We start from the raw sequence: 87,435 nt of genomic DNA on the forward strand, positions 1-87,435 counted from the left end.
CTCGGAGATGCGCTGGTCGCGCGCGGCCACGTCCCCTTGCAGGGATTCGATGGTGGACTCCCGCTGGGAGACGGTGTCCTCCAGCTGGGCCACGCGCGCGGAGAGCTGTTCGCCGGTCCGCTGCGAGTCATCGAGCTGCCGCTGCGTCTCCTCGAGCTGCGAGGTGAGCGCTTGAATCTGGCCGGTGAGGTCCGCTTCGAGCTCGGCCTTGGCGGAGCGCAGCTCCTCCAACTGACGGGAGAGGTCCGCCTCCAGCGCGTCCTTCGCCTGGGAGAGGGACTGGAGCCGGTCGTTGAGGTCCGTCTCCAGCTCGTCCTTGGCCTGTCCCAGCGCCTGGAGCTCCGCGGTCAGCTCATTCTCGCGGTCCTCCAGGTGCGTCTTGACAGCCTCGACTTCGCCTTCGAGCTCGCCGATGCGCTCCAACTGCTGCTGGATGTTGGCGTTGAGCTCCGCCTCGGTGTGCTCGTTCCGAGCGATGGTCTCCGACAGCTCGCGCTCGAGCGTGCCGAGCTTCGCGTCACGCTCCTCGATGCGCTGGGTGAGCTCGGCCTCCTGGGCGTCCTTGTCCAGCCGGAGCTGGTCGCGCTCGCCCGTGGTTCGCGCGAGGTCCGTCTCCAGGTCCGCGACCTGCTGGCTGAGCTTCGCCTCCAGCGCATCGCGCTCGGCGTTGAGCCGGTGGATTTCCGCGTCAGCCTGGGTGCCGTGCTCCTCGGCACGGGCAGCGCGGGCTTCCAGGCCGCGCACGGTGGTGTCGCGCTCCTGCTCGGTCTGCTGCAGCCGCTCCTGGAGGGCCTGGATTTCACCGTCCAGCTCGGCGAAGCGCTGGTCACGCTCGCTGATGGTGCGGTTCAGCTCGGCCTCGAAGTCGTCACCGCGCTTCGTCAGCCGCGCGATTTCGCCTTCATTCGCGAGGATGGTGTCCTGGAGCTTCTGCTCCTTGACCTCGAACTCGAGCGTGACGACGCCGAGGTGCTTCTCCAGCTTGTCGTACTCGTTGCGGCCGTGCTCCAGCTCGCCGGCGCGGCGGCTCAGCTCCTCCTCGGCGCGGGAGACTTCCCGGCGCAGGAGGTTGATGTCCTTCTCCTTGGAGGCGACGACCTCGATGAGGTCCTTCTCCGCGGAGAACTTCTGGAGGAGCAGGTCATCGACGGTGGCGCCGTGCTCGCGCTCCTTCTGGATGGTCGCCTGCTGGGCCTCGTTGAAGCGGCGCAGCAGGTCGTCCACCTGCATCTTCAGGCCCTGCAACTCCACGTCCTTCTCGTGGATGCGGTCCTCGCCGGAGAGCAGCTCGCGCTCCCGCACGTTCCAGATTTCGGAGAGGCGGGCGAGCTGGGCCTCGCGCGTCTTCAGCTCGTCGCGGAGGATCTGGATCTTGCCCTCGGGCGTGCCCATCAGCTCGCGCCGCGGTGGCGGACGCTTGAGCTGGCGGGACTCGGCGAGCAGCTCCGCCTTGCGGTCCGCGATGGACTGGAACGTGCGGTCGAGGAACGCGCGGTCCTCTTCCGTCATCGCGCTGCGGCGCTCGCGCTTGGGCAGCTTTGGCGGGCCCCCCGCGGCGGCCTTGAGCGACGGAGGCATGGGCGGCGGTGCTTCGCGCGTCCCGTTCAGCGCGGCATCCAGCGACGCGCCGGTGTCATCCGTGCCCGGAGGCACGATGCCGTGGCTCAGGGCGGCCAGCTCGCCCATCTCGAACGGGATGGCGAGGTAGCCGTCCGCGGCCTGTGGCGTCTGACGATGCTGCGCCAGTCCATCCACGCCACTCTCGGAGGAGAGCAGCAGGACCTTGAGGTTCTGACCCCACTTGCCCTTCTTGATGTTGCCGCAGAGGACGAAGCCGGACTGATCCTTCAGCTCCGCGCGGAGGACGACCAGGTCTGGCCGGCGCTTCTCCAGCTCACGCTGCGCGTCAGCCGCCGTCTCAGCCAAGGCTGTCTGGTAGCCCGCGCCCTTGAGCACGGTGGCCATGCTGAGCGCAAAATCATGCTCGCTTTCGACGATGAGGACCCGACGCTCCATGAAGCCCTTTGTCCCGGAAAAAGTGCTGTGAAAACCGGAACATCCTAGCGGGCGCTTGTGACCCTTGGAAAGTTTCCAGGAGTCGCTCGGTTGCCAGCCTCACGAGCTCTTGCCGCGGACGACGACTTCCGAACGGACTGAGGGGGCCGGATGGGCGGGGTTCGTGGGCTCGTCGCGACCGGGGAACGTCGTCGGGGGCGTGTGTCGGTCGAAGCGGATTCCGTCGGGGGGGCAGTACCCGTGTGCGAGCTGGGCGAACCACGGGTTCAGCGTCGAGGGAACGGGCTCCGGTGCGGGGCCTTCGTCGTGTGGCTCGGGGGCCACATCGGCGTCGGCTTCCTCCAGGTCGTCGTCCGATTCGATGAGCTGCGCTGCACTGGTGGCGGAAATCTCCGCTTCCTCCACCTCGTCGCTGCTGATTTCGTCCGGCTCCTCGGGTTGGGGCCGCGCGCGGGAGTGGCTGTCGTCGTCCCCCTCGTCGATGGACTGGGCTTCGTCCTCGGAGATTTCCTCGGGCTCTTCGTCCTCGCCGCCGGGGACCGAGGCCGAGGCCTTGAACGCCTGCGGGCTGACGGGTTCGAGCCGGGGGGGGCCGTCCACGGACTGGAGCCGGGGCGGACGCTGAAGGGGAACGGGCGGGGGCGCCGCCGCGCGCGGAGGCAGGGCGGGGGGCTGGGCGGATTCCGGCGGCGAGGTGCTCGGGTGGAGGGTCGGCGGCGGGCGCTCCGGTGTGCTCACGGACGCGCCTCCTCGGATGGGAGGCAGGCGCTCTGCTTCGGAGGCACCCGGGCGGGAGATGGGCGGCGGCCGTTCCGTGTTCGTGGACCGCTGCTGTGGCGTCAGTGCCGTCATCCGTCCGACGGGCGTCTCCATTCGCGCGGAGATGCTCCGGCTCGACAGCGAGGAGGGCGCGGGGACGATGGGTGTAGGGGTGGGGTACTCTTCCGGCCGGCTTGAGGAGTCGGTTCCCCGGCTGCTGGATGTGCGAGTGGGGAGGAGCTCCTGGAGCAGCTCGGTGGGCACGCGGATGATGGGCGTCGGCGCGGGTGGTTCGTCCCGCTGGCGGTCGTAGGGCGAGCGCACCACCGGCGTGTGCGAGGGGGGCTCGTAGCGCGATTCGATGACGGGGCTGCGGACGACCGGCGTCGGCGCGGGGGCTTCATCTGAGTCCCCGGCAGCTTCGCTGGTGCCCGAGTCCGTCCGGTTCAGCGCGGCGGGCGCCTTGATGATGGGCGTCGCTGATGAGGTTTCACAGGAATCCGCGCCCACGAGCGAAGGAGACCGGCCCGGAGGTGGGGGGACCCTGACGACGGGCGTCGTCGCCGAGGCCTCGTTGGCGTCCGTGCTCGCCGGGGATGAAAGGCGGCTCGATGAGGCGGTGCTTCCCTTGGCGGACATCGCTGTCGCCGAGGCTTCCTCAGTGTCGCTGCTGACGGAGAACGGCGGCCGGCCTGGAGGTGGCGGGACCTTGACGATGGGGGTTGCCCCCGAGGCTCCGCTGCCGTCGTCACTCAGCACCGAAGGCAGCCGACCTGACGACGACGGCGCCTTGACGATGGGCGTTGCCCCCGAGGCTTCGCTGCTGTCGCCACTCTGCACGGCGGAGAACCGGCCCGAGAAGGAGGGCGCCTTCACGACGGGCGTCGTCGCCGCGTGCTCGCTCGTACCGTCGCTCACCGATGAAGAGGCCTGCGCTGACGGAGCCGGCGCCTTGACGATGGGGGGCGGCGACGGGGGTTCGTCCGCGTCTTCGACCTCCGTTGCCTGAACGATGGGAAGCGCGCTTTCGGAATCGTCGTCGTCGCTCGCGTCGTGCGCGGAACCTTCCGCTGTCGCGTCGTTGCCGGGCACGCTGGACGCGGAGGCCTCGCTCTCGCGGACCGTGGTGGTCGCTGCATCGGCGGCCGCTGCGGAGCGCTCTCGCAGCGGCGCCCCCATCACCACGGGCGGCTCGATGGGATTCGTCTCGAGTTCCGTCTTGATGAGGCGCGTGTCGAGCCCCTCGTCGAGCACCTGCCCCATGACCAGCGGCAGGTCTTCGCGCGCACGCCCCGCGGCAGGCGCGTCCTTGTCCTTTCGAGGCTCCGGCGCCTTCTTGGAGACTGGTGCCGCCGTGGGGGCGGGCTCGGGAGGCAGCAGCGCCGCCAGCCGGTTCGTGGGCGTTCCCGTCACCGTGGTGGGCGCGGGCAGGTTGTCCTCGCTCGTGGTGGAGACGGGCTCCGACCGCTTCTCCAGCAGCGAGTCATACAGGTCCAGGAGCTTGCCGCGGATGAGCCCCGCGTCGAGCGCCGCCTCCGCGTGTGCCCGAGCCACCTGGCCCAGCTCCACCCGGCGCTTCACGTCGCGCGCCAGCTCGATGATGCGGTCGGCCAAGGCCTGGCTGTCGCCCGGAGGGAAGAAGACGCCCGCGCCAGCCGGGATGAGCTCCCGCGTCACAGGCAGGTCCGCCGCGATGATGGGGCGGCCCGCCGCGCAGTACTCCGACACCTTCGCCAGCGGCCCACCCTGAACGCGATTGCGCTCCACGTCATCCATGGGCAGCACGCCCAAGTCCGCGAGCGCGAGCACCTTGGCCAGGTCATCGTGGTGCACCGGGGGTTGGAACTCCACCCGGTCGCCCAGGCCCAGCTCCTTCACCAGGTCATCCAGGTGCGGCTGCCAGTCCGCGTGGCGCGCGCCCACCACCGTGAGGCGCACCTCTTCCTTCCGGGCCGCCACCTCCACCGCGCGCAGCAGCGTGGACAGGCCCTGCCACCCCACCTGGCTGCCCAGGTACATCATCCGGAGCGGTTCGCCGTCCGGGGCGCCCAGCACCTCGGGCGTGAAGGGCTGGAGGTCCACCGGCGCGGGCAGCACCCGGACCTGCTCCTCACTGGCGCCGAGCGACTGGATGTACGCGCGCGTCGTCTCCGAGCCGGTGACGACGAGGTCCGCGTTCATCAGGCAGAACAGCTCCTGCCTGCGAATCTTCGACAGGAAGCGCCGGTCCCCCTCCGTCTGCGGGTGGGTGTACCGCAGCTCCTGCGAGGGGAACGTCTGGGCCTCGTAGATGAGCCGGTACCCGTAGTCTCCCTTTAGCTCGCACAATGCGTATCCGCCGAAGGGGTCCGTGAAGTGGGCGAGCGCGTAGTCCTCGCTTTCGAGCTGCCGGCGCACGGCCCGCTCGAAGGCCTGGATGCGCGAAGCGAGGTCCCCCGAGCCTACCGGGACGCGCAGCAGCCGGGCGCCCTGGTACTTCTCGATGTGGGAGTGGTCAGGCGTCTTCGCCGACAGCACCACCACGGAGAAGCGGTCCGGCAACGCCTTCAAGTATTCGGTCAAACGCCGGGATGAACCCGACGGACCGGGGATGACGTCGAAACTGCACAGGAGCAGTCTGGGCAGGTCGCTCAAGCGTGGGCAGGATACCTAGCCGCCCCCTGAGTGTCATCGGGTGATGAAACGAGAAAGGGGGTCGGGCGAAGAACACATGTAATGCTGGCACGTTGACCCTCTACGACCAGCGACCTAAAGGCCGGCTTTGCCTATGGAAGACCTCAAGAGCGTGACGGTCAGCTACCTCAGGGAGTTGGCACGGAAGCACCTGGGGAGCGGCTACAGTCGTATGAAAAAAGAGGAGCTGCTCGCAGCCCTGGCCGCCTATGTCCCCGCCCTGGCGAAGCTCGCCCGGTTGGCGGGCATCCGAGTGCTTCCCAAGCGCTCGGCCGCGAAACCCGCTGCATCGCCTGCCCGGGCCCCCGCCCCCAGGAAGGCCAAGGCGCCCACCCCTGACGCCGCGAAGGCGCCTCGGACGTCGAGGACCCCGGCCGCCGCGAAGCCCAAGGCCGGCGGCGCGCGAGACCAGGGCAGGGTATCCGCGCCCAAGCGGGTGGCCGCCAAGCGGGCCTCCGAGAAGCCCGGGAGCAAGCCGACGGTCAAGCCCGCGAAGGTGGTCACGTTCCCGCCCAAGCCCCGAGTGGAACGGCCGCGTGAGCCGGTGACGCCCGTCATGCCTTCCGTCACGAGGCCGCTCGTTCCAGCGCCGGAACCGGTGCCGCGGCCCGTCACACGGCCCGCGCCCGTGCAAAAGCCCGCGGAGCCCGTGGAGGAGGGCTTCTTCGTGGCGCGCGTGGCTGGCGAGGAGGAGGCGCGCAGCCACCATCTGGTGGAGCGCACGCCGGTTTCGCCGCCGCCCCCCGTGGATGCCGAGGGATTGGGTGAGCTGCCGGAGGGGTATCAGGACGACGCCGTCCTCCTGTTGCCCAGGGACCCGCACACGCTCTTCGTGTCCTGGGACTTCAGCCTGGGGGCCCTGCTGCGGGCGCAGGATGCGCTGGAGGCGCCGCGTACCGTGCTTCGTGTGTTCGGTGATGAACAGATGGAGCGGGAGTTGGACTTCGCGGTGGAGGCTCGCGGCTTCTACATCCAAGGGTTGCCGTCGGGGCGGACGTATCGCGTGGAGGCGCACTTCGTCGGCCGTGATGGGCGGAGCTGCCGCATCGGTGCTTCGAGCAACCGCGTGATGCTGCCTCCCGCGGGCGTCTCCACGGATTTGACGGTGCGTTTCCTTCGAGTTCCTCCGCTCGAGGCGGCGCTTCCCGCGGCGGTCGTGGAAGCGCCGCCACCGGAAGAGGAGCGCGAGTACGTGTCGTGGCGCCGGGTGAACCTGCCGGGCAGTGGTGGCGTGCTGGATGTGCCGGAAGTCCACAGGGAGCGTCGTGGCAGGGACATAACGGAGGCGCACCTGGAGGGCCCCGCGCGAGCGCCGGGCGCTTCGGACCAGCGGTACGTGGAGTCGGTGGAGCGCGTGCCCGGGGCTTCGGACCTACGGTACGTGGACTCGGTGGAGCGCGTGCCTGGGGCTTCGGACCAGCGCTATCTGTCGGTCGCGGCGCAGCGGAATGCGCGCGAGGTGCGTGGCCCCGTGACTGCTCCCGTGTCGCACTACCTGGAGACCCTGGGCCGTGCACCGGGGGCTTCGGATATGCGTTATGCGGGAGGGGACGCTCGCGAGGCGGGGAGGGGGCAAGGGCCCCGTGCGTATCTGGATGTGAGGGGCGTCCCGGGGGCATCCGACCTGCGCTACGCGGAAGGCGGCGCGGCACGCCAGGCAGGCCGTGACACGTCACCGCACCGCTACCTGGACGTGAAGGGCATCCCGGGGGCATCGGACCTGCGCTACGCGGAAGGCGGTGCGACTCGCTCGCCGGTCAGCGGCGCTTCGCCTTATCGCTACCTGGACGTGAAGGGCATTCCGGGTGCGTCGGACCTCCGCTATGCGGAAGGTGCGGCGACTTCGCATCCGCATCACCTGGACGTAAGCCGCATTCCGGGAGCGTCGGACCTGCGCTACCTGGAGTCGCCGCCCCGCGCGCCGGGCGCATCGGAGCAGCGCTACCTGGAGTCATCTCCGCAGCGGGCAGGCGCCTCGGAGCGTCGTTACCTGGAGTCATCTCCGCAGCGGGCAGGCGCCTCGGAGCGTCGTTACCTGGACGCCCCGGAGCGGGCGTCGGGTGCATCGGAGCGTCGCCACCTGGATTCCCCTCCGCAGGGGACAGGCGCCTCGGGTCGAAGCTTCCTCGGTGCTCCGACTCAACCGTCGGGCGCCGCCGATACGTCGGCACACACAGAAACCGGAACCACCGCGAAGGATGCTCACGGCGCCGGTACTCATCCCCCCTCGGTCGAGGAGGAGCACCGCTACTTCGAGGCCCCGCCACGTTCATCCGGCGCCACGGTTCCGGGCAGCGACGCCAGGGCGCGGGGAGACGCCGACGCGGAGGAGGACCACCGCTACTTCGAAGTGCCGCGGTCCCGTGCGGAGGGCGCGGCGCATCGCCGCACGGCGTCTCCTTCCTCCTTCGAGGCCCGCGAGGGCCACGCCACCCACGACGCGGCGGAGCCGCCTCCCCGGAAGCCGCCGTCGGACGACGGCCGCTCCTGAAAACCCGCACGGAGACATTGAACGACCATGAGTCTGGGCTCCCTCGCGCTGGTGCTCCACGCGCACCTTCCCTTCGTTCGGCACCCCGAGCATGAGGACTTCCTCGAGGAGGACTGGCTCTACGAGGCCATCTCCGAGACGTACCTCCCGCTGCTCCAGGTCTTCGACGGACTGGCGGAGGACGGCGTCCCGTTCCGCCTGGCGATGACGCTGTCTCCGACGCTCGTCTCCATGCTGCGCGACGAGCTGCTGATGAGCCGCTACGCACGGCGGCTGGACCTGCTCTGCGAACTGGGCGCGAGAGAGGTGCATCGGACGCGAGATGACGCCACCTTCGGCCCCATTGCCCGCTTCTACCGGGACCACTTCGAGTCCCTGCGCCGCGCGTTCCATGACCGCTACAAGCGCGACCTCGTCGCCGCGTTCCGGCGGCTCCAGGACGCGGGCTACCTGGACATCCTCACCTGCAACGCGACACACGGTTTCCTGCCGTTGATGCAGCAGGTGCCCGAAGCCGTCCGTGCCCAGGTGACGGTGGCCGCGAACCACTACCGCCAGCACTTCGGCAGGGACCCCGCCGGCATCTGGCTCGCCGAGTGCGGCTACTACCCGGGCCTGGAGCGCCTGCTGGCCAGCGAGCGCATTCGTTACTTCTTCGTCGACACGCACGGCCTGACGGACGCCGTGCCCCGACCCCTGCATGGCCCCTACGCACCCGTCTTCACCGAGGCGGGCGTCGCCGCGTATGCCCGAGACCCGGAGAGCAGCCAGCAGGTGTGGAGCACCGAGCACGGCTACCCGGGCGACCCGGACTACCGCGAGTTCTACCGGGACATCGGCTGGGACCTGGACCTGGACTACATCCGCCCGTTCATCCAGCCCACCGGCGAGCGCAAGAACACCGGCTTCAAGTACTTCCGCATCACCGGGAAGACGAACGAGAAGCGCCCGTACGATCCGCTCGCCGCGCGTGAGCGGGCCTCGGTGCATGCGGGCAACTTCCTCTTCAACCGCCAACGGCAGATTGAAGACCTGGCCTCGCGCCTGGGCGGCAGGGCGCCGGTGGTCGTCGCGCCCTATGACGCCGAGCTCTTCGGCCACTGGTGGTTCGAGGGGCCCCAGTTCCTCGACTTCCTCATCCGCAAGGTCGCGTATGACCAGAAGACGTTCCGGCTGGTGACGCCGTTGGATGACCTGCGGGAGCACCCGGAGAATCAGGTGGCGACGCCGCCGCTGTCCTCGTGGGGCGCGGGCGGATACGCCAACATGTGGCTCGACGGCAGCAATGATTGGATCTACCGCCACCTCAACCACTGCGCGAAGCAGATGGTGGCGCTGGCGCGGGACTTCCCGGATGCCGGTGAGCTGCAACGTCGCGCGCTCAATCAGGCGGCCAGGGAGCTGCTGCTCGCCCAGTCCTCCGACTGGGCCTTCATCATGAAGACGGGCACCATGGTGGAGTACGCCCAGCGCCGCACGCGCGAGCACATCCTGCGCTTCCAGCGCCTGCACGAGCAGCTGCGCGGCGGCAGTCTGGACGAGGGCTGGCTCTCTCTCGTGGAGGGGCGGGACAACCTCTATCCAGAGCTGGACTACCGCCTCTATCTGCCTGCCTGAGGCCAGAGGGGAGCAGGGTGGGGTGATGTGTCCTCCTGTCGCCACGACAGACGGTTTGGCTTGCGGGGCAGGTTTTCGGCTTTAGCTTGGTCTGCATATGAACCGTTCGACCGTCTCGTTCCGGAAGGCGCTCGTCGCCGCGCTCCTGGTCGCGTTGCCTCCCGCTGTTGCTGTCTCGCAGGCGCCAAAGTCGCCGCCCGCGGCCACCCAGCCGGGCGCCGGGAACGTCCTCCAGCCCGCGACACGGGAGGCCCAGGCGCTTCCGTCGCTGGCGCCGCTGGTGGAGTCGGTGAAGTCGGCGGTGGTCAACGTGGACGTGCAGGCCCGAGGGGGCGGCGTTCCGCGGGGGATGGAGGACAACCCGCTCTTCGAGCGCTTCTTCGGTGGAGGCCGCGAGGGCGGCCGTCAGCGCCGCGAGCCGCTGCGCCAAGGGGCAGGGTCCGGCTTCATCATCGACCCGAAGGGCGTCGTCCTCACCAACAACCACGTGGTGGAGGATGCCGTCAGCATCACCATCCGCCTGGATGACGGACGCAGCTTCAGCGGCGAAGTGGTGGGGCGGGACCCGCTCACGGACGTGGCGCTCGTGCGGCTCAAGGAGAAGGTGGAGAACCTGCCCACCGTGAAGCTGGGCGACTCGGATGCGCTGCGCGTGGGTGACTGGGTGGTGGCCATTGGCAACCCCTTCGGTCTGGCCTCCAGCGTCAGCCTGGGCATCGTCTCCGCGCGGGCGCGTGAGATTGGCGCCAGCCAGTACGACGAGTTCCTCCAGACGGACGCGGCCATCAACCCGGGCAACTCGGGCGGCCCGCTCTTCAACATGAAGGGCGAAGTGGTGGGCATCAACACCGCCATCGTCGGTGGTGGCTCCGGCATCGGCTTCGCGGTGCCCAGCAATCTCATCGGTTCACTGCTGCCGCAGCTGGAGAAGGAGGGCGCCGTCACGCGCGCATGGCTGGGCGTGGGCATCCAGGACTTGACGCGGGACCTGGCCAGCGCGCTCAAGCTCTCCGTGAATCAAGGCGCCATCCTCACGCAGGTGATGCCGTCTTCTCCCGCGGCGAAGGCGGGCCTGAAGCAGGACGACGTCGTCACCGCCATCGACGGCCGGACCGTCACCTCCAGCGGCGAGCTGACGCGCACCGTGGCGCTCAAGCGTCCCGGAAGCACCTCCACGTTGACGCTCTACCGCGACGGCAAGAAGCAGGACGTGAAGGTGACGCTCGGCACGCGGCCGGACCTGGAGGGCGTGGCCTCGGCGAAGCAGCGGCCGGAGGACCAGCAGGAGAGCTCCCGGCGCGTGGGCGTCAGCCTCCAGAACCTGGATGCGCGCACCGCGCAGCAGGCCGGCTTCACGGACAGCAGCGGCGCGCTCATCACCGATGTGGTGCCCGGCTCGCCCGCGGACCGCGCGCAGTTGGAGCCCGGCATGGTCGTCATCGAGGCCAACCGCAAGAAGGTGGAGAACGCGGACGCCCTGGCCCGCATCATCAAGGGCGCCGCGTCCGGGAGCACCTTGCTGCTGCGCGTGACGGCGCCGGGCGGGGCTCGCAACCTGCGCGCCCTGCGGGTGCCGTGAGTCCGGAGCGTGGGAGCGGCGGATGAGCGTCAACTACGTCGCGCTTGGAGACAGCACGGCCGTGGGCGTAGGGGCGGCGCGAGGAGGGGGCTATCCCGAGCGCCTCGCCTCCCGGCTGCGCGCTGCTGGCCTGCCCGTGGGCCTCACCAACCTGGGGCAGAGCGGCGCGCGCATCCGTGACGTCTTCACGGGACAGGTGAAGCGCGCCGTGGCCGCGCAGCCCACACTGGTGACGCTGGGCATCGGGACGAATGACCTCTGGCGCGGCACGCCCGTGGAGGACTTCCAGGACGACCTGGACCGCATCGCGCGAAGGTTGAAGCAGACCGGGGCGCCGCTGGTGGTGGTGAACCTCGCGGACCTGGCGCTGGCTCCGGTGGCGCGGCTGGTGCCCGCGGCGCTGTACGAAGGCCGCATCGAGCCCTTCAACGCCGCCATCGCGGAGGTGGCCCGGGTGCACGGCATGCACCACGTGGACCTCTTCGCGGCGAGCAAGGACATGATTCCCAGGAGCCCCCACTTCTTCTCGGACGACGGCTTCCATCCGTCGGCCGATGGCTATGAGGAGTGGGCGGACCTGCTGCTGCCCACGGCGCAGACGCTCGTGAGCCGCTGAGCGCCTATGCCTTGGCCACGCCACCCGGAGGCTTGGGAGCGGCAGTCACGGCGGGAGGCTCGGCCGTGGGCGTGTGCGGGCCCCGCTCGCGGCCCGGGTGCAGCTCCATGCCGGCCTCGTACTGGGTGGTGCGGTTCCGGCCGGTGCGCTTGCTGAAATAGAGCGCCGCGTCCGCGCAGTCCACCAGCTCTTCCTGGGCGGAGGCGTCGGAGGGGAAGTGCGACGCGCCAATGGACACCGTGACGTGGTTGCCCGGCAGGCCCGGCTGGACCAACTCCACGGATTCCGCCACGGCGCGGCGCAGCTTCTCCGCGACCTCCATGGCCTCCGCCTTGTTCGTCTGGGGCAGGAGGATGACGAACTCCTCGCCGCCGTAGCGCGCCAGTGTGTCCACCTTGCGCACGCGCAGCCGCAGCACGTCGCACACCCGGCGCAGCGTTTCGTCACCCACGCGGTGGCCGGCCAGGTCGTTGATGCGCTTGAAGTGGTCCACGTCCACCATGAGCAGCGCCAGCGGGGTGCCGAAGCGGTTCGAACGCGCCAGCTCCAGCTCCATGCGCTGGAAGAGGTGGCGGCGGTTGGGCACGCCGGTGAGCGGGTCCGTCATGGTGAGCTTCACCGTCTCCGCGTGCAGCCGGGCGTTCTTCACCGCCGTGGCCACCACGTCCGCCACCGCGTTGAGCAGCTCGATTTCCTCCGCGGAGAAGCTGGCCACCTCGGGGCGCTGGAAGTTCATCACGCCCAGCAGCGTCTCCATGTGCACCATGGGCGCCGCCAGCAGCGCGCCGCTGTTCAGCCCGCCCTTCACCAGGTCCGGCTTGGCGAACACGCTGGAGCGGTCCGACGTGTCCGGCAGGTACACGGACTTGCGCGTCTCCGCCGCGCGCCCGCAGGCGCCTTCGCCCAGCGCGAAGGTGAGGCCCTCCGCGCCGCGGCCCTCCGGCCAGGCGTGCTTGATTTCCAGCAGGCCCTCCGGGTTCATCAACATGATGGAGAACTCGGGGATGCGCAGCCGCTCGGTCACCAGCCGGGTGACGGCGTCCAGCAGCTCATCCAGCTCCAGCGTGGCGTTGAGCGAGCGCGCCACGTCGAAGAGCAGCGACAGCTCCTTGAGGCGGTCCTCCAGCTCGTCCTTGAGGGCCAGCTTCTCCTTCACCAGCTCCAGGTCGCGGTGGGTGTCGATCTCCTCCGCCTTCATGGAGGTGAGCCGCGCCAGCATCTGGTTGAAGGCCGCGCCCAACTGCGCGAGCTCGTCGGTGCCTCGCGCCTCCGCGCGCACCAGCAGGTCGCCCGCCTCCGCGCGCCGCATGGCCACGCTCAGCTTGCGCAGCGGGCGGGTGAGGACGAAGTGCAGCGCCAGCCCGGTGATGAGCGCCAGCAGCACCACGAACAGGCCCATGGAGCCGAGCGCCGCGCCGAACACGGACGACAGCTGCTGGTGCAGCGCCGGCTCCGCCATGCGCAGCTGCAGGATGCTGGCGCCCGGCACGTCGCCGGAGGTGTGGCAGCCGGCGCACTCGGGCCCGCCGAGGGGACGGATGACCTCCGTCATCTGCGCCACCGAGCGCGCCCGCTCCGGGCCAGGGGCCGTCAGCCGCGCGGCCTCCGGGTGCGTCGTGCCTTCTTCACCCGAGCGGCGGGACCAGAGGATGCGCCCATCCGGCGTCAGCACCCGGACGTCCTCCACCGAGCGGAAGAGCCGGGTGTCGGAGCGCATCACCTCCGTCACCGCGCCATGGGCCGGAGCCCCGCGCGCCTGCGGGAGGGTGAAGGTGGATGCGACGAACTCCGCCAGCGCCAGCGACTCCACCTGGGTGGCGTCCTGGACCGCGACCCGCGCCTCACGCCAGAAGTGGCCGACGCCCAGCAGCGCCACGAGCAACCCGGGCAGGGCGATGCTCCACAGCAGCTTGCGACCAACGGTGTCGGGACCCAGGGGCATACGGGTGCTCGCGGCTCTCGAGCGCGGAGTTTCGGACGGGTTTCACGGAGTTGGGACGGTCCATGAATTGTCAGGTGGCTGACGCTACCTGTCAAACGAAGCGGTGAAATCATCCTACGATTGCGCTGACGCTGGATCACCTCCTGGTGCATCAATCAGGTGGATTCCTGGAGATTCCATGGCGACCGAGTTTCTCACCTCCGCGCTGTTGCCGGTGCCACACGGCTTCACCACCCGCGCTGGCGGTTGTTCGGAGGGGCCCTACGCGTCACTCAACCTGGGTTTCTCCGTGGGCGACGAGCGGGCGCGCGTGGAGGAGAACCACCGCCGCCTTGCACAGGCCGCTGGCGCGCCGCTCGAAGCGCTGAGCCGCGTGTCGCAGGTGCACGGTGATCGCGTGGTGGAGGCCCGGAGCGGGGAGGGGGCCCAGGGGCTGCGCCCCACGGAGGGCGAGGCGGACGGACTGTGGACGCAGGCACCCGGAAGCTGGGTGGCGGTGGGCACGGCGGACTGCGTGCCGGTGCTGCTGGTGGACCCGGATGGCCGTAGCGTGGCGGCGGTGCACTCCGGCTGGCGGGGGACGGACGCGGACATCAGCGCGCGCGCCGTGGAGGTGCTGGTGGCGCGCGGTGCGAGGCCGGAGCGGCTGCTGGCGGCGGTGGGGCCGTCAATCCAGGTCTGTTGCTACGAGGTGTCGGAGGAGCTGGCGCAGCGCTTCAGCGCGCGCTTCGGGGAGGAAGTGGTGCGGTGGGTGGAAGGCAAGCCGCGGCTGGACCTGGCCCGCGCGGTGCGTCAGACGTTGGTGGGGGCGGGGCTCAAGCGGGCCCACGTCGATGTACTACAGGCCTGTACGGCGTGTGATCCCACGCGCTTCTTCTCCCACCGGCGGGACGCGGGGCGGACGGGGCGGCACCTCAATTACGTGGTACACCGCTTCTAGCCTCCCCGTGTGGGGGGCCGATTTCTTGACGCTCTCCGACGGGCCTTCCTATCCTCGGGGAGACCCCTCTGCTGAAAAAGGCCCGTGCCCGCGCGCTCCGTCATCTTCCGTCTGCTCGCCGCCGCGCCCCTGTGTGCGCTGGGCGCTTGCGCCACCACCGCTTCCTCGGAGGCGGAGGTGAGTGCGCTGCGCTCCGAGCTGCGCACGCTGCGCGCGTCCCAGGAGCGGCTGGTGGAGCGGGTGGCCCGGTTGGAGGCGCACGACGCCGTGTCGCGCGCGGGGGCTTCGAGTGAGAGCCCGTCAGCGCGGCCCATTCCGGTGAAGGTGGAGGCGTCCGCGCAGGAGTCGCTGGGCGCCACGCCGGAGCTGGCGGTGGTGAAGCTCAAGCCGCGCCATGAGCCCGCGCCGAAGCTGCCCACCGCCGTGGCGGTGATGGAGCCGGACGACGAGCAGATGGAGATGTTCATCAGCCCCGCGCCAGACGAAGGGTCCGGCGCGTCGGCGAGCGCCGCGTCGGCCGCGACCATGATGGCGTCGAACGAGGACGCGGGGGCGCAGCAGGACCCCGACGTGCTCGACGCGGAGTTCGACAAGGCCGTGAACATGCTGCGCACCGGCAACGTGGAGGGCGGGGTGGAGAAGCTGCGCCGCTTCGCCGATGAGAACCCGCGTCACCCGCGCGCCGACAACGCGCTCTATTTCAGCGGGTTGGGCCAGATTGGCCTCAACGAGTTCAAGGGAGCCGCGAAGACGTTCGAGCGGCTCATCGACAAGTATCCCGCCGGGGACGCCATGCTGGACGGCATGCTCCGGCTCGCCGAGTGCCGGATGCGGCTCAACCAGTCCGCGGATGCCAAGGTGCTCTACACCCGCGTCGTCACCCAGTTCCCGGGGACGGCGGCTGCTACCCAGGCGGAACAGCGGCTCGCCGCGATCCCCCAGTGATGCTTCTTTCGAAAGGACGTCCCGCGATGCGCTCCCGGATTCTCACCTCGCTGATGTTGAGCCTCGCCGTCGCGCCCACCGCGTACGCCCAGCAGGAGAACGAGGAAGAGCAGGACACGGGCGGTGAGATGGGCGGCGCCGAGGTGATGGACGAGGCGCCCGATTCCGCGCCGCCGACCTCCGTCACCCTTCCGCCCGGCGCGCCCCGGGGCCGTGAGAGCGCTCCCGGTGAGGTCCACTCCGTGGAGTCCGGTGACACGCTGTGGGACTTGTCCCAGCGTTACCTGGGCAGCCCCTGGTACTGGCCCAAGGTCTGGTCCTACAACCCGGAGATCGCCAACCCGCACTGGATCTACCCCGGCAACCAGGTGCGCTTCTTCGCCGCGGGCGAGGAGGTCCCCACCCAGGTGACGGAGATGGTGGTCGACGAGGGCGACGTGACGGCCCCCATGGAGATGACCTCCAACGACCAGGTCACCGTGACGGGCAAGATTGGCGTCGACCTGGCCAACTCCGTCCCCGTGACGACGCAGGGCTTCGTCACCCAGCGCGAACTGGACGAGGCCGGCCGCATCGAGGGCTCGCCCTCCAACGCGGTGATGCTCTCCTTCCCGGACAGCGTCTACGTGCGCTTCAAGCGGAAGGGTGACGTGAAGGTGGGGGACCGCTACGTCGTCTACCACACCACCCAGGCCGTGAAGCACCCGGTGACCGGGCGCCCGCTGGGCTTCCTCACCGACTTCGTGGGCACCCTGCGCGTGCAGCGCGTGGGCGACGGCATCGTCACCGCGCAGATCATGGACACGTGGGACGGCATCGAGCGTGGCGACCTGGTGGGCCCCGTGGGTGAGCGCCTCACCGAGCGCGTGGCGCCGAAGCCGAACGCGAAGCAGGTGGACGGCACCGTCATCACCGCGCTGGTGCCGTACCTCACGGTGCTGGGTGAGAACCACAGCATCGTCGTGGACAAGGGCAGCGCGGATGGCGTGGAGCTGGGCAACACCTTCACCATCCTCCGCAAGGGGGACCCGTCCCGCCACGTGCTGGGCCACGACGTGCGCAAGCCGTCCAAGGAGGAGCAGTCCTTCCCCTGGCGGAACATCGGCGCGTGCATGGTGACCGAGGTCAAGGAGCGGACCTCCAACTGCCTCATGACCCGCTCCCTGGAGGAGCTGGTCCCCGGCGACCGCGCCCACATGGCCGCGGGCTCGTCGCCCTCGGCCAGCCGCTGAGCGGCGCGGCAGGAAAAATGCAATGGGCCCCTCGGATGGAGGGGCTGAGTCCTTGACCGGTGGCGGTCCGGTGTTTATGTGTCGCGCCCCTCCCAGCGGCCCCACCTTCTATATAGGTGGGTATCGAGCGGGGGACGGGTATGGCGGACGCTGAGACGGACATCCTCACGGCGGAGCAGCAGGCATGCCTCGCGCTCTGGGCCGTTCCCGGCCTGGGGCCGAGGACGCTGGCCGCCCTGCGCGCGTTCGCGGACGGAAGCCTCGCGCCGCTCGCCGCGACTCCGGTGCGAGACTGGGTGTCCCAGGCGCCGGTTTCCTCACAGGTTCGTCGCAAGCTCGCCTCCGTAGAGCACCTGGCGCCGGTGGCATGGCGGGTGTGGGAAGCCTGCCGGGCGTCCGGCATGAAGGTGGCGTTCCAGGGGCAGGCGGCCTATCCAGAGCGGCTGGCGGAGGTGGAGGATGCGCCGCCGGTGCTCTTCTACCGGGGCGTGCCGGGGCTGCCGCGGCGCCGGCTGGCCATGGTAGGCAGCCGTCATCCGGATCAGGGCTTCCTGCCGTTCGCGCGGCGCTTCGCCCGGCAGGTGGCGGCGTCGGGGGTGGGGGTGGTGTCAGGGGCGGCGGCGGGGGTGGACCGGGCCTGTCACTGGGGCGCGCTGGATGAGGGGGGAGAGACGTGGGCCTTCCTGGGGTCCGCCCTGGATGCACTCGACACGGCGCAAGCCCGCCTGCTTCCTCATTTCCTGGACCGAGGGGGCGTGTTCTTCAGCGAGCTGCCTCCCGGCGTCCGGGCGAGCACCACGACGTTTCCCCGGCGCAACCGGCTCATCTCCGGGGCATCCGACGCAGTCTTGGTGCTGAGGGCGGGGAAGGATTCGGGGAGCTTGTACACGGCGGAGGCGGGGCGGGCGCAGGGGCGTCCGGTGTTCGCGATGCCCGGTGACGTACGCCAGGAGGAGGCGGCCGGCTGCAACGCATTGCTGCGGGACGGGGAGGCGGCGGTTTGCCTGGGCCCGGATGATGTGTGGAGGGTGCTGAAAGTCGACCCTCTGGCGGCGGTTCCTCCTGGGACGATGGGCTCATGGGAGGACCTCTCCGCGGAAGCGAAGGGGGCCTTCGCGATGTTGGACCGGGTTCCCCGGAGCTTCGACGAGGTGCTGGTCGGCAGCACCTTCTCACCGGCGGCGCTCGCCAGCGCGCTGGTGGAGTTGGAATTGACGGGACTGGTCATCCAGCACCCCGGAAGGCTGTACGAGAGAATCTAGGTAGGAGAGTCATGGCCACGCGGACGAAGAAGAAGGTGGAAGAGACTGAGGCGGCCGAGGAGAAGGCGCCCGCCAAGAAGGCCGCCGCCAAGAAGGCCGCCAAGAAGAAGCCTGCGGCCAAGAAGAAGACCGCCGCCAAGAAGACGGCGGCCCGCCGCCGCACCAAGAAGGGCGACGAGGACGAGCTCCCCACCGTGGAAGCAGACGCGGAGGAGGAGGCCACGCCCCGTGGCAAGGGCCCGCACTACCTGGTCGTCGTGGAGTCCCCCGCCAAGGCGAAGACCATCAAGAAGTACCTGGGCTCCGGCTACACGGTGAAGGCCTCCGTGGGCCACGTGAAGGACTTGCCCAAGAGCAAGATGGGCGTCGACGTGGAGCACGACTTCCAGCCCGAGTACACGGTCATCAAGGGCAAGGAGAAGGTCCTCAACGAGCTCAAGAAGATGGCGAAGTCGGCCGACCGCGTCTTCCTGGCCACGGACCCCGACCGCGAGGGCGAGGCCATTGCGTGGCACATCAAGGAGGAGCTGGCGCATCCCGACGCGCTCCGGGTGACCTTCAACGAAATCACCAAGAAGGCCATCCAGGAGGCCATCGCGCAGCCGCGCCAGCTCAACCAGGACAACTACGATTCGCAGCAGACGCGCCGCATCCTCGACCGGCTGGTGGGGTATCAAATCTCCCCGCTGCTCTGGAAGAAGGTGCGCCGTGGCTTGTCCGCCGGCCGCGTGCAGTCCGTGGCGGTGCGCCTCATCGTGGAGCGCGAGGACGAAATCAAGGCCTTCGTTCCCGTGGAGTACTGGACGCTGGACGCGCTGCTGGAGGGCCCCTCCGGCCCGCCGCCGTTCAAGGCCAAGCTGTCCAAGGTGGACGGCAAGAAGGTGGAGCTGAAGGACCGCGCCATCACCGAGGGCCTGGTCGCCGAGCTCCAGACGGCCAGCTTCTCGGTGGCCAAGGTGGACCGCCGCGAGCGCCGCCGCAACGCGCCCGCGCCCTTCATCACCTCCAAGCTCCAGCAGGAGGCGGCCAACCGGCTGTCCTTTACCGCAAAGAAGACGATGACGCTGGCGCAGCGCCTCTACGAAGGCGTGCCGCTGGGTGACGAGGGCCAGACGGCGCTCATCACGTACATGCGTACGGACTCCACCCGTCTGTCCGACGACGCGGTGAAGCAGGTGCGCGAGTTCATCGACGGCAAGTACGGCAAGGACTTCCTGCCCGACGAGCCCATGGTGTACCGCACCAAGAAGAGCGCCCAGGACGCGCACGAGGCCATCCGGCCCACGTCGCTGGAGTACCCGCCGGAGCGGGTGAAGCCCTTCTTCGAGGCGATGGGCGAGGAGGACATGTACCGCCTCTACGAGCTCATCTGGAACCGCTTCGTCGCGTGTCAGATGAAGCCCGCCGTCTATGACCAGACCAGCGCGGACATCGCCGCGGGCCGGGCCACCTTCCGCGCCTCCGGCAGCACGCTGAAGTTCGCCGGCTACCTGGCGGTCTACGGTGCCGGCCTGACGCCGGAGGAAGAGGCGGAGAAGGAGAAGGCCAAGGCCGCCGGCGACGAGAACGCCGAGGGCGCCGACGCCGTGGGCGAATTGCCGGTGCTCAACGACGGAGACGCGCTGAACCTCCAGAAGCTGCTCCACGAGCAGCACTTCACCCAGCCGCCCCCGCGCTTCAGCGAGGCCACGCTGGTGAAGGAGCTGGAAGAGCGCGGCATCGGCCGCCCGTCCACCTACGCCGCCATTCTCTCCACCATCCAGGACAAGAAGTACGTGGAGAAGCTGGAGGGCCGCTTCCGGCCCACGGACCTGGGGAACATGACCAACGAGATGCTGGTCAAGCACTTCCCCCACGAGCTGGACGTCACCTTCACGGCGACGATGGAGGAGAAGCTCGACCAGATCTCCGAGGGCGGCGCCAACTGGAAGTCCGTGCTGCACGACTTCTACGGGCCCTTCAAGGAGACGCTCGAGAAGGCCGAAGCGGAGATGCGCGACGTCAAGCGGGAGGAGATCAAGACGGACATCCCCTGCGAGAAGTGCGGCAACCTCTTCGTCATCAAGTTCGGGAAGATGGGGCACTTCCTCGCGTGCTCGAACTACCCGGACTGCAAGAACACGAAGGACTTCAAGCGGGACGCCGAGGGCAAGATCGTCATGGTGGAGGAGGAGACCACCGACGAGGTGTGCGAGAAGTGCACCAAGCCCATGGTCATCAAGCGGGGCCGCTTCGGGCGCTTCCTGGCCTGTTCCGGCTACCCGGACTGCAAGACGTCCAAGCCCATCTCCATTGGCGTGGCGTGCCCGGAGTGCAAGGAGGGCTACCTGACGGAGCGCCGCAGCGGCCGCGGAAAGATCTTCTTCGGTTGCAACCGCTACCCGGATTGCAAGTTCGCCGCCTGGGACCGGCCGCTGGCCGAGCCGTGTCCCACCTGCGCGTCCCCCTACCTGCTCCAGAAGTTCTCCAAGCGGGACGGCCCGTACGTGGCGTGCCCCAACAAGGAGTGCGACTACCGGCGCGAAATCACCGAGCAGCCCGGGGGCCCGGGTGGGTCACCCGAAGCCTCCTCGGCTGCTTGAAAGCCCAGTAGTTACATGGGCATGGCCCGCCCTCGGCTTGACAGCCTTGGCGGGCCCGCCCTAGAAGTCCAGGCTGCTCCCTCCCCGGGAACGTCGAACGGGTGCCCGCCGCCGGATGGGCGCGCCCCGGGGGGCGGGCGTCGAAAGGACTCTGGGCGCAATGATTCCCTCGGTAAGCGAGCTGCTGCTGGACGTGACCTTCGCGGCCACGGAAGGGGGCAAGCTGGGCGTCACGGACTCCGTCATCAAGTTCTTCAAGGATGGCGGACCGTTCATGTTCGTGAACCTGTTCTGGCTGGCGTGCTCGCTGGCGGTCGCGCTGGAGCGCATCGTCACCCTGGTGTTCCGCTACAACCTCAACGCGCCGCCCTTCATGGAGCAGATTGCCAAGCTGGTGCGCAGCGGCAACCTGGACCGCGCCGTGAAGGTGTGCGCCATGGCGCCCAACGCGCCGCTGGCCAAGGTGGTCCGTGCGGGCCTGGTGAACGCCAACCGCGGTGAGATTGAGGTCTCCAAGGCGGTGGAAGAGGCCATCGTCGAGCACAGCCCGAACGTGTCCAAGCGCATCCCCTGGCTGTGGTCCCTGGCGAACATCGCCACGTTGGTGGGGCTGGTGGGCACCATCTTCGGCCTCATCGGCACCTTCCAGGCGCTGGGCAACGTGCCGGCGGAGCAGAAGCAGGTGCTGCTGTCGGACGGCATCTCCAAGGCGATGAACAACACCGCCTTCGCGCTCTCCATCGCCGTCATCTGCATCATCTTCCACCTGTTCCTCACGTCGTACGCGAAGAGCATGGTGGAGGGGCTGGAGCTCAACGCGCTCAAGCTGGAGAACCTCCTGTCGCGCCGCGGTTCCGTGGACCCGGCCACCACGGAGCTCGAGGCGCGCGCGTCGTAGAGCGCAAGGGCACGCGGCCATGGCGTTCCACTACTCCCGGCGCAAGCTGAAGGTTCGTGAGGAAGAAGAGGCGGGCGAGCTGAACATCGTCCCGTACCTCGACATCCTCATGAACCTCATCATCTTCATGCTGCTGTCCATCACCGGCCTGGCGACGTTCGGCATCATCAACGTCAACGCCCCCGCCTATGGTGCGCCGACGACGGGCATGGCCCAGGAGAACCCGGACGATGCGCCGAAGCTGACGCTGTCCGTGCTCATCTCCAAGAAGGGGCACTTCGTCAGCAGCGAGAACGCCATCCTCGGAGAGGCGGGGACGCCCACCATCCCCGTGAAGGCGGACGGCACGCACGACTTCTCCGCGCTCAACGCGAAGATGGTGGAGATCAAGTCCGCCTTCCCGAAGGAGACGAAGGTCATCGTGGGCGCGGACCCGGACGTCCCCTACGAGACGCTGACGCAGACGCTGGACGCCATCCGTGAGACGCAGGGCCGCGAGCGCCGGCTGCTGTTCCCGGACGTCACCCTGGGAGCCATCTGAGCCATGGCCGACCCGACGACATCCGCCGTGAACACGCCCGACGCGGAAGCCGTGGCGCGGCTGAGCTACCGCCGGGCCCTGGCACGCAAGAAGCGCAAGGAGCGCGAGGCGGCGGGGGAGATCAAGGAGCTGAACATCACCGCGATGATGGACATGATGACCATCCTCCTGGTGTTCCTGCTCAAGTCCTTCGCCTCGTCGTCCGCGGCGGTGACGGCGTCCGAGGACGTGCGTCCGCCCGTGTCCTCCACGCGCGCCACGCCCAAGGACACCGTGGCCGTCACGATTACACCCAGGAATGTGCTGGTGGGTGAGCGGGAGGTCCTGCGGCTGCAGAACGGTCAGTTCCCGGCCGACATGCTCCAGGGGCGGCTGGTGCTGCCGCTGGATGCGCAGCTGAAGAAGGAAGTGGAGAAGCTGAAATACATCGCCGCGCGCAACCCGTCGGCGCCCTTCAGCGGGGAGCTGTCCGTCATCGCGGACAAGAAGATTCCCTACGACATGCTCCTCACCGTGCTCTACACGGCGGGGCAGAACGAGCTGGAGAACTACCGCTTCGTGGTGCTCCAGAAAGAGGGCGAGTAGCACGCCCCCGGGGCGGCACCGGGAGCGCGCGCTCGCATCGCCTCAGAGAGACGGGCTGGCCATGGGGCCGCCGCGCGTCTCGAGTTCGTGGATGCTGGCGTCCTCCTCGCAGCGGATGGCGAAGGGCAGGGCCTCCAGGCGTTCGATGGGAATCTCGAAGCCGCAGTCCACGCACTCGCCGAATACGCCCATCTCCATGCGGCGCAGCGCCGCGTCGATGAGCATGATTTCGCGCCGCTGCGATTCCATCAGGCTGGAGAGGGTGTAGTCGGCCAGCTCGGACTGGGCGTTTTCTTCGTATTCGGGGTCCCGCTCCTGGTTCTTCAGGGCGGTGAGTTCACGGTGCGCCCCCTCGTTGGCGCTGAGGATCTCCCGGCGGCGGCGCTGCAGGAGTTCGCGGATCCGGTTCAGATCCAGGGTTCGGCGGGTCGCCATGGCTTCGGTCCTCCCAGTCTACGAGTTCAGTGGCGCTCGCCCGGATGCAGGCCGCCCCCGAGCGGCGAACGCGAGAAACGTAGGGGTGCAACCCAGGTAGGGAAACCGCGCCTTCCAGCGGGAGGCGGAGGTGGGTCGGTGGGCGGCCGGCCATGCGCGAATCCGGAGCGAGAGCGTGGGGTCGCACACGGTTGAATCGACGCTGGGCCAGGGCGTGTCAGTCCTGCTAACAGTTGCTGGACGCCGCGCGGCGCGGGCCTGGAGGAAGCGGATGGCGGATCAGAAGCAGCGGGTGACGGTGATTGGCGGCGGCCTGGCAGGGACGGAGTGCGCCTACCAGCTCTCCCGCCGCGGGGTGCCGGTGGTGCTGCGGGAGATGAAGCCCCAGAAGCGTTCTCCCGCGCACAAGTCGGACACGCTGGCGGAGCTGGTGTGCAGCAACTCGCTGCGCTCGGACAACCCGGAGAGCGCCATTGGCCTGCTGCACGCGGAGCTGCGCGCGCTGGGCTCGTTGGTGCTGAGCGCGGCGGACGCGAACCGGGTTCCCGCGGGCGACGCGCTGGCGGTGGAGCGCGAGCGCTTCTCCGCCGCGATTACGGAGTCCCTGCTGCGCCAGCCCGGCGTGGAGCTGGTGGCCGGTGAGGTGGAGCAGCTGCCCGAAGACGGCCCGGTGGTGATTGCCACGGGGCCGCTCACGTCGGATGCGCTGACGCGGGAGCTGGAGCGCCACGTGGGCACCAGGCTCTACTTCTATGACTCCATCGCGCCCATCCTGTCGGCGGACTCCATCGACATGAACGTGGCGTTCCGCCAGAGCCGCTACGGCAAGGGCGGCGGGGACGACTACCTCAACCTGCCGATGACGAAGGACGAGTACTACCGCTTCATCGCCGAGGTGAAGGCGGGTCAGAAGGTGGTGCCGCACGCTTTCGAGGAACCCAAGTACTTCGAAGGGTGTCTGCCCATTGAAGTGATGGCCGAGCGTGGCGACGACACCCTGGCCTACGGGCCCATGAAGCCGGTGGGCCTGAGGGACCCGCGCACGGGCCAGGAGCCCTACGCGGTGGTGCAGCTGCGCATGGAGGACGTGGGCGGCACGTCCTGGAACATGGTGGGCTTCCAGACGCGGCTGACCTGGGGTGAACAGAAGCGCATCTTCAGCAACTTCATCCCCGGCCTTCAGCAAGCGGAGTTCCTCCGGATGGGGCAGATCCACCGGAACACCTTCATCGACTCGCCCCGGTTGCTGGCGAAGGACTTGTCGCTGAAGACGGAGCCCCGGCTCTACTTCGCGGGGCAGATCTCCGGCGTGGAGGGCTACGTGGAGAGCGCGGCATGTGGATACCTGGTGGCGTTGGCGCTGCACGCACGGCTGACGGGGACGGAGTTCGTTCCGCCGCCGGCCACCACGGCGATGGGCGCGCTGCTGCGGCACGTGACGGGCGAAGCGCACCCGCCGGACTACCCGCACCAGCCCTCCAACATCAGCTTCGGCATCTTTTCGCCGCTGACCGGGCGGATGAAGAAGGCGGAGAAGCGCGCGGCGTATTCGGCGCGAGCGAAGCAGGACCTGGCGGCATGGCTGCCGCATGCGGGCGTCCCGGCGGCGGGCGCCCCCGAGCACGTGGACCAGAGGAGCGCATGATGCGGATGCGGCAGGGGCGGCTGTGGACCGCGGGCCTGATGGCTTCGCTGGTGATGGCGGGCACGGGCTGCAAGCAGGGCGAGAATGGTGGCTCGGAGGCCCCGGGCGTGCGGCGCGCCAAGGCCGCCGCGGCGGCGGAGAAGCCACCTCCGCCCGGTGCCCCCGGCGCGGGACAGGGAACGCTCCTGGCCTCGGGCCGCGTGACGGACCTGCGGGTGACGTCGGACGGCCGCTTCGCCACGTACCTGGTCAACGGGAAGAAGCCCGCGCTGGACGGCATTCCGCCGCAGATGGTGCTGGGCGAGCTGTACGTGGTGCCCGTGGAGGGCGGCGAGCCGCGCAAGCTGGGCGAGGGCGTGACGAACGTCCCCGGCGGACAGTTGGTGGCGCCGGGCTCGAAGCACGTCCTCTTCCTCACCGGCTACAACCCGGCGACGCAGTCGGGGGCGCTGAACGTGGCGTCACTGGAGGACGCGAAGGCGGAGCCCGTCATGCTGGGCACGGCGGTCAGCTACATGCTGCCCAGCCCGGATGGGACGAAGCTGGCCTACGTGGATGGCGGCAAGCTGAAGCTGGGCGCGCTGCCGTCAGGGCCCTTCACGGACGTGGCGGCGGAGGTCAGCACCGCCCAGTTCACGCCGGACAGCAAGACGCTGCTCTTCAAGCGCCGGCTGTCCGCGGCGGGGGGCATGGCGGCCATCTCCGTGGAGAAGCCGGACGCGCCGCCCGTGAAGGTGGGGGACCAGGTGGGGGACTACGAAGTCTCCCCGGATGGTCAGCGCGTGGCCTTCCAGGTGCGCAGCGAGTCGGTGCGGGGGCTGTATGACTTGTACCTGGCGGAGCTGCCGGAGCTGAAGGTGAAGCGGCTGGCGGTGGCCTCGGGCGTGTTTGCCTTTTCGCCCGATGGCAAATGGCTGGCGCGCACGGAGAACGGCAAGCCGAACGTGCCAGGGGACTTGTACCTGGGCCCGGCGACGGGGGGCGCGGGGCGCAAGCTGGGCGTGCAGGTGGAGAAGCTGGCCTTCTCTCCGGACTCGCAGGCGGTGGGCTTCCTGGAGAAGTATGACTCGACCGCGAACGCGGGGCTGATGTCGGTGGCCGCGCTGCCGGACGGCACGACGAAGCAGGTGGGCGGCCGCGTGCCCAACTTCGTCTGGGGCTCGGACGGGCGCTATGTGGCGTTCCTCTCGCGCATCCTCAAGCCCGCGTACTCGGTGGACCTGATGCTGTACACCCTGGGGGAGGAGCGGGCGGCGAAGGTGCAGCAGGGCGTCTTTGGCTACGGCTTCACGCCGGGCAACGCGCAGGTGGTGTTCCGCTCCAACTGCATCCGCAATGGACGCTCGTGTGACTTCATGGCCATGGACCTGCCCCGGCAGGCGGACCCCCGTACGTGGCTGCAGGGCATCTTCAGCTACAAGGTGTCCGAGGATGGCCAGCGGGTGCTCGTCACGTATGCCCGCATGGACTCGGACACCTACGATGTGGCGGTGTACGACGTGAAGACCCAGGCGCGGAAGACGCTGGACCAGGGCGTCCAGGTGCCGGTGTCCTTCGGGGGCAAGAATGACTCGCTGGCCGTGTACGCGATTACGCAGGGCCCGAAGGCCGGCATCTACAGCGTCCCCGCGACGCTGTAGCTTTTGATTGTTGAGGATCGTGCGATTCGCTGGGCGGTGTGCTTACTTCCTCCGCCTGTATGGCTTCGCTCATCTATCGCCGCTACGGCGGCTCGCTCCAGGTCGACATTCCCTCCTTCGATGTGCTGGTGGAGGCGATTCGCATCCCCGAAACGCAGTGGATTGCCACGGCGTGCCCGTTGGAGGGCTTGAGCTGTGATCCACGCCTGCTGACGTTGATGGACGCGGACGGCAACGGCCGCATCCGCGTGGCGGAGGTGCGCACGGCGGTGGACTGGGCCGCCAAACAGCTCAAGGACCGGCGCGGCGCGGATGCTTCCAGTGACGTGTTGGAGTTGAACGCGCTCAGCGAGGAGGCGCGGCCCCTGCGCGGCGCGGCGGAGATGATTCTCCGGACGCTGAAGGCGACGGACGCCGGGCGCATTTCCCTGGCGCAGGTTCGCGAGAGCGAGAAGGCCCTGCGCGAGACCGGGCAGAACGGCGATGGCATCGTCGCGCCCGAGCACCTGCCCGAGCACCTGCGGCCCCTGGCCCAGGAGCTGATGGCCAGCTTTCCCGCGCTGACGAACCGGGCAGGCAAGGCGGGCGTGGACGCGGCGCTGGTGGCTCGCTTCCGCGAGGAGCGCGCGAAGCTGCGGGAGCACCGGGAGAAGCAGGGCGCGGCGTTCGTCTGGGGCGACATCAGCCTGGAGACGGCCAAGCGCGTGCGCGATGTGGCGCCGCTGCTGGATGCGTACTTCGTGCAGTGCCGGCTGGTGGCCGCGCAGCCCGAAGCGGCGGCGAGCCTGCGCCTGCGCGCGGAGCGGGTGGAGGGGGCGCTGGGTGACGTGGCGGCGCTGGGGAAGGCGGCGGGGGACCTGCCCATCGCGCCGCCGGATGCGTCGGGTGTGCTGGAGTGGTCCCGTCTGCTGCGCGGGCCCGCGTACGAGGTGCTGGAGGCGTTCCGCACGGACGTCGCCGCGCCGATGACGGGGGATTCGCAGCGGCTGTCGGACTCGGCGTGGCGGGGGCTGGTGGCGAAGGCGGATGGCGTGCTGGCGTGGCAGGCGCAGCTCGAGGCGAACCCGGTGCGCAAGCTGATGGACACGCTGCCGTCGGTTTCGGACGCGGACCTGGATGCCCTGGAAGCCGCGAGCGCGGCGGACCTCGCGCTCAAGCCCACGCTGGATGCCGTCAACGAGCTGGAGCGGTTGGTGCTCTACCAGCGCTGGCTGCTGCTGTTCGCGAACAACTTCATCAGCATGCCCAACCTCTACATGCCCAAGCGGTTGGCGCTGGTGGAGAAGGGGACGCTCATCCTGGGCGGGCGCAAGTACACGCTGTCGGTGCTGGTGACGAACCGGGCCGCGCACTCCGCGCTCACCTCGCTGGGGACCACCTGCATCCTCTACGTCCAGGTGGCGCCGAAGGACGGGACGCCCGGGTATGAAGTGGCGGTGCCGGTGACGAGCGGCCGGAGCACGGAGCTCGCGGTGGGCAAGCGGGGCGTCTTCTACGACGTGGACGGCGTGGAGAGCGACGCCATCGTGACGCAGGTGGTTCGTCAGCCCGTGTCGCTGTGGGAGTCGATGACCATGCCCTTCGCGCGCATCGGCGAGTTCATCACCAGCAAGGTGGAGGGCCTGGCGTCGGCGGGCGAGAAGACGTTCGATTCGACGCTGGAGCAGGGCTACACGCACGCGACGAATGCGCCGCCGGTGGCGCCTCCCCCGGCGGCGGGCGCGGCTCCCGCTGCCGCCGCCGCAGCACCTCCAGGGGGCGGGCTCGCGGGCATCGTGGCGGCGGGCGGCCTGGCGGCTGCGGCGCTGGGCTCGTCTTTCGCGTTCATCATGACGCAGGTGAAGTCGCTGACGCTGGTGGACCTCATCTCCGCGGCGACGCTGATTGCCATTGTCGTCATGGCCCCGGCGGGGCTTCTGGGCTGGCTGAAGCTGCGTCGGCGCAACCTGGCGCTGCTGTTGGAAGGCTCGGGCTGGGCGCTCAATGACCGGTTGATGCTGACGCCGGAGCTGTCCTCGCTGGTGACGCGCCGTCCGAAGCTGCCCTCGAACGCCCGGGTGGACCGCTTGGACATGGTGCGCTCGGCGCTCGTCCGGCAGCAGGAGGACGACGAGGCGGAGGGCGCGTCCGGGTGGACGAAGCTGGCCATCACGCTGGCGGTGATTTTCGTGTTGCTCTGGCAGGTCAGGATTCCGCTGCTGACCTGGTTCTGCCACGCGGGCTGGCTGTCTCAGGACACCTGCCTGGCGGTGTTGCCGTCCCAGGCGGAGCCGGCTCCGGCGGCAGCGGCGGCGCCTGCCGCGGCTCCGGCCAAGGCACCGTAGGCGCACCGCGAATCTTGCCAGGACTTCTCCGGCCCGTAGGCTCGTCCTCGATGACGAGCCTGTCGCCGCTGCTGGAGAAGTTCCGCGCCCACCTGGAGGACGAGAAGGGCTCGTCCCCGCACACGGTGCGCAACTACCTCATCGACCTGGTGGACTTCGAGCGCTACCTGGTGGAGCGAATGAAGCTGTCGCTCCTGTCGGGGACACACGCGGCGATTCGTGGCTACCTGGGCACGTTGAGCACGGACCACGCCCCGGCGAGCCGGGCGCGGCGGCTGGCGAGCATCAAGTCCTTCTACAAGTACCTGGTGCGGCAGAAGCTGCTTCCCGCGAGCCCCGCGAAGCTGGTGAAGAGTCCGAAGCTGCCGAAGACGCTGCCCAAGGTGCTGCCGGTGGAGGAGGTCTTCGCCATCCTGGACATGCCTGACGTGAAGACGGTGCTCGGGCTTCGGGACAGGGCGATTCTGGAGCTGCTCTACGGCGGCGGCCTGCGTATCAGTGAGTTGTGCGGGTTGGACCTGCTGGACATCGACCGCAGCGGGCGAATCGTCCGGGTGATGGGCAAGGGGAGCAAGGAGCGGCTCGTGCCCGTGAACGCGCAGTCCATCCGGGCATTGGAGGCGTACCTCGCGAGGCGGGGAGAGCTGCTGGCCACGATTCGGAAGGATCAGGCGCCGGAGGCAATGTTCCTCAACTTCCGGGGTGGGCGCCTGACGCCGAGGAGCATCGCGCGGCACCTGGACACGTACGTGCTGAAGTGCGCGCTGACACGGAAGGTGAGTCCGCATGCCATGCGTCACTCCTTCGCCACGCACCTGCTGGGCGGCGGCGCGGACATCCGCAGCATCCAGGAGTTGCTAGGCCATTCGAGCCTGTCCACCACGCAGCGGTATACCCAGGTGACGTGGGAGCAGCTCCAGCAGGTCTACGACTCCGCGCATCCGCGGGCGTGACTGCAATGAGTCCAGGAGGTGCGACGTGATGCAGACCGTGGCCGCCATGGCGAACGGGCTGGCCTGGTTCCTCCTTGCACTGGGCTTGTTGGCAGACGGGTTCACCGCGTTCCTGTTGGTGACGACAGCACGCAGAAAGCGGATGGCTTCGGGCGTTCCCGTGGTCGCATTGATCTTCTATGCCCAGTTCTGCGCCATTCGCTCGGCGTTGTCCCTGTCCTGTTTTGCCCCGGTCCTCGCGGCGCTCTGCCTCGTCCATCTGGGCGTGCAGTGGGGCTTGCCGGTGCTATTGGCGCGCCAGCGGTCGTGACGTCGAGCCTGGGGCGTGGGCTGGGCGTTGGGGTAGCGAATCCCCATGTGGGGTGGCATAGCTGTTCGATGTGACCCCTCCCGCGCTCATCACCCTTGGCGTCCTCGCCGTCTCCCTGGTGCTCTTCGTGAGCGACCGGGTTCGGCTGGACATCGTGGCGTTGCTCGCGCTGCTGTCGCTCCTCCTCTTCGACATCGTTCCTGTGGAGGATGCGCTCGCGGGTTTCAGCAACCCGGTGGTCATCATGCTGGTGGGGCTCTTCGTGATTGGCGGCGCCATCACGGAGACAGGACTTGCGGGGTGGCTGGGCCAGCGGCTGGGGCACCTCGCGGGGGAAGGGGAGGGGCGCACCATCGCCGTGGTGATGCTGGCCACCGCCGCGCTGTCTGCCTTCATGAGCTCCACGGGGACCGTGGCCATCCTGATGCCAGTGGTGGGAACGCTCGCCCTTCGCCGCGGAATCGCGCCTGCCCGCATCTACCTGCCCTTCGCGTTCGCCGCCCACCTGGGCAGCATGCTGACGCTCATCAGCACCCCGCCCAACCTCATCGTGAGTGGGGCGCTCCGGGACGCGGGCCATGAGCCGTTCCGCTTCTTCACCTTCTTCCCCATCGGCGTGGTGATGCTCGCCGCGGGCATGCTGTTCCTCATCTTCGCCGGTAAATACCTGCTGCCCTCGGCGGCGCAGGGGCAGGTCGCGGCGCAGGCCGTCCTGTCGCCCGAGGACTTCGCCACGGAGTACGGCCTGGGAACGTTGCTTCATGCCCTCCGCGTTCCCCGTGGCTCGAAGCTCGTGGGCCGGACGCTCGGCGAGGCCAACCTGCGCTCCGCGCACGCAGTGAACGTGGTGGGCATCTCATTGATGGGCGCCGCGCATCCGGTGGTTCCGCACCGTCCCTTCGGAGCGGACGAGATCCTCGTCGTCCAGGGCCATGAGGATGCCGTCGTCGCGACGGTGGAGCACTGGGGGTTGGAGCGGCTCCCGTCCTTGCAATCCCTGTCGCTGCCACCCGAGGAGTCGCTCGCGGAGGTGGTGATTCCCCGCCGCTCGGCGCTGGCGGGCCGGACGCTCCGGCAGGCGCGCTTTCGTGACCAGTTCCGGGCCACGGTGCTCGCGATTCGCCGGGGCACGGACGCGGTGGTGGACGCCTCGTCTCCCGCACTCAAGGACTTCACGCTGCGGCGCGGCGACACCCTGCTCGTGAAGGGCCGCAAGAAGCACCTGCGCAACCTGTCCGAGGCCCGAAAGGACCTCATCCTGCTCGCCGAGCCCGATCCGCGCACCGACCGCCTCGCGGATCCTCGGCGGGCGGCGCTCACCGTCATCATCACCCTGGCAATGCTGACGGTCATGGCCCTGGGCCTGCTTCCCAACGTGGTCGCGGTGCTGCTCGCGGCGGTGGCCATGGTGCTCACGGGCTGCGTGCGCTCCGCGGACGTCTACCGCACGGTCAACTGGGAGAGCGTCGTGCTCATCGCTGGAATGTTCCCGCTGGCCACCGCGCTGGAGCGGACCGGCGTGACGCAGTTGGCGGTGGCGGGCCTGGAGCGGCTCTTCACCGGCGCCAGCCCCCACGCCGTATTGGCGGTGCTCGCCATCGTGACGTCCACCCTGGGCCTGTTCATCTCCAACACGGCCACCGCCGTCCTCGTGGCCCCGGTGGCCCTCCGCATCGCGGAGTCCATGGAACTCCGGCCCGAGCCGCTGTTGATGGCGGTGGCCATTACCGCGTCGGCGGCGTTCGCCACGCCCATCGCGTCGCCCGTGAACACGCTGGTCATGAGCCCTGGGGGCTACCGGTTCGCCGACTATGCCCGGGTGGGCATCCCGCTCCAGGTGCTCATCGTCGCGCTGGCGGTGCTGGTGGTGCCGTGGGTGCTTCCTTTTTGAAGTCTGAGAGCAGACAGCCAGTCACTGTTCCTTGGAAACGCCGGGCCCGGCTTGTTAAACCCCGGGTCCTATGTTCCACGGCACCACCATCCTCTGCGTGCGGCGTGACGGGAAGGTCGCCATCGCCAGCGACGGCCAGGTCTCCCTCGAAAAGACCGTGATGAAGAACACGGCGAAGAAGGTCCGCCGGCTGGGCGAAGGCCAGGTGCTCGCCGGCTTCGCTGGCAGCACCGCGGACGCCTTCACGCTCTTCGAGCGCTTCGAGGCCAAGCTCAAGGAGCACCAGAAGAACATGGCCCGCGCCTGCGTGGAGCTGGGCAAGGACTGGCGCACCGACCGCTTCCTCCGCCGGCTGGAAGCGCTCCTCATCGTCGCCGACAAGGAGAAGACGTTCATCCTCTCCGGCGCGGGTGACGTGATTGAGCCCGACTACGGCATCGCCGCCGTGGGCAGTGGTGGCCCCTACGCGTTCGCCGCCGCGCGCGCCCTCATGGCGCACACGCAGATGTCTGCTCGCGACGTGGTGCACCAGTCGCTCACCATCGCGGGTGAAATCGACATCTACACCAACGCCAACATCTCCATCGAAGAGCTCTAGGAGACACACCCCGTGGCCGAATCGCGCAAGTTGTCCGCCTTCACGCCTCGCGAGGTCGTCAGCGAGCTGGACCGCTACATCGTCGGGCAGAACGCCGCCAAGCGCGCCGTCGCCATTGCCCTGCGCAACCGGTGGCGCCGCCAGCAGGTCAACGACGACCTGCGGGATGAAATCCACCCGAAGAACATCATCATGATTGGCCCCACCGGCGTGGGAAAGACGGAGATTGCCCGCCGCCTGGCGAAGCTCGCCCAGGCGCCCTTCGTCAAGGTGGAGGCCTCCAAGTTCACCGAGGTCGGCTACGTCGGCCGTGACGTCGAGTCGATGATTCGCGACCTCGTCGAGGCCGCCATCGCGCTGGTCCGCGAGGAGGAGACCGAGAAGGTGGGCCCCCGCGCCGAGGAGCTGGCCGAGGACCGCTTGATCGAGCTGATGCAGGGCGGCGGCGTGAAGTCGTCGTCCGCGACGCCGCCGTTCGGCTTCGCCCCACCGCCACCCCCACCGGTCCAGCGTGTCAGCGACACCGCGCGCGAGAAGTTCCGCGCCCAGCTTCGCGCCGGCACCCTGGATGACGTGGAGGTGGAGGTGGAGACCGCGGAGTCGTCGCCCACCTTCATGCGGGGCTTCTCCGGCCAGGGCATGGAGGAGATTGGCGTCAACCTCCAGGACCTCTTCAAGAACATGCCGGGCATGAACAAGACGCGCCGCCGTCGCGTGCGCGTGCCCGAGGCGCTTCAGCTCCTGCGCAAGGAAGAGGCCGCCAAGCTGGTGGACCCCGACCGCGTCCAGCGCGAGGCCGTGCTCCGCGCCGAGATGAACGGCATCATCTTCATCGACGAAATCGACAAGATTGCCAGCCGCGAGGGCGGCAAGGGCGGGGGCGGGCCGGACGTGTCCCGGGAGGGCGTCCAGCGGGACATCCTCCCCATCGTCGAGGGCTCCACCATCAACACCAAGTATGGCGTCGTGAAGACGGACCACATGCTCTTCATCGCCGCTGGCGCCTTCCACGTCTCCAAGCCCAGCGACCTCATCCCGGAATTGCAGGGCCGCTTCCCCATCCGCGTGGAACTGGAGCCCCTGACGGGCGAGGACCTGGTCCGAATCCTCCGGGAGCCGAAGAATTCGCTCTTGCGACAGTACACGGCCCTGCTCAGCACTGAAGGGGTGCGTCTGTCCTTCACCGACGACGCGGTGACGGAGCTGGCGCGCATCGCCCAGCAGGCCAACGAGAGCACGGCGAACATCGGCGCCCGGCGGCTGCACACCATCCTGGAGCGACTGCTGGACGAGGTGTCCTTCTCCGCCAGTGAGATGGGCCCCCGGGATTTCCAGGTGGACGCCGCCTACGTGCGCGAGCGCCTGGCTGCCATCGTCCAGGATGAGGACCTGTCGCGCTACATCCTGTAGCGCGCTATATGCGGAGGGGCACCGTACCGCACGAAGGATGACTGCCTTGTCGCAATCCGAGCTGTCCCCCTCCGCATCGTCCGACTCCTCCACCGACGCCCTGGTCCAGAAGGCGAAGCGCCACCTGCTGCAGAACTACAAGCAGCCGCCCTTCGTCCTGGCTCGGGGCCAGGGGGCTCGTGTCTGGGACACGGATGGCCGCGAGTACCTGGACCTGATTGGTGGCATCGCCACGTGCGCGCTGGGACATTGCCACCCGGACGTCGTGGCCGCCGCGAAGGCGCAGCTGGATTCACTGTGGCATGTCTCCAACGCCTTCTATTCGCAGCCCCAGATTGACCTGGCCGCGCAGCTCACCGAGTGGTCCGGCCTGTCACGCGCGTTCTTCTGCAACTCGGGCGCGGAGGCGAACGAGGCGCTGCTCAAGCTGACGCGCAAGGTGATGAAGGACCGCGGCACCCCGGAGCGCTTCGAGGTCATCTCCTTCGACAGCAGCTTCCACGGCCGCACCCTGGCCACCGTCACCGCCACTGGCCAGGCGAAGTACCAGAAGGGCTTCGAGCCGCTGCCCGCCGGCTTCACCCACGTGCCCTATGGCGACCTCGAAGCGGTGCGCAAGGCCGTGGGCCCGGCGACCGCCGCCATCCTCGTGGAGCCCATCCAAGGGGAGGGTGGGGTGCGGATGGCGCCCCAGGGGTTCCTCGCCGGTCTGCGCGCGCTGTGTGACGAGCACGGGCTGCTGCTGCTGGTGGACGAAGTCCAGACGGGCATGGGCCGCACCGGCAAGCCGTTCGGCTTCATGCACGAGGGCATCGTCCCGGACGGCATCAGCGTGGCGAAGGCGCTGGGCAACGGCCTGCCGATTGGCGCCATGCTCTGCAAGGAAGCGCTGGGCGCCAGCCTCACGCCGGGCACGCACGGCTCCACCTTTGGTGGCAACCCGGTGGCCGCGGCCGCCGCCAATGCCGTGGTGCGCATCCTCCGCCGTCCCGGCTTCCTGGACGAGGTCCAGGAGAAGGGCGCCTATCTGCTCGCCCGGGCGCGGGAGCTCCAGGGCCGGCTGCCCGCGGGCCGCATCCAGGCCGTGCGCGGCCAGGGGCTGCTGGTGGGCGTGGAGTTGGATCGCGAGGTGGCGCCCGTCATCGCCCAACTGCGCGGCGAGGGGCTGCTGGTGAATGCCGCCGGCGACCGCACGCTGCGCTTCGCGCCGCCCTTCATCGTCACCGTGCGCGAGTTGGATGAAGGCCTGTCCATTCTCGAGCGCGTGCTCGCCGCCATCTGACCGGCGTGGCCGCGTTCCACCGCATGGGGAAGGGTTCACGGACGTTTGACGCCCTGCGTCCGGAACCCTAGTCTGGAAACTCCGGAAGTCTTTCCTCGGACTGTCACTGTGAGTGCGCCAAACACGATCATCGGGCTGGGGGCCCTGACGGATCACATCGCCACGGTGCCCCAACTGGATGCAGCGCGTCTCCAGCTCACCGCGGAAGAGGGCTCGGTGCTCCAGCTCGTGGGGCGCGTGGAGCGCATCGACCAGGTGCTGGCGCGCTCCAAGCTGGGCGAGCCGCGCACCATCGCCGTGCTGCTGTCGCTGCGGGCCAAGGGCGCCATCGTCCCCGCCCGGGTGGTGCCTCGGGGCGCGCCCGCGCCCGTGGTGGACGCGGCCATGGCCGAGGAGGTGGACCTCGAGCCGGAGCGGAAGAAGGAGATCATCGAGCTGGAGCGCTCGCTCGACGCGATGGACCACTTCGCCGTGTTGGGGCTGAAGCCCGGGGCTCCCGCGTCGGAGGTGAAGCAGGCGTATTACAACGCCTCGCGCCGCTTCCATCCGGACCGCTACTTCGGGAAGAACCTGGGCAGCTTCCGCGCCCGCATGGAGCGCATCTTCCGGCGCCTCACGGACGCGCACAACGTGCTCATGCAGCCGGACAAGCGCGAGGCCTACCTGCGCGCGAATCCGGCACTGGCTCAGGCCGAACGCGCCGCCGCGCCGCCGCCCCCCTCCGCGCCGCCTCCGTCCGCGCCTGCGCAGCAGCTGCTGACGCCAGAGCCGCCGCCGGTGCATCAGGTTTCATCACCACCCCCGGCGCCCCGTCCGCCCGTGGCGTCCAGCGGGCCTTCATCCATTCCGCCGCCGTCGCGTCCGCTGGCGCCACCGCCGGATGATGGCGCGTCCGAAGCGCGCCGGGCGGAGCGGCAGGCCCGGTTGGCCCGGCATCCCTACCTGGCCCGCACGGGCCGGCTGGCCGAGCTGATTGCCCGGGGCAAGGCCGCCATCGCTAGTGGCGACTGGGAGCGGGCCTATCACGACTTCCATCAGGTCCAGACGATGGACCCGAAGAACCGCGAAGTCGCTCTTCTCCTGGTCAAGGCGCGCCGGGGGCATGACTCGCAGCGGGCGACCATCGAGGTCGCTCGAGGGCGGGAGATGGAGCGGCATGGCGACACGCATGGGGCCATGTCGGCCTACCGGCTCGCCTGCTCGCTGGACGACCAGAACGCCGAGGCCGCCTGGCGCTGCGCCCGCCTGGGGCACCTGTTGGGGCAGGATGCAGCCGAAAGCCGAGGGCTGGCGCAGCGCGCCGTGGAGCTGGAACCCGACAAGGTCGAGCACCACCTGACGCTGGGAAAGGTGCTGTTGGACAGCGGATCGAAGAAACTCGCGAAGCGAGCCTTCGAGGATGCGGCGAAGCTGGCCCCGGACAACGCGGAAGCGAAGGCCGCGCTCAAGAAGCTGCGCTGGACGTTCTAGGAGTAAGTACGGTTCCCCATGGCTGAGCCCGAACCCCTCATTGGCATCGACCTGGGAACGACGAACAGCATCGTCGCCACCGTCCAGGACGGCCAGCCCGTCGTCATCAAGAACCGCACGGGCCAGGGGCTTACGCCCTCCGTCGTGGCCATGGCGAAGAACGGCAAGCGGCTGGTGGGCAGCATCGCCAAGCGGCAGGCCATCACCAATCCGCAGGAGACGGTGTACGCGGCCAAGCGGCTCATCGGCCGGAAGTTCTCCTCGCACGAGGTGCAGGACTCGCTGCGCGCGCTGTCCTACGAGGTGGTGGCGGGGCAGCACGACGACTTGCGCATCCGCATGGGTGGCAAGGACCTGTCCGTCCCCGAAATCAGCGCCATGATTCTCCAGGAGCTGAAGGCGGACGCGGAGGCGCACTTCGGCCGGCCCGTCTCCAAGGCCGTCATCACGGTGCCGGCCTACTTCAACGACGCCCAGCGCCAGGCCACCAAGGACGCGGGCCGCATCGCCGGGCTGGACGTGCTGCGAATCATCAACGAGCCCACGGCCGCGGCGCTGGCCTACGGCTTCGGCCGCACGGTGAACGGCCGCGTGGCGGTGCTGGACCTGGGGGGCGGCACCTTCGACGTGTCCGTGCTGGATATCTCCCAGGGCGTCTTCGATGTGGTGGGCACCGGCGGTGACACCTATCTGGGCGGCGAGGACTGGGACAACCGCATCATCGAATGGCTCGTCTTCGGCTTCGCGAAGGAGCACGGCATCGACCTGCGCAAGGACCGCATGGCGTTGCAGCGGCTCAAGGACGCGGCGGAGAAGGCCAAGGTGGAGCTGTCCAGTGTGCGCGAGGCGGGGCTCAACCTGCCCTTCATCTGCACGCCGCCCGGCGGCGGTGCCGCGCTGCACCTGCAAGCCACGCTGAGCCGCGACAAGCTGGATGACCTGACGTCCGACCTGACGGAGCGGGTGGTGGGGCTGACCACCGAGGTGCTCGGCGAGGCGGGCGTGCGCGCCTCCGAGCTCAAGGAAGTCATCCTCGTGGGCGGCATGTCGCGCATGCCGAAAATCGTGGAGGCCGTGCGCGGCTACTTCCGCCGCGAGCCCTGCAAGGGCGTCCATCCGGACGAGGTGGTGGCGCTGGGCGCCGCGATTCAGGCCCACGCGCTGGTGCAGCCGGAGCACGAGCTGCTCTTGCTGGACGTGACGCCGCAGAGCCTGGGCGTGGCCATCGCCGGGGGCTCCGTGCGCCGGCTCATCCCCAAGAACACCACGGTGCCCACGTCGGCCACGGAGGTCTTCGCCACGTCGAAGGACTTCCAGCGGGTCGTGAAGATCATGGTGCTCCAGGGGGAGCACGACCTGGCGCACCAGAACGAGCTGCTGGGCGAGTTCGTCCTCACCGGCCTGCGGGAGGCGCCCCGGGGCCAGGTGGAGATTGACGTCACCTTTGACATCAACGCGGAAGGCATCGTCTCCGTGCACGCGAAGGACCGGGAGACGGGGCTTCGCCAGTCCATCACCGTCACCGCGTCCAGCGGCCTCACGGAGGAGGAGCTCCAGCGCATCATGGACGAGCAGCGCGGCTACCTCATCGCCGCGCGGGCGTCCGAGGAGCTGAAGACGCGGCGCGTGGAACTGGACTCGCTGGCGCGCGACGTGGTGGACGCGCTGACGCGGGCGCGGCTTCTGCCAGGTGGGGGCGGTCTGGCGCCGGAGGTGATGCCTCGCGCGGAGCAGGTGCTGGAGCACGCGCGCGCGGTCCGCGCGGGCGAGGACGTGGCGGCGCTGGGCCGCGCGTGTGAACTGCTCACGGGATGCCTGGCGCAGCTCAAGGGCCCGGCGCCCGGCGGTACGGGGCGGTAGATGAGCAGCCAGCGCGCGAACCAGCTCATCGAGGCAGGACTGTGGCTGCGCCTCAGTGGCGACGCCCAGGGAGCGCAGCGGCTCTTCGAGCGCGCGCTGGAGCTGGATCCGGCCAATACCCGCGCCCGGGAGTACCTGGCGGCCGCCGCGGGCGCGCCTTCGCGGGGCACGGCGACGCCGTTCGAGCGGCCTCCGGAGTTGGAGCCTTCGCTGGGGCGGCTGGCGCCCACCGACGCGGACCTGCCCGTCTCACCGGCACTGGAAGGCGACTGGGGCGCATGGGCGGAAGGGCAGGGCGGCCCCTCGGAGTCCGGTGGCAAGTCGCAGCCCACGCCCGTCGTCCTTCCGGAGGCGCTGGAGGGCGCGCCGGCGGACGTGCTGGAGCTGTTGGCGCGCGACGTGGTCCTCGAATTCGACGAGCCCGTCATCCAGGCGAAGGGGGACACCGACGAGTACGGCATCCCCGAGGGCCACACCCAGGAGTTCGGCCTCCCCGTGATGGAGAGCGAGCTGGACCTGCTCCTGCGCGGGGCCGAGGACCTGCTGGAGCTGGATGACCACTCCGGCGCGGTGGACCTGCTCTTCAAGGCGAAGGAGCTGGCGCCGTCGGACCTCCGCGTGGAGTCGCTGCGCGCGCGCAGTGAGCGGATGCTGATGGCCCGGCTGGAGTCCAAGCTGGGCGACCTGGGCCGGGTGCCCGCGGTGCGCCTGCAGCCGGACGACATCATCTGGCTCAACCTGGACCACCGCGCCGGCTTCGTGCTGGCGCAGATTGACGGTTCGGTGAGCTACGAGGACCTCTTCTCGCTGTCGGGGATGACGCGGCTGGATACCGCGCGCATCCTCGTCCAGCTCATTGATGAAGGCGTCATCTCCGCGGGCTGACGGCTAGCCGCGGATGATGGCCGTCCACGTGCCCTTCACTACCAGGGTGCCGTGCTGGTTGCGCGACTCGCTGGTGACGATGACGAAGCCCATGCGGGCGCGCTCGTAGAGGTCCGCGATGCGGCCAGTGGTCGTCATCACGTCGCCGGGGCGCATGACGTCCAGGAACTCCAGGTCCTGTTCGCCGTGCACCAGCATCTGCATGTTGATGTTCAGCGCGGGGTCCGCGATGGCGGCGCTGAAGGGGCGGATGGCGAAGACGACGGCGAAGCTGGGGAAGGCGATGAGCCCCCCGTGCGGCCCCGCCTTGGCGGCCTGCGCGTCGTAGAGGAGCGGGCTGACGTGCGCGGGAGGCTCGCCCGGCGTTCCGGCGCCCGGCTTCGCGCCGCCGACGGCGAGCGTGAACTCGCGCATCTTCTCCTCGCCCAGGGTGTAGTGGTACGGGCCGTACTCACGGCCGATGAATTGCTTGTCGAGGGCCATGGTCGTTACCCGATGAAGGCTTCGACGACGGCGCCCTTGAGGACGTCCTCGCCGCGCTGGTTGGTGGCGGAGACTTCCGCCGTGAGCCGACCGTCCTGGACGGCGGTGACCCGGCCCTGGAAGGTAATCGTGTCCTCGGGCCGCACCGGGCGCGAGAAGCGCGCCTTCACGCGGCGGACCCGGCCGGGGTCCTCCACGAAGCCGGCAATGGCTTCCACCACCCAGCCCAGGGTGCACAGCCCCTGGAGGATGTTGCCGTGGAGTCCGGCGGCGGAGCCCGCCTCCGGGTCGATGTGGATGGGGTTGTAATCCCCCGAGGCGCCCGCGTAGTAAATCGGCCGGTACCGGTCGCACTCGCGGACGTGCGTGAACGTGTCGCCTGGCTGGTAGGTGCGTGGCATGGGAACCGTGGATCTACCACGGCTGGCCGCCGCGCGTGCTCAGGGACGCTCCGCGTCGGGTGCCGCGCCCTGATCCAACGGGTCGTCCTCGTCCGAGCCCTCGCGGCGCTTGCGGTACTGGTCCCGCACGTAGGCCACGAGCTGATCCAGATAGGACGACAGGGGAGGGCACCGCACGCCGGTGCCGTCCAGCAGCTCCAGCGTGTTGTGGCAGTTGTAGATGGCCAGGTGGTTGACGTAGCTGATGGCGGCGCGCTGTGGGCGGGCCAGCTTCTCCAACAACGGCAGCCGCAGCATGACGTCCGCCGCCCGCGCGGAGAGGTTGAAGCGCGGCAGCTTCTTGTTCGACTTCTCCGCGATGAGCTCGTACACGCGGCGCGCGCTCATCGGGTTGGGGTCCACCAGGTGGAAGGTGTTGCCCTGGGCGCGCGGGTCCTTCGACAGGCGCCACACCGCCTCCACCACGTAGTCCACCGGCACCACGTTCAGCGGCGCCACGCCGTTGCCCGGCAGGGGCAGCGGCACCACCAGCGGCGAGGTGACCAGGAGGATGCCCAGGTAGTAGGGCCCCTCGAAGCGGTCGATCTCCCCCGTGCGGGAGTCGCCCACCACGCTGGAGGGACGGAAGACGGTGATGGGCACGGTGGCGCCCGCGCGCTGCACCAGCCGCTCCGCCTGGAACTTCGTCTCCTCGTAGGCGTTGCGGAAGCCCTGGCCCCGGTCCAGCTCGTCCTCGGCGATGACGCCCAGGCGGTCGCCGGACACGTAGCAGGTGGAGAAGTAGTTGAAGCGCGTGAGCTTCCCGCAGTCCCGAGCCAGCTCCAGCATGTTGCGGGTGCCGTCCACGTTCACCCGCCAGGCCGTCTCCTTGGCCACGCCCAGCTGGGCCACCGCCGCCAGGTGGAAGATGTCCGTCACCCGCTCGCACAGGCGCTGGTACTCCTCGCCCGACAGGCCCAGGTGCATGTCCACCACGTCACCGGTGAGCAGCTCCACCTTGGCGCCCTTCACGCGGGCGGCGTGCTGCTGCGCTTCCTTGAACGACTTGGGCTGCACCAGCGCGTAGATGTGCCCCTTCGGGTCCTCGCGGGCGATGTGTTCCACCAGCCGCTTGCCGATGAATCCCGGGTAGCCGGTGAGGAAGTACGTTCCGGCCGTGGCCTTCTTGCGCGTCTCGCTCATGCGGCGCGCAGCATACCCGGCGCTCAGCCGCGCGCGAGCATGGCGCGCCACATCGCTTCAACCTGGGCGCGGGTGGCGGCCAGGTCCCCACTGTTGTCAATGACCCAGGTGGCATGGGCGCGCTTGTCGTCCAGGGGGAGCTGGGCGGCCAGCCGGGCGTCGGCGGCGTCGGAGTCCAGCCGGTCGCGCGACATCAGCCGGGCCTTCTGGAGCTCCCGGGGCACCCACACCACCGCCACGGCCTCCATCCAGGCGTGCATGCCGCTTTCGATGAGCAGGGGCACGTCGTAGATGACGCGCGTCACGCCCCGCTCCTCCAGCGCCTGGAGCTTGTCCATGAAGGCCTGACGCACCAGCGGGTGGGTGATGTCGTTGAGCGCGGCGCGCTCTGCGGGGTCCCCGAAGATGCGTGCGCCCAGCTTCACCCGGTCCAGCCGGCCGTCCGAGCCCACCACGCCGGGGAAGCGCGCCGCCACCGCGGCCAGCCCGGGCGTGCCCGGTTCCACCACCTCGCGGGCAATCACGTCCGCGTCCAGCACCTCCGCGCCCAGCTCCCGCAGGATGCGCGTCACGGTGCTCTTGCCGGAGGCGATGCCTCCCGTCAGTCCGAAGACGTGCACGGGCGTGGCCTTACTTCGCGGCCTTCTGCGTGGTGAACGTCAGCGACTGAACCGTCTTGCCGTCCTCGTTGAAGAAGATGGCCAGGCCCAGGCGGGGGTAGAGGAAGTAGGTGCGGAAGTCGTCCGTCAGCTTGCGCAGGTAGCAGGGCGTGGCGGGCGCGGCGCCGGAGGGGCAGGAGGGGCCGTAGCTGTTCTCCACCGTCTCCTTGTCGATGATGGGCCCGGGGAACACGTCGATGCGCTCCACCAGTTGCGTGTCCGGATCCACCTTGAACTGGGCCTGGGTGGTGCCCTTGATGGCCTCCTTGGCCAGGTACGCGATGATCTCCTTGCCGTCCTGTTTGACGGTGCGCGAGGGCTCACCGAACTTCTTGATGATTTCGTCGCGCTTCGACACGCCCGGCTCGATGCCCTGCCAGGGCTTGGCGGCGGCGGGGACGGCGAAGGTGAGGACGGCGAGGACGGTCAGGATGCGCATACGGCTCCTCCCTGCTGGAACGGGCGGGCAAGGCTCTAGCAACCCCCTATGCCCGACGGAAGTTTCTGCCGGTCATTCAACCACGAGACGCCTTGCCCCGTCCGGGGGGCTCTGCTACTCCGGCTTCATGCGCGTTCCTGGCATCAGGATCCTCTCCCTTCTCGTGCTGGCCGCCGCTGGGGCGGCCGGGGGCGCCGACTTCGTAGGCCCGGACAGCTGCAAGGGTTGCCACCCCGAGGCCTACGACGCCTGGATGCAGTCGAAGCACGCCCGGGCGGAGAGTTCGCTCACCGACCAGCAGAAGAAGGACGGGCGCTGCCTGTCCTGCCACTCGCCGGAGCAGGTCACCCAGGCGACGGTGAATGTCACCTGTGAGACATGCCACGGCGGCGGGCAGTACTACTCGCCCGAGTACGTGATGAAGGACTCGGAGCTGGCGCGCCTGGTGGGCCTGGTGGACCCCTCTGAGAAGCAGTGCCGCTCCTGCCACGACGCTTCCTCGCCCTCCCTCCGGCCGTTCGACTTCAAGGAGTCGCTCAAGGCCATCGACCACTGGTCCGCCGAGCGCGCCCGCCGCGCCGCGGATCCGTCGGCCAAGAAATGACGTTGTGATCAAGGTCCTCGACGCACGCTTCGTCACCACCGCCGTGGAGCCCAAGGGCTACCCGACGGACCACACGGCGGAGGTGGCCTTCGTCGGCCGCTCCAACGTGGGCAAATCCTCCATGATCAACGCGCTCACCGGCCGCAGGAAGCTGGTGCGCGTGTCCAACACGCCGGGGCGCACCCGGACGTTGAACTTCTTCGACGTGGACCTGGAGCGCGGCGGGGTGCGCCACCAGATCCGCCTGGCCGACCTGCCGGGCTACGGCTTCGCCAAGGCCAGCAAGGCGGACAAGGCCCAGTGGGAGAAGATGATCACCACCTACCTGGAGAAGCGGCACCGCCTGGAGGCCGTGGTCAGCATCGTGGACGTGGAGGTGGGCCCCACGCCGGACGACCTCACCACGCTCGACTATCTCCAGGCGCACAACCGCCGGGTGCTGGTGGTGGCCACCAAGGTGGACCGGCTCACCAAGGCCAGGCGCAAGCCGCGGCTGGTGGAGCTCTCCAAGCTGATGGACCTGCCGCTGGAGGTCATCCTCCCTTTCTCCTCCACGGAGAAGCTGGGCGTGGAGGAGGTCTGGGGCGCGCTGCTCGACACCTTCGGCAAGTCCACCCGCGTCTGAGGGCCGCCGGCATCATCCGGTAGCCGCCGCTCCCGGTGGGGTTCTGCTCCCGGGCCGGGGGGCGCTGTGGTAGGGACCGCGCCGTGTCCGAAAACGGCAAGGGAAATGGAAGCGACACGCAGCTGGCTCCCCGGGAGCTGCGTCAGCGGTTGATGAGGCTGTCCCCGCGTCAGCGGGTGGACGCCCTCCTGGATGTCGCGGAGGCCCGCGCGCTGGTGCGCTCGATGCCCGCCGAGGACCTCTACGTCACCATCCAGGAGCTGGGGCTCGCGGATTCGACGGAGCTGGTGCAGCTCGCCTCGCCCGGCCAGTTCCGCGCCTTCGTGGACCTGGCCGGCTGGCGGCGGGACGCGCTGGACTCGCACGCCGTCCTCACCTGGCTGCGCGCCGCGCGGGGCGGGGTGGAGGACACGGGGGAGTTCCTGCGCAAGCTGCACGCGCTGGACCTGGAAGTGCTCGAAATCCTCCTGCGCGAGTTCATCGAGGTGCACGACCTGGAAGAGAACCCGGACGTCAATCCGCCGGGCGTGACGATGGAGACCCCGGAGGGGCGTTACCTCGTCGAAATCAAGGTGGAGGGCGTGGAGATGTCCGCCGTCCGCTCGCTCCTCAACGACCTCATCGCGGAGAACCCCTTCGAGGCCGTGCGCCTGCTGGAGGCCGTGCGCTGGGAGATTCCCAGCGAGCTGGAGGAGACGGCGTACCAGTTCCGCCGCGGCCGACTCCAGGACATGGGCTTCCCGTCGCTGGAGGAGGCGGTGTCCCTGTTCAGCCGTGTGGACGTGGCGCCCGCGCCCGTGTCCGCCGCGCGTCCAGGGCTGGCGCCCACCACGGGCCATGTGGACTACCTGGAGGCGGCCTTCCGCGGCCTGACGATGGTGGAGGCGGTGAACGCGGAGGACGAGCTGCGCGAGGTGGCCAGCGCCGCGTTGGTGGCGGACCTGGCGGACCCGGGGGATTTGGACGCCATCCGCCGCGCGAGCGAGACGGTGCGTGACTACCTGTCCCTGGCGCTCGAGCACCTGACGGGCTCGGACCCGGAGCGCGCCACGGACGTGCTGCGCGACACGCCGCTGCGGCGCATCTTCCAGACGGGCTTCTCGCTCACGCTCCAGCTCAAGTTCCGCGCGGACCGGCTGGCCAAGGCGCCGGGCGCCCTGGTCGAGGGCGTGCTGATGGTGCTTCCGGAGGAAGCGGCCGCCATCTCCGCGCTGCGCCAGAAGCGGCCCCGGCGAGCGCTGCGCGTGGAAGGCGCGGAGCCGGTGCCGTTCCGCTCCCGGCGCGAGCTGGCCGCCACCGAGGCGCTGCTGGCCCGCGCGGAGGCCCAGGTGCAGGTGTTCCGCGGCGTGCTGGGTGGCACCGACGACTCGGCGCACGAGGCCCTGGCCCGCTTCGGCGTGCCCCTGGAGACGCTGGGCCTGGAGCGCCTCCTGGCCGCGGTGGTGGCCATGGCGGTGCTGGAGGAGCGCGCGGACGCGCGTCCGGTGCCGCTGGGGCGGGTGGTGGAACTGGGCCAGCGCCTCTTCGAGGGCGCCCCGGGAGCGCCGCGCCTGCGCGCCTCCGCTGCCGAGCGCGCCCAGAAGGGCCTGGAGCCGGCGGTGGCGCCGGAGGCGCATGCGGAGCTGCGCCGTCTGGTGACGCTGACCCTGTCGCGGCTGTTGGAGGAGCTGGGCACGCCCTGGCTCCAGGACGGGCGGCTGGAGCCGCTGGCCTCGGCGGTTCTTCCGATGGAGAGCAGCCCCGTCCCGTAGGAATTTCAGTCCGGGGCGGCCCACACGTCCGGCGAGGCCGCCCCGTTCTAGAAGATTCAGGGCTTTGCCCGATGGGGCCCCTGGCATGTCCTCTGCTTTCGCCCAGGCACGCGTATTGGTGCGCGACGCAACTGCCGGGAGGTGGGGTGAATGGTGCTGGGAGAGCAGGGGCAGCGCCGTGACGTGTGGGCCTTCTATGCGCTGACCGCTTTCGCGGCGGTCATGTACGCGGCGCCGGGTGAGTGGATCCCGGCGCTCGCACCGCTGCGCCTCGCGTTGGTGACGTCGGGGCTGGCGGCGGGACTCATGGTGATACGCCGGCTGGGGCGGGCGGAGCCGCTGTACGTGGACGGCTCGCGCGGCCTGGCGCTGATCGCCTTCTCCACGCTGGCGGTGGCGTCCGTCGGCTGGTCCGTGAATCCGGAGGTGACGACCACCACGGGCGTCGAGCTGCTGAAGCTGACCGCCATCTACATCACCTTCGTCAACGTCATCACCACCGGCCGCCGGCTGGCGGTGGTGTGCGGGGCCATGGTGCTGGCGTCGGTGGTGACGTCCTTTGGCGCCATCAACTGGTACCTGGTGGGCGAGGACCTGGTGGAAGGCTTCCGCGCGCGCTGGGTGGGTGTCTACGCGGACCCGAACCACATGGCCATGAACCTAGCGCTGGTGGTGCCGCTGGCGGTGGCCTTCGTGGCTCGCAAGGGCAGCGGCTGGGTGTGGCGTCTGGCGTGTCTGACGGCGGCCATCCTGGCGGTGGCGGCCATCGTCGTCTCGCACTCGCGCGGCGGCTTCATCGGTCTCTCCGCGGCCATGGCGCTGTGGGCCATCCGCGAGAAGCGCCGCATCCAGGCCATTGTCGTGGGCTCGCTCTTCGTGATGGGGCTGCTCGTCTTCGCGCCGCAGAGCTTCTGGCAGCGCAACGAGACGGTGGCCGAGTTCCACGAGGACGCGTCCGCCATGGGCCGCGTCTACGCGTGGCAGGTGGCCAGCCGCATCAGCCTGGACAAGCCGCTGCTGGGCGTGGGGGCGGGCGGCTTCCGCTACGCGTGGCCCATGTACGCGCCCCCCGAGGCGCGCCGGGCGTACGTGGCCCACAACATCTTCCTGGACGTCATCGGCGAGCTGGGCTGGGTGGGCCTGTTGTTCTTCATGGTGTTCACGGGGGGGGCCGCAGGCGGCGCCTTCGAGGCGTCGCGGGACAAGGAAGTGGGGTGGCTGGCGCGAGCCTTGTCCGCGTCAGTCGTGGGCTACCTCGTGTGTGACTTGTTCTCCGGCTACATCCTGTCCGCGCACTGCTACGTGCTCTTCGGCCTGGCGGCGGCGGCGCACCGGGTGGCGCGCGCGTCCGAGGCGGCGGACATGCAACGGGTTCCGGCTCCGAGCGGGCCGGTGGTGGCGACGTGGGAGGGGTCCGGACATGCGGCGTGAGGAGGCGCGGATGGGGCAGGAGCCCCTCCGCCTGGTTCAGTTCACCCGGTCTTTCCACATTGGAGGGACCGAGGTGCAGGTGCTGGAGCTGTTGCGGGGACTGCCCGCCAGCTACCGGTTGCAGGTGTCCGTGCTGGATGATTCGGGGCCGCTGATTGGCGCGGTGTGGAAGCTGGGCCACGCGCCCGCGGCCTTCCCGCTCAAGGGCTCCGTGGTGCAGCCGAACACGGCGTATCAGGTGTACCGCATGGCGCGCTGGCTCAAGGCGAACCGCGTGGAGCTGGTGCACGTGCATGACTTCTATTCCACGATGGTGGCCGTGCCGGCGGCGAAGCTCGCGGGCACGAAGGTCATCGTGGGCCGGTTGGACCTGGCGCACTGGCAGGGACGGGCGCGGCGCGCGGTGCAGTCACGGCTGTGCCGCATGGCGGACCATGTGATTGGCAACGCGGAGGCCATCCGCCACCAGCTCATCACCGAGGAGGGCTTGCCGGCCTCGCGCGTGTCCGTCATCCACAACGGCCTGGACTTGCCGCGCTTCGAGTCCCGCAGGCGCGAAGGGCTGCGCGGGCCGCTCCCCGACACGGGGGCCGCGCCGGTGGTGGTTCACGTGGCCAACATGAATCACCCGGTGAAGCGTCAGGAGGACCTGCTGCTCGCGCTGGCCCAGCTGCGCCATTCCGGCACCACGCTGCACGCCTTCCTGGTGGGGGATGGTCCGCGCCGGCCGGACTTGGAGAAGCTGGCGGGTGAGCTGGGCGTGTCCGATACCGTGCACTTCTTACGGCACCGCACGGACGTGCCCGCCATCTACGCCCGGGCGACCTTCGGCGTCCTCTGCTCCACCGCGGAGGGCATGTCCAACGCGGTGATGGAGGGCATGGCCGCGGGGCTTCCCATGGTGGTGACGCGCGTGGGTGGCAACACCGACCTGGTTCGCGATGGCGAACGCGGCCTCGTGGTGGACCCGGAGCGTCCCGCTCAGCTGGCCCAGGCCTTCCGTCAGCTTCTCGCGAATCCCGAGAAGGCGAGAAGCATGGGGCATGCGGCGCGGGACTTCGTGGCGCGCGAGCTCTCCCTGGAGAAGATGGTCCGGCGCCATGACGCGCTGTATCAGCGGATTGCCCGGGGCGCGGACGCCTGAGGCATGTCAGAGCGGTGTGGATACTGCGTCTCCACCGGGCGCAATGAGGGCGGGGCCGGGGCGTAGGGAAGGGGGCATCCCACCTCTTCCGGAGCCCGCACATGGTCCTGCCCTTGCTGCTCATCCTCGCCGCCGCGCCGTCCACCCAGACGTGGACGTTCAACACGGACGGTACGCCTGAAGTTCACATCGGCAATGTTGATGGCGCGGTGCGCGTAGATGCGGTAGACGGGAATGACGTGGTAATCACGGTTGTTTGGGAAGGCGCGGAGAGTTCTCGGAACGAAGTGGGCGTGGAAGTCGTCCAAGAAAAGGGTGCCATTCGAGCGCGGGTTTGTTGCGGTCCGTGTGAACAAGAAACGTGGTCCTGCCGTCGGAGCGGGCCCTCGGTGAAGTTCACGGCGAAGGTGCCACGGCGGGCGCGTTTGGATTTGGCGACGGTGGGTGGTCCGGTGACGGTGGCGGGCGTGAAGGGGCGGCAGTCGCTGGCGACAGTCAATGGCCGTGTGGACGTGAGCGGCTCGGAGGAGCGGTTGGATGTCAGCACGGTGAACGGCACCGTGGCATTGGCACCGCGGAAGGTCGTGGCTACTTCTGTGTCCTCAGTGGGCGGGGATGTCCGGCTGAAGCTGCCGGCCCAGGCGGATGTGAGGTTGGAATTCAATACTGTCGGTGGTCGTTTCAACGACAGTCCCGCGAGGTTGGGCGGCCGCGAGCAGACGTATGGCTCGGGCACCCACGCGGTGGATGTCAGCACGGTCGGCGGCTCGCTCACCGTGCAGCAATAGCTTTCGAGGCCCGTCAAGCACTGGGCCCGGGGCGCTCGCCGGTGAAACTCCAAGGCGCCGGCGAGCGCTCATTTTTTGTCCACGGATTGATGCGGTGCGTCAGTTGGGTGCGCCCGGCTTCCGGTGCTCGGCGCCGATGACGTCGCGGACCTGCTTGTAGCCGTCGCGGGCGAGCAGGGTGGCCAGGGTGGGGAGGATGTTTCCCACCATGCCTGGGCCCTCGTAGATGAAGCCCGTGTACACCTGCACCACCGACGCCCCCGCGCGCAGCTTTTCGTAGACGTCCTGGGCGGTGAAGACGCCCCCCACGCCGATGATGGGCAGCGCGCCCCCACTGCGCAGCCAGGCGCGGCGGATGACGGCGTTGGCGGGCTCACGGACGGGCGCGCCGGACAGGCCGCCGGCTTCCTTCGCCAGGGGATGCTCGAAGGGCCGGGCCACGGTGGTGTTGGTGGCGATGAGGCCGGCGAGCTTCTGGGCCCGCGCGACATCCACCACCTCGTCCACGGCCTCGGGGGACAGGTCCGGGGCAATCTTGAGGAACAGCGGCTTGCCCGGGGCCACGGTGGCCAGGCGTTCCTGCACCGCGCCCAGGAGCTGCCCCAACTGCTCGGGCTCCTGGAGCTTGCGCAGGCCCGGCGTGTTGGGGGACGAGGCGTTGACCACCACGTAGTCGCCCAGGGGCGCCAGCGCGTCCACGCAGGCCACGTAGTCATCCACGGCCTGCTCCAGCGGCGTGTCCTTGTTCTTGCCGATGTTCACCCCCAGCGGGCCCGGACGCCACGTCTGCATCCTCAGCCGCGCGGCGGCCTGGGTCGCGCCGTGGTTGTTGAAGCCCATGCGGTTGATGATCGCGCGGTGCTCCGGCAGGCGGAACAGGCGAGGGCTGGGGTTGCCGGGCTGGGGCCTGGGCGTGAGGGTGCCAATCTCCACCCCGGAGAAGCCGCAGGCGAAGAGGCCGTCCACCGCCTCCGCGTCCTTGTCCAGGCCGGCGGCCAGGGCCACGGGGTGGGCGAAGCGCAGGCCGGCCACCTCGATGGCCAGGCTGGGCGGGGCGCCCTCCAGGGCCTTCTCGCGCAGGGACTCGCACAAGTCGCGTGAGCGGCCCAGGTAGTGGAGCCCCGCCATGCCGAGCCGGTGCGCGCGCTCCGCGGAGAGCTGGAAGAGGAGCGAGCGGGTGAGTCCGTACATGGCGTGGCTCACGCGGGGATGAACGAGGCCTCACGGGCCCAGGCGAGCGTCTGATCCACCTGCTCGGGCGTGAGGATGCCGTTCTGTTCGATGATGTCGATCTCCCGCCGCATGTCCGTCTCCAGCAGGTAGGGGCCGTCGGTGTTGATGGTGAACTTCACCTTGCGGTCCCAGAAGGTGCGGATGATGTGGCGCAGCTCCTCCACGCCCTCCACGGCCTTGGTGTGCAGGTTGGACGTGGGGCACAGCTCCAGGACGATGTCGCGCTCGCGCAGCACCTTCATCGCGTGCTCGTCGTAGGCGGCGCGGATGCCGTGGCCGATGCGGTGCGGCTGGAGCTTCTCCACCACGGCCATGACGCCCTCGGCGCCGGTGCCACGCGTCTCGCCGGTGTGCACCGTGCACTTGAGGCCGGCGCGGCGCGCCCGCGAGAAGAGCTCTTCGTACTGGGTGACGACCTCCGGCTTCAGCTCCATGGCGTTCGTCTCCGTGCCGGCCAGGTCGATGCCGTACACGCCGCGCGTGCGGTACTTGATGGCCTTGTCCACGATGATGCTGTTGAGCCGGTGGTCGAACTCGCGGGCCAGGCAGAAGATGAGGCCCATCTTCACGCCGTACTCCAGCACCGCGCGGTCCATGCCGCGCAGCGCGGCGTGGATGATGTGGTCCAGGTCCAGCTCGGAGTTCAGGTTGCGCTTCATCGGGTTGAAGCGCAGCTCCATCTGCGTCACGCGGCTGCCGCGGTACTCCTTGCCGATGACCTCGTAGACGGAGCGCTCAATCGCGCTGGGGGACGACTGGATCTTCTCCGTCCAGGTGTGGAGGATCTTCAGGTAGTCGTCCAGGCTTCCCACCTTGCCCGGACGGGAGGTGATGAGCTCCACGAAGTCGAAGTAGTTCTTCACCGGGAGCTTGAAGCCCTGCTGGTGGGCGATGGACCAGAGGATGTGGGGCGCCACAGCGCCACCCACGTGGATATGCAGGTCGATCAGATCGCGTGCCATGTCGGCATGTATGCACAGTGCCGGGCGCGCGTAAAGACTACCGCCGGAGCAGCACGTACACCGCGCCGGTGCCCCCGTCCTGAGGCCGTGCGCTGGCGAACGCCAGCACCATCCGGCCAATCCGCTTTTCGGACAGCCAGCCCTTGAGCCGCTCCTTCAGCACGGGAATCTGGTCCTTGGAGTTCAAACCGCGACCGTGGACGACGAGCACGCAGCGCTTCTTCGCGCGGCGGCTGTCACCCAGGAAGCGCTCCAGCGCGTCGCGCGCCTCGTTCTGTGTCTTCCCGTGCAGGTCCAGCTGTCCCTGGATGGCGAAGTCGCCCCGGCGCAGCGCGCGCAGCAGGTTCCGGTCGATGCCGGGGCTCGCGCCTTCGATGTACTCATCCGTGCCGGTGAAGTCGAAGTCGCCCTGGCCGGCGACCAGCTCGGAGAGCTGCGCGAGCGCCTCCGCGTTTTCATCGATGATGGCCGGCAGGCGCGGGTTGGGCGCGGGCGCTTCGCCCCGGTTGGTGAGCTGCTGCACGCCGTCCATGGCGGAGAAGAAGAGGGAGGCATCGTCCTCCTCGCGGACCTTGGGTGCCTTCGTGGCCCGGGGCGGGGGCGCCGCGGCCTTGCGCTTCGCGACCTCCGCCGCGGCCTTCTCCTGCGCCTCCTTCTTCTCCTGGTCCTTCAACACCTGGATGGCGGACTTGAAGGGGTTGTTGCTGAAAGCCGCTTCCTTCTTCTTGGGGCCGTTGCGCTGCTGACTCATGGCGGAAAGTGCGTCCTCGTCGTGGGCGACTGTGAGGGATGTAATCCGGCGCTACAGCCCGCGCAGGCGCCGAATCTCTTCGTAGGCGTCGCGGATCTGCTGGAAGCGACGGGCGGCCTGCTCGGCGGCCTGACGGCCGAGGTGGGCGGATTTGTCGGGGTGGTGCTCCGCGGCGAGCAACCGGAAGGCTCGCTTCACCTCGACGTCGGTGGCGTCCGGCGTCAGGCCCAGCGCGGCGTAGTGTTCATCCCCGGCGCCCAGGTGCAGGGCGATGATGGCCTGCTCGTCCGCCTCGGAGATGCCCAGGCCCTCGGCGACGCGGCGCAGGACCTCCCGTTCGGAGCGCTGCATTCCTCCGTCGGCCAGCGCCAGCTCGTAGAGCGTGTCCAGCAGCCGGTGCCGCTCGGCCGAGGGGAGCTGGGCATGGCAGGCGCTGACGGCCGCGTCCAGGTCGGGCGGGTGGGCCAGGAAGACCTTGAGGTGGCTCCGGACGACCTCCAGCGCCTCGGGGCCGTAGCCCAGGGTCGTCTGGAAGTAGCGCCGCACCACGCGCACCTCGTCGCGGCGGACCTCGCCATCCGCGTGGGCCACCTCGACGAACACGGCGCACAAGTCACTGGCGAACTGCTCGTAGGGCTCCTCCTCGCGAGGCACGAGCGCCGCCTCCGACGTGGCGTCATGGACGGACGCGTAGGGGGCGTGGGAGAAGCCGGACAGCGCCTCCGGGTCTTCGGGCGGGAGGGCGTGCTGGGCGTCGTAGTAGCGCCCCGCGAAGCCGCCCGCGATGAGCAGCAGGACAATGGCCCAGGGGCTGCCCACGAGCAGCCCCGCCATCAACCCCAGCATTGCTCCCAGAACTGTTCCTGCGCCCATGGCCGACGTTCCGCTCCCTTTCCGGCGGGGGAGTTTCGCATAGAGTGGCACGGGTGAACGCCCAGTTGATGGATGGCAAGGCAGTTGCGGCGCGCGTGCGAGCGGAGGTCAAGGCGGAGGTCGACCGGCTCAAGCTCGAGCATGGCCTGACGCCGGGGCTGGCCGTGGTGCGCGTGGGGGAGGACCCCGCCTCCAAGGTCTACGTCAATGGGAAGAAGAAGGCCGCGGAGGAGGTGGGCTTCCGCTCCTGGGAGCTCCACCCGGACGAGGGCATCACCCAGGCGGCGCTGCTGGAGCTCATCCACCAGCTCAATGCGGACCCGGCGGTGCACGGCATCCTGGTGCAGCTGCCGTTGCCCAGGCACATCGACCCGGACGTCATCATCTCCGCCGTGAAGCCGGAGAAGGACGTGGACGGCTTCCACCCGCTCAACGCCGGCAACCTGCTGCTGGGCCGGTCCACCACCCGGGCGTGCACGCCCTACGGGGTGATGCGGCTGCTGGAGGAGATTGGCTGCGACCCCGCGGGCAAGCGGGCGGTGGTGGTGGGGCGCAGCAACATCGTGGGCAAGCCCATGGCGCTGATGCTGCTCCAGAAGAACGCCACGGTGACCATCTGCCACAGCAAGAGCGACCTGCGCCGGGAAGTGGAGGGCGCGGACATCCTGGTGGTGGCGGTAGGCGTGGCCGAGCTGGTGAAGGGCGCGTGGATCAAGCCCGGCGCGGTGGTGATTGACGTGGGGATGAATCGCAAGCCGGACGGCAAGCTCGTGGGCGACGTGGAGTTCGCGGCCTCCGCCGAGCGCGCGTCGTTCATCACCCCCGTGCCCGGTGGCGTGGGGCCCATGACCATCGCCATGCTGATGCGCAACACGCTCGACGCGGCCGTCCGCTACGGCCTGGTGCCTGTCGTCAAGTAGGCCGTGAGGGTGACGCGCTGGGGCCCCGGTCCCAGCTCCGCCTGCGCGTACTCGTGCATGGACCAGAGCAGCGGCTCCCACTGCGCGCCCAGCGCCCTGCGCGCCAGCATGACGGGCGCGCTGGAGCGGGTGGTGGCATCCACCATGGCCGCCGTGGACGGGTAGTCGATGGTGCCTTCCACTTCGTTCACCGTGACGTGGGTGAAGCCCGCGCTGGACATCTCTCGCTGACAGGTGTCGGGGTCGGACAGGGGGATGGCGCCCGGCTGCGATGGCTTCGCGCCCAGCTGCTCCCAGAGGCGCGTGTACACGGCGCGCAGCTCTTTCGAGCGCTCGAAGGGCGTCCAACTGGACACGACGGCCCGGCCGCCCGGCTTCAGGACCCGGTGAAGCTCCTGGAAGCCACGCGCCCGGTCCGGGAAGAACATCAGGCCGAACATGGAGAAGGCGGCGTCGAACGCGTTCGCCTCGAAGGGCAGCGCCATGCCGTCACCCTCCAGGATGTCGATGTCGAGCTTCGCCTCCACGGTCCGGGCGCGCAGGGCGGCGATCATCTCCGGGGAGAAATCCACCGCCGTGACGCGGGCGCCGTCGCGCGCGGCGAGCAGCGCGAGCGTGCCCGGCCCCGTGGCGACGTCCACGACACACGTCCCTTGCACCACGCCGGCCCGGAGCAGGGCATCCCTGGAGAACGTCTCGAAGGTGGGCATCAGCTCGCGCACGTACTCCGGCGCCACCAGGTTCCAGGCCTCGGGTTGGGCAAGGGGCGAGACGGCGGACATGGGGGCTCCTGGACGTGGGGGCTCGGCATGGCCCGGTTCCCGTGGAAGCCTGCACGGCGGGGCCTGAAGGCGCAATTTTGTTGCGACAGGCAGGGCCCCCAGCGTTTCCGCGGCGTGCGTCCGCTGTACGCGCGCTCGGGCGTTGTCCTAGCGTGCTTCGCCTCACCGTGGGGGAGGCGGCACCATGCCGAGTCGCGAGGAGCAGATCGCCGGGGGAATCTACGGAGTGCTGGTGGGGGATGCCTTGGGCGTGCCCTACGAGTTCCACGCACCCGAGCGGATTCCACCGCCCGAGGCCATCGACTTCCAGCCGCCCGAGGGCTTCCAGCGCGCGCATGACGGGGTTCCGCCGGGGACCTGGTCCGATGATGGCGCGCATGCGCTGTGCCTGCTGGACTCGTTGCTCTTCCAGGGTCGATTGGACCCAGAAGACCTGGGCCGCCGTTTGGTGAACTGGCTGGAGTGGGGCTACCTCGCGGTGGATGGCCAGGTGTTCGACGTGGGCATCCAGACACGCACGGCCCTGGCCTCGGTCCACGCAGGGACGCCCGCGCTGATGGCCGGCCCCAAGGGCGAACGAGACAACGGCAATGGCTCGTTGATGCGCGTGCTGCCATTGGCGCTCTGGCATTCAGGCCATGACGCGAAGCTCGCCTCGGACGCGATGACTCAGTCTCGCGTCACGCATGGACACATGCGCTCCCAGGTGTGCTGTGCGCTGTATTGCTTGTGGGCCCGCCGCATCCTCCAGGGCGCGCGTGCTTCGGATGCATGGACGGACGCGGTGGAGACGTTCCGCAAGCTGTATCCCGAAGGCTTCGAGGCTCGCACTGAGCTGGACACGCAGGTCCTGCCGCCGGGCTGGGAGGCGATTCGAGGCACGGGCACGGGCTACGTGGTGGATTGCCTGCGCTCCGCGCGCCAGTGCGTGGTCGAGCACGACACCTACGCACAGGTGGTGAAGGCCGCGGTGCGCCTGGGCCGGGATACCGACACCACCGCGGCGGTGGCGGGAGGTATCGCTGGGCTCATCCACGGCGTGAATGGCATCCCGGCGCGTTGGCGTGAGTCGTTGCGCGGGGGCGAGTTGTTACATCCCATGTTGCAGAAGCTGCTCAAGTGCGCCGTGCGGTGAGCTTGACCCGGCTTTGTCCCCACAGATGCAGACATGGACCCTGAGCGCGCCCGCGCGTTTGGCGAGTGTCGTGCCGGGCAGCGACCAGGTCTGTGTGAGCGCCGTGCCGACCTCGGAGACGCAGGGGTCGGACGCTGGCCCGTCCACGCCCGCCCAGAGTCAGCCCGTGTACGTGTTGCTGGCCCCTCCGGGGCAGCAGATGATGGACACCATGCCTACCCCCTGACACATGCCTCGGTTGTTCGACGCTTGTTCAATCCCTGTCGATGGAACGAGCGGGTGACGGTGTGTTTCACACCGTCATCAACGAGCCCCGAGGGCAAGTTGCATGTTTTTGTTGGAACAGTCTGCTTATTCCGACAAGTTTGGATTGCCAGGGGTGTGTAAGGGGATAGGATGGCGACTCATCCGGGGGGGCCGGTATGGCCGGGGTGAGTCACGCAATGATTGACCAGGATGTGGGCGCGCCTGTGCTTCGGGGGCGATTCGGCCATACACGCGGGGAGAACGTGCGGACGGAGGGTACCGTGTCAACGGAGACTTCCGGCAACATGGTGCTCACACGTGGGGTCGACGCGCTGGAGGTGCGGGTGGAGGCACTGCTCGGCGAGCACCTGGAGGCCGTGCGACGGCGGGTGGACTCTCGCTTCGCCGTGCTGATGGTGGGGCAGTGGCTGGTCGCCATCGCGGTGGCGGCGGTGCTGTCGCCCTTCGCCTGGCAGGGGACGTCGCGGGTGGTGCATCCCCATCTGCACGTGGCGGTGGTGCTGGGGGGCCTGCTGTCCGCCTTCCCGCTGGTGCTGGTGCGGCTGCGAGCCGGGGACGTCGTCACGCGGCACGTGGTGGCGGTAGCGCAGATGCTCTGGGCCGCGCTCTTCATCCACCTGACGGGCGGCCGCATCGAAACGCACTTCTATGTGTTCGGCTCGCTGGCCTTCCTGGCCTTCTACCGGGACCCGGCCGTGATGGCGACCGCCACCGTCACGGCGGTGCTGGAGCACTGCCTGCGCGGCATCTGGTGGCCAGAGTCCATCTTCGGCGTGTCGAATCCCGCGTGGTGGCGCTTCCTGGAACACTCCTTCTGGATGGTGTTCGTCAACGGGGTGCTGGTGATTGCGTGCCGCGAGACGCTGGGGGAGATGCGGCGCGTGGCGGTGCAGCAGGTGTTGCTGGAGGGCGCGTACGCGAACGAGCGCGTGGACCATGAGCACGCGCTGGCACGCGTGCGCCGGGAGATGAGCTCCTACCGTGAGCAGGCCGCGCGGGTGGAGAAGCTGGCGGCGGTGGGGCGGATGACGGCGACGGTGAGCCACGAGCTGCGCAACCCGCTGGCCGCGGCCCGCACCGCCAACGCCGTGGTCGTCCGTCACCTGCGCAAGCTGGACGTGACGCTGGCGGACCAGCGGCTCCAGCGCTTCCTGGAAATCATCGAGCGCGAGCTGGCGGTGTGTTCACGCATCTCCTCCGAGCTGCTGGACTTCGCCCGCGAGCGTCCGTTGGAGCTGCGGCCCTGCTCGCTGCACGCGTTGATGGAGGAGGTGCTGGACGTGGTGCCGGGCCGCGAAGGCGTGCGCATCCAGAACAGCGTCCCCCTCTCGCTGGAGTCGCCCTGGGTGGACCGGGAGCTGCTGCGCAAGGTGCTCATCAACCTGGTGCAGAACGCGGTGGAGGCCATGCCCGCGGGCCGTCTGGGCCGGGTGGACGTGTTCGCCGAAGGCGGCAATGGCAGCGCCTTCATCATCCGCGTGTCCGACAACGGCATGGGCATCCCGGAGGCGATGCAGGAGCGCATCTTCGAGCCGCTCTTCACGACGAAGCCCGCGGGCACGGGCCTGGGACTGTCAGTCGTGGCCAGCACGGTGCGGCAGCACGGCGGCACCCTGAGCGTGGAGAGCCGGGAAGGGGAGGGCAGCGTCTTCACCCTCTGCCTCCCGGCGGGTTGCCCCGCCGCCGAGGTCGCCCTCTAGCTCCAGGACACCTCGTACTCGCCATCCAGCAGGCCCGTGGCACGCCCGCGGATGTGCGTGTCGCGGGCGCCAATGGCGGCCAGCGCCGCGCGGAGCACGCCCTCGTGGTAGCTGTGCGGCATGAAGTCGCGGAACATGGTGAGGCGGCCCTGGCGCTCGCCCAGCCACTCCACGTCCCGCTCGCCGTAGCTGACGGCGGTGCTGTAGCCGGACGGCAGGTTGCTGACGAGCCGGCGCGGGCAGCCCCCGGACAATGCCAGGAAGCTGCGCCCCACCACGGTGCTCAGGAAGTCCTGCGCGGACCGGGCGCCAATGGTCCGCATGGCCGGCTCGAAGCCGCCCAGCCGCGGCGCCAGCAACCCCGCGGCGCTGAAGGACAGCCGCAGGAAGCTGGTGATGGGGTACAGGAAGAAGGGCACGAAGGCGCGCTCGCGCGAGGCCGCCAGGCACCGCGCCGCGGCGGCTTCCCCCGCCTCCTTCCGGACCACGTCCAGCGCCCCCAGGAAGAACATGCCCCGGGCGCGGTCCTTCTCCTCCGCGCGGCTCAGCCGCCGAGCCAGCTCCGTCAAAGGTTCAGGCGTTTCCCGCTCGACCTCAAACGCAATCATGGCCACCCCTGCGCTGGGAGGCGGCACTCGACGTGCGCGCCCCTCCTTGTGTGGCTACGAAAGTGAGGGAAACCGAGAAAGTGTGAAAGCCCGCACCGCTGCAACCCCGGGGCAGGGGGAGCGCCATTGGTGAACAGAGTGGGCGCTGCGTCAGAGGGAGCGCCGGGCTCCAGATGCCGGGAGGCGTGGCCGCGGGCGGTGTGGCCTGAACATCAATTCACGGCGGTTGGCCGACGCTCCAACCGCCGCGTTTTGAACGCTCAGGCCTGGAAGGCTTCGCGGACCCCGTCGCGACGCAAGGTGAAGAGCATCCACACGGCCACCGGGACGCCAATGACGCAACCGGGTGACAGGATGTAGAGCGCGGTGATGCCGCCCACCGTGGCCAGTCCGTAGCCCTTCAGGTTGAGCGCGCTGATGGCGCCCCAGGCGGACAGCACCCCGCAGAGGATGCCCACCAGCAGCATCAGCGCCAGCGTGGGCGACAGCTCCAGCGTGGACGCCTCCGCGCCCGCGGGGACGAAGGGCGAGGTCACCTTCAGCGCCGCCAGCACGAAACCGGCGATGTTGTAGATGACGTTCAGCACGCCCACGCACAGCAGGAAGAAGGCGGGCGGACGGATGATGTTGAGGACCTTGCTACGCGGGTCGCTTGGGGGCAGGTGGATTCCAGGGCCACTCATGAACGGGCTCGCAGTGCGCTCACGATCATCCGCGTCGCCGGGGACTTGTTGAGCGTGTAGAAGTGGATGCCAGGCACGCCGCGCGACAGCAGCTCCATGCACTGCACCGTCGCATGGGCCACGCCGAGCTGGGCCATGGCCTCCGGGTTGTCCTTCACCCGCTCGAGCTGCAACGCCAGGCGCATGGGCACGGTGGCTCCGCACAGGCGCGTGAATCGTTGGATCTGCTCGTAGTTGGTGATGGGCATGATGCCGGGGACGATGGGGACGTTGATGCCCGCGCGGCGCGCCCGCTCCACGAAGTCGAAGTAGAACGCGTTGTCGAAGAAGAGCTGCGTCACCACGAAGTCCAGGCCGGCATCCACCTTGGCCTTGAGATGACGCAGGTCGTCGTCACGGGAGGGCGTCTCCACGTGGCCCTCCGGATAGCACGCTCCCCCGAGGCAGAAGTTGAAATCCTCTTCTCGGATGAATCGCACCATCTCCGATGCGTAGCGGAAACCCCCGGGCGCGGGCTCGAAGACGGTCTGGCCCTTGGGGGGGTCTCCGCGCAGCACCAGGATGTTGTCCACCTTCGCGGCGGACAGGCGCTCCAGCACGGTGCGCAGCTCCGCCGGGGAGTGCCCCCCGCACGTCAGGTGCGCCATCGCCTCGATGCCCGCCTCCTGCTTGATGCGCAGCACCAACTCCACCGTCTTCGCCCGCGTGCTGCCCCCCGCGCCTTCCGTCACGGAGACGAAACCCGGCTGCAGGGTCGCCAGGTCTTCCAGCGCCTTGAGCAGGTTCGCCTCGCCCTCGTCCGTCCGGGGCGGGAAGAACTCGAAGGAGAAGCACGGGTCGGAAGGATTCAACCGATTACGAATCTTCATGTCGGCCCCAGTGTAGACGCTCCGCGTCGTCCTTGATCGGGCAAGTCTCGCGGCTATAGTCCGCGCCGTTTTCCACACCCCTCCAGGAGAATGAAGATGGCCCGGCAGACGCCCCTCAACGCGGCACACCGCAAGCTGGGGGCCCGGATGGTCGACTTCGCTGGCTGGGACATGCCCGTCCAGTACAGCTCCGTCATCGGCGAGCATGAGGCCGTGCGCACCGGCGTCGGCCTGTTCGACGTCTCCCACATGGGGGAGGTGGAGTTCTCCGGCCCCGGCGCCTTGGACACGGTCAACGCGCTCATCTCCAACGACCTGACCCGCATCGCGGACGGGCAGGCGCTGTATGCGGGCTTGCTCGACGAGCGGGGCACCTTCGTGGACGACGTGGTCGCCTACCGCTTCAGCCCCGAGCGCATCCTCATCTGCGTCAACTCCAGCAACCGCGAGAAGGACGTCGCGTGGATGAAGACGCACGCCAAGGGTGTGGCACCCGTGGACCGGAGCGACGACTACGCGCAGATTGCCGTGCAGGGCCCCAAGGCCACCGGCCTGGTCCAGCGCCTGACGAAGACGGACCTGTCGAAGATTGGCACCTACCGCTTCGCCGAGGGCGAGGTCGCCGGGGTGAAGTGCCTCATCTCCCGCACCGGCTACACCGGCGAGGACGGCTTCGAGCTGTACAGCGCGGCCGGGGACGCGGTGGCGCTGTGGGACGCGCTGCTCACCGAAGGCCAGCAGGACGGCGTGAAGCCGTGTGGCCTGGGCGCCCGTGACAGCCTCCGCACGGAGATGAAGTACGCGCTCTACGGCAACGACATCGACGACCAGCACACCGCGCTGGAGGCCGGGCTGGGGTGGATCGTCAAGCTCGACAAGGCGGCCTTCATTGGCAAGGAAGCGCTGGCGGCGCAGAAGGCCGCGGGCGTGAAGCGCAAGCTGGTGGGCTTCGAGCTGACCGGCGGCGGCATTCCGCGCCACGGCTACGCCATCCTCAAGGACGGCGCGCCGGTGGGGGAGGTGACCAGCGGCACCATGGGCCCCACCGTGAAGAAGGCCATTGGCATCGGCTACGTGCCCACCGAGCTGTCCGCGGAGGGCTCCACCTTCGACGTGGACATTCGCGGCCGCGCGGTGCCCGCCGTGGTGGTGAAGACCCCGTTCTACAAGAAGCCCTGAAGCATTCCCGTTCCAACCAGGAGCAACGACATGGCCGACAACATCCCCGGCGACCTGAAGTACACCCGTGAGCACGAGTGGGCCCGCGTCCAGGGCACCTCGGTGGTGGTGGGCGTCACGCAGCACGCGCAGGAGTCCCTGGGCGACGTGGTCTATGTGGAGCTGCCCAAGGTGGGCTCCACGGTGACGGAGGGCAAGCAGTTCGGCGTCATCGAGTCCACCAAGGCGGTGTCGGAGCTGTACTCGCCGCTGACGGGCAAGGTGGTGAAGGTGAATGACGGGCTGTCGGACAACCCCTCCACCGTGAACACCGACCCCTACGGTGCGGGCTGGATTGTGGAAATCGAGCCCTCGGACCCCAAGCAGGTGGACGGACTCCTGGACGCCGCCGCGTACACCGCCCTGCTCCAGAACAGCTGAGAGTGAAGGGCCGGGGACTGGTTGTTAGGGACGGTCCTCGACTTCTCGACGCACGACTCGCCTGCGAGCCACAAAGCCATGTCCTTGAACTGGAAGTATCAGGAGCCGTTTGCCGGCCGTCACAATGGTCCGGATGACACCGAGCTGAAGCAGCTGCTGTCCGCGCTGGGCGTGGACTCGCTCGATGCCTTCATCGACCAGGCCGTCCCGCCCGCCATCCGCGCCAAGGAGCCGCTGAAGCTCGCGACCGCGCGCGGCGAGCACGAACTGCTGGCGGCCTTGGAGGCCATCGCCGCGAAGAACCAGGTGTTCCGGTCCTTCATCGGCATGGGCTACCACGACACGCACACGCCGAACGTCATCCTCCGCAACGTCTTCCAGAACCCGGGCTGGTACACCCAGTACACGCCCTACCAGGCGGAGATTGCGCAGGGCCGGCTGGAGGCGCTGCTCAACTTCCAGACGCTGGTCATGGACCTGACGGGGCTGGAGGTGGCCAACGCCTCGCTGCTGGATGAAGGCACCGCCGCCGCCGAGGCCATGGCCCTGGCCCTGGCCGTGCACCAGAAGGGCGAGGAGGCCGGCGCGGCCTTCTTCGTCTCCGAGGGCTGCCACCCGCAGACGGTGGACGTGGTGCGCACCCGCGCCCAGCCGCTGGGCGTGGAGGTGGTGGTGGGCGACCACCGCACGGTGGACTTGAGCTCGAAGAGGTTCGTGGGCGCGCTGGTGCAGTACCCGACCACCGACGGCGCGGTGCATGACTACCGGGCCTTCGGCGAGCAGGTGCACGCCGCGGGCGGCCTGTTCGTGGTGGCCGCGGACCTGCTCAGCCTGACGCTGCTGACGCCGCCGGGTGAGTTCGGCGCGGACGTGGCGGTGGGCAGCGCCCAGCGCTTCGGCGTGCCCATGGGCTACGGCGGTCCGCACGCGGGCTACTTCGCCACGAAGAACGCGTACACCCGCGTCATGCCCGGCCGCATCATCGGCGTGTCCGAGGACGCGCAGGGACGCCGCGCGCTGCGCATGGCGCTCCAGACGCGTGAGCAGCACATCCGCCGCGAGAAGGCGACGAGCAACATCTGCACCGCGCAGGTGCTGCTGGCCGTCATCGCCAGCATGTACGCTGTCTACCACGGCCCCTCCGGGCTGAAGGCCATCGCCGAGCGCGTGCACGGCCTGACGGTGCTGCTGGCGCGCGGGCTGGCGAAGCTGGGCCTCAAGCTGAAGCACGACCAGTACTTCGACACGCTGCGCGTGGAGCTGTCGGCCGCGCATGTGCGCGCGGTGCTGGGAGCCGCCGAGGCGGCGCGGATGAACTTCCGCCGCATCGACGAGAAGACGCTGGGCGTGGCCCTGGACGAGACGACGCGGCCCGCGGACGTGGAGGACATCCTGGCGGCCTTCGCCACCGGCACCGGCAAGTCCTCCGCGCCGGTGTTGGCGGACCTGGTGGGAGACGGCGTAGAGAGCGCCGTGTCGCAGGCGCTGCGCCGCTCGAGCGCGTACCTCACGCACCCCGTCTTCAACAGCTACCACTCCGAGACGGAGATGCTGCGCTACATCCGGCGGCTCGAGGCGAAGGACCTGTCCCTCACGCACTCGATGATTCCGCTGGGCAGCTGCACCATGAAGCTCAACGCCACCGCGGAGATGATTCCGGTGACGTGGCCCCAGTTCGGTCGGCTGCACCCGTTCGCGCCCACCTCGCAGGCGGCTGGCTACAAGGTCATCTTCGAGCAGCTGGAGCAGATGCTCACGCAGGTGACGGGCTTCGCGGGTTGCTCGCTCCAGCCCAACGCCGGAAGCCAGGGTGAGTACGCGGGCCTGCTCGTCATCCGCGCGTACCACCAGAGCCGCGGCCAGGGGCACCGGGACGTGTGCTTGATTCCGTCCTCCGCGCACGGGACCAACCCGGCTTCGGCGGTGATGGCTGGCTACAAGGTCGTCGTCACCCGGTGCGATGAGAACGGCAACATCGACCTGGATGACCTGCGCGCGAAGGCGGAGGCGCACAAGGACGCGCTCGCCGCGCTGATGGTGACGTACCCGTCCACCCACGGCGTGTTCGAGGAGGAGATTCGCGAAATCTGCGCCATCGTCCACGAGCGCGGCGGCCAGGTGTACATGGACGGCGCCAACCTCAACGCGCAGGTGGGCCTCACCTCGCCCGGGTTGGTGGGCGCGGACGTGTGCCACATCAATCTGCACAAGACGTTCTGCATCCCGCACGGCGGCGGCGGCCCGGGCATGGGCCCCATCTGCGTGGCCAGCCACCTGGTGAAGTTCCTGCCGGGGCACCCCGTCATCCAGACGGGCGGCTCGGAGGCCATTGGCGCCATCTCCGCGGCGCCGTGGGGCAGCGCGAGCATCCTGCTCATCTCCTGGATGTACATCGCGATGATGGGCGGCGAGGGCCTCACCCAGGCCACCAAGCTGGCCATCCTCAACGCCAACTACGTCGCCGAGCGGCTCAACGCCCACTACCCGGTGCTGTACCGGGGCAAGCGCGGCAAGGTGGCGCACGAGTGCATCGTCGACCTGCGCCCGCTCAAGAAGACGGCGGGCGTGGAGGTGGAGGACGTGGCCAAGCGGCTCATGGACTATGGCTTCCACGCGCCCACCGTGTCCTTCCCGGTGGCGGGCACGCTCATGATTGAGCCGACGGAGAGCGAGTCCAAGGCGGAGCTGGACCGTTTCTGCGACGCGATGATCGCCATCCGTCAGGAGATTCGGGACATCGAGGAGGGTCGCATGCCCAAGGACAACAACGTCCTCAAGCACGCCCCGCACACCGCGCGTGTCGTCGCCGCGCCGGAGTGGAACCGTCCCTACTCGCGCGAGCAGGCCGTGTTCCCCACGCCGTGGGTCCGCGACAACAAGTTCTGGCCCTCCGTGGGCCGGCTCAACAGCGTGCTCGGTGACCGGAAGCTGGTCTGCTCGTGCCCGCCCATCGAGGACTACATGACGCCGGAGCCGAAGGCCGCCACGGCCTGACGCATCCCGCGCATCGGGTGATGCCATGGGCCGTCTCCCTGGTCGGGGAGGCGGCCTTCGTCTTTACGCGGGCATGTCCAGCGCGGCCCGGTCCGGCTCCACGTGGACCACCACGTCCACCACCTGCGGATAGGCGCCTTGCAGCGTGCGCTCCACGCGGTCCGCGACCTCATGGGCCTGCGCGGTGGTGAGCTGCGGGTCCACCTCGATTTTGAGGTCCACGTAGACGCTCTCCTCCATGCCGCGGCTGCGCACGTCGTGGCAGGAGCGCACGCCCGGCACCGCCAGCGTGTGCCGCTTCACCTCGTCTGGGTCCAGGCGCGCCGTGTCGGAGAGGATGCCCACCGCCTGCCGGACGATGCCGTAGGCCACCCAGGCCACGAACACCATCACGGCCAGCGCAATCAGCCCATCCGCGCGCGGGTAGCCCAGCCACACCAGCAGCAGGGAGGCCAGCACCGCGAGGGTGACGTAGACGTCGGACATCGTGTGGCTCGCGTCCGCGAGCAGCAGGGAGCTCTTGTACTTGCGCCCGTAGTACCGCTCCACCCGCGTCACCACCATGTTCACCACCAGGGTGAAGGCCATGACGGCCGCCATGGTGCCCGTCACCTGCGGATGCTTGTCGTTGAGCACGGAGTCGAGCGCCATGCGCCCCAGCTCCAGCATGCCCACGCCAATCATCGCGCCAATGCCCAGCGACGCCAGCGCCTCGAACTTGCCGTGGCCGTAGGGGTGGTCCTCGTCCGCCGGGCGTGACGCCACGCCCATGGCCACCAGCCCCAGCACGTTGGAGCCGCCGTCGATGAACGAGTGCAGCCCGTCCGCCGTCACCGCCGCGGACTGGCTGAGCATTCCGAAGATCAGCTTGGCGCTGGCCACCACCCAGTTGGCCACGAGGATGCCCAGCAGCACCCTGCGGACCTTCCGGTTCCGCTCCTGCTGCGCGAGGTTTCTGTCGGTGAGCGTCGTTGCTTCCACGGGGCCGCACGGTACTTCAGTGCGCGCTCAGTTGGGCTGGCGGAACAGCCGCATCTTCGGGCCGCCGCCCATCTCCATGAAGAATCCGAACTGGAACTTCACCTTGGCGTCGTCCGACAGCAGGCCGGGCGGCGGGTTGGGGAAGGGCTGCGCGCGTTTGAAGGACGACACTGCCTCGAAGTCGAGGAAGTCGAGCCCGCTGCTCTTCTCCACCTGGATGTCCGTCACCTGGCCGCGCTCGTCCAGCGTGATTTGCAGCAGCGTGTACCGGTCCCTCCCCGTGTAGATGCCGCCGGTGGGGTCTCTCCGGCGCAGCTGCTCGTTGGGGTTCCAGTGCATGCCCACGCTCTGCTTCACGCGGTTGAAGAAGCTGGCGTACTTCCACTCACGCGTGTTGAGGAGGGTGCCATCGCCTTCCTCCGCGTCCTGCAGGTGGTCGTTGGGCGCGGCGCCCAGGACCTTGTCCATGACGGCTCGCGACGGCGTCAGCGACGCCAGCCCCGGAGCGCCCGCGCGGCCCGTGGAGCCGGCTTCCTCGCCGCCGGTGCCGGGCTGGATGTTGAGGCGCTTGGAGTTGCCCACCACCTCGTCGCTCTCGTTCTGGTTGTTCACCGTCATGCCCGGACCCGGAGACGTCGGGTCCGTCTTCATCGCGACCTCGTTCTTCTTTCGGGCGTCGGGAATCTCGAAGGCGGGCTTCTGGCCACCCAGGGACACGGGCCGGTCGTCGTTGCCCATGCCGTTGTTGCCGGCCATGCGCGGCGGCGTCTGCGCGTCCGTATTCTGGCCTTCTTGATTCTGCGGCGCCGTCCGCTGGGGCATGGCGTTCCGGTAGAAGGGCGTCTGCTCCCGCGCGCGCGTCTCCTTGTCCACGCGGTTGTTGCTCTCCGCGAGGTACTTCGCGTTCGGGTCCACCTCGTCGTTGCCGGGCGCGACGTCCACCACCTGCCCCTTGGGTGTCTCGTCGGGCTTCTTCTCCTCCGGCTTCTTGTCCTGGGCCTTGGGACGCTCCGACGTCTGGGACTTCGTCTGGGGGGAGGCCTTGCCGCGGTTCTTCGCCCATTGGTCGGCGGTGAGCGGACGCACGGCCACGGAGGTGGGCCGCGTCACCGGCTTGCGTGCCTTCCCGTCGCCCTGGAACGAACTCGTCAGCAGCAGGGTTCCCACGTAGACGGCATGGAGGAGCAGGGCGAGCGCAATCGCCGCGGCGAAACGCCCCGCGGACGACCCCTGCCGCCTCCGGCGGCGCCAGTTTGTTGGAGAACCCGTGCTCACGGCGGGATGATAAACCTCCGAACGGGCGGACTAGTCCCGTCGCGTTCGCGGCTGAACAGGTGAAAGGTCAGGTCGATTCGCGGGCCGCGCACGGGTTTGAAGGATAACCCCTCCCAGCCTCAATAGATGGGGGCCACCTCGGCACCGTTGAAGTAGTGACGGAGGATGTCCTGGTAGCGCTGCCCGGCCTCCGCCCGGCCAATGGCGCCCGTCTGGCACATTCCTACGCCGTGCCCCCAGCCCCCGCCACGGAAAAGCCAGCCGGTGAGCCGGCCCCCGGCATCCCGCTCGGCCTCCACCACCGCCATGCTGCTGTTGAGCATGCCGAACAGGCGGCGGATGTTGAGCTCGCCGCGCACCTGGGTGGCCCCCTTGTCGCCGGACACGGTCAGCACGGCCGCGCGGCCGGAGACGCCCCGGTCCGTCAGCGCCAGGGCCTGGACGCGCCCCACGCCCAGCCGCTTCAGGCGGGTGTCCACCTGCTCGGCCGTGAAGCGCTTCTCCCACCGGAACTTGCTGGGCTGCGCGAAGCTGGACAGCCGGCAGGCCGCCGGGAGGTTGGCGGTCGTCAGCCAGCGCTCCAGGCTGGCGGGCAGGGGATGGGCGCCCACGGGGCCGATGACGTCCGGGCGGCCACGCAGGCTGGGGTCCGGAGGCCCGCCCCACACCACGTCGTTGTCCTCGGTGTGGCCGCCGCAGACGGCGCTGTAGACGGAGTCCACCAGGCGGCCGTCCTCGCTGAAGAGGCCCTCGCCCCGGGTGGCCTCCACCGCGGCGGTGGTGCTGGCGGCCTCACCGGTGCGGCCCCGGTAGACGGCGCAGTGTTGCTCCGAGCACAGGAGGTAGGGGTCCGCCAGGTGCTTGATGCCCACCTTTGCCAGCACCTCGCCGCGCGCGGTGACGGCCTGGGCCTTGAGCGCCTCCGAGTGGGCGCGGGCGAAGATTTCCGCGGGGACCAGGCCCTTGAGCAGGTCCTCCAGGGGAACGACGTTCACCACCGCCAGTTGGCCCGAACGGTCCACGACGAGCTGGAGCGCGCCTCGGAAGGTGCGGTCCTCGAAGCCGTGGAAGTCGTAGCCCACGCCGTATTCGACCTGGCGCACGTCGAAGCCCGCCCCGTCGGGCGTCTCCGCGTCCAGCCGGTCCTGGGCCATGCCCACGACGACGCCCGCCTCGTCGCGCACCTCCAGGATGGCCTTGGAGGGCGTGCGCACCTCTTCAAAGAGCGTCGTCTGGACGCCGTGGCTGCGCAGCAGCTCTGCCTGCTTGCGGCCGGCGGCCTCGGGCGTGAGGACCTCGTCCACCAGCAGCTGGGTGCGCCGGTTGTCGATGACCTTGCCGGCGATGCCGTAGACGGAGCCCAGGACCTGGGCTCGGACCGCGAGCCCCTTCTCACGCCATGACTCCAGCGCCGCCTGGAGCCCCGCGCGGTCGGCCATGCGGAACTCAGCCAGTTGCACGCGCGCGGACAGCACCGCCGGGCTCCCCTGCGTCACCCGGACCGTCCAGCGCGTGCCCGCGGCCGCGTCGAGCATCTTCTCGTCGGGCCCTCCGAAGCGCAGGCGCATCCGGCCTCGCGGAGAGAAGGTGACCTCGGTCCGGCCCTCCATCAGGCGCACGGGGACGCGAGGCTCACCCCCACGGAAGTCCAGGCGCTTGAGGTCTCCCGGCGTGGGAATCCCCTGCGCCAGCGGGTCCTCGAGCGGCGGTGGCTCCGTGCCCGGTGACGGTGCCTCGTGGCCGTCGGGCGCGGCAGCCGGTGCGCTGCCGGTCGCGCCGGACGACGCTCCGGGCGTGCCCACGGTTTCCGGTCCGGGAGCCGATGCGTCCGCGCCGGTCGCGCCCGCTTCGCCGTCCTGGGGGGCTGGCGTGGTCTCCTCGGACGATGACACGACGGCCGGCCCGGTCGCGGATGCACGGGGACTTTCAGCCGCGGGTTTCGAGGCCACGCAGGCGGAGAGCAGGACGGCGGCGAGAAGCTGTGTGACGGCGTGGCGCACGGGGGGCGACACCGTACTGTCGCACCTCCACGCTGTCACGGACCGTTCGTCGTGCGCCCGCCGGGCAGGCTGGCTGATGCGTGTCGGGACTCGAGGGGATGAATAGCGCACAGGGCTTCCGGCGTTGCCCCTGCTCATGAAAATCCGACACGGCAACTGCCTGAAGGTGACGTTCCTGGCCACGGGCCTGCTCCTGCTGAGCTCGGCGGCCTGCTCGGGCTCCGACAGTGAAGGGCTGCCCGTGCCCGTTCAGACGCTGGCCCCTCGCCCCGTGCCCACGCCCGCGTCTGGGCCGGCGGAGTCGCCCACGGCCACTCGAACCTTCGCCACGCGTCCGCCCGTCGGCGTGCAGGCGGTGGCGGGGACTCCGGTGGCCGCGCTGCCGGACCACACGGACCACGTGAACATCGAGGACCCTTCGCCCCAGCCGGCCGTCAACGCCACGGCGATGGTCGTCGCCGCGGAGGCGCCCGTCTACACCCGTGAGTGGGTGGTGAGCACGTCGGGCAACGACGCCGGGGACGGCAGCGCCGCGCAGCCGCTGCGCACGCTCAACAAGGCCATCGGCCTGGCGAGCCCGGGTGAGCTCATCCGTGTCATGCCCGGCACCTACGCGGAGCGCGTCATCATCGGTGACAACGCGAAGCCGGGCGCGGCCGACGCGAAAATCACGCTCCAGGGCGAGGGCAGCCCGCGCATCGTCCTGGGCCCCGGCGAGCACGGGCTGGTGCAGGTTCGCCAGCCGCATTGGATCATCGACGGCTTCGAAATCGACATGGAGGGCCAGACGCCCTTCGCCGTGACGTTCGAGGGCGACGTGACGGGCTCGATGCTCGTCAACTCGGACCTGCACGGCGGCACGGGCGGCGGTGCGGTGACGACGTTCAACAACGCCACCGGGCCCATCATCGAGAACAACCACATCCACGACTTCGTGAAGACCACCGACAACGAGGACTCGCACGGCGTCGTGGTGCAGCCCACGTCGCGCGACGTCACCGTGCGCAACAACGACATCCACGACAACTCCGGTGACTCCGTGCAGTGCCTGGGGCCCGAGGGCTTCAGCAACCTGCCGCCCGCGGAGAACCTGCTGGTGGAGAACAACCACTTCTACGGCAACCGCGAGAACGCCGTGGACATCAAGACGTGCTACGGGGTGACCATCCGCAACAACCGGATGCACCACTTCCTCCCGACCTCCACGGCGCGGGGGGACGTCGTCGTCATCCACTACTCCGCGAGCAACGTGCTGGTGGAGGACAACGAAATCTACGACGGCGCGAAGGGCATCGCGGTGGGCGGCACCCGGGACGGCGCCGCGCCCACCGGCGTCGTCATCCGCCGTAATCGCGTGTACGACATGACCGAGGCCGGAGGCGGGGAGGGCACGGGCATCCGCCTGGAGAACTCGAAGGGCACCCGGGTGGTGAACAACACCGTCACCCGCGCGGCCACGGCGCTCATCATCGGCCACGGCACCGGCGGTCCCACCCAGTCCCCGGTGGTGCAGAACAACATCTTCGCGGAAGCCCCCATCGCGGTGAGCATGGGCCCGATGGCCCCGGGGATGAAGATGGGCAACAACCTCTTCCCAGCGGGCGCCCAGTTCAAGAAGGACGGCAAGCCCGTGGACCTCACGGCCTACCAGTCCTCCTCGGGAGACACCACCTCACGCCTCGGCTCGGCGGACCTCGGGGCGGCGTTCGCGCCGGGGCCCATGGCGCTGGACTCGGGCGCCGACATCGGCATCCCGTTCTGCGGTGGGGGGCCGGACATCGGCGCGGTGGAGCTCGGCTGCTGACCCGTCCACTCCGCCCCTGAAAAGGACAAGGCCCGATGCGGAGTGACTTCCGCACCGGGCCTTGTGTCTTTGAGGCGCCACCCGGATTCGAACCGGGGAATGAAGGTTTTGCAGACCTTTGCCTTACCACTTGGCTATGGCGCCGAGACGATGGGGTCGGCTTTATACGCAGCCCGCCACCGCGCGGTCAAGGATGCAACAGCTGCCTGCGGTGCATGCGTCCCGTTACCATGCCGTTACCAGAAGGTTCCACCCCGGGTGTGCGTGTGCACGGACACCCGACAGGACGAGGTGCTCGAAAGATGCTTCACGGCCAAGGGCTGTACCTGGAGGAGCATGACGCGTTTCGTCGCACCGTACGTGCGGTGGTGGAGAAGGAGATTCTTCCCTTCGTGAAGGAGTGGGAGGACCGGGAGGAGTTCCCCCGGGAGCTCTTCACCCGCTTTGGCGAGCTGGGCTTCCTCGGCCTGAAGTATCCGGTGGAGTACGGGGGCTCGGCGGCGGGGGAGTTGTATGAGGCGGTGTTGCTGGAGGAGCTGGGGCGCTGCGGCTCGGGCGGTGTGTCCGCGGGGCTGGGGGCCCAGTTCACCATCTCCACGGGACCCCTCCATCAGTTCGGCACGGACGCGCAGAAGCACCGCTGGCTGGCCCCCGCCATCCGGGGCGAGAAGATTGGCGCGCTGGGCATCACCGAACCGGACGCGGGCTCGGACGTGGCGGGGCTGCGCACCACCGCCCGGCGTGAGGGCGACAGCTACGTCCTCAATGGCTCCAAGACGTACATCACCAACGGCGTGCGCGCGGACTTCGTGGTGCTGGCGGTGAAGACGGATCCGTCCGCGGGTCACAAGGGCCTGTCCATGGTGGTGGTGGAGAAGGGCACGCCGGGCTTCTCCGTGGGGCGCAAGCTGGACAAGCTCGGCTGGCGCGCCTCGGACACCGCGGAGCTGTTCTTCGAGGACTGCCGCGTGCCCGCGGAGAACCTGCTCGGCGTGGAAGGGCAGGGCTTCGCGCAGATCATGGGCAACTTCCAGTGGGAGCGTCTGTCGCTCGCGTTGGGCGCGGTGGGCGCCATGGAGGACATGCTGGAGACGGTGCTGGCGCACGTGAAGTCACGGCGTGCCTTCGGCCAGTCGCTCCACCAGTTCCAGGTGGTGCGCCACAAGCTGGCGGAGCTCTTCACCGCGCGCGAGTCCGCGCGTCAGCTCACCTACCACGCGCTGCGCCTGCACGTGGCCGGCGAGTGGGCGGTGGCGCAGACGTCCATGGCGAAGAAGGTGGCCACCGAGACGTGCTGCCGCGTGGCGGATGAGTGTCTCCAGCTCCATGGCGGCGCGGGCTACATGATGGAGTACGACATCCAGCGCCACTGGCGTGACGCGCGGCTGGGGCCCATCGGCGGCGGCACCAGTGAGGTGATGAACGAAATCATCGCCAAGCAGCTCGGCCTGTAGGGCGGGGGCGCGGTGCGGCACGGCGCCTCGCCTGTCACGTGGAGGGCAGGCGGGGGAGCGGCGTGGGAAGAGGCCCTGGGCGCTCCGGGTTACTCGAAGAGACCCCGCGGAGGTCACCGTGGAGCCCATCATCGTCTGTGCCGAGCTTTACATGCGTCTGGGGGATGACGAAGTGCTCGTCCTCGACTGTCGCGACGCTGCCGATTGGGAGCGTTATGACCTGCACATCCCAGGCGCCTTGCGGATGACGTCCGCGGAAATCGCCCGCGACCATCACATGCTCCCGGATGACGAACTCATCGTCTTGTGTGGCTGCTCGCCGGACGGAAGGGACACGCGCCGTGTCTGCCGGCTGCTCCGGATGAAGGGCCGCGAGGCCGTCTGTCTCGACGGCGGACTGCTCGCATGGGTCACAGGTGGCTTCCCCACGGAGCGGCACACCCGGGCGCCCGTCGCAGCGATGCCCCACTGAGCACCAGGGTGGGTGCGGTGCGTCGTCAAACGGTGTTATGGAGCGGCGACATCCTCCTCTGGAGACGGGAGAAACGCCCCCATGGCCAGGCTTCGCGCGGCCCTCATCGGTGCCACTGGACTCGCCGGACAGCAATTCATCGCCGCCCTGAAGAATCACCCCTCCATCGAGCTGACGGGGCTCGCGGCCTCGCCTCGCTCGGCGGGCAAGACGTATGCGGAGGCGCTGAAAACGGCGAGCGGCATGACGGCCTGGTTCGTCCCGGAGCCGCTGCCCGCCGAACTCGCCGGCATGAAGGTGGTGGCCGGTGACGCGCTCGAGGCCAAGGACTACGACCTGGTCTTCTCCGCCGTGGAGGCGGACGTGGCGCGCGAGCTGGAGCCTCGGTTGGCGAAGGACATCCCGGTCTTCTCCGCCGCCAGCGCGTTCCGATACGAAGAAGACGTCCCGTTGCTGATTCCCCCCGTCAACGCCGCGCACGCGCCCCTCATCCGGGAGCAGCAGCGCCGGCGTGGCTGGAAGGGCTTCATCGTCCCCATCCCCAACTGCACCACCACCGGCCTGGCGGTGACGCTGGCGCCGCTGGTGGAGCGCTTCGGGGTGAAGGCGGTGCTGATGACCAGCCTCCAGGCCATGTCCGGCGCCGGCCGCTCGCCGGGCGTCATCGGCATGGACATCCTCGACAACGTCATCCCCTATATTCCCAAGGAGGAGCACAAGGTCGAGGTGGAGACGAAGAAGATTCTCGGCGCGCTGCGTCCAGCGGGGGACGGCCTCACGCCGCATGACGTTCGGGTGTCCTGCACCTGCACCCGCGTGGCGGTGATGGAGGGCCACACCGAGTCCGTCTTCGTCTCATTGGACAAGAAGGCGACTGTGGCCGAAGTGACCCAGGCCCTGCGGGAGTGGAAGGGCGCCGAGCTGGCTCGGAACCTGCCGTCCGCCGCACCGCGCTGGATTGAGGTGCTGGACGATCCCTTCCGACCCCAGCCCCGTTTGGACCGGGACACCCATGGCGGTATGGCCACCACCGTCGGACGCATCCGCGAGGATGGCGTCCTGGAGAACGGCTTCAAGTACGTGCTGGTGTCGCACAACACCAAGATGGGAGCCGCGCGAGGCGCCATCCTCGTGGCCGAGCTGCTGTTGGCCCAGGGCTTGGTGGGCTGAGCCCCGCTACCGGCGAAGGGGTGGCACAGATTCAGGGTGCCATCGTCAGCTCGAACCACTACTCTGCGCGCCCACGGACGCGCCTGGTTTCAACCGAGAGGAGACTTTTCAATGGCCTACGTCGTTGCCGACCCTTGCATCAAGTGCAAGTACACCGACTGTGTCGAGGTGTGCCCAGTCAACTGCTTTTACGAGGGTGCCAACTTCCTGGTCATCCACCCGGATGAGTGTATCGACTGCGGCGCTTGCGAGCCGGTGTGCCCCACCAAGGCCATCTTCCCGGAGACGGAGCTCCCGGAGCAGTGGAAGGAATACAAGGCGCTGAACGCCGACCTGTCCACCAAGTGGCCCAACATCGCGGAGAAGAAGTCCGCGCTGCCCGAGGCCGAGGAGTTCAAGTCGAAGGACGGCAAGCGCTCCCTGCTGGATCCGGCGCCGGGCTCGTAGTCCACGGACCGTCGCGTGTCCCGGAAGGCCCTTTCGCCCGACGGCGAGAGGGCCTTCTCCGTTGCGGGGGGGAACTACTCCGCGCGCAGGGAGCTCAGCTTCAACCCGCGCGATTCCAGCGCGTCGCGCAGCCGGCTCAGGTCCTCGGCCGCCACAGGGCGGTGCCGGCCCTGGATGCGCAGCGACACTTCGCGCGGGCCCGTGCGTTCGACCTCCACCGTGGCGTCCAGGTGCCCGCGCAGGCTCATGCTGAGCGCGGGCCGCTGGGACTTCACGAACACTTCGATGCGCTCGATGAGCGCCATCGCGGCCTCGGCGCGTGCGGCGGGGTTCACCTCCTCGGCCGGAGCGTTCGCGCCTCCCGCGCTCGCCGTCACCGCCGGGGCGTTCTCCGAGCCACTTGGCTCCTGAAGAGACCTCTTTTCATCCGGAGGCGGTGGCCCGGGAGCCGGCCGTGCTTCGGGCTGGACTGGAAGGGCGGTGCGCAGGTCCTTCGACAGCTCGCGGGCGATGAGGTCGTGGAGCCGGTGTTCGGTGCGCTCCTGGCCCAGGGCCTGGGACTCACTCCGGACGGTGCCCAGCCGCTGGACTTCGACATTCATCGCCTGCCGCTTGAGTCCCAGGCTCTCGGGGCTGGAGACAGCGCCGCGCTGGGCGGTGAGCACGGGCCCCGCGGCCCGGGCCAGCAGGGTGGGCGTGGGGCCCGTGCGCGCGGCGCTTCGGGGGCTCAGTCCCAAGCGTTGGGGCCTGGGTGGGGTGCTGCGTGCGTCCGCTTCGTCGAGCGCCTTCTTGAAGCGCTCTTCGTCGGCGGATGACTTCGTCTGTCCGGAGCCGCTGGTGGGCTCGCGACTGTCGACCTTCATGGCATCCCTCGTGCGGTGGGCGCGGGGAGCAGAGCAGGGGGCGTGCCAGCCCTTGGATATTGAAGCGCCTCAGCCCGACCCCCGGAAAGCGGTACCGCCGGGTGGACGGGGGTCCAGGCGTGGGATGCGCGTCAGCGTTGCTTGCCGAAGGCGCCGGGCTGCATGGGCGCAAGTCCGGTCAGGTCGTTGACGGCCAGGGGGCACGAGGCCACGGCGGCCGGGTCCGCCAGGGAGGGCGTCTTCGTCCAGTCCCGCTCGGGGAAGAGCAGCGCGTCGCGCAGCTCGATGGACGTCAGGCCCTTCTTGTACTCCCAGAAGCGGCCCCGCACGAGGACGCGGGAGCCCTTGAGCAGCTTGTTGAGGTCCGTGTACTGCGTGTCCTGCAGCTTCGCGGTGATCTCCACGCGCGGGCGCTTGGGCGCCTTGCCGAAGTTGAACTCGAAGCGCTCCGTCGTCGGCGCCTCGGGCTCCACCCACAAGAGCCGGGCCAGCATGTAGGGGGCCTCTGGCTCCTCGTCCTTCTTCAGGCGCTTCTTCTTCGGCTTCTCGAGCTTGACGTCCACCAGCTCCAGCGCGCCGAAGGCGACCTCGTGGTCCAGGTAGTTCTCGCGGAAGAGGGCCTCGGCGGTGGATGCGCCCACGGACGTGGCACGTTGGACTTCCTGGGCGTAGCGCTCACGCAGGGCGGGCAGGGTGACCAGGAAGCTGTCCAGGGGCTGCACGCCATTGGCGAGGAAGCGAAGCCGCCCTATGTCGATGGCCGGGTAATAGGGCGCCAGGGCTTGCGCCGTCACCAGCCACTCCTGGGGCAGTTTCCGGTCGATGAGCACGCGCCGCACCATGGCGACGAGGAAGGCGTTGCCAGGAAACCGCTGGTTGACGAGCTGGGTGTTGAGGGCGTTGACCAGCACCGGGTCCAGCATGAAGTTCTCATCACGCTTGTGCAGCAGCACACCGGTTTCACCCATCAGCGTCAGCATGGCCCCGAGCACCTGGGCGCAGCCGGCATCCTGGGTCCCCTGCTTGAGCCCCTGGTTCAGCTTCGACCGGGCGAAGCGCTTGTCCAGGTCCTCCTCACGGAAGACGGGGGCCTGACCATTGCCGAAGAACAGCTCTGGCTGGGCGGTGGCGGGCATGGCCGACAGGGCCAGGGCGAGTGCGAGCAGTCGGTTGAAGCGCATGGCGCCTTGCAGCCTACCACGGCGCACGGACCCACCGTGTGGCCCGCCCGTGGCGGCAGGCGGGCGTGCCACAGGGCGCAACCCCGGCGTTCCACGGTGCTTTTTCCGCCTGTTGACCTCGCGGGCTTTTGTGTACCTTGCCCGCGACATGGCCTCTCCCACGGATACTTCCGCGCCCGTCACCATCACTCAGATTCAGAGTGAGGCGGAGCTCATGCAGGCGCTCGCCATCCGCGAGGTGGTGTTCATCGAGGAACAGGCGGTTCCCGAAGGCATCGAGCGCGACGCCGAGGACGCGCACGCCTACCACGTCATCGCCAACCAGGGCGGCCATGCCATCGGCACGGGGCGCCTGGTGATGCTGGCGCAGCCTCCGGCGAACCAGGAAGGCACGTGGGGTCAGATTGGCCGCATGGCCGTCCTCCAGGCGCATCGCAAGGCGCGCGTGGGCTCCATGTTGCTGACGTCCCTCGAGGAAGAGGCGCGTCGGCGTGGCGTCAACGGCATCATGCTGCATGCCCAGCTCTACGCGCTGGAGTTCTACAAGAAGCACGGCTACCTGCCGGTCGGCGGCGTCTTCGAGGAAGCCGGCATGGAGCACCTGGAGATGCACAAGCGCTTCTGAGGTGGCCTCAACGGCGCGGTGGCCGGGGGGCAGGCGGCTGGGCATGCCGCGGATCCTCGGGCCACGAGTGCCGGGGGTACTTGCGGCACAGCTCCTTGCGGATGGCGGGGTAGTGCCGCTCCCAGAAGCCCGCGAGGTCGGTCGTCACCTGGACCGCGCGCATGTTCGGCGCCAGCAGGTGCAGCACCAGCGGGACGCGCCCCGCGCAGACGTTGGGCCCCTGCGCCATGCCGAAGAAGTCCTGGAGTCGCGACTCGACCCAGGGCGGCTTGCCCGGCTCGTAGTGGACCTTGACGCCGCGGCCTCCGGGCAGCGTCACCCGTTCCGGCGCATGCGTGGCCAGCAGCCGCTGCTGCTCGGAGGTGAGACGTGCGTAGAGCGCGTCCAGCAGGGACACCCCTTCCAGGTCCTTGAAGCTGCGCGCGTCCGAGCACAGCGACGCCAGCGCATCGCGCAGGAAGGTGTCGTCAACGGTGGGGAACTTTGCCTCGGGGAAGGCCTCGCCCAGCAGGGCCACGCGGGTGCGCCACTGCTCCAGGGCCTCCGGATCCGCGAACTTGCCAGGCCCCGCGGCCAGCGCGGCTTCCACGAGCACGCGCGCGGTGGCTTCCGAGGCGGGCGCGGGCGTGCGGGTCTCCTCCAGGACGAGGTTGCCGTAGGCCAAGCGGGTGAGCCGCTCCACCCGTCGGGCCTCGGCGTTCCACTGGAGGGTGTCCACCTCCTCCAGCGTGTCCGGGTAGAGGTCGAGCAGCCATTCCGGCTCCACGGCGCTGGCGAGCCGTACCACGGCGCCCTTGCCAGGGCGTTCTTCGGCGTCGGCGGCCACCATGAGGTCGGCGTCCTGGACCACGCTCACGTCTGACAGCGTGGCCGTCCCTCCTCCGAACATCAGCAGCTCGGGCGCACGGGGCCGGCGCCGCCGGGCGACGCGGTCGGGGTAGCCGGCGAGCACGCTGAGCATCAGCGCTTGCTCCACGTCCTCGGGCCGCTGGGGCCGGGTGCCCTGTCCACGCACCGCGCGCCGCATCTGCTTCTGGACCCGATCCACGGACTGCACGGCGCCGGCCTCCAGGGAGAGGGAGTGCATGCGGCCCGACGCGAAGTTCGCGCGCTCGGCTTCGCGGAAGCGCTCGAACAGCTCCAGCAGGTCGGACGGCCCGCTGACGACGGCGGCCGGACGTCCTCCCTGGCCCAGGTTGGCGCGGGCCTCGCGGCGGATGTCGCGTTCCCCCATGAGGGCGGCGAGCACGGCGGCTTCGGCGCCCACGCCTCGGCGCTCCCCCTCGACGATGATGCGCGCCTGACGGGGGTGGACGGGGAAGCGCAGGAGCCGTTCGCCCACCTCCGTGACGGTGCCGGCGGGGTCGACCGCGCCCAGTCGGCGGAGCAGCGTCTCCGCGGCGTCCAGGGACGCAGCCGGGGGCGGCTCGAAGAAGGGGAAGGCGGCCAGGTTGGTGATGCCGGATGCGCGCAGGGAGAGGACGGTTTCGGCCAGGTCCGTGCGGCGAATCTCCGGGGCGTCCTGCTCCGGGCGGCCGTCGAAGTCGTGCTGCGTGTAGAGGCGCAGGCAGTGGCCCGCGCGCGTACGGCCCGCGCGGCCGGCGCGCTGGATGGCGGAGGCGCGGCTGACCTTGGACAGCTTGAGGGTGGGCAGGCCCGACCAGGGGGAGTGGGAGGCGACGCGCGCGAGCCCGGAGTCGATGACCACCGCCACGCCGTCGATGGTGACGGACGTCTCCGCGACGTTGGTGGAGAGGATGATCTTCCGCCGCGAGCTGCGCCGCACGGCGCGGTCCTGCTCGGCAGGGGACAGGTCGCCGTGGAGGGGGAGCACGTCGGTGCCGTGGCGTTCGGCGAACTCGGCGCATGCGTCGCGTGCGCGGCGGATTTCGCCGGCGCCGGGGAGGAAGACGAGCACGTCGCCATCCACGCCTTGGGTGAAGAGCCGCTTGATGCCGGAGAGCACCTGTTGGTCCAGGTGTCGGTCATCGGGCGCGGGCAGGTACTCCACGCTCACGTCGAAGCGCCGACCCTCGGAGCGGAGCGAGGGGCACCCGCCGAGGTACGCCCGGATGGGCTCCGCCTCCAGCGTCGCGGACATGACGACGACCTTGAGGTCGGGGCGCGCCGTCTCCTGGAGGCGCCGAAGCAGGGCCAGGGAGATGTCCGCGGACAGGTGCCGCTCGTGGAACTCGTCGAGCACGACGATGCCCACGTCGCGAAGCTTCGGGTCGGAGAGCAACCGGCGGCCGAGGACGCCTTCGGTGACGAAGGACAGCCGCGTCTTCGCGCTGCGCACGTCCTCGAAGCGGACCTGGTAGCCCACGGACTCGCCCACGCGCTCGCCCAACTCCTCGGACACGCGCTGGGCGGCGAGCCGCGTGGGAAGCCGACGTGGCTGGAGGACGATGATTTCCTTCCCCTGACCGAGCCCGGCCTCCAGGAGCGCGCGAGGCACGCGCGTCGTCTTTCCTGCGCCAGGAGGCGCTTCCAGGACGAGCGACCGCGCGCCACGCAGCGTGGAGACGATGTCCGGCAACAGGGGATCGATGGGAAGCGCGACGTCCGCCATGGCCCGGTGTCCTTTAAGGCGTGTCCGCGTCGGGAGTCGGTGGGGCGGACTGAGAGGAAGCCTTCTTCTTCCGGATGCGAGGCGCCTGTGCCTCACCCGAGGCCGGAGGTTCGGTGGCCTCGGTCGCGGCAGGCTCCGCTGCATCGGTCTTCTTGCGACCCCGTCGCGCGCCGCGTGGCGCGGTAGAGGATGCCTCGTTGCGGGCTTGCGCGGCGGCCTCGTCGGTATTCGCGGGCCGGCTGTCGTTCGTCACCGCTCCATCCGTGGCATGAGGGGACGCATCGCCCCCGTCGGCCCGGGCCGCATTGTCCACGGCGGCCTTGTCCGCGAGTTCCGCGCCCTCGGCAGCAGCTTCCGGCTGGGCGACAGCGCCATCGTGCGACTCAGAAGCAGCGCTCGCGGAGGCCACGCCGGTCTCGGTCGTGGAGGACAAGCCCTCGTCCTTCAGGTCGGCGCCGCCGAGCGGGCCCAAGTCGCCACCGTTGTCCGAGCGTTCTGCGCCCGAGTCCTGGAGCCCCTCCGGGCCGGCTGCGCTGGCGGACGAGTCGCCACCCTCCGCCGCCGTGTCGCCGCGAGCGGTCGAAGGTGCCACGGAAGCAGGGCTTGCGATGTCGCCCCCTGCATCCAGTGCCGCGACCTCGGCGAGTTCCGCCTCGGTGGGCTCCATGGAGTCGGTCGGCTCATCGAAGCCAGCCAGCGCGTCGTCGGAGAGCGTCAGCCCCCGTCCCGCGCGGCGCTTGGGCTTGAGGTTCAGCCCGGCGGCCTCATAGACGGTGGGGGCGGGCACGAGCGCGGCTTCGGCCAGCAGCCGCGCCTGTCGAAGGGACTGCTCGAGCTTCCGGCCCATCGACACCAGCTCCTCGCGGAGAAGGCTCTCCTGTTCCAGCGTCAGGGGCGACGGCTCATGGCTGGAGCGCCACGCGGTATGGGCGGTCAGCACCTGCTCCATGACGGGCCGCACGAGCGCGAAGTCATCCCGGGCGAAGATGCGCGTCACATAAGCGCTCTTCGTGCGCCGCTCGTAGGACGCCGCGTACTCGAGGACGGCCTCGCGGGGCGCGCGCCGCAGTTGCGGGAACTTCAGGTGGGGGAAGAGGGCCTCGATGACGGGCGCGCGGCTGCTTGCGGTGAAGGTGATGCCGGCGAGCAGCTTCTCCAGCACGTCCACCCACAGGCCCTGCTGGTGGAACGCATACTCCTCGCGAGCCTCTTCCAGTTCGGGGAGGTCCTTCACGCGGTCGAGCACGCCCTCGGTGGGCGCGCGTGCGGTGCGCACCAACTCCAGCGCGGTGGTCAGCCAGCCCTTTTCGGCGTCGAGGCCGGGCCGGCCGGTGAGCATTTCCCCCGCCGTGGCGAGGCGTGCCTCGAAGGCTTCGGCGAAGCGGATGAGCTCGTACGATTCGAGCGTGGACGACATGCGGCGGCTCCTCGGAAGGGCGGCGGGAGATAGCACACCCGGCGCCGAGCACCGAGCGGACGGGCAGGGGACTCAGCGCCCGCCGAGCAGAATCTCCAGGGCCTGGGGATGCGAGAAGTCAGGAAAGGCGACCGTAGCCCCTGCGTCGAGGAGGGCCTGCACGGAGAAGGTTCCGGTCCCCACGCCGATGCACTCGGCGCCGACGCCCTGGGCCGCATGGACGTCCTTGGGCGTATCGCCGATGACGACGACCCGGCATTCCTCCACGGGGACGCCCAGCTTCGCGGCGCCGGCCTTGGCGCCGCAGCGAATCAGCTCGGTGCGGTCCTCGTTGTCGCAGCCGAAGCCGCCGAAGTCGAACTGGTCGTAGATGCTCACGCGTTCCAGCTTCACGCGGGCGCCCTCACGGACGTTGCCAGTGCCCAGTCCCACGGCGAACCCGGACCGCGACCGGGCCTCCTTCACGGCCTCGCGCATGCCCGGGAAGACGAGGTATCGCTGGTCATCCACCTTGTGGACCTCTTCGGCGAGGTGGGCGACGTAGGCGTCGATGACCGCGTCGATGGCGGCGGCCGAGTCCTCCACGCCGATGATGTGCATCGCCTTGCGGACGATGGCCCGGTCGGTCATGCCGGACATTGGGAACGAGTCGCACGCGTCCCGCCGCCCGTGCAGCTTCTCGAAAGCGGCTTCCATGGAGCGGCGCCCCGCGCCGCCAGTGGTGACCAGGGTTCCATCGATATCGAAGAGGAGGACGGTGGGACGCATGGCTCCCATCTAATGGAAGCCCCGGGCCGACGCGAGCCCGGAGTCAGGCGGACCGTGTCCCCTCATGGCTCGACGAGCGTGAGTCCACGCTGGAGTGCCTCGCGGACGAGGGCGCGCTCCTCGATGGGGAGCCGGTCCTCCAGCGCCTGCCGGGCCTGCTGCCCGCCCAGGCGTCCGAGCGCCACGGCCACAGCTTCCCGGACCTGTGACTCCGGATCCTTCAACCGGGTGATGAGCGTGGGAATGGCGTCCAGCCCAAGACACCGGCGCAGGGCGTCCGCCGCGCTGGCACGTACCTCGGCCGGGGCCTTGGCGTCCTCGAGCACGTCGCGGATGGTCGCCGCGCCGCCTGATGGATCCACCAGCGCCAGGGAGGACACGGCGAGCGTCCGCCGCGCGGTAGGGGTGCCCTTGTCCACGACGAGCGCCGACAGGACAGGCGCCGCTCCCGGCCCCAGGCGCTTCCATGCATCATCTGGTGGGGTGCCAGTCCGCGTCGTCGCATCGAGAAGTGCGACCACCTGGGCATGGACGTCGGCGCCAGGCGAAGGCGCGTTGGTAACGAGGGCTGGCTCCGAACTGGCGGAAGCACTCATACGGGCCAGTCCACCGGATCCCGCGAGCAAGAAGCCTCCGAGCACCACGGGGCGCCAGGCGAGATGGCGGAGGGACCACGAGGAAACGGCGCCAGGACGTGGGGGGAGGGTGGTCGCCATGAGGGCTTCCCGGACAGAAGAGGGACGTCTCCAATTTATACGTCATTGGTGCCGCGACGGGATGCGAAGGCCGTTATGGTCGGCGCGACATGGCCGGACGGGTCCTCTTCTTCCTACAGCACGCCACGTACGAGCCGGCCTTCCAGGCCGCCACCATGGGAATCACCGCCGCCGCCATGGGCGACGAGGTGTACTTCGTCTTCGCCTTCGATGCGCTGCGCCAGCTCGTGGGGGGCGCCTACGGCCAGCCGTCGAGTGCGCGCGAGCACGAGGAGTTCGCACGCGCGGAGTCACTCGGGGTGTTGGCGCCGCCGGACATGCTGGCGGAAGCGCGCACGCTGGGCGCCAGGCTGATCGCCTGCGACACCACAGTCCGCATCTGCGGCTACGAACCGGAGTCGCTCGAGGGCACCCTGGATGAAGTGATGGGGATGGCCTCGATTTGGCGACTGACCGCGGGTGCACGGGTGCTCACCCTGTAGTCGGTGGGCTTGAGCCCTACGTACGCCGCTTTTGGCCGCCCAGGTATCGCTCTGGCTGTAACGTCGCAGTGGCATCCAAACGGCGAGGAATCAGGCCGCCGATGCTGTAGCGCCCGAGGGGAATGACGCGATAACCTGTCGCCACGCCGTACCCCCTTTGGAGAACCCGGCCGCGCGGGAAGTCCCGCGTCCCCCAGTAGCAGAAGGAATTCATTGCCTATGCGCTCCAAGCTGCCCCTCCTGAGTGCACTCTCCGTCGGCGCCATCGTCCTGGCCTGTCAGACGTACGACTTCGAGCCGGTGGAGCCGCTCGCCATCGCGCAGACGACGGTGGAGGAGGTCATCAACGCCCGTCGGAGCAAGCCCAACATCATGCTGTTGGTGGATACCTCTGCATCGATGACGGATCCCGTGAACCCTTCGGATCCTGCCTGCATGGTGGACTACCAAGGTTCCCGGACTCTTTGCGGCCGCGAGGTGCCGTGTAATGTCGACGTCTGCCCCACGCGCTGGACGGAGTTGCAGGCAGCCGTTCCGCAGTTTCTTGAGTCCAGTGGGCAGTTCGTGCGCTTCGCGCTGACGACCTACCCGGAGACGCGCGGAGGAACCGCGGTTGTCGACGCGTGCCGTGAAGCAACCCAGAGCGCGCTGTTGAAGGGGCTGCCAGATCAGGAGGACGATGCGTCCCTTCTCGCGCATGCCAGTGAAATCAACGACCTCCTTCAGGGCATCCCTAATAGCGGTGAGGGGCGGCCGCTCGGTGGTACGCCGACGAGCGGCAGCCTGAGTTTCGTGGGCGGGCTGCCTGGGCTTCAGGATCCAGACCGGGAAAACTTCGTCATCCTGCTGACGGACGGTCTTCCGAACTGCAACGCGAATAACGCCAACACTGGGGCCAACCCCGACCTCTGTAAGTGCACCATCGATAACAACGGCTGTTACGGCGCTTACGATAAGCGTGGGTGCTTGGACTCCGATGCCTCCGTCGCTGCGGTGCAGGCGCTGAAGGAGAAGGAGATCTCGACTATTGTGATTGGCTTCGGTGCTGAGACCGCGTCGGGCGAGGGCCCAGCGGTGCTGGAGGCGATGGCTCGGGCGGGCGGCTTCGAGCGGACGTGTGACGCGGCGCGCCCGTGCGGCGAGGGTGACACGTGCAATCCGACCACGGGTCTGTGCAACCGCTCCTTCTTCCAGGCCGGGAACCAGAGTGAGCTTGCGCGCGCGCTGGAGGACATCAGCCGGGCGGTCGTCCAGGAGGAGCCTTGCCTGATTCCGCTGGATGGCCCCCAGCGCCCGACCGACCCCAAGCTGCTCGTCGTCTACGTGGAAGGGGAGCGGACCCCCTCAAGCGACAGCACGTGGACGCTGGATGACCGGGGCGTGCTCTTCACGGGCCAGACCTGTGAGCGCATCCTGGCCTCCACCCCGGAGGCGCCCGTGAAGATTGAAGTGCGGGCCATCCGTCAGCGTTAGTCCAGCGGTTCGCGGGGCGGCTTTACCCGGCGAGGGGCGGGGATTATAGGTCCCTCTCTCCCCGGAACGGCCGCCCCGCTCATGAAAGCCACGATCCTCTCGCGCTCCGCTTCCATCCCGTCCACTCGGCGACTTGTCGAGGTGGCGCGCGCAAGAGGGCACCGGGTGCGGGTCCTCAACCCACTCCGCGTGCAGATGCACCTCGATGGGCGCAGCGCCACGCTCTACTACGGCCGCAAGAAGCTGGCGCCCACGGACGTCGTCCTCCCTCGCATCGCCCAGTCCATCAGCAACTATGGCCTGGCCGTGGTGAATCAGTTCGGCCTGGCGCGGGTCTCGCTCGTCAACCACGCGCAGGCCATCGCGCAGTCGCGCAACAAGATGCGCTCGCTGCAATTGCTCTCGGCGCACGGCATCGACATTCCGTCGACAGTGATGGCGCGCGACGCGGCTCACCTCAAGGAGATGGTGGGCTTGCTGGGCGGCGTGCCCGTCCTCGTCAAACTGCTGCAAGGGCAGGAGAAGCACGGCGTCATGGTGTGCGAGAGCCTCCAGTCGCTGGAGGCCGCGCTCGAGGCCGTCCTGGGGCTAGGGCACAACCTCGTGATGCAGGAGTACGTGAAGAGCACGGGCATCGATGTCCGCGTGCTCGTTGTGGGGGGGCACGCAGTGGCCGCGGTTCGTCGCCGCCCGCGCCCGGGGCGCCTGGCGCACACCCTCATCAAGGGGGCCCGGCTGGAGGCGCACGAGCTGTCACCCGCCCAGCGAGCCACCGCGGAGAAGGCCACCCGGCTCATCGGGCTCGAAGTGGCGGCGGTGGACCTGCTCGACGTGCAGGGCCAACCCAAGGTCTTCGAGGTGAACAGCTCCCCCGCGCTTCCTGAAATGGAGGCGGTGACGGGCGTGGACCTGGCCTCGCTCATCATCATCCGCGCGGAAGCGCTCGTGGCGGGGGAGCCGCCCGTGTCCATGCCGGACCTGTCGCCTCCGTCGGCCCTGCCTGCGTCATCCGAGCCCGCCCAGCACCCCGTGGACCGGAAGGGCACGGGACGCCGCGCTCGGACCGGCGAAGGCGGCGCGTGAAGAGAAAGACGGCCCCCGCTGTCTCAAGCGTGATACGCACCCATCGTTTCCAGGAGACGCCCATGCTTCGTCGCCAACGCCTTTCCTCCCTCGCCGCCCTGCTGGCGGCAGTGACCTGCTCCGCGCCCGTACTGGCCGCGGATGTGGATCCGGCCTCGCTGTATGAGGTCTCCACCGAGGGGACCTCGACCCAGGTCAAGGCGGGAGAGAAGGGGACCTTCGTCCTCGCCATCAAGACGAAGGCGGGCGCCCATGTCTCCGACGAGGCGCCGTTGAAGCTTGAGGTGAAGGGGAGCCAGTTGACTCCAGCCAAGGAGAAGCTGGTCCTGGCGGACTCCGTGGCGAAGAAGGCCGAGGGGCAAGCCTTCGCGGACCCTCGCTTCGAGGTCCCCTTCACGACGGCCGCCGCGGGCAAGGGCTCCGTGGACGCGAAGCTCGTCTTCTTCATCTGCACGGAGAAGATCTGCGCACGTCAGCAGAAGACCTTCTCCCTTCCTGTCGAGGTCCTCTGAGTGTCCATGCGTGAGCGTTCTTCCAAGGGCGGCCGCGGTGAGCGCGGGAGCGAAGAATCCCCCCTGCGCGCCAGCCGGGGCGAGCGCGGAGGCGGCGAAGCCTCCCGTTTCGTCTACGGGGTGAACCCTGTCCTGGCGGCCCTTCGGGCCCGTCCGGACGAGGTGGAGCGCTTGTTCCTGGTGGAGGGGCAGCTCGGCGCTCGAGCGGCGGGAGAGCTGCTCAGCCGGGCTCGCGAGTTCGGCATTCGCGTGGAGAAGGTGACGCGCGAGCGCCTGGGCACGCTGGCGGAGGGCGGCGTTCACCAGGGCGTGGTGGTCGAGCTGCGCGGCTTCAAGTACGCGGAGCTGGAGGACCTCCTGGAGGCCGCGAAGGCACTGGGACAGCCTCCCCTGGTGGTCGTGCTGGACGGAATCCAGGACCCGCACAACCTGGGAGCCATCATCCGCTCCGCGGATGCGCTGGGGGCCCACGGCGTGGTGATTGCCAAGGACCGGGCGGTGCAGGTGACGGGCACCGTGGCCAAGGCGTCCGCCGGGGCCGTGGAGCACAGCCGCATCGCGCGGGTGGTGAACATCTCCCGGGCCCTGGAGGAACTGAAGGAAGCCGGCCTGTGGGTCGCCGCGGCTGACGTGGACGCGAAGGAGCCCATGTGGAGCGCCCGGCTCGATGGGCCGTTGGCGCTCGTCGTGGGGGCGGAGGGGGCAGGCGTCCGGGACGGGGTGCTCAAGCACTGCGACTTCCGCCTCCGGATTCCGATGGCGGGACAGGTCGGTTCATTGAATGCATCCGTTTCGGCCGGCATTCTGCTATACGAGGTCGCCCGCCAGCGGGGCACCGTCTCCGGCCGGTAGCTGAAGTTTGGGATCAATCTCCTTGACTTGGGCGAACGGGAATTCTAGAAGGGCGCCCCTCTCAGGGCGGTGACGGGTGGTTGACGGAGCCGCTGGGGCGGGGTAGGGCGGCAGTCGCAGTACCGGATGAGTGCCGGTGTAGCTCAGCTGGTAGAGCAACTGATTTGTAATCAGTAGGTCGCGGGTTCAAATCCCGCCGCCGGCCAGGTTGGACGGGGCCGCGGATGAGGGCCCGGGATGTAGTAGGACAAGTGAATATCTGGAGGGATACCCAAGCGGCCAAAGGGAGCAGACTGTAAATCTGCCGGCTCTACGCCTTCGATGGTTCGAATCCATCTCCCTCCACTCGGCAATTGCGGGAATAGCTCAGTTGGTAGAGCGTCAGCCTTCCAAGCTGAATGTCGTGGGTTCGAATCCCATTTCCCGCTCCAAATGTTGTAGTCACAGCATCGCCAAGCCCTGATAGCTCAGTTGGCAGAGCGCATCCTTGGTAAGGATGAGGTCACCAGTTCAATCCTGGTTCAGGGCTCCATTTATTTTTGAGGAGTGTCATGGCCAAGGAGAAGTTCGAGCGTAACAAGCCCCACGTGAACATCGGCACGATCGGACACGTGGACCACGGCAAGACGTCGCTGACGGCCGCCATCACCAAGGTGCTGGCGAAGACGGGCGGCGCCACGTTCCTGGCGTACGACCTGATTGACAAGGCGCCGGAGGAGCGTGAGCGCGGCATCACGATTTCCACCTCGCACGTGGAGTACCAGACGACGAACCGGCACTACGCCCACGTCGACTGTCCGGGCCACGCCGACTACGTGAAGAACATGATCACGGGCGCGGCGCAGATGGACGGCGCCATCCTGGTGGTGTCGGCGGCGGACGGCCCGATGCCGCAGACGCGTGAGCACATCCTGCTGGCGCGCCAGGTCGGCGTTCCGTACATCGTGGTCTTCCTGAACAAGGTGGACATGCTGGACGACCCCGAGCTGCGCGAGCTCGTGGAGATGGAAGTCCGCGACCTGCT

74 protein-coding genes and 5 tRNA genes are annotated in these 87,435 nt (G+C 69.2%); 52 read left to right on the forward strand and 27 right to left on the reverse strand.

Translation table 11 applies throughout. The features are described from left to right. Both BLU09_RS28090 and BLU09_RS28095 read right to left on the reverse strand, forming a co-directional pair. On the reverse strand, positions 1–2,016 hold a 2,016-nt coding region (locus BLU09_RS28090), incomplete at its 3' end, for a response regulator (protein WP_143043210.1). A gap of 99 nt (positions 2,017–2,115) precedes the next feature. After that, positions 2,116–5,367: a glycosyltransferase family 4 protein gene (locus BLU09_RS28095; protein WP_090493000.1), complete on the reverse strand. Its 3,252-nt coding sequence runs from the start codon at positions 5,365–5,367 to the stop codon at positions 2,116–2,118. 253 nt (positions 5,368–5,620) lie between these two features. Here BLU09_RS28095 and BLU09_RS28100 point away from each other — a divergent pair, with 253 nt between their 5' ends. The 4 genes from BLU09_RS28100 (at position 5,621) to BLU09_RS28115 (ending at position 11,751) form a co-directional block, all read left to right on the forward strand. After that, complete coding sequence (locus BLU09_RS28100; RefSeq protein WP_244172078.1) at positions 5,621–7,939, forward strand: DUF4912 domain-containing protein; 2,319 nt, start codon at positions 5,621–5,623, stop codon at positions 7,937–7,939. A gap of 27 nt (positions 7,940–7,966) precedes the next feature. Next, positions 7,967–9,556: a glycoside hydrolase family 57 protein gene (locus tag BLU09_RS28105; RefSeq protein ID WP_090492877.1), complete on the forward strand. Its 1,590-nt coding sequence runs from the start codon at positions 7,967–7,969 to the stop codon at positions 9,554–9,556. Positions 9,557–9,653: 97 nt separating this feature from the next. Further along, positions 9,654–11,135, forward strand: coding sequence for a trypsin-like peptidase domain-containing protein (locus tag BLU09_RS28110; protein ID WP_090492878.1), 1,482 nt, complete (start codon positions 9,654–9,656; stop codon positions 11,133–11,135). Positions 11,136–11,157: 22 nt separating this feature from the next. Beyond that, positions 11,158–11,751 (forward strand): SGNH/GDSL hydrolase family protein, encoded by a 594-nt coding sequence (locus tag BLU09_RS28115; RefSeq protein ID WP_090492879.1) that lies wholly within the window; start codon positions 11,158–11,160, stop codon positions 11,749–11,751. Positions 11,752–11,755: 4 nt separating this feature from the next. On the opposite strand, the gene BLU09_RS28120 is transcribed toward BLU09_RS28115, so the two are convergent. Then, a complete protein-coding gene (locus BLU09_RS28120; protein WP_090492880.1) occupies positions 11,756–13,693 on the reverse strand; it encodes a GGDEF domain-containing protein in 1,938 nt (645 codons plus the stop codon). Positions 13,694–13,871: 178 nt separating this feature from the next. On the opposite strand from BLU09_RS28120, the gene pgeF reads away from it, so the two are divergent. From pgeF to BLU09_RS28160, 8 genes are all read left to right on the forward strand, one after another. Beyond that, on the forward strand, positions 13,872–14,633 hold the full coding sequence (gene pgeF, locus BLU09_RS28125) for a peptidoglycan editing factor PgeF (protein ID WP_090492881.1): 762 nt from the start codon (positions 13,872–13,874) through the stop codon (positions 14,631–14,633). Between the two features lie 84 nt (positions 14,634–14,717). After that, the gene (locus tag BLU09_RS28130; protein WP_090492882.1) at positions 14,718–15,578 is read left to right on the forward strand and encodes a tetratricopeptide repeat protein; all 861 of its coding nucleotides are present in this window, start codon (positions 14,718–14,720) and stop codon (positions 15,576–15,578) included. Positions 15,579–15,604: 26 nt separating this feature from the next. Then, complete coding sequence (locus BLU09_RS28135) at positions 15,605–16,810, forward strand: LysM peptidoglycan-binding domain-containing protein (protein ID WP_186817954.1); 1,206 nt, start codon at positions 15,605–15,607, stop codon at positions 16,808–16,810. Positions 16,811–16,950: 140 nt separating this feature from the next. After that, positions 16,951–18,072, forward strand: a complete 1,122-nt coding sequence (locus tag BLU09_RS28140; protein WP_090492884.1) for a DNA-processing protein DprA — start codon at positions 16,951–16,953, stop codon at positions 18,070–18,072. Between the two features lie 11 nt (positions 18,073–18,083). Continuing rightward, entirely contained in the window at positions 18,084–20,654 is a 2,571-nt protein-coding gene (gene topA / locus BLU09_RS28145; RefSeq protein ID WP_090492890.1) for a type I DNA topoisomerase, read from the forward strand. Between the two features lie 160 nt (positions 20,655–20,814). After that, entirely contained in the window at positions 20,815–21,552 is a 738-nt protein-coding gene (locus BLU09_RS28150; RefSeq protein WP_186817955.1) for a MotA/TolQ/ExbB proton channel family protein, read from the forward strand. A gap of 19 nt (positions 21,553–21,571) precedes the next feature. Beyond that, positions 21,572–22,093 carry an ExbD/TolR family protein gene (locus BLU09_RS28155; protein ID WP_090492894.1) on the forward strand — a complete coding sequence of 174 codons (522 nt, stop codon included), beginning with the start codon at positions 21,572–21,574 and terminating at the stop codon, positions 22,091–22,093. 3 nt (positions 22,094–22,096) lie between these two features. Next, positions 22,097–22,678 (forward strand): ExbD/TolR family protein, encoded by a 582-nt coding sequence (locus tag BLU09_RS28160; RefSeq protein WP_090492896.1) that lies wholly within the window; start codon positions 22,097–22,099, stop codon positions 22,676–22,678. 42 nt (positions 22,679–22,720) lie between these two features. On the opposite strand, the gene BLU09_RS28165 is transcribed toward BLU09_RS28160, so the two are convergent. Next, positions 22,721–23,113: a TraR/DksA family transcriptional regulator gene (locus BLU09_RS28165; protein WP_090492898.1), complete on the reverse strand. Its 393-nt coding sequence runs from the start codon at positions 23,111–23,113 to the stop codon at positions 22,721–22,723. 271 nt (positions 23,114–23,384) lie between these two features. Between BLU09_RS28165 and trmFO the strand changes: the two genes are divergently transcribed. The 12 genes from trmFO (at position 23,385) to BLU09_RS28225 (ending at position 39,381) form a co-directional block, all read left to right on the forward strand. After that, positions 23,385–24,758: a methylenetetrahydrofolate--tRNA-(uracil(54)-C(5))-methyltransferase (FADH(2)-oxidizing) TrmFO gene (gene trmFO, locus BLU09_RS28170; RefSeq protein WP_090492900.1), complete on the forward strand. Its 1,374-nt coding sequence runs from the start codon at positions 23,385–23,387 to the stop codon at positions 24,756–24,758. After that, positions 24,755–26,398 (forward strand): TolB-like translocation protein, encoded by a 1,644-nt coding sequence (locus BLU09_RS28175; protein WP_090492901.1) that lies wholly within the window; start codon positions 24,755–24,757, stop codon positions 26,396–26,398. Before trmFO ends, BLU09_RS28175 begins: the two co-directional genes overlap by 4 nt. 59 nt (positions 26,399–26,457) lie before the next feature. Beyond that, positions 26,458–28,722 carry an EF-hand domain-containing protein gene (locus tag BLU09_RS28180; RefSeq protein WP_186817956.1) on the forward strand — a complete coding sequence of 755 codons (2,265 nt, stop codon included), beginning with the start codon at positions 26,458–26,460 and terminating at the stop codon, positions 28,720–28,722. A 50-nt stretch (positions 28,723–28,772) separates the two neighbouring features. Then, positions 28,773–29,675, forward strand: coding sequence for a tyrosine recombinase XerC (locus tag BLU09_RS28185; protein ID WP_011553066.1), 903 nt, complete (start codon positions 28,773–28,775; stop codon positions 29,673–29,675). 28 nt (positions 29,676–29,703) lie between these two features. Continuing rightward, a complete protein-coding gene (locus BLU09_RS28190; protein ID WP_090492905.1) occupies positions 29,704–29,985 on the forward strand; it encodes a hypothetical protein in 282 nt (93 codons plus the stop codon). A gap of 70 nt (positions 29,986–30,055) precedes the next feature. After that, positions 30,056–31,876 (forward strand): SLC13 family permease, encoded by a 1,821-nt coding sequence (locus BLU09_RS28195; RefSeq protein WP_090492906.1) that lies wholly within the window; start codon positions 30,056–30,058, stop codon positions 31,874–31,876. A 70-nt stretch (positions 31,877–31,946) separates the two neighbouring features. Then, positions 31,947–32,474 carry an ATP-dependent protease subunit HslV gene (gene hslV, locus BLU09_RS28200; RefSeq protein WP_011553068.1) on the forward strand — a complete coding sequence of 176 codons (528 nt, stop codon included), beginning with the start codon at positions 31,947–31,949 and terminating at the stop codon, positions 32,472–32,474. A gap of 12 nt (positions 32,475–32,486) precedes the next feature. Next, positions 32,487–33,884 (forward strand): ATP-dependent protease ATPase subunit HslU, encoded by a 1,398-nt coding sequence (gene hslU / locus BLU09_RS28205; RefSeq protein ID WP_090492908.1) that lies wholly within the window; start codon positions 32,487–32,489, stop codon positions 33,882–33,884. A gap of 37 nt (positions 33,885–33,921) precedes the next feature. Continuing rightward, positions 33,922–35,166 (forward strand): acetylornithine transaminase, encoded by a 1,245-nt coding sequence (locus tag BLU09_RS28210; protein WP_090492911.1) that lies wholly within the window; start codon positions 33,922–33,924, stop codon positions 35,164–35,166. 108 nt (positions 35,167–35,274) lie between these two features. Beyond that, positions 35,275–36,636, forward strand: coding sequence for a J domain-containing protein (locus tag BLU09_RS28215; RefSeq protein WP_090492913.1), 1,362 nt, complete (start codon positions 35,275–35,277; stop codon positions 36,634–36,636). A gap of 18 nt (positions 36,637–36,654) precedes the next feature. Continuing rightward, positions 36,655–38,496 (forward strand): molecular chaperone DnaK, encoded by a 1,842-nt coding sequence (gene dnaK, locus BLU09_RS28220; protein WP_090492914.1) that lies wholly within the window; start codon positions 36,655–36,657, stop codon positions 38,494–38,496. After that, positions 38,497–39,381, forward strand: a complete 885-nt coding sequence (locus BLU09_RS28225) for a tetratricopeptide repeat protein (protein ID WP_090492916.1) — start codon at positions 38,497–38,499, stop codon at positions 39,379–39,381. A 3-nt stretch (positions 39,382–39,384) separates the two neighbouring features. Here the strand turns inward: BLU09_RS28225 and BLU09_RS28230 are convergent, their stop codons facing one another. From BLU09_RS28230 to BLU09_RS28250, 5 genes are read right to left on the reverse strand one after another with little or no spacing between them, the layout of a single operon-like run. Next, a complete protein-coding gene (locus BLU09_RS28230; RefSeq protein WP_011553074.1) occupies positions 39,385–39,864 on the reverse strand; it encodes an FAS1-like dehydratase domain-containing protein in 480 nt (159 codons plus the stop codon). Between the two features lie 5 nt (positions 39,865–39,869). Beyond that, a complete protein-coding gene (locus BLU09_RS28235; RefSeq protein ID WP_090492918.1) occupies positions 39,870–40,265 on the reverse strand; it encodes a MaoC family dehydratase in 396 nt (131 codons plus the stop codon). Between the two features lie 39 nt (positions 40,266–40,304). Continuing rightward, positions 40,305–41,447: an SDR family oxidoreductase gene (locus tag BLU09_RS28240; RefSeq protein WP_186817957.1), complete on the reverse strand. Its 1,143-nt coding sequence runs from the start codon at positions 41,445–41,447 to the stop codon at positions 40,305–40,307. A 23-nt stretch (positions 41,448–41,470) separates the two neighbouring features. Continuing rightward, positions 41,471–42,067 (reverse strand): dephospho-CoA kinase, encoded by a 597-nt coding sequence (gene coaE / locus BLU09_RS28245; RefSeq protein ID WP_090492921.1) that lies wholly within the window; start codon positions 42,065–42,067, stop codon positions 41,471–41,473. Between the two features lie 10 nt (positions 42,068–42,077). Continuing rightward, positions 42,078–42,545: a hypothetical protein gene (locus BLU09_RS28250; RefSeq protein ID WP_090492922.1), complete on the reverse strand. Its 468-nt coding sequence runs from the start codon at positions 42,543–42,545 to the stop codon at positions 42,078–42,080. Between the two features lie 163 nt (positions 42,546–42,708). Between BLU09_RS28250 and BLU09_RS28255 the strand changes: the two genes are divergently transcribed. The 6 genes from BLU09_RS28255 to BLU09_RS28280 all read left to right on the forward strand — a co-directional run bounded on the left by BLU09_RS28255 (position 42,709) and on the right by BLU09_RS28280 (position 48,888). After that, on the forward strand, positions 42,709–43,149 hold the full coding sequence (locus tag BLU09_RS28255) for a cytochrome c family protein (RefSeq protein ID WP_225888846.1): 441 nt from the start codon (positions 42,709–42,711) through the stop codon (positions 43,147–43,149). A 4-nt stretch (positions 43,150–43,153) separates the two neighbouring features. Further along, positions 43,154–43,774 (forward strand): ribosome biogenesis GTP-binding protein YihA/YsxC, encoded by a 621-nt coding sequence (yihA, locus tag BLU09_RS28260; RefSeq protein WP_090492924.1) that lies wholly within the window; start codon positions 43,154–43,156, stop codon positions 43,772–43,774. 35 nt (positions 43,775–43,809) lie between these two features. Next, on the forward strand, positions 43,810–45,525 hold the full coding sequence (locus BLU09_RS28265; protein WP_090492926.1) for a DUF6178 family protein: 1,716 nt from the start codon (positions 43,810–43,812) through the stop codon (positions 45,523–45,525). Positions 45,526–45,675: 150 nt separating this feature from the next. Beyond that, entirely contained in the window at positions 45,676–46,956 is a 1,281-nt protein-coding gene (exoJ, locus tag BLU09_RS28270; RefSeq protein ID WP_090492927.1) for a spore coat polysaccharide polymerase ExoJ, read from the forward strand. Further along, entirely contained in the window at positions 46,946–48,100 is a 1,155-nt protein-coding gene (exoK, locus tag BLU09_RS28275; protein ID WP_090492929.1) for a spore coat polysaccharide biosynthesis glycosyltransferase ExoK, read from the forward strand. The genes exoJ and exoK overlap by 11 nt, the downstream gene beginning before the upstream one ends. A 389-nt stretch (positions 48,101–48,489) precedes the next feature. Continuing rightward, positions 48,490–48,888 (forward strand): DUF4097 family beta strand repeat-containing protein, encoded by a 399-nt coding sequence (locus BLU09_RS28280; protein ID WP_090492930.1) that lies wholly within the window; start codon positions 48,490–48,492, stop codon positions 48,886–48,888. Positions 48,889–48,987: 99 nt separating this feature from the next. On the opposite strand, the gene BLU09_RS28285 is transcribed toward BLU09_RS28280, so the two are convergent. The 4 genes from BLU09_RS28285 to BLU09_RS28300 are packed head-to-tail and all read right to left on the reverse strand — an operon-like array spanning position 48,988 to position 52,707. Further along, entirely contained in the window at positions 48,988–50,079 is a 1,092-nt protein-coding gene (locus BLU09_RS28285) for a quinone-dependent dihydroorotate dehydrogenase (RefSeq protein ID WP_090492932.1), read from the reverse strand. Positions 50,080–50,087: 8 nt separating this feature from the next. Beyond that, positions 50,088–51,083, reverse strand: a complete 996-nt coding sequence (locus BLU09_RS28290; protein WP_090492933.1) for an amidohydrolase family protein — start codon at positions 51,081–51,083, stop codon at positions 50,088–50,090. 37 nt (positions 51,084–51,120) lie between these two features. After that, positions 51,121–51,834 (reverse strand): Smr/MutS family protein, encoded by a 714-nt coding sequence (locus tag BLU09_RS28295; protein WP_090492935.1) that lies wholly within the window; start codon positions 51,832–51,834, stop codon positions 51,121–51,123. A 51-nt stretch (positions 51,835–51,885) separates the two neighbouring features. Further along, positions 51,886–52,707, reverse strand: a complete 822-nt coding sequence (locus BLU09_RS28300) for a TerB family tellurite resistance protein (RefSeq protein WP_090492937.1) — start codon at positions 52,705–52,707, stop codon at positions 51,886–51,888. A gap of 53 nt (positions 52,708–52,760) precedes the next feature. On the opposite strand from BLU09_RS28300, the gene folD reads away from it, so the two are divergent. Continuing rightward, a complete protein-coding gene (gene folD, locus BLU09_RS28305) occupies positions 52,761–53,627 on the forward strand; it encodes a bifunctional methylenetetrahydrofolate dehydrogenase/methenyltetrahydrofolate cyclohydrolase FolD (RefSeq protein WP_090492939.1) in 867 nt (288 codons plus the stop codon). Here folD and BLU09_RS28310 read toward each other — a convergent pair. Further along, positions 53,600–54,409 carry a class I SAM-dependent methyltransferase gene (locus tag BLU09_RS28310; protein ID WP_090492943.1) on the reverse strand — a complete coding sequence of 270 codons (810 nt, stop codon included), beginning with the start codon at positions 54,407–54,409 and terminating at the stop codon, positions 53,600–53,602. The two genes, folD and BLU09_RS28310, sit on opposite strands and share 28 nt — an antisense overlap. Positions 54,410–54,593: 184 nt before the next feature. Here BLU09_RS28310 and BLU09_RS28315 point away from each other — a divergent pair, with 184 nt between their 5' ends. Together BLU09_RS28315 and BLU09_RS28325 are read left to right on the forward strand one after the other, a co-directional pair. Next, complete coding sequence (locus BLU09_RS28315; protein WP_090492946.1) at positions 54,594–55,544, forward strand: ADP-ribosylglycohydrolase family protein; 951 nt, start codon at positions 54,594–54,596, stop codon at positions 55,542–55,544. A 443-nt stretch (positions 55,545–55,987) separates the two neighbouring features. After that, positions 55,988–57,511 (forward strand): sensor histidine kinase, encoded by a 1,524-nt coding sequence (locus tag BLU09_RS28325; RefSeq protein WP_090492950.1) that lies wholly within the window; start codon positions 55,988–55,990, stop codon positions 57,509–57,511. Here the strand turns inward: BLU09_RS28325 and BLU09_RS28330 are convergent. The 3 genes from BLU09_RS28330 to metF form a co-directional block, all read right to left on the reverse strand. After that, a complete protein-coding gene (locus tag BLU09_RS28330) occupies positions 57,508–58,119 on the reverse strand; it encodes a DUF2378 family protein (RefSeq protein ID WP_186817958.1) in 612 nt (203 codons plus the stop codon). The genes BLU09_RS28325 and BLU09_RS28330 overlap by 4 nt on opposite strands. 260 nt (positions 58,120–58,379) lie before the next feature. Beyond that, entirely contained in the window at positions 58,380–58,802 is a 423-nt protein-coding gene (locus BLU09_RS28335) for a hypothetical protein (protein ID WP_011553094.1), read from the reverse strand. Next, a complete protein-coding gene (metF, locus tag BLU09_RS28340) occupies positions 58,799–59,671 on the reverse strand; it encodes a methylenetetrahydrofolate reductase [NAD(P)H] (protein ID WP_090492954.1) in 873 nt (290 codons plus the stop codon). The genes BLU09_RS28335 and metF overlap by 4 nt, the downstream gene beginning before the upstream one ends. Before the next feature lie 96 nt (positions 59,672–59,767). On the opposite strand from metF, the gene gcvT reads away from it, so the two are divergent. The 3 genes from gcvT (at position 59,768) to gcvP (ending at position 64,264) form a co-directional block, all read left to right on the forward strand. Continuing rightward, entirely contained in the window at positions 59,768–60,850 is a 1,083-nt protein-coding gene (gene gcvT / locus BLU09_RS28345; RefSeq protein WP_090492956.1) for a glycine cleavage system aminomethyltransferase GcvT, read from the forward strand. A gap of 30 nt (positions 60,851–60,880) precedes the next feature. Next, entirely contained in the window at positions 60,881–61,270 is a 390-nt protein-coding gene (gene gcvH / locus BLU09_RS28350; protein WP_090492958.1) for a glycine cleavage system protein GcvH, read from the forward strand. Positions 61,271–61,348: 78 nt separating this feature from the next. Beyond that, positions 61,349–64,264 carry an aminomethyl-transferring glycine dehydrogenase gene (gcvP, locus tag BLU09_RS28355; protein WP_090492960.1) on the forward strand — a complete coding sequence of 972 codons (2,916 nt, stop codon included), beginning with the start codon at positions 61,349–61,351 and terminating at the stop codon, positions 64,262–64,264. Positions 64,265–64,327: 63 nt separating this feature from the next. On the opposite strand, the gene BLU09_RS28360 is transcribed toward gcvP, so the two are convergent. The 3 genes from BLU09_RS28360 to BLU09_RS28370 form a co-directional block, all read right to left on the reverse strand. Continuing rightward, complete coding sequence (locus BLU09_RS28360; RefSeq protein WP_090492962.1) at positions 64,328–65,245, reverse strand: cation diffusion facilitator family transporter; 918 nt, start codon at positions 65,243–65,245, stop codon at positions 64,328–64,330. A 27-nt stretch (positions 65,246–65,272) separates the two neighbouring features. Beyond that, positions 65,273–66,520 (reverse strand): energy transducer TonB family protein, encoded by a 1,248-nt coding sequence (locus tag BLU09_RS28365; protein ID WP_090492964.1) that lies wholly within the window; start codon positions 66,518–66,520, stop codon positions 65,273–65,275. A 119-nt stretch (positions 66,521–66,639) separates the two neighbouring features. Further along, positions 66,640–68,559, reverse strand: coding sequence for a SpoIID/LytB domain-containing protein (locus BLU09_RS28370; protein WP_090492966.1), 1,920 nt, complete (start codon positions 68,557–68,559; stop codon positions 66,640–66,642). A 97-nt stretch (positions 68,560–68,656) separates the two neighbouring features. Here BLU09_RS28370 and BLU09_RS28375 point away from each other — a divergent pair, with 97 nt between their 5' ends. Continuing rightward, positions 68,657–70,324, forward strand: coding sequence for a right-handed parallel beta-helix repeat-containing protein (locus tag BLU09_RS28375; RefSeq protein WP_482805281.1), 1,668 nt, complete (start codon positions 68,657–68,659; stop codon positions 70,322–70,324). 72 nt (positions 70,325–70,396) lie between these two features. Here the strand turns inward: BLU09_RS28375 and BLU09_RS28380 are convergent. Next, positions 70,397–70,468 (reverse strand) — tRNA-Cys (locus BLU09_RS28380). Between the two features lie 158 nt (positions 70,469–70,626). Here BLU09_RS28380 and BLU09_RS28385 point away from each other — a divergent pair. The 4 genes from BLU09_RS28385 to fdxA all read left to right on the forward strand — a co-directional run bounded on the left by BLU09_RS28385 (position 70,627) and on the right by fdxA (position 73,867). After that, positions 70,627–71,778 (forward strand): acyl-CoA dehydrogenase family protein, encoded by a 1,152-nt coding sequence (locus BLU09_RS28385; RefSeq protein WP_090492969.1) that lies wholly within the window; start codon positions 70,627–70,629, stop codon positions 71,776–71,778. A 118-nt stretch (positions 71,779–71,896) separates the two neighbouring features. Continuing rightward, complete coding sequence (locus tag BLU09_RS28390; RefSeq protein ID WP_090492971.1) at positions 71,897–72,250, forward strand: rhodanese-like domain-containing protein; 354 nt, start codon at positions 71,897–71,899, stop codon at positions 72,248–72,250. An 81-nt stretch (positions 72,251–72,331) separates the two neighbouring features. After that, positions 72,332–73,420, forward strand: a complete 1,089-nt coding sequence (gene asd, locus BLU09_RS28395) for an aspartate-semialdehyde dehydrogenase (protein WP_090492973.1) — start codon at positions 72,332–72,334, stop codon at positions 73,418–73,420. 111 nt (positions 73,421–73,531) lie between these two features. After that, positions 73,532–73,867, forward strand: coding sequence for a ferredoxin FdxA (gene fdxA, locus BLU09_RS28400; RefSeq protein WP_011553106.1), 336 nt, complete (start codon positions 73,532–73,534; stop codon positions 73,865–73,867). 74 nt (positions 73,868–73,941) lie between these two features. On the opposite strand, the gene BLU09_RS28405 is transcribed toward fdxA, so the two are convergent. Continuing rightward, positions 73,942–74,730 (reverse strand): hypothetical protein, encoded by a 789-nt coding sequence (locus BLU09_RS28405; RefSeq protein ID WP_090492975.1) that lies wholly within the window; start codon positions 74,728–74,730, stop codon positions 73,942–73,944. A 131-nt stretch (positions 74,731–74,861) separates the two neighbouring features. Then, positions 74,862–75,911 (reverse strand): hypothetical protein, encoded by a 1,050-nt coding sequence (locus BLU09_RS28410; RefSeq protein WP_186817959.1) that lies wholly within the window; start codon positions 75,909–75,911, stop codon positions 74,862–74,864. Positions 75,912–76,059: 148 nt separating this feature from the next. On the opposite strand from BLU09_RS28410, the gene BLU09_RS28415 reads away from it, so the two are divergent. Next, a complete protein-coding gene (locus BLU09_RS28415) occupies positions 76,060–76,536 on the forward strand; it encodes a GNAT family N-acetyltransferase (protein WP_090492980.1) in 477 nt (158 codons plus the stop codon). Between the two features lie 7 nt (positions 76,537–76,543). On the opposite strand, the gene hrpB is transcribed toward BLU09_RS28415, so the two are convergent. The 4 genes from hrpB to BLU09_RS28435 all read right to left on the reverse strand — a co-directional run bounded on the left by hrpB (position 76,544) and on the right by BLU09_RS28435 (position 81,889). Further along, positions 76,544–79,108, reverse strand: a complete 2,565-nt coding sequence (hrpB, locus tag BLU09_RS28420) for an ATP-dependent helicase HrpB (protein ID WP_090492982.1) — start codon at positions 79,106–79,108, stop codon at positions 76,544–76,546. A 13-nt stretch (positions 79,109–79,121) separates the two neighbouring features. After that, a complete protein-coding gene (locus BLU09_RS28425; RefSeq protein ID WP_244172079.1) occupies positions 79,122–80,525 on the reverse strand; it encodes a hypothetical protein in 1,404 nt (467 codons plus the stop codon). 72 nt (positions 80,526–80,597) lie between these two features. Then, entirely contained in the window at positions 80,598–81,302 is a 705-nt protein-coding gene (locus tag BLU09_RS28430) for an HAD family hydrolase (protein ID WP_011553112.1), read from the reverse strand. Positions 81,303–81,355: 53 nt separating this feature from the next. Then, on the reverse strand, positions 81,356–81,889 hold the full coding sequence (locus tag BLU09_RS28435; protein ID WP_244172080.1) for a HEAT repeat domain-containing protein: 534 nt from the start codon (positions 81,887–81,889) through the stop codon (positions 81,356–81,358). A gap of 209 nt (positions 81,890–82,098) precedes the next feature. Here BLU09_RS28435 and BLU09_RS28440 point away from each other — a divergent pair, with 209 nt between their 5' ends. The 10 genes from BLU09_RS28440 to BLU09_RS28485 form a co-directional block, all read left to right on the forward strand. Beyond that, entirely contained in the window at positions 82,099–82,491 is a 393-nt protein-coding gene (locus BLU09_RS28440; RefSeq protein WP_090492988.1) for a DsrE family protein, read from the forward strand. A 219-nt stretch (positions 82,492–82,710) separates the two neighbouring features. After that, positions 82,711–83,964 carry an adventurous gliding motility lipoprotein CglB gene (gene cglB, locus BLU09_RS28445; protein ID WP_090492990.1) on the forward strand — a complete coding sequence of 418 codons (1,254 nt, stop codon included), beginning with the start codon at positions 82,711–82,713 and terminating at the stop codon, positions 83,962–83,964. 81 nt (positions 83,965–84,045) lie between these two features. Continuing rightward, complete coding sequence (locus tag BLU09_RS28450) at positions 84,046–85,047, forward strand: ATP-grasp domain-containing protein (RefSeq protein ID WP_090492992.1); 1,002 nt, start codon at positions 84,046–84,048, stop codon at positions 85,045–85,047. A 62-nt stretch (positions 85,048–85,109) separates the two neighbouring features. Then, positions 85,110–85,559, forward strand: coding sequence for a hypothetical protein (locus BLU09_RS28455; RefSeq protein ID WP_026114215.1), 450 nt, complete (start codon positions 85,110–85,112; stop codon positions 85,557–85,559). 6 nt (positions 85,560–85,565) lie between these two features. Then, entirely contained in the window at positions 85,566–86,411 is an 846-nt protein-coding gene (rlmB, locus tag BLU09_RS28460; protein ID WP_090493003.1) for a 23S rRNA (guanosine(2251)-2'-O)-methyltransferase RlmB, read from the forward strand. 132 nt (positions 86,412–86,543) lie between these two features. After that, positions 86,544–86,616 (forward strand) — tRNA-Thr (locus tag BLU09_RS28465). Between the two features lie 56 nt (positions 86,617–86,672). After that, positions 86,673–86,756: transfer RNA gene (locus BLU09_RS28470), tRNA-Tyr, on the forward strand. A 10-nt stretch (positions 86,757–86,766) separates the two neighbouring features. Further along, a tRNA-Gly gene (locus BLU09_RS28475) sits at positions 86,767–86,842 on the forward strand. Between the two features lie 25 nt (positions 86,843–86,867). Next, positions 86,868–86,943: transfer RNA gene (locus BLU09_RS28480), tRNA-Thr, on the forward strand. A 19-nt stretch (positions 86,944–86,962) separates the two neighbouring features. Further along, on the forward strand, positions 86,963–87,435 hold a 473-nt coding region (locus tag BLU09_RS28485; protein ID WP_143043209.1), incomplete at its 3' end, for a GTP-binding protein.

The sequence above is a fragment of the Myxococcus virescens genome (assembly GCF_900101905.1).
GTDB classification, from domain to species: domain Bacteria; phylum Myxococcota; class Myxococcia; order Myxococcales; family Myxococcaceae; genus Myxococcus; species Myxococcus virescens.

Coding starts and splice junctions, on each gene's coding strand:
- BLU09_RS28235 (WP_090492918.1), bottom strand. CDS start 40,265: ATGCCACGCACCTACCAGCCAGGCGACACGTTCACGCACGTCCGCGAG.
- BLU09_RS28115 (WP_090492879.1), top strand. CDS start 11,158: ATGAGCGTCAACTACGTCGCGCTTGGAGACAGCACGGCCGTGGGCGTA.
- BLU09_RS28210 (WP_090492911.1), top strand. CDS start 33,922: ATGACTGCCTTGTCGCAATCCGAGCTGTCCCCCTCCGCATCGTCCGAC.
- BLU09_RS28250 (WP_090492922.1), bottom strand. CDS start 42,545: ATGCGCATCCTGACCGTCCTCGCCGTCCTCACCTTCGCCGTCCCCGCC.
- BLU09_RS28105 (WP_090492877.1), top strand. CDS start 7,967: ATGAGTCTGGGCTCCCTCGCGCTGGTGCTCCACGCGCACCTTCCCTTC.
- asd (WP_090492973.1), top strand. CDS start 72,332: ATGGCCAGGCTTCGCGCGGCCCTCATCGGTGCCACTGGACTCGCCGGA.
- BLU09_RS28410 (WP_186817959.1), bottom strand. CDS start 75,911: ATGCGCTTCAACCGACTGCTCGCACTCGCCCTGGCCCTGTCGGCCATG.
- BLU09_RS28285 (WP_090492932.1), bottom strand. CDS start 50,079: ATGTACGGACTCACCCGCTCGCTCCTCTTCCAGCTCTCCGCGGAGCGC.
- BLU09_RS28290 (WP_090492933.1), bottom strand. CDS start 51,083: ATGGCACGCGATCTGATCGACCTGCATATCCACGTGGGTGGCGCTGTG.
- BLU09_RS28325 (WP_090492950.1), top strand. CDS start 55,988: ATGATTGACCAGGATGTGGGCGCGCCTGTGCTTCGGGGGCGATTCGGC.
- BLU09_RS28335 (WP_011553094.1), bottom strand. CDS start 58,802: ATGAGTGGCCCTGGAATCCACCTGCCCCCAAGCGACCCGCGTAGCAAG.
- BLU09_RS28225 (WP_090492916.1), top strand. CDS start 38,497: ATGAGCAGCCAGCGCGCGAACCAGCTCATCGAGGCAGGACTGTGGCTG.
- hslV (WP_011553068.1), top strand. CDS start 31,947: ATGTTCCACGGCACCACCATCCTCTGCGTGCGGCGTGACGGGAAGGTC.
- hrpB (WP_090492982.1), bottom strand. CDS start 79,108: ATGGCGGACGTCGCGCTTCCCATCGATCCCCTGTTGCCGGACATCGTC.
- exoK (WP_090492929.1), top strand. CDS start 46,946: ATGCGGCGTGAGGAGGCGCGGATGGGGCAGGAGCCCCTCCGCCTGGTT.
- BLU09_RS28440 (WP_090492988.1), top strand. CDS start 82,099: ATGGCCGGACGGGTCCTCTTCTTCCTACAGCACGCCACGTACGAGCCG.
- fdxA (WP_011553106.1), top strand. CDS start 73,532: ATGGCCTACGTCGTTGCCGACCCTTGCATCAAGTGCAAGTACACCGAC.
- BLU09_RS28385 (WP_090492969.1), top strand. CDS start 70,627: ATGCTTCACGGCCAAGGGCTGTACCTGGAGGAGCATGACGCGTTTCGT.
- BLU09_RS28310 (WP_090492943.1), bottom strand. CDS start 54,409: ATGTCCGCCGTCTCGCCCCTTGCCCAACCCGAGGCCTGGAACCTGGTG.
- BLU09_RS28120 (WP_090492880.1), bottom strand. CDS start 13,693: ATGCCCCTGGGTCCCGACACCGTTGGTCGCAAGCTGCTGTGGAGCATC.
- dnaK (WP_090492914.1), top strand. CDS start 36,655: ATGGCTGAGCCCGAACCCCTCATTGGCATCGACCTGGGAACGACGAAC.
- BLU09_RS28135 (WP_186817954.1), top strand. CDS start 15,605: ATGCGCTCCCGGATTCTCACCTCGCTGATGTTGAGCCTCGCCGTCGCG.
- BLU09_RS28140 (WP_090492884.1), top strand. CDS start 16,951: ATGGCGGACGCTGAGACGGACATCCTCACGGCGGAGCAGCAGGCATGC.
- BLU09_RS28455 (WP_026114215.1), top strand. CDS start 85,110: ATGCTTCGTCGCCAACGCCTTTCCTCCCTCGCCGCCCTGCTGGCGGCA.
- gcvT (WP_090492956.1), top strand. CDS start 59,768: ATGGCCCGGCAGACGCCCCTCAACGCGGCACACCGCAAGCTGGGGGCC.
- BLU09_RS28425 (WP_244172079.1), bottom strand. CDS start 80,525: ATGTCGTCCACGCTCGAATCGTACGAGCTCATCCGCTTCGCCGAAGCC.
- BLU09_RS28295 (WP_090492935.1), bottom strand. CDS start 51,834: ATGAGTCAGCAGCGCAACGGCCCCAAGAAGAAGGAAGCGGCTTTCAGC.
- pgeF (WP_090492881.1), top strand. CDS start 13,872: ATGGCGACCGAGTTTCTCACCTCCGCGCTGTTGCCGGTGCCACACGGC.
- topA (WP_090492890.1), top strand. CDS start 18,084: ATGGCCACGCGGACGAAGAAGAAGGTGGAAGAGACTGAGGCGGCCGAG.
- BLU09_RS28300 (WP_090492937.1), bottom strand. CDS start 52,707: ATGGGCGCAGGAACAGTTCTGGGAGCAATGCTGGGGTTGATGGCGGGG.
- BLU09_RS28435 (WP_244172080.1), bottom strand. CDS start 81,889: ATGAGTGCTTCCGCCAGTTCGGAGCCAGCCCTCGTTACCAACGCGCCT.
- BLU09_RS28315 (WP_090492946.1), top strand. CDS start 54,594: ATGCCGAGTCGCGAGGAGCAGATCGCCGGGGGAATCTACGGAGTGCTG.
- BLU09_RS28430 (WP_011553112.1), bottom strand. CDS start 81,302: ATGGGAGCCATGCGTCCCACCGTCCTCCTCTTCGATATCGATGGAACC.
- BLU09_RS28110 (WP_090492878.1), top strand. CDS start 9,654: ATGAACCGTTCGACCGTCTCGTTCCGGAAGGCGCTCGTCGCCGCGCTC.
- BLU09_RS28450 (WP_090492992.1), top strand. CDS start 84,046: ATGAAAGCCACGATCCTCTCGCGCTCCGCTTCCATCCCGTCCACTCGG.
- BLU09_RS28150 (WP_186817955.1), top strand. CDS start 20,815: ATGATTCCCTCGGTAAGCGAGCTGCTGCTGGACGTGACCTTCGCGGCC.
- BLU09_RS28375 (WP_482805281.1), top strand. CDS start 68,657: ATGAAAATCCGACACGGCAACTGCCTGAAGGTGACGTTCCTGGCCACG.
- metF (WP_090492954.1), bottom strand. CDS start 59,671: ATGAAGATTCGTAATCGGTTGAATCCTTCCGACCCGTGCTTCTCCTTC.
- BLU09_RS28240 (WP_186817957.1), bottom strand. CDS start 41,447: ATGAGCGAGACGCGCAAGAAGGCCACGGCCGGAACGTACTTCCTCACC.
- gcvP (WP_090492960.1), top strand. CDS start 61,349: ATGTCCTTGAACTGGAAGTATCAGGAGCCGTTTGCCGGCCGTCACAAT.
- trmFO (WP_090492900.1), top strand. CDS start 23,385: ATGGCGGATCAGAAGCAGCGGGTGACGGTGATTGGCGGCGGCCTGGCA.
- BLU09_RS28190 (WP_090492905.1), top strand. CDS start 29,704: ATGCAGACCGTGGCCGCCATGGCGAACGGGCTGGCCTGGTTCCTCCTT.
- BLU09_RS28160 (WP_090492896.1), top strand. CDS start 22,097: ATGGCCGACCCGACGACATCCGCCGTGAACACGCCCGACGCGGAAGCC.
- BLU09_RS28180 (WP_186817956.1), top strand. CDS start 26,458: ATGGCTTCGCTCATCTATCGCCGCTACGGCGGCTCGCTCCAGGTCGAC.
- BLU09_RS28175 (WP_090492901.1), top strand. CDS start 24,755: ATGATGCGGATGCGGCAGGGGCGGCTGTGGACCGCGGGCCTGATGGCT.
- BLU09_RS28155 (WP_090492894.1), top strand. CDS start 21,572: ATGGCGTTCCACTACTCCCGGCGCAAGCTGAAGGTTCGTGAGGAAGAA.
- BLU09_RS28405 (WP_090492975.1), bottom strand. CDS start 74,730: ATGAAGGTCGACAGTCGCGAGCCCACCAGCGGCTCCGGACAGACGAAG.
- rlmB (WP_090493003.1), top strand. CDS start 85,566: ATGCGTGAGCGTTCTTCCAAGGGCGGCCGCGGTGAGCGCGGGAGCGAA.
- BLU09_RS28100 (WP_244172078.1), top strand. CDS start 5,621: ATGAAAAAAGAGGAGCTGCTCGCAGCCCTGGCCGCCTATGTCCCCGCC.
- BLU09_RS28330 (WP_186817958.1), bottom strand. CDS start 58,119: ATGATTGCGTTTGAGGTCGAGCGGGAAACGCCTGAACCTTTGACGGAG.
- BLU09_RS28415 (WP_090492980.1), top strand. CDS start 76,060: ATGGCCTCTCCCACGGATACTTCCGCGCCCGTCACCATCACTCAGATT.
- cglB (WP_090492990.1), top strand. CDS start 82,711: ATGCGCTCCAAGCTGCCCCTCCTGAGTGCACTCTCCGTCGGCGCCATC.
- BLU09_RS28230 (WP_011553074.1), bottom strand. CDS start 39,864: ATGGCCCTCGACAAGCAATTCATCGGCCGTGAGTACGGCCCGTACCAC.
- exoJ (WP_090492927.1), top strand. CDS start 45,676: ATGGTGCTGGGAGAGCAGGGGCAGCGCCGTGACGTGTGGGCCTTCTAT.
- BLU09_RS28185 (WP_011553066.1), top strand. CDS start 28,773: ATGACGAGCCTGTCGCCGCTGCTGGAGAAGTTCCGCGCCCACCTGGAG.
- BLU09_RS28165 (WP_090492898.1), bottom strand. CDS start 23,113: ATGGCGACCCGCCGAACCCTGGATCTGAACCGGATCCGCGAACTCCTG.
- gcvH (WP_090492958.1), top strand. CDS start 60,881: ATGGCCGACAACATCCCCGGCGACCTGAAGTACACCCGTGAGCACGAG.